At 70.3% G+C, this 115,343-nt stretch carries 77 protein-coding genes (2 of these 77 running past the window's edge); 39 read left to right on the forward strand and 38 right to left on the reverse strand.

Annotated features, from left to right (window positions below; genetic code table 11):
* A protein-coding gene (locus LPN01_RS06360; RefSeq protein WP_262827525.1) for a TIM-barrel domain-containing protein crosses the window boundary here: on the forward strand, positions 1 to 2,470 show its 3' portion. It extends 386 nt beyond the left edge of the window; only the last 2,470 of its 2,856 coding nucleotides appear in the window; the start codon falls outside the window, past its left edge; the stop codon is at positions 2,468 to 2,470.
* 43 nt (positions 2,471 to 2,513) lie between these two features.
* Here the strand turns inward: LPN01_RS06360 and LPN01_RS06365 are convergent, their stop codons facing one another.
* Together LPN01_RS06365 and LPN01_RS06370 are read right to left on the reverse strand one after the other, a co-directional pair.
* Positions 2,514 to 3,500 (reverse strand): alpha/beta hydrolase, encoded by a 987-nt coding sequence (locus LPN01_RS06365; protein WP_262827526.1) that lies wholly within the window; start codon positions 3,498 to 3,500, stop codon positions 2,514 to 2,516.
* Entirely contained in the window at positions 3,485 to 5,950 is a 2,466-nt protein-coding gene (locus LPN01_RS06370) for a glycoside hydrolase family 3 N-terminal domain-containing protein (RefSeq protein WP_410482805.1), read from the reverse strand. The genes LPN01_RS06365 and LPN01_RS06370 overlap by 16 nt, the downstream gene beginning before the upstream one ends.
* Before the next feature lie 166 nt (positions 5,951 to 6,116).
* On the opposite strand from LPN01_RS06370, the gene LPN01_RS06375 reads away from it, so the two are divergent.
* Genes LPN01_RS06375 through LPN01_RS06390 form a run of 4 tightly spaced genes read left to right on the forward strand, consistent with a single transcriptional unit; the run spans position 6,117 to position 13,712 of the window.
* On the forward strand, positions 6,117 to 9,533 hold the full coding sequence (locus LPN01_RS06375; RefSeq protein WP_262827527.1) for a glycosyl hydrolase 2 galactose-binding domain-containing protein: 3,417 nt from the start codon (positions 6,117 to 6,119) through the stop codon (positions 9,531 to 9,533).
* Complete coding sequence (locus LPN01_RS06380) at positions 9,530 to 11,482, forward strand: glycoside hydrolase family 97 protein (protein WP_262827528.1); 1,953 nt, start codon at positions 9,530 to 9,532, stop codon at positions 11,480 to 11,482. The genes LPN01_RS06375 and LPN01_RS06380 overlap by 4 nt, the downstream gene beginning before the upstream one ends.
* Positions 11,483 to 11,505: 23 nt before the next feature.
* The gene (locus tag LPN01_RS06385) at positions 11,506 to 12,252 is read left to right on the forward strand and encodes an SGNH/GDSL hydrolase family protein (RefSeq protein ID WP_262827529.1); all 747 of its coding nucleotides are present in this window, start codon (positions 11,506 to 11,508) and stop codon (positions 12,250 to 12,252) included.
* Positions 12,249 to 13,712: a carboxylesterase/lipase family protein gene (locus LPN01_RS06390; RefSeq protein ID WP_262827530.1), complete on the forward strand. Its 1,464-nt coding sequence runs from the start codon at positions 12,249 to 12,251 to the stop codon at positions 13,710 to 13,712. The genes LPN01_RS06385 and LPN01_RS06390 overlap by 4 nt, the downstream gene beginning before the upstream one ends.
* Positions 13,713 to 13,722: 10 nt before the next feature.
* Here the strand turns inward: LPN01_RS06390 and LPN01_RS06395 are convergent, their stop codons facing one another.
* Positions 13,723 to 14,622 carry an ROK family protein gene (locus LPN01_RS06395; RefSeq protein WP_262827531.1) on the reverse strand — a complete coding sequence of 300 codons (900 nt, stop codon included), beginning with the start codon at positions 14,620 to 14,622 and terminating at the stop codon, positions 13,723 to 13,725.
* A gap of 253 nt (positions 14,623 to 14,875) precedes the next feature.
* On the opposite strand from LPN01_RS06395, the gene LPN01_RS06400 reads away from it, so the two are divergent.
* Complete coding sequence (locus LPN01_RS06400) at positions 14,876 to 16,117, forward strand: ROK family transcriptional regulator (protein WP_262827532.1); 1,242 nt, start codon at positions 14,876 to 14,878, stop codon at positions 16,115 to 16,117.
* On the forward strand, positions 16,114 to 17,961 hold the full coding sequence (locus tag LPN01_RS06405; RefSeq protein WP_262827533.1) for a glycoside hydrolase family 9 protein: 1,848 nt from the start codon (positions 16,114 to 16,116) through the stop codon (positions 17,959 to 17,961). Before LPN01_RS06400 ends, LPN01_RS06405 begins: the two co-directional genes overlap by 4 nt.
* Here LPN01_RS06405 and LPN01_RS06410 read toward each other — a convergent pair.
* Complete coding sequence (locus LPN01_RS06410) at positions 17,936 to 18,958, reverse strand: cupin-like domain-containing protein (RefSeq protein WP_262827534.1); 1,023 nt, start codon at positions 18,956 to 18,958, stop codon at positions 17,936 to 17,938. The two genes, LPN01_RS06405 and LPN01_RS06410, sit on opposite strands and share 26 nt — an antisense overlap.
* A gap of 121 nt (positions 18,959 to 19,079) precedes the next feature.
* Complete coding sequence (locus tag LPN01_RS06415; RefSeq protein ID WP_262827535.1) at positions 19,080 to 22,454, reverse strand: TonB-dependent receptor; 3,375 nt, start codon at positions 22,452 to 22,454, stop codon at positions 19,080 to 19,082.
* 223 nt (positions 22,455 to 22,677) lie between these two features.
* Here LPN01_RS06415 and LPN01_RS06420 point away from each other — a divergent pair, with 223 nt between their 5' ends.
* Genes LPN01_RS06420 through LPN01_RS06430 form a run of 3 tightly spaced genes read left to right on the forward strand, consistent with a single transcriptional unit; the run spans position 22,678 to position 27,097 of the window.
* Positions 22,678 to 24,189, forward strand: coding sequence for a tryptophan halogenase family protein (locus LPN01_RS06420; protein ID WP_262827536.1), 1,512 nt, complete (start codon positions 22,678 to 22,680; stop codon positions 24,187 to 24,189).
* A complete protein-coding gene (locus LPN01_RS06425; RefSeq protein ID WP_262827537.1) occupies positions 24,186 to 25,628 on the forward strand; it encodes a tryptophan 7-halogenase in 1,443 nt (480 codons plus the stop codon). Before LPN01_RS06420 ends, LPN01_RS06425 begins: the two co-directional genes overlap by 4 nt.
* The gene (locus LPN01_RS06430) at positions 25,625 to 27,097 is read left to right on the forward strand and encodes a tryptophan halogenase family protein (RefSeq protein WP_262827538.1); all 1,473 of its coding nucleotides are present in this window, start codon (positions 25,625 to 25,627) and stop codon (positions 27,095 to 27,097) included. The genes LPN01_RS06425 and LPN01_RS06430 overlap by 4 nt, the downstream gene beginning before the upstream one ends.
* 7 nt (positions 27,098 to 27,104) lie before the next feature.
* Here the strand turns inward: LPN01_RS06430 and LPN01_RS06435 are convergent, their stop codons facing one another.
* Positions 27,105 to 29,465: a putative bifunctional diguanylate cyclase/phosphodiesterase gene (locus tag LPN01_RS06435; protein ID WP_262827539.1), complete on the reverse strand. Its 2,361-nt coding sequence runs from the start codon at positions 29,463 to 29,465 to the stop codon at positions 27,105 to 27,107.
* Positions 29,465 to 30,064 (reverse strand): methylamine utilization protein, encoded by a 600-nt coding sequence (locus LPN01_RS06440; protein WP_262827540.1) that lies wholly within the window; start codon positions 30,062 to 30,064, stop codon positions 29,465 to 29,467. The genes LPN01_RS06435 and LPN01_RS06440 overlap by 1 nt, the downstream gene beginning before the upstream one ends.
* Positions 30,065 to 30,148: 84 nt before the next feature.
* Between LPN01_RS06440 and LPN01_RS06445 the strand changes: the two genes are divergently transcribed.
* The 3 genes from LPN01_RS06445 (at position 30,149) to LPN01_RS06455 (ending at position 34,317) form a co-directional block, all read left to right on the forward strand.
* A complete protein-coding gene (locus tag LPN01_RS06445) occupies positions 30,149 to 31,033 on the forward strand; it encodes a DUF3034 family protein (RefSeq protein WP_262827541.1) in 885 nt (294 codons plus the stop codon).
* Positions 31,034 to 31,088: 55 nt separating this feature from the next.
* The gene (locus LPN01_RS06450) at positions 31,089 to 31,592 is read left to right on the forward strand and encodes a group I truncated hemoglobin (protein ID WP_262827542.1); all 504 of its coding nucleotides are present in this window, start codon (positions 31,089 to 31,091) and stop codon (positions 31,590 to 31,592) included.
* 124 nt (positions 31,593 to 31,716) lie between these two features.
* A complete protein-coding gene (locus tag LPN01_RS06455; protein ID WP_262827543.1) occupies positions 31,717 to 34,317 on the forward strand; it encodes an EAL domain-containing protein in 2,601 nt (866 codons plus the stop codon).
* Between the two features lie 42 nt (positions 34,318 to 34,359).
* Here LPN01_RS06455 and LPN01_RS06460 read toward each other — a convergent pair whose 3' ends face one another.
* Positions 34,360 to 34,776 (reverse strand): DUF3597 domain-containing protein, encoded by a 417-nt coding sequence (locus LPN01_RS06460; RefSeq protein WP_262827544.1) that lies wholly within the window; start codon positions 34,774 to 34,776, stop codon positions 34,360 to 34,362.
* 130 nt (positions 34,777 to 34,906) lie between these two features.
* Here LPN01_RS06460 and LPN01_RS06465 point away from each other — a divergent pair, with 130 nt between their 5' ends.
* A complete protein-coding gene (locus LPN01_RS06465; RefSeq protein WP_262827545.1) occupies positions 34,907 to 35,509 on the forward strand; it encodes a DUF4142 domain-containing protein in 603 nt (200 codons plus the stop codon).
* An 81-nt stretch (positions 35,510 to 35,590) separates the two neighbouring features.
* On the opposite strand, the gene LPN01_RS06470 is transcribed toward LPN01_RS06465, so the two are convergent.
* The 3 genes from LPN01_RS06470 to LPN01_RS06480 all read right to left on the reverse strand — a co-directional run bounded on the left by LPN01_RS06470 (position 35,591) and on the right by LPN01_RS06480 (position 37,192).
* Positions 35,591 to 35,881, reverse strand: coding sequence for a CsbD family protein (locus tag LPN01_RS06470; protein ID WP_262827547.1), 291 nt, complete (start codon positions 35,879 to 35,881; stop codon positions 35,591 to 35,593).
* Between the two features lie 70 nt (positions 35,882 to 35,951).
* Complete coding sequence (locus LPN01_RS06475; protein ID WP_262827548.1) at positions 35,952 to 36,338, reverse strand: reverse transcriptase-like protein; 387 nt, start codon at positions 36,336 to 36,338, stop codon at positions 35,952 to 35,954.
* Entirely contained in the window at positions 36,335 to 37,192 is an 858-nt protein-coding gene (locus LPN01_RS06480) for a type 1 glutamine amidotransferase (protein WP_262827549.1), read from the reverse strand. Before LPN01_RS06480 ends, LPN01_RS06475 begins: the two co-directional genes overlap by 4 nt.
* A 189-nt stretch (positions 37,193 to 37,381) precedes the next feature.
* On the opposite strand from LPN01_RS06480, the gene LPN01_RS06485 reads away from it, so the two are divergent.
* Positions 37,382 to 38,416, forward strand: a complete 1,035-nt coding sequence (locus LPN01_RS06485) for an alpha/beta hydrolase (protein ID WP_262827550.1) — start codon at positions 37,382 to 37,384, stop codon at positions 38,414 to 38,416.
* Between the two features lie 70 nt (positions 38,417 to 38,486).
* On the forward strand, positions 38,487 to 38,741 hold the full coding sequence (locus LPN01_RS06490; RefSeq protein WP_262827551.1) for a glutaredoxin domain-containing protein: 255 nt from the start codon (positions 38,487 to 38,489) through the stop codon (positions 38,739 to 38,741).
* A 6-nt stretch (positions 38,742 to 38,747) separates the two neighbouring features.
* Here LPN01_RS06490 and LPN01_RS06495 read toward each other — a convergent pair whose 3' ends face one another.
* Complete coding sequence (locus LPN01_RS06495; RefSeq protein ID WP_410482806.1) at positions 38,748 to 41,474, reverse strand: Tat pathway signal sequence domain protein; 2,727 nt, start codon at positions 41,472 to 41,474, stop codon at positions 38,748 to 38,750.
* Positions 41,474 to 42,115: a DUF6250 domain-containing protein gene (locus tag LPN01_RS06500; protein WP_262827553.1), complete on the reverse strand. Its 642-nt coding sequence runs from the start codon at positions 42,113 to 42,115 to the stop codon at positions 41,474 to 41,476. Before LPN01_RS06500 ends, LPN01_RS06495 begins: the two co-directional genes overlap by 1 nt.
* A gap of 170 nt (positions 42,116 to 42,285) precedes the next feature.
* Here LPN01_RS06500 and LPN01_RS06505 point away from each other — a divergent pair, with 170 nt between their 5' ends.
* The 9 genes from LPN01_RS06505 to treY all read left to right on the forward strand — a co-directional run bounded on the left by LPN01_RS06505 (position 42,286) and on the right by treY (position 54,602).
* Entirely contained in the window at positions 42,286 to 43,071 is a 786-nt protein-coding gene (locus tag LPN01_RS06505) for a rhamnogalacturonan acetylesterase (protein WP_262827554.1), read from the forward strand.
* Positions 43,062 to 44,333: a rhamnogalacturonan acetylesterase gene (locus LPN01_RS06510; protein WP_262827555.1), complete on the forward strand. Its 1,272-nt coding sequence runs from the start codon at positions 43,062 to 43,064 to the stop codon at positions 44,331 to 44,333. Before LPN01_RS06505 ends, LPN01_RS06510 begins: the two co-directional genes overlap by 10 nt.
* A 1-nt stretch (position 44,334) precedes the next feature.
* Entirely contained in the window at positions 44,335 to 45,288 is a 954-nt protein-coding gene (locus tag LPN01_RS06515) for an alpha/beta hydrolase (RefSeq protein ID WP_262827556.1), read from the forward strand.
* Positions 45,289 to 45,331: 43 nt separating this feature from the next.
* Positions 45,332 to 45,901, forward strand: coding sequence for a DNA-3-methyladenine glycosylase (locus LPN01_RS06520; protein ID WP_262827557.1), 570 nt, complete (start codon positions 45,332 to 45,334; stop codon positions 45,899 to 45,901).
* A gap of 148 nt (positions 45,902 to 46,049) precedes the next feature.
* Positions 46,050 to 46,265: a hypothetical protein gene (locus LPN01_RS06525; protein WP_262827558.1), complete on the forward strand. Its 216-nt coding sequence runs from the start codon at positions 46,050 to 46,052 to the stop codon at positions 46,263 to 46,265.
* 139 nt (positions 46,266 to 46,404) lie between these two features.
* Positions 46,405 to 48,516 (forward strand): glycogen debranching protein GlgX, encoded by a 2,112-nt coding sequence (glgX, locus tag LPN01_RS06530; RefSeq protein WP_262827559.1) that lies wholly within the window; start codon positions 46,405 to 46,407, stop codon positions 48,514 to 48,516.
* Positions 48,513 to 50,210 (forward strand): malto-oligosyltrehalose trehalohydrolase, encoded by a 1,698-nt coding sequence (gene treZ, locus LPN01_RS06535; protein WP_262827560.1) that lies wholly within the window; start codon positions 48,513 to 48,515, stop codon positions 50,208 to 50,210. The genes glgX and treZ overlap by 4 nt, the downstream gene beginning before the upstream one ends.
* A gap of 208 nt (positions 50,211 to 50,418) precedes the next feature.
* Positions 50,419 to 52,320, forward strand: a complete 1,902-nt coding sequence (gene malQ, locus LPN01_RS06540) for a 4-alpha-glucanotransferase (protein ID WP_262827561.1) — start codon at positions 50,419 to 50,421, stop codon at positions 52,318 to 52,320.
* Complete coding sequence (treY, locus tag LPN01_RS06545; RefSeq protein ID WP_262827562.1) at positions 52,317 to 54,602, forward strand: malto-oligosyltrehalose synthase; 2,286 nt, start codon at positions 52,317 to 52,319, stop codon at positions 54,600 to 54,602. Before malQ ends, treY begins: the two co-directional genes overlap by 4 nt.
* A 4-nt stretch (positions 54,603 to 54,606) precedes the next feature.
* Here treY and LPN01_RS06550 read toward each other — a convergent pair whose 3' ends face one another.
* The 8 genes from LPN01_RS06550 to LPN01_RS06585 form a co-directional block, all read right to left on the reverse strand.
* Positions 54,607 to 55,770 carry a copper resistance protein B gene (locus LPN01_RS06550; protein WP_262827563.1) on the reverse strand — a complete coding sequence of 388 codons (1,164 nt, stop codon included), beginning with the start codon at positions 55,768 to 55,770 and terminating at the stop codon, positions 54,607 to 54,609.
* Positions 55,767 to 57,593 carry a copper resistance system multicopper oxidase gene (locus LPN01_RS06555; RefSeq protein ID WP_262827564.1) on the reverse strand — a complete coding sequence of 609 codons (1,827 nt, stop codon included), beginning with the start codon at positions 57,591 to 57,593 and terminating at the stop codon, positions 55,767 to 55,769. The genes LPN01_RS06550 and LPN01_RS06555 overlap by 4 nt, the downstream gene beginning before the upstream one ends.
* Before the next feature lie 82 nt (positions 57,594 to 57,675).
* On the reverse strand, positions 57,676 to 60,069 hold the full coding sequence (locus LPN01_RS06560) for a glycoside hydrolase family 3 N-terminal domain-containing protein (protein ID WP_262827565.1): 2,394 nt from the start codon (positions 60,067 to 60,069) through the stop codon (positions 57,676 to 57,678).
* 105 nt (positions 60,070 to 60,174) lie between these two features.
* Positions 60,175 to 63,420: a TonB-dependent receptor gene (locus LPN01_RS06565; RefSeq protein WP_262827566.1), complete on the reverse strand. Its 3,246-nt coding sequence runs from the start codon at positions 63,418 to 63,420 to the stop codon at positions 60,175 to 60,177.
* Positions 63,421 to 63,601: 181 nt separating this feature from the next.
* Positions 63,602 to 64,654 carry a cupin-like domain-containing protein gene (locus tag LPN01_RS06570; protein ID WP_262827567.1) on the reverse strand — a complete coding sequence of 351 codons (1,053 nt, stop codon included), beginning with the start codon at positions 64,652 to 64,654 and terminating at the stop codon, positions 63,602 to 63,604.
* A gap of 16 nt (positions 64,655 to 64,670) precedes the next feature.
* The gene (locus LPN01_RS06575; protein WP_262827568.1) at positions 64,671 to 66,095 is read right to left on the reverse strand and encodes a sugar porter family MFS transporter; all 1,425 of its coding nucleotides are present in this window, start codon (positions 66,093 to 66,095) and stop codon (positions 64,671 to 64,673) included.
* Between the two features lie 38 nt (positions 66,096 to 66,133).
* Positions 66,134 to 67,912, reverse strand: a complete 1,779-nt coding sequence (locus LPN01_RS06580; RefSeq protein ID WP_262827569.1) for an IlvD/Edd family dehydratase — start codon at positions 67,910 to 67,912, stop codon at positions 66,134 to 66,136.
* Between the two features lie 90 nt (positions 67,913 to 68,002).
* Positions 68,003 to 69,088 (reverse strand): LacI family DNA-binding transcriptional regulator, encoded by a 1,086-nt coding sequence (locus tag LPN01_RS06585; protein ID WP_262827570.1) that lies wholly within the window; start codon positions 69,086 to 69,088, stop codon positions 68,003 to 68,005.
* Between the two features lie 406 nt (positions 69,089 to 69,494).
* Here LPN01_RS06585 and LPN01_RS06590 point away from each other — a divergent pair, with 406 nt between their 5' ends.
* The 3 genes from LPN01_RS06590 to xylA are packed head-to-tail and all read left to right on the forward strand — an operon-like array spanning position 69,495 to position 73,333.
* A complete protein-coding gene (locus LPN01_RS06590) occupies positions 69,495 to 70,580 on the forward strand; it encodes a glycoside hydrolase family 43 protein (protein ID WP_262827571.1) in 1,086 nt (361 codons plus the stop codon).
* A 3-nt stretch (positions 70,581 to 70,583) separates the two neighbouring features.
* Complete coding sequence (gene xylB / locus LPN01_RS06595; RefSeq protein WP_262827572.1) at positions 70,584 to 72,026, forward strand: xylulokinase; 1,443 nt, start codon at positions 70,584 to 70,586, stop codon at positions 72,024 to 72,026.
* On the forward strand, positions 72,023 to 73,333 hold the full coding sequence (xylA, locus tag LPN01_RS06600) for a xylose isomerase (protein ID WP_410482807.1): 1,311 nt from the start codon (positions 72,023 to 72,025) through the stop codon (positions 73,331 to 73,333). The genes xylB and xylA overlap by 4 nt, the downstream gene beginning before the upstream one ends.
* A gap of 125 nt (positions 73,334 to 73,458) precedes the next feature.
* On the opposite strand, the gene LPN01_RS06605 is transcribed toward xylA, so the two are convergent.
* Positions 73,459 to 75,957: a TonB-dependent receptor gene (locus LPN01_RS06605; RefSeq protein WP_262827606.1), complete on the reverse strand. Its 2,499-nt coding sequence runs from the start codon at positions 75,955 to 75,957 to the stop codon at positions 73,459 to 73,461.
* On the reverse strand, positions 75,843 to 76,694 hold the full coding sequence (locus LPN01_RS06610; RefSeq protein WP_262827607.1) for a TonB-dependent receptor plug domain-containing protein: 852 nt from the start codon (positions 76,692 to 76,694) through the stop codon (positions 75,843 to 75,845). The genes LPN01_RS06605 and LPN01_RS06610 overlap by 115 nt, the downstream gene beginning before the upstream one ends.
* A 393-nt stretch (positions 76,695 to 77,087) precedes the next feature.
* Here LPN01_RS06610 and LPN01_RS06615 point away from each other — a divergent pair, with 393 nt between their 5' ends.
* Entirely contained in the window at positions 77,088 to 77,225 is a 138-nt protein-coding gene (locus LPN01_RS06615) for a hypothetical protein (protein ID WP_262827574.1), read from the forward strand.
* Positions 77,226 to 77,259: 34 nt separating this feature from the next.
* Here LPN01_RS06615 and LPN01_RS06620 read toward each other — a convergent pair whose 3' ends face one another.
* Genes LPN01_RS06620 through manD form a run of 3 tightly spaced genes read right to left on the reverse strand, consistent with a single transcriptional unit; the run spans position 77,260 to position 81,332 of the window.
* Complete coding sequence (locus LPN01_RS06620) at positions 77,260 to 78,468, reverse strand: SGNH/GDSL hydrolase family protein (protein WP_262827575.1); 1,209 nt, start codon at positions 78,466 to 78,468, stop codon at positions 77,260 to 77,262.
* Between the two features lie 21 nt (positions 78,469 to 78,489).
* Positions 78,490 to 80,133, reverse strand: coding sequence for a DUF5597 domain-containing protein (locus tag LPN01_RS06625; protein ID WP_262827576.1), 1,644 nt, complete (start codon positions 80,131 to 80,133; stop codon positions 78,490 to 78,492).
* Positions 80,121 to 81,332 (reverse strand): D-mannonate dehydratase ManD, encoded by a 1,212-nt coding sequence (gene manD, locus LPN01_RS06630; protein WP_262827577.1) that lies wholly within the window; start codon positions 81,330 to 81,332, stop codon positions 80,121 to 80,123. The genes LPN01_RS06625 and manD overlap by 13 nt, the downstream gene beginning before the upstream one ends.
* 183 nt (positions 81,333 to 81,515) lie before the next feature.
* Between manD and LPN01_RS06635 the strand changes: the two genes are divergently transcribed.
* The gene (locus LPN01_RS06635) at positions 81,516 to 83,585 is read left to right on the forward strand and encodes an alpha-glucuronidase family glycosyl hydrolase (protein WP_262827578.1); all 2,070 of its coding nucleotides are present in this window, start codon (positions 81,516 to 81,518) and stop codon (positions 83,583 to 83,585) included.
* A gap of 25 nt (positions 83,586 to 83,610) precedes the next feature.
* Here LPN01_RS06635 and LPN01_RS06640 read toward each other — a convergent pair whose 3' ends face one another.
* The 4 genes from LPN01_RS06640 to LPN01_RS06655 form a co-directional block, all read right to left on the reverse strand.
* Positions 83,611 to 84,009 (reverse strand): cupin domain-containing protein, encoded by a 399-nt coding sequence (locus LPN01_RS06640; protein WP_262827579.1) that lies wholly within the window; start codon positions 84,007 to 84,009, stop codon positions 83,611 to 83,613.
* Positions 84,010 to 84,071: 62 nt separating this feature from the next.
* Positions 84,072 to 85,448, reverse strand: coding sequence for a methyl-accepting chemotaxis protein (locus LPN01_RS06645; RefSeq protein ID WP_262827580.1), 1,377 nt, complete (start codon positions 85,446 to 85,448; stop codon positions 84,072 to 84,074).
* An 82-nt stretch (positions 85,449 to 85,530) separates the two neighbouring features.
* On the reverse strand, positions 85,531 to 86,253 hold the full coding sequence (locus tag LPN01_RS06650; protein WP_262827581.1) for a FadR/GntR family transcriptional regulator: 723 nt from the start codon (positions 86,251 to 86,253) through the stop codon (positions 85,531 to 85,533).
* A 126-nt stretch (positions 86,254 to 86,379) separates the two neighbouring features.
* A complete protein-coding gene (locus LPN01_RS06655; protein ID WP_262827582.1) occupies positions 86,380 to 89,301 on the reverse strand; it encodes a TonB-dependent receptor in 2,922 nt (973 codons plus the stop codon).
* Between the two features lie 280 nt (positions 89,302 to 89,581).
* Between LPN01_RS06655 and LPN01_RS06660 the strand changes: the two genes are divergently transcribed.
* Together LPN01_RS06660 and LPN01_RS06665 are read left to right on the forward strand one after the other, a co-directional pair.
* Entirely contained in the window at positions 89,582 to 90,895 is a 1,314-nt protein-coding gene (locus LPN01_RS06660; protein WP_262827583.1) for an MFS transporter, read from the forward strand.
* Complete coding sequence (locus tag LPN01_RS06665) at positions 90,892 to 92,718, forward strand: hypothetical protein (protein ID WP_262827584.1); 1,827 nt, start codon at positions 90,892 to 90,894, stop codon at positions 92,716 to 92,718. Before LPN01_RS06660 ends, LPN01_RS06665 begins: the two co-directional genes overlap by 4 nt.
* Before the next feature lie 47 nt (positions 92,719 to 92,765).
* Here LPN01_RS06665 and LPN01_RS06670 read toward each other — a convergent pair whose 3' ends face one another.
* The 4 genes from LPN01_RS06670 to LPN01_RS06685 all read right to left on the reverse strand — a co-directional run bounded on the left by LPN01_RS06670 (position 92,766) and on the right by LPN01_RS06685 (position 97,879).
* Positions 92,766 to 94,304: a carboxylesterase/lipase family protein gene (locus LPN01_RS06670; RefSeq protein WP_262827585.1), complete on the reverse strand. Its 1,539-nt coding sequence runs from the start codon at positions 94,302 to 94,304 to the stop codon at positions 92,766 to 92,768.
* Positions 94,301 to 95,188, reverse strand: coding sequence for a LysR substrate-binding domain-containing protein (locus tag LPN01_RS06675; RefSeq protein WP_262827586.1), 888 nt, complete (start codon positions 95,186 to 95,188; stop codon positions 94,301 to 94,303). Before LPN01_RS06675 ends, LPN01_RS06670 begins: the two co-directional genes overlap by 4 nt.
* 17 nt (positions 95,189 to 95,205) lie before the next feature.
* Positions 95,206 to 96,135, reverse strand: a complete 930-nt coding sequence (kdgD, locus tag LPN01_RS06680) for a 5-dehydro-4-deoxyglucarate dehydratase (protein WP_262827608.1) — start codon at positions 96,133 to 96,135, stop codon at positions 95,206 to 95,208.
* Between the two features lie 184 nt (positions 96,136 to 96,319).
* Positions 96,320 to 97,879, reverse strand: a complete 1,560-nt coding sequence (locus tag LPN01_RS06685; protein WP_316747055.1) for an alpha-N-arabinofuranosidase — start codon at positions 97,877 to 97,879, stop codon at positions 96,320 to 96,322.
* 380 nt (positions 97,880 to 98,259) lie between these two features.
* Between LPN01_RS06685 and LPN01_RS06690 the strand changes: the two genes are divergently transcribed.
* Together LPN01_RS06690 and LPN01_RS06695 are read left to right on the forward strand one after the other, a co-directional pair.
* Positions 98,260 to 99,087, forward strand: a complete 828-nt coding sequence (locus LPN01_RS06690) for a YkgJ family cysteine cluster protein (protein WP_262827587.1) — start codon at positions 98,260 to 98,262, stop codon at positions 99,085 to 99,087.
* 55 nt (positions 99,088 to 99,142) lie between these two features.
* A complete protein-coding gene (locus tag LPN01_RS06695; RefSeq protein WP_262827588.1) occupies positions 99,143 to 100,102 on the forward strand; it encodes a class I SAM-dependent methyltransferase in 960 nt (319 codons plus the stop codon).
* On the opposite strand, the gene LPN01_RS06700 is transcribed toward LPN01_RS06695, so the two are convergent.
* From LPN01_RS06700 to LPN01_RS06715, 4 genes are all read right to left on the reverse strand, one after another.
* Positions 100,099 to 101,595: a CehA/McbA family metallohydrolase gene (locus tag LPN01_RS06700; protein ID WP_262827589.1), complete on the reverse strand. Its 1,497-nt coding sequence runs from the start codon at positions 101,593 to 101,595 to the stop codon at positions 100,099 to 100,101. The genes LPN01_RS06695 and LPN01_RS06700 overlap by 4 nt on opposite strands.
* A 14-nt stretch (positions 101,596 to 101,609) precedes the next feature.
* A complete protein-coding gene (locus LPN01_RS06705; RefSeq protein WP_262827590.1) occupies positions 101,610 to 104,369 on the reverse strand; it encodes a TonB-dependent receptor in 2,760 nt (919 codons plus the stop codon).
* Between the two features lie 135 nt (positions 104,370 to 104,504).
* Entirely contained in the window at positions 104,505 to 105,725 is a 1,221-nt protein-coding gene (locus tag LPN01_RS06710) for an MFS transporter (protein ID WP_262827591.1), read from the reverse strand.
* A 53-nt stretch (positions 105,726 to 105,778) separates the two neighbouring features.
* Positions 105,779 to 108,034: a beta-glucosidase family protein gene (locus LPN01_RS06715; RefSeq protein ID WP_262827592.1), complete on the reverse strand. Its 2,256-nt coding sequence runs from the start codon at positions 108,032 to 108,034 to the stop codon at positions 105,779 to 105,781.
* Between the two features lie 235 nt (positions 108,035 to 108,269).
* On the opposite strand from LPN01_RS06715, the gene LPN01_RS06720 reads away from it, so the two are divergent.
* The 5 genes from LPN01_RS06720 to LPN01_RS06740 form a co-directional block, all read left to right on the forward strand.
* On the forward strand, positions 108,270 to 111,308 hold the full coding sequence (locus LPN01_RS06720; protein ID WP_262827593.1) for a TonB-dependent receptor: 3,039 nt from the start codon (positions 108,270 to 108,272) through the stop codon (positions 111,306 to 111,308).
* Between the two features lie 99 nt (positions 111,309 to 111,407).
* Positions 111,408 to 112,967 (forward strand): tryptophan halogenase family protein, encoded by a 1,560-nt coding sequence (locus tag LPN01_RS06725; protein ID WP_262827594.1) that lies wholly within the window; start codon positions 111,408 to 111,410, stop codon positions 112,965 to 112,967.
* Position 112,968: 1 nt separating this feature from the next.
* Positions 112,969 to 113,685, forward strand: a complete 717-nt coding sequence (locus LPN01_RS06730) for a SapC family protein (protein ID WP_262827595.1) — start codon at positions 112,969 to 112,971, stop codon at positions 113,683 to 113,685.
* Positions 113,678 to 114,697 (forward strand): cupin-like domain-containing protein, encoded by a 1,020-nt coding sequence (locus tag LPN01_RS06735; protein WP_262827596.1) that lies wholly within the window; start codon positions 113,678 to 113,680, stop codon positions 114,695 to 114,697. Before LPN01_RS06730 ends, LPN01_RS06735 begins: the two co-directional genes overlap by 8 nt.
* Before the next feature lie 8 nt (positions 114,698 to 114,705).
* A protein-coding gene (locus LPN01_RS06740; protein ID WP_262827610.1) for a tryptophan halogenase family protein crosses the window boundary here: on the forward strand, positions 114,706 to 115,343 show its 5' portion. The gene runs 880 nt beyond the window's last position; only the first 638 of its 1,518 coding nucleotides appear in the window; it begins with the start codon at positions 114,706 to 114,708; its stop codon lies beyond the right edge, outside the window.

Consider the following 115,343-nt stretch of genomic DNA (forward strand, 5'->3'; position numbering starts at 1 on the left):
CGGCGAGGGCAAGGGCTATCTCGCCACCCGGCAGCAGTTCAACCGCGGCAGCGACGAGGGCTTCTACGGCCTCGGCCAGCATCAGAACCGCCAGATGAACTACAATGGCGAGGACGTCGAACTCGCCCAGCACAATATGGACATCGCGATTCCCTTCGTGGTGTCCACGCGGAACTACGGGCTGTTGTGGGACAACAATTCGATCACCCGCTTCGGCAACCCGCGCCCCTATGCACTGGCCGGCACCGACATGCCGGTGACGAGCGGCGGCAAACCGGGATGGAAGGCCGATTACTACCTCGGCGATCGGCTGGCGATCAGCCGGCAGGAAGCGACGATCGACTATCAGTTCATCCGCGACCAGGCGCGCTGGCCGGCCGAGGCGAAGGCGCAGACGGTCGCATCGGCCGACAGCGGCCAGAACACCGCGGGCAAGGTGGTCGGCAAGCAGCGCGTCGTGTGGACCGGCACGCTGGCCCCCACCGTCACGGGCGTGCACAAGTTCCGCGTCTACGGATCGAGCTATTTCAAGGTCTATGCGGACGGCAAGCTGGTGCTCGATCGCTGGCGCCAGAACTGGAACCCGTGGTTCCACAACGTCGACCTGCCGATGACCGCGGGCAGGCCGGTGGCGATCCGGATCGAATGGGAGCCCAATGCGGGCTATATGGCCCTGTTCCATAACGATCCACTGCCCGCGCCCGACCGCCATTCGCTATGGCTGTCGTCGGAGGCGGGCAAGGCGCTCGACTATTATTTCGTCGCCGGGCGCGACATGGACGACGTCGTCGCCGGCTACCGCGGCCTTACCGGCAAGGCGCCGATGATGCCGCAATGGGCCTATGGCTTCTGGCAGAGCCGCCAGCGCTACGAGACGCAGGATCAGCTGCTGGGCGTCGTGCGCGAATATCGCAAGCGACAGATCCCGCTCGATACCATCGTCGAGGACTGGTTCTACTGGCCGCAGGATCAATGGGGCAGCCACCGGTTCGATCCCGCCCGCTTCCCCGATCCCAAGGCGATGGTCGACGAGGTCCACAGGCTGAACGCGCAGCTGATGATCTCGGTCTGGCCGAAATTCTATCCCGATACCGACAATGCCAGGGAACTGGCGGCCAAGGGGTTCCTGTATCGGGGGAACCTGACGATGGGGAACAAGGACTGGGTCGGCCCCGGCTATCTCAATACCGACTACGACCCCTATCAGCCCAAGGCGCGCCGCATCTATTTCCGGCAGGTGCGCGATGCTCTGGTGAAGCTCGGCATCGACGCCTGGTGGATGGACGCGACCGAGCCCGACATCCATTCGAACCTGTCGATCGACGAACGCAAGTTCGTGATGGGGCCGAACGCGCTCGGGCCGGGCGGCGCCTATTTCAACAGCTTCCCGCTCGTCCATGCGCAGGGCTTCGCGCAAGGGCTGCGCGGCGCGACGCCCGGCAAGCGCCCCTTCATCCTGACGCGCTCGGGCTTCGGCGGCATCCAGCGGACGAGTTCGGCGCTATGGTCGGGCGACGTCGCGGCGCGCTGGGACGACCTGCGCGACCAGATTTCGGCGGGGGTCAACCTGTCGATGTCGGGCGTGCCCAACTGGACGCACGACATCGGCGGTTTCGCGGTCGAGGATCGCTACACCAACGCCGAACCCGCCGCGCAGCCCGAATGGCGCGAGCTGCAATTGCGCTGGTTCCAGTTCGGGGCGCTCAGCCCGCTGTTCCGCAGCCACGGCGAAAAGCCCAAGCGCGAGATCTACGAACTGGGCGCGGACGATCCCGCGATGATGCGCTCGATGCTGTGGTACGACCAGCTGCGCTATCGCCTGATGCCCTATATCTACACCGTCGCCGCGGACACGTTCCACAAGGACGGCAGCATCATGCGCGGGCTGGTGATGGACTATGCCGCCGATCGCCGGACGTGGGGGATCGACGACGAATATCTGTTCGGCCGCGACCTGCTCGTCGCGCCGGTCACCGTCTACAAGGCGCGGTCGCGGCAGGTGTACCTGCCGGCGGGAGCGGACTGGTACGATGTCGCCAGCGGTCGCCACTATCGCGGCGGGCAGGACATCGCCGCCGCCGCCCCCTACGAACGGATGCCGCTGTTCGCGCGCGCCGGCGCGATCCTGCCGACCGGCCCGGCGCTGCACTATGCGCGCGAACGGCCCGACGGCCCGATCGTGCTGCACGTCTTCACCGGCCGCGACGGCGCATTCTCGCTGTACGAGGACGACGGCGTCACACCGGGGTACGGAACGGGGCAGTTCGCCCGAGTGCCGCTGGCGTGGGACGAACGCGCGAAGACGCTGACGATCGGTGCGCGGCAGGGCCGCTATCCCGGCATGCCGGCGCGGCGCGCGATATCCGTGCGTTTCCACACGCCGGGCAATGCGACGCCGCTCGACTTCGCCGAGAACGCCGGCAACCGCGTGACCTACGACGGGCGGCCGGTGACGATCCGCCTGCGATAGGCGCCGCCGCCGTCCCGGATCGCGCCGGGACGGCGGCAGGGCGTCACGCCGGAAACACGCCCTTGCGCGCGGCATAGGCGGCGAACAGCGTCGGCCAGGCGGACGCCGGCGTCGTCTTCGGCAGGCGGGTGCCGAAGCCATGCCCGCCCTCGTCGAACAGGTGCATCTCGGCGGGGCGCTTCGCCGTCAGCAATGCCGCGTACAGCGTCAGGCTGTTGGCGACGGGCACGGTGCCGTCGTCGCTGGCATGGACCAGGAACACGGGCGGCGTGTCCGCCCCGACGCGCCGCTCGACCGACGCCGCCTCGACCTCCGCGGCCGCCGGCGTCGGGCCGAGCAGGTTGTTGCGCGACCCCTGATGGGTGATCGCGGCATCCATGCTGACGACCGGATAGATCAGCCCGGCAAGGTCGGGCCGCGCCGACAGGCGATCGGCGGCGTCGACCGGCGCATAGACCGGCTCGGCGAAGCGCGTCGCCAGCGATCCCGCCAGATGCCCACCCGCGGAAAAGCCGATCGTCGCCACGCGGCGCGGATCGATCCCGAAGCGCGCGGCGCCGGCGCGGATCACCCGCATCGCGCGCTGCGCATCCTGGAGCGGCACCAGCCGCCGCTCGCCCCAGCCCTCGCTCGGCAGCCGATAGAGCAGGATGAAGCAGGTGACGCCGAGCGCGTTGAGCCAGCGCGCCTGTTCCGTCCCCTCGTTGTCGTAGGCGAGGAAGCCGTAGCCGCCGCCCGGGACCAGCAGCACCGCTGCGCCGTTGGGCTGCGCCGGCCGCCGGACCACCAGCGCCGGCACGTCGATCCCGGTCGTCCAGCGATCGGGGGCGCCCGGCGTCTTCGAGCGGTCGTTGACCTTGCGGACCGGCCGCTTGCCGAGGTCGCCGGGGATCCGCCCCGGCCACAGCGGCACCCGTTCGTCGGGCGCGCCGCCTTGGGCGGTGGCGGCGCGGCCGGCGACCGCCAGTGCCGCCGCGCCACCGATCAGGGACCGCCGGGTCAGTTCGTCCATCGTCACTTCGTCCCGCATGTGACCGGGCCGGCCGGCGCGCTGCCGATCCGGATCGCCGATACGTCGATACCCAGCGCGCCGCTGCTCGTCAGCACGAACGGCTGCGTCACCTTGCCCATCGCGATACCCTGATCGGCGAAGCAGCGCAGCGGCACCGCCGCCGTCGCCCAATCGTCGTCGACCAGTGCGCCGGTCAGCGGCACGCTCGCCGCCTTGCTGCCGTCCGCCATGCCCAGTGTCACTTGCCCCGCCGGCTTCGCGGTGACGCGATAGTCGAGGATCAGGCTCAGCTGGCCGTTCGATTCGCGCGTCAGGTCGATCGGCATCGCCTGTTCGATCGCGACCGACCCCGCACCCTTGTAGGCCAGGCGCAGGCTGTCTTCCTGCCCGCGCCGGTCGGTGCGCGTCATCGCCGCGCCGCCGTTGACGTTGATCCGCGCGCCGCCTGCGACGCGGCCGCGCACGAACAGCGCGTTCTGGTCGCCTGCGGAAACCTTCGGCCGGGTTTCGTCGAGCGGGGCCAGCGTGGTCTTCGCGGCATAGGTCAGGCCATAGCCGATCGGGAACAGCGGGTCGTAGCCCGGATCGCGCCTGTTGAGCACGGTCTGGTCGATCCGCTTCGGCCAGCTGAACGACAATTTGCCGTGGAAATCGGCGACCGGCCGCCCGCCCTTGCCGGCGAGCAGCACATCGGCGACGCCGCCGCCCTCGGTGCCCGGCAGGAACGCCGCGACGAAGGCGTCGGCGGCGTTCAGCTCGGGATTGACCCACATCGGCCGCCCCGACAGGAACACCGCGACGGTCGGCACGCCCGCCGCCTTCAACCGCTTCAGCAGATCGAGATCGCTCTTGTCGTCGGGGCTGTATTCCAGCGTCGGGCGGTCGCCGGTGAATTCGGCATAGGGCGTCTCGCCGAACACCACGATCGCGACGTCGGGCTTGCGCGTGAAGCGGCCATCGGCCGCCAGCGTCGCGGTGCCGCCGCTCGCGCGCGCCGCCTGGTCGATCCCCGACCAGATCGACTGGCCGTTGGGGAAGTTCTTGTTCGCGACGTCGGTGCCCTGCCAGGTGATCGACCAACCGCCCGATTGCTGGCCGATGTCGTCCGCGCCGCGACCCGCGACGAGGATATTGGCGCCCGCCTTCACCGGCAGCACGCCGCCGTTGTTCTTGAGCAGCACCAGCGATTCCCGCACCGCCTGGCGCGCGATCGCGCGATGCTCGGGCGCGCCGAGCAGGTCGAACTTGCCCGACATCGGCCGCGACGACGGACGCCCCGCCTCGAACGTGCCGGCGATGGCCTTGACGCGCAGGATGCGCCGGACGGCGTCGTCGAGGCGTGCGGCGGGGATCACCCCCGTCTTCGCCTCGCGCAGCGTATTGGCGTACAGGTCCTTCCACTTCGGGCCGGAGTACATGAACATGTCGAGCCCGGCGTTGATCGCCTGCGGACAATCCTCGTTGGTGCAGCCGGTGACCTGGCCGTGCGCGTTCCAGTCGCCGATGGTGAAGCCCTGGAAGCCCCAGCGCTCCTTCAGCACGCCGGTCAGCAGGCTCTTGTTGCCGGTCATCTTCTCGCCGTTCCAGCTCGAGAAGCTGGGCATCACGGTCAGCGCGCCGGCGGGCAGCGCGGTCATATAGCCCGCGGCATGGACGTCGCGCAGCACGCTTTCGGATACGCGGGTGTCGCCCTGATCGTGGCCGCCGGTGCCGCCGTCGCCGAGGAAATGCTTGACCGACGATATGACGTGGCCGGGCTTCATGAAGTCCTGCCCAATCGTGCCCTGGATCCCGGCGACCATCTGGCCGGCGTAGGAGGCGACGATCGCCGGATCCTCGGAATAGCTTTCGTAGGTGCGGCCCCAACGGTCGTCCTGCACCACCGCGACGGTCGGCGCGAAGCTCCAGTCGATGCCGGTCGCCGCCGTCTCCGCCGCGGTCGCTGCGCCGATCCGCCGGATGAGCGCGGGGTCGCGCATCGCGCCCAGCCCGATGTTGTGCGGAAACAGCGTCGCGCCGACGATGTTGTTGGCGCCGTGCACCGCGTCGGTGCCCCAGATCACCGGCACCACCGGCCGGCCGTCGCTGCGCTTCACCGATGCGTCGTAAAAGGCGTCGAACAGTTTCAGCCATTCGGGTGCGGGCGCGAATTCGTCGTTGTTGGGCGCCGAATTGCCGCCGTTGAGGATCGAGCCGAGCTTGTAGGTTTCGAGGTCCTTCGGCGTGATGCTAGCGATGTCGACCTGGATCAGCTGGCCGACCTTGTCCTCGATCGACATGCGCAACAGGATCGATTCGACCCGCGCCTCGATCCGCGGATCGCGCTTCAGCTGCATCGGCAGTACCGGCCATTGATCGGGGTGCGCGGTCGCCGCCGCGGGCGCCGTGGCCTGTTGCGCCATCAGCGGCGTCGCGCCGATCGCCAGCGCGATTGCCGCACACGCGGTGCCGAACCTCAGACCCATCATTCTCTCCCGACGTCGCTGGGCCTAGCCGCCCCGTTTGCCGGCGCAGCCGTGCCATGGCTTGGACGCCACGCCAATACATATTTCAATTTGGCTTTTTCTGTGTCCTGTGCTTCCTGTGCGGCAACGACGACGCCCGTGCGGGCGCTGACCGATTGGGGGACGGGCGATGAGGGCGACGGGCAAGACGGCGGTGTCGATCTGGACGATGGCGACCGCGCTGATCGCCGCAGGGGCCGCGGCGCAGACGCTCGGGCCGATCAACGCCGATCTGCCGGCGGGTGGCGAGGCGGTGCGTCAGGCGATCGGCGGCGACGGCGCGGCGCCGGTCGCAGCGGCCGACTGGACCCTGTCCGCCTGGGTCGAGGCGCGGTCGAGCGCGCCCGGGCTGGTCCGGATCGCCGGCTTCGGCAGCGACGGCGACGGGCCGCGCCGCATGCTGGCGTTTCAGGACGGCCGCCCCGCGATCGCCACAGAAGCCGGCACGGTCGCGGGCGGCGACCGGATCGCACCCGGCGGCTGGCACCTGATCGCGGCGACGTCGCGCGGCGGCATCGTGCGCCTGTTCGTTGACGGCCGCCCGGTCGCGGGCCGCGCGCTGGCGAGCGCCGCGGTCGCACCGGTCGCGACGCTGGCGCCGCGGATCGCCGACGCGCCGGTCTTCGCCGGCCGCGTCGCCGGCCTGCGCCTCGAATCCGACGCGGCCTCGCCTGCCGCATTGCGCGAGCGGGCGCGCGAGCGGCCCGATCCTGCACTGATCGCGTTCACACAGGGGAGCCCGCGCTGGCCCGTACAGGTGCGCCAGATGTACGGACAGGTGGCGCCGCAGGACGCATGGACCCTACCGCGTTCGCGCGCGCCGATCCCCGCGCCGGTCGCCAGACCGTTGCCGGTGGTGCGCGGCCCGGTCCGCCAGCCGGACGGCAGCTGGGCGATCGACGGCTGGCGCCTTGCCGAGGCGCCGAAGGTCGCCGCCGCGGGGGCGACGATCAGCCGCGCCGGGTTCGACGCCCGCCGCTGGTATGCGGCGACCGTGCCGGGCACGGTGCTGACGACGCTGGTCGATCGCGGCGTCTATCCCGATCCCGCCTATGGCCTCAACAACACCGTGATCCCCGAAGGGCTGGCGCGGCAAGATTACTGGTATCGCACCGAATTCGACGTGCCCGCGGAGGCGGCGGGCAAGCGGCAGACGCTCGTCTTCGACGGTGTCAATTACGCCGCGCAGATATGGGTCAACGGCGTGCCGGTCGGCACGATGCAGGGCGCGTTCGTCCGCGGCCGCTTCGCCGTGACGCTGGCGCCGGGACGCAACGCCATCGCCGTCCGGGTCTCTCCCCCGCCGCATCGGGGCCTGGCGCACGAGGAATCGATGACCGCGGGCGTGGGCGAAAACGGCGGCATGCAGATGCTCGACGGCCCGACCTTCGTCGCGACCGAAGGGTGGGACTGGATCCCGTCGATCCGCGACCGCAACACCGGACTGTGGCAGGGCGTGCGGCTGATCGCGACCGACGCCGTGGACCTCGGCGATACCCATGTCGTCACCAGCCTGCCCCGCGCCGACAATTCGATCGCGAACGTCGAGATCACGACGCCGGTCACCAATCGGTCGGCACAGGCCGTGACGGCGACGGTGCGGGCGGCATTCGACGACGTCGCGGTCGAACGGCAGGTGCGGCTGGCCCCCGGCGCGAGCGCCGACGTGGTGATGTCGCCCGCCGACTTTCCCGCGCTCGCGGTCCGCAACCCGAAACTGTGGTGGCCCAACGGCTATGGCGATCCCGCGCTGCACGCGTTGACGGTCACCGCCAGCGTCGACGGTGCGACCAGCGACGTGAAGACGACCCGCTTCGGCATGCGCCAGGTCACCTACGACCTGTCGCTGATGGACCGCGCCGGCGTGCTGGAGCGCGTCGGCATCGACCTGACCCGCGCCCGAGCGCTCGGCCAGCGGATCGTCGACGGCAGCCACGACGGCATCCGCAAGGTGCCGAACGGCTGGGCGGCGAGCCTCGTCCCCGGTGCGGAAACCAGTCCGGCGGTGACGCGGGTGAGCGACGCACCGGGCCTGTCACCGCATCTCGTCATCCGCGTGAACGGCGTAAAGATCGCCGCGCGCGGCGGCAACATCGGCATGGACGATTTCATGAAGCGGGTCGACCGCGCCCGGCTGGAACCGATGTTCCGCCTGCACCGCGACGCGCATCTCAATATCGTGCGCAACTGGGTGGGGCAGGACACCGGCGACACCTTCTTCGACCTCGCCGACGAATACGGGCTGATGGTGCTCAGCGATTTCTGGGAATCGACGCAGGACTATAACATCGAGGCGCAGGACGTCGCGCTGTTCATGACCAACGCGACCGACGTGGTGAAACGCTATCGCAACCACCCCTCGATCGTCGTCTGGTTCGGCCGCAACGAGGGCGTGCCGCAGCCCTTGCTCAACGAACGGCTGGAGGACCTGATCGCGACGGAGGACGGGACGCGGCTCTACATGGGCTCGTCCAACCGGGTGAACCTCCAGAATTCGGGACCCTACAACTGGCGCCCGCCGGTCGAATATTTCACCGAGCACGCCCGCGGCTTCTCGGTCGAGAGCGGTACGCCGTCGCTGCCGACGCTCGAGGCGTGGCAGCGCACCATGGCCCGGGCGGATCAATGGCCGATCGGCGACGCTTGGGCCTATCACGACTGGCACCAGACCGGGAACGGCGGGGTCAGGACCTATATGGACACGCTCGACGCCCGCTTCGGCGCGGGCACCAGCCTGCCCGATTTCGAGCGCAAGGCGCAGATGATGCAGTACGAAAGCTACCGCGCCATCTTCGAGGGCATGAACGCCGGACTGTGGACGGTCAATTCGGGGCGGATGCTGTGGATGACGCAGCCTGCCTGGCCGTCGTCGGCGTGGCAGATCTTCTCGTCCGACTACGACACCCACGCCAGCTTCTACGGCGTCAAGAAGGCATCCGAGCCGGTCCATGTCCAGATGAACCTGCCCGACGGCAAGGTCGTGCTGGTCAACAACAGCCTGGCCGACATCGCCGGCGCGACGGTGACGGCGAAGGTGGTCGACCTTGCGGGCCGCACGCTCGCGGAGCGTACGGCGACGATCGACGCACGGCACGAGGCGGCGAACCCCGCCTTCGCGCTCGACCTGCCGGCGCTGACCGCGAACGGCATGGTGCTGGTGTCGCTCAAGGCGACCGACGCGCGGGGCGAGGCGCTGTCCGACAATCTCTATTGGCAGGGCGCGAACGACGCCGCCTATCGGGGCCTGACGACATTGCCCGCGGTCGCGCTCACCGCCACCGCCGCCGGCCGCGCGATCGGCGACGAGACCGAGGTGCGCGTGACGCTCGCCAATCGCACCGCGACCCCGGCGATCGAGACCAAGCTGACGGTGATGAACGCCGACGGCAGCCAGGTGCTGCCCGCCTATTTCAGCGACAATTACGTATCGCTGCTGCCCGGCGAGACGCGCACGGTATCGGTCCGGTACCCCTCGGCCAAGGCGAAGGCGTCGCGCATCGCGTTGCGCGGCTGGAACGTCGCGGGCCAGGCGGAGCCGGTCCGTTGAGGGCGCTGCTGCTGCTCGCCGCCGCCGCCATCGCGGCCCCCGCCGCGGCGCAGACCGTCGCGTCCCCCGACGGGCGGCTGGTCGTGACGCTCGGCACCACCGCCGACGACCAGCCGAGCTATACGCTGCGCGTCGCCGGGCGCACCGTCATCGCCCCCTCGCCGCTCGGGCTGGAATTCGAACGCTACGCCAAGCTGTCGAACGGGCTGCGCGTCACCGCGACCGACGCGACCACCGGCGAGGACCGCTATGCGCTGACCGCCGGCAAGGTCGCGTCGGTGGCCGAACGCTACCACCAGATCGTCGTGCACATGGCGGAACGGGACGGCAGACACCGCCGCCTCGACCTGATCGTCCGCGCCTACGACACCGGCATCGCGCTGCGCTATGCGGTGCCGCGGCAGCCCGACCTGACCAGCCTGCGCCTCGTCAACGAGCTGACGCAATTTGCCTTCGCCGGCGATTACGCCTGCGCCGGCCTCAACCTCGGCAGCTTCGGCACCAGTCACGAGGGCGAATACGATCCCGTCCGCGCCAGCGCGATCCGCCCGCACAATCTGTACGAGCTGCCGCTCGTCTGCGACACGGGCGCGGGCGGCCCGACGATCGCCATCGCCGAAGCCGCGGTCGAGGACTGGCCGGCGATGTACCTGACCGGGATCGAAACGGGCGCGACCGGCGTCGCCGCCCGGCTGACCCGCCAGCCCGACGATCCCGCGGTCGCGGTGACGCGCGCGGTCGGGGACGGTGCGCTGTCGCCGTGGCGGGTGGTGATGGTGGCGCCGTCCGCCGGCACGCTGATCGAGAACACGCTGCTCACCAGCCTCAACCCCGCGCCGAGGGGGGATTTCAGCTGGGTGAAGCCGGGCAAGACCGCATGGGACTGGTGGTCGGGCCCGCTGCTCGCGGGCGTGCCGGTCGCCGGATCGAACGCCGCGACCGAGCGGGCCTTCATCGATTTCGCCGCGTCGCTGCGGCTGCCCTACATGATGGTCGACGAGGGCTGGTACGTGAACAGCGGCGGCGGCGGCACGCTGTACCCCGGTGCCGATCCGACGCGCCCGGTCGACGGTATCGACCTGCCCGGCCTCGTCGCCTATGGCCGGCAGCGCGGCGTCGGACTGATCCTGTGGATCCACTGGGCGCTGCTCGACCGCGACATGGAAAAGATCCTGTCCTACGTCGCGCGGCTCGGCGCGAAGGGGATCAAGGTCGACTTCATGAACCGCGACGATCAGGCGATGATCGGCTTCTATCATCGCCTCGCCGCCGCGACCGCGCGGCACCACCTGCTGCTCGACCTGCACGGGGCGACGCATCCCTGGGGGATGACGCGGACCTGGCCCAATTTCATCACGCAGGAAGGGGTGCTGGGCGCCGAATACAACAAGTGGACGCGGCGGATCACGGCGCGGCACAACATCACGCTCGCCTATACGCGGATGCTCGCCGGGCCGATGGACTATACGCCGGGCGCCTATCGCAATGCGGCGCCGGCGGACTTCCGCATCGCCGCGACGGGGCCGCAGGTGCAGACGACGCGGGCGGCGGAACTCGCCAAATACGTCGTCTTCGAAAGCCCGTTGCAGTCGGTCGCCGACAGCCCCGACGCCTATCGCGGCCAGCCCGGCCTCGACTTCCTCGCCGCGGTGCCGGCGAGCTGGGACGAGACGCGCTTCGTGTCGGGCACGATGGGCGAATCGATCGTCGTCGCCCGGCGCCGGGGCGACACCTGGTACCTCGGCGCGATGACCGATGCCGCGCGGACGGTGACGGTGCCGCTGTCCTTCCTTGCCCAGGCGACGCGCTACAGCGCGCGGGTCTGGGGCGACGGCGCCGCCGCCACCGACCTGGTGTCCACCGCCCGCCCGGTCGATGCCGCCGCGACGCTGACGCTGAAACTGCATGCATCGGGCGGCGCCGCCGCTATCCTCGCTCCCGTCCGCTGATCGCTCCCCCGGAGATTGTGCCCATGAAACTGATCCTCGCCGCCGTGATCCTTGCCGCGCTCGCCGGCCCCGTGCTGGCGCAGACCCAGCCGACCGCCGAACAGAAGGCGCAATGGGAGCGCGAGGCGGAGGAGCGGCTGCACCAGGACTTCGCGTGGCTGGGGCGCTATCGCGACGCCAACGCCGGCGTGACCGGGCCCGTCAATGTGGTCTTCATGGGCGATTCGATCACGCAGGGGTGGTTCGACATGGTGCCAGGCTTCTTCACGCCGGGGCGCCTCGGTCGCGGCATCGGCGGCCAGACGACGCCGCAGATGCTGCTGCGCTTCCGCCAGGACGTGATCGACCTCCACCCGCAGGTCGTGCAGATCATGGCCGGCACCAACGACATCGCCGGCAACACCGGCCCGATGACGCCCGAACAGACCAAGGCCAATCTGATGTCGATGGCCGAACTCGCCCGCGCGCACGGCATTCGCGTCATCCTCGCCTCGATCCCGCCGGCGGATCATTTTCCGTGGCGGCCGGGCCTCGACACCGCGACCAGGATCGCCGCGCTCAACGCGTGGATGAAGGATTATGCGGCGCGCACCGGCGCGACCTACGCCGATTACTGGACGGCCCTGCACGACGGCCCGGCGCTGAAGGCGAGCTGGACCTATGACGGCGTCCACCCGAACAAGGCGGGCTATGCGGTGATGGCGCCGGTGGCGGAGGCGGCGATCCGCAGCGCGATGGCGAAGCCCGCGCCGGCCGCGACCGCGCGATGAGCATCGCGCTCGCGCTGGCGCTGGCCGTCGCGGGGCCGGTCGTACGCACCGACGACGGTCCGGTGCGCGGCGAGGCCGCCGGCACGGGCGCGGTGTTCCGCGGCATCCCCTTCGCCGCTCCCCCGGTCGGTGCGCTGCGCTGGCGCGCGCCCGAACGGCCGCGGCGCTGGACGCAGCCGCGAAACGCGATCGCCACACACGCCGCCTGCCCCCAGGTCGTCTACGGCGACTGGAACCGCGCCGCGGCGGAAGCGAGCGACGAGGATTGCCTGTTCGTCGATGTCCGCACCCCCGACCTCGCCGGCAAGTTGCCGGTGCTGGTCTGGATCCACGGCGGCAGCAACCGCGCGGGCGCCGGTGGCGGCACGGTCGAATCGCGGATCACGGACAAGGGCATCGTCCTGGTCAGCGTCCAGTACCGCCTCGGCGCGCTCGGCTTCCTGTCGCACCCCGCGCTCAGCCGCGAACAGGGCGGGCACAGCGGCAATTACGGACTGATGGACCAGCAGGCGGCGCTGCGCTGGGTCCGGCGCAACATCGCGGCCTTCGGCGGCGATCCCGACCGGGTGACGATCGCCGGCGAATCGGCGGGGGCGATGGACGTCGGACTGCACCTGCTCAGCCCCGGCTCGCGCGGGCTGTTCCGACAGGCGATCGCGGAAAGCGGGACCGCCGGCTTCGGCACCGCGCCGCGCAGCCTCGCCGCCAACGAGGCGCTGGGCGCACGGATCGCGACGCGCGCCGGCCTGCCCGCGAACGCCACCGCGGCGCAGCTGCGCGCGCTGCCGATGGCGGCGGTGCTGGCGGCGGACGACAAGGTCGACGCACCCGGGCTCGACGACGACAGCTTCGTCTGGTTGCAGGCCGTCGTCGATGGCCGCGTCCTGCCCGATACGCCGGCACGGCTGCTCGCGCGCGGCGGCGCGGCGCCCGCGCCGCTGATGATCGGGGTCAACGCCCGCGAGCTGGGGCTGCACGGCGGCCTGTCCGCGGCGCGCGCGACGGTCCTGCGCGAATTCGGCGCCAATGCGCCCGCGGCGCTGCGGCTGTACGGCCTGCAACCGGGCGGCACGCCGGTCACCGATGCCCGGCTGGGCGACGTGACCGCGCAGCTGGCGACCGACCTCACCTTCCGCTGCCCGACGATCGCGGTGTCGGACGCGCTGACCGCGCACGGCGGCCGGGTCTGGCAATATCAGTTCGACTACGCCCCGCCCGGCGGCACGGTGAGCCATGCGAGCGAGCTCGGCTATCTGTTCAACCCGCCGCAGCCGGGGCAGCCGCCGCTCCAGGCCTATTGGGTCGATTTCGTGAAGACGGGCGACCCCGATGGCGCGGGCCTTGCCCACTGGCCGGCGTACGACCGCGGCCGCCGGGCCTATATGGCGTTCGACCAGGACGGGCCGGTCGTGAAGACGGGCCTGCGCCGCGCGATCTGCGCGCTGCGCGAGGCGCCCTGACGGCCGGCGATCAGTCGCCCGTCCACAGCCGCGCCGCGCCGCGGACGCCCGAACTGTCGCCCCATTTCGCCGCGACGATCCGCCCCTCCCAATCCCCGCCGAAGCTGTAGCGGTCGATCACCGCGGGCAGGCGATCGTAGATCTCCGCGACGTTGCTCATCCCGCCCCCCATCACGAACACGTCGGGATCGACGATGTTGGCGATCATTGCCATCGCCCGCCCCAGCCGGTCGACATAGGCATCGAGGGCCGCGACCGCCGGCGCGTCGCCCGCGCGGGCGGCGGCGACGATCGCCGGCCCCGCCAGCGTCCGGTCGGCGCGTGCCGCCATGTCCTTCTGCAGGCCGGTGCCCGATACCAGCATGTCGAGGCAGCCGTGCTGCCCGCACCAGCAGGCGGGACCGGGATATTCCGCCGCGGTCATCCACGGCAGCGGCACGTGGCCCCATTCGCCGCCCATGCCGTTCGCGCCCTCGACGATGCGTCCTTCGACCACCAGCCCGCCGCCGACGCCGGTGCCGACGATCACCGCGAACGCCGATCGCGCGCCCGCCGCCGCGCCATCGACCGCTTCGGACAGCGCCAGGCAGTTGGCGTCGTTCGCCATGCGGACGTCGCGGCCGAGGGCCGCGGCCAGGTCCTCGCGAAACGTGCGGCCGTTGAGGAAGGTCGCGTTGGCGTTGCGCATGCGCCCGTCGCGCGGGTTGATCGATCCCGGCGTGCCGATGCCGATCGTGCCCGCGGCGCCGGCCTCCGCCTCCGCGCGCGCGATCAGGTCGCGCACGTCGCGGATCGCGCGATCATAGTCGCCCGGATTGGGTGCCCGCACCCGCGCCAGAAATAGGCCGTCCGAATCGAGCGCCGCTGCCTCGATCTTGGTGCCGCCGAAGTCGATCCCGATCTGGATCATCCGTCATCCCCTTTCCTGCCGCCGGAACCCGCTGCAATGGTGGGAACTTCGCGCGGTGACGCCGACAGGACAGCCGACATGAAGATGCGGATGGCCTGCACGCCTCAATTGATATACATTGGTATGATACCTCGTAAATAATAAACGCAAATTGAAATAATTCCACTAGCTTGAGGCGACAATCGTCGTACCCATTCGGGTGACGAACGCTGCAAGCCTCTCTAGGGGATGCAGGACGCCATAGAGGATGGGGATGGAAATCAGCTTCGGCACCAAGGCCGGCCGGCGCGCCGAGCCGGTTCCGGCGGACGGGCGCGACGCCCGGCTGTCGCGCAGCCTGTCCGGGACCAACCTGGAACGGGCGGGCGACTATAACCTGCGCACGGTGTTGCAGGCGGTGCGGCTGAACGGCGACACGACGCGCGTCGCGATCGCGCAGCAGACGGGGCTGACCGCGCCGACGATCGCCAACATCACCGGGCGGCTGATCGACATGGGGCTGGTCCGCAACGCCGGTCGCATGCAGGGCGGTCGCGGCCAGCCGGCGCTGCGCCTTCAGATCAACCCCGATGGCGCGTTCGGCATCGGCCTCAACATCGACCGCGATCACCTGACGCTGGTGACGCTCGATCTCGCGGGACAGGTGCGCAGCCGCGCCAGCCGCGAAATCGCCTTCGCCATGCCCGACGACGTCGTCGCCTTCGTCACCGAAGAGATCGACCGCGTCATCGCCGAAGGCGGGGTCGACCGCGACCGCGTGCTCGGAATCGGGGTGGCGATCCCCGACGACCTCGGGCGGATCTGCCTGCCGCATCGCCCGGCGGGCTACGACCGCTGGACCGGCGTCGACCTGCCGGCGCTGCTGTCGGTGCTGCCCTGGCCGATCCATTGCGACAACGATGCCGCCGCCGCTGCCCTCGGCGAGGCCGAATATGGCACGGCGTTCGACAACCCCAGCTTCTTCTACCTGCTCATCAGCGCAGGGCTCGGCGGCGGGCCGGTGATCGACCGGTCGTACCATCGCGGCGCCAACGCGCGCAGCGGCGAGATCGGGCTGATGCCCGACACCACCGGCCGGCCGGGCGCAACGGTGCAGGACACCGTGTCGCTGTCCGCGCTGCTCGCCCGGATCGAGGATGCGGGGATCGCACGCCCCGATCTCGATACGCTCGCGGGCGACGATCCGCGGATGGCGGCGGTCGTCGACGGCTGGCTCGCGGACGCGGTGCGCGCACTGACCGCGCCGCTGGTGGCGATCAACTGCCTGCTCGATCCCGATGCGATCCTGATCGGCGGCCGGCTGCCCATGCCGCTGATCGAACGGCTTGCCGAGGGGCTGACCGCGGCGCTCGACGCGGTGCCGCAGCCCTCGCGCGCGGCGATCATGCCGGCGGTGATGGCGCAGGACGCCCCCGCGATCGGCGCGGCGATCCTGCCGTTCCTGGATCATATCCTGCCGTCCGATTCGATCCTGATCCAGAGCGGCCGGCAGTGACCGCGCGCGCATTGCTCGCGGCCGTCGCCGCCGTCGCCCTGGCCGGCACTGCGCCGGTGCCGGAACCCGCCGCCAGCACGATCCGCGTCAGCCAGATCGGCTATGAGACGGGCGGCGCGAAGGTCGCGGTCGTCGCCGGCCTTTCCGGACCGCAGCCGTGGCGCCTGCTCGATGCCGCCGGTCGCGCGGTCGCGCATGGCGAGACGCGGCCATTCGGTACCGACGCCTCGTCGGGCGAGGACGTGCAGCGGATCGATTTCGGCGCGGTCGTCGCCCCGGGCGCCGGCTACCGCCTCGCGATCGGCGACGTCCGCAGCCAGCCGTTCGCGATCGCCGAGCGCCCGTTCCTCGCACCCGCGACCGCGGCGATGGGCTTCTTCTACCAGCAGCGCAGCGGCGTGCCGATCGACGCGCGCTACGTCCCGCGTCCCGATCTCGCCCGGGCGGCGGGGCAGCCGCGCGAGCGGGTGACCTGCTTCGCGGGTACCGACCAGCGCGGCGTGCGCTGGCCCGGGTGCGATTACCGGCTCGACACCACCGGCGGATGGTATGACGCGGGCGATCACGGCAAATATGTCGTCAACGGCGGCATCGCGGCCTGGACGCTGCTCGACCTGCACGAACGGCTCGCCGCCTGGGGGGATTCCGGCGCGTTCGCCGACGGACGCCTCGCGCTGCCCGAGCGCGGCAATGGCGGCGACGACCTGCTCGACGAGGCGAAGGTAGAGGTCGCCTTCCTCCTGTCGATGCAGGTGCCGGCGGGCCAGCGGCTGACGGTGGCCTTCAGCACCGACACGGGCAAGCCGGCGGGCGACTTCCGCACGATCGATGCCGGCGGGCTGGTGCATACCAAGGTCGCGGACGAGCGGTGGACCGGGCTGCCGATGGCGCCGGCGGACGATCCGATGCGGCGCTTCCTCTATCCGCCCTCGACCGCCGCGACCTGCAACATGATCGCGGTGGCGGCACAGGCCGCGCGGATCTGGCGCGAGCGCGATCCCGCCTTCGCCGCCCGCGCGCTCGACGCCGCCCGCAGGGGCTGGGCCGCGGCGCAGCGCGTGCCCAACCTGTACGCCAGCTCCGATTTCACCGGCAGCGGCGGCTACGGCGACCGGCATATCGACGACGAACGGTTCTGGGCCGCGACGCAATTGTTCGTCACGACCGGCGATCCGGCGCTGGCGACGGCCATCGAGCAATCGCCCTTCCTCCGCGACGACAGCGTGGACTTCGGCTGGGGCGGCACCGCCCTGCCCGGACTGATGACGCTCGCCACCGTCCCCAATGCCTTGCCGCCCGCGACCGTCGCCGCGATCCGCGCGCGCATCGTGACGCTCGCCGACCGGCTGCTCGCCGAACGTGCGCGCAGCGGCTATCGGTTGCCGATGGCCGGCGCCAATTTCGGCTGGGGGTCGAATTCGACGCTGCTCAACCGCGCGATGGTGCTGGGCGTGGCGTGGCAGATCACGCGCAACCCCGCCTATCGCGACGCGGTCGCCGACGTCGCCGACTTCGTCTTCGGCCGCAACGCGCTCGACCGGTCGTTCGTCACCGGCTTCGGTGCACGGACGGTACACCAGCCGCATCACCGCTTCTGGGCGCATGCCGCCGACGCCCGCTATCCCGAACCGCCGCCGGGCGTGCTGTCGGGCGGGCCGAACGCGGGCGCGCGCGAGGACGATACCGGCGGGCTGAAGGGCCGGTGCGTCGGCCAGACCTGCTGGCGGGACGACTGGCGCGCGTTCACGATGAACGAGGTCGCGATCAACTGGAACGCGCCGCTGGTCTGGGTCACCGCGTTCATCGACGCGACGCGGGTCAGGCGCGCCCCAGCGCCCGCATGAGATAGCCGCGGATCAGCTCGCTCCGCTCCCGCGAGGGCGTGTCGAGCACGCCGCGCGCCGCGGGTGGAAGGTGATCGGCGGCGGATGCCGCGTCGCCTCCGAAGACATATTGGTCGAACCATCCGCGCACCGCCTCGCGCTCCCCCGGCGGCAGGTCGCGCACCGCGAGCAGCGCGTGGATCAGCGCCGCGAACGGCGACGCCGCCGCCTGCTGCCCCCACCAGTAATTGACCAGCAGGTTGAGCGGCCCGGTCGCGGTCACGTCGTGCCACCACAGTGACGGCACGAAGATCGCGTCGCCCGGCGCCAGATCGGCGACCTGCATCGCCGCCTGCGCCGCGGCGAAGCGGGGATAGCGCGCGAGGTCCGGCGCCTCCAGATCGACCATGCTGGTCGGCTGGCCCGCGATCGTCCGGTCGAGCGGCCCGACATAGAGGTTCGGTCCCTGATCGGGCGGGAACAGCACGAAGCGTCGCCGCCCCGCCACCACCGCGGCGATGTTGCTCGACACGTCATAGTGCGTCGACACGCGGCTGGCGTTGCCGATCCACAGCCGCGGCACGGCGTCGGGCGTGGCGAGCGGCAGCGGGTTCGCCTCGACCCAGCCGGGAAAGGTATCGGGCGCGGTCGCCGCGCCGGCATAGAGCGCGGGCGGCGCAGGATCGTCCGCCTGCGCGACGAGCTGGTCGAGCAGGATCGGCAGCAGGATCTGCGCACGGGTGAAATTGAACCCCGACAGGTCGGGGGTGTAGAAGAACCGCCCGCGCTCGTCGGGCGCGGCGACCATGACATTGGCCGGCCGCCCGCCGTCGAACCGGCGGAGGTAGGCCGCCATCGCCGCAACGCCGCCCAGCCCCGCCGCGACCGCCGGCCAGTGGCGGACGAGGCCGCGCAGGACGACGGGGCGATAGGCGGGCACGACCTCCGCGGCGAATCGCTCCGGCGTGACGTCGTGCAGTTCCGCGACGCGTGCCGCGGCGGCGATGGCGCTGTTCATGACGGACCCCGTGCTGGCGATGGCATGCCCCACCCTAGCCCGGCCCCGCCGCGTTGCCGATACAAGGAAGGGTGGGCGGCCGGGAAAGGCCACCCACCCTTCAGGGGAGGAACCTTGGGGATCAGAACGTCAGGCGTGTCGTGATCGAGAACTGGCGGTCGCTCTTGAAGTAGGAGCGCGGCGCGGTCAGCCCCTTCGAATCAAGCAGGAACACCGTCTTGGTCGTCGTATCGAGCAGGTTCTGCGCCTCCACGCCGATCTTGAAGTTCTTGTTCACCGTCAGGAACACCGATCCGTCGAGCTGGCCGTTGCCCAGGGCGTAGACCGGCAGGAACGGGAAGCAGCAGTCGCGGTTGGTGAGCAGGAACTTCGAGCGCCAGCTGTAGGCGAATCGCGTGTAGATCCCGCCCTTGTCGTAGAAGGCGGCGACGTTGAAATTGTACTTCGACAGGCCGGCGAGCGGCAGGTTGGCGTAGATCCCGGTCACGTCGAGCGGCGGACGGGCACCGTCGGCGGATCCATTGGTCGGCACACCATTGGGAATATTGCTCGGGTCGACATAGGTGAAGGTCGCCTGCGTGCCCAGGCCGGACAGGACGCCCGGCAGGAAGTCGTAGGTCTGCTGGTAGCTCAGCTCGACACCCTTGATCTTGCCGTGCCCGGGTGCATTCGCCGGACCGTTGACGGTGACGTCGTAGGTCTGGCCGTTGTTCGTGAACGTCCGCTGATAGCCGTAATTGTCGAGGATGATGTTCGACAGGTCCTTGTAGAAGACCGCTGCCGTCAGCGACCCGACTTTCGCGAAATACCATTCCGCCGTCAGATCGAACTGCTTCGCCTCGATCGGCCGCAGATACGGATTGCGGGCCTGCGCCTGGAAGTTGAAACTGCCCGCGACGTTGGAACCCGACGGGCTCAGCCCCGAATAGCTGCGCAGGTCACCGAAGTTCGGACGCGAGATCGCCTTCGATGCCGCGAAACGGAACAGCAGCTTGTCGTTGACCTGCAATTTTGCGTTCAGGCTCGGCAGCCAGTGACCGAATTCCTGCGTGACGTTGTCGGGGACAGACGCGCCGTTAGAGAATGCCAGCGCAGCGTTCTGCTGCGCCGCCGATACCGTGCAGATCACCGGCAGACGGCCGGTATTACTCGGATTTGCCGCCAGCTGCGCCGCCGAAAAGGCGCAATAGCCCGTGATCGTCGTGTAACGCGGCGGCAGCGGCGCGCCATTGGCGTCGACGTTGTTGTCGGGCGGCAGCACCGTATTCGTCTGCGGGAAGGTCGTCGCGCCGAACGACTGGTCCTTCGTGCGCACGTAACGGACACCGATGTTGCCCGACAGGCTCATGCCATTGCCGAAATCGTCAACGCCGAAGTCGGCACGCGCATAGGCGCCCCACGTCGTTTCCTTGTTGCGATAATATTCCCCGGCACGGAAATAATCGTCGACCAGACCGCTGCGGTCTTCGAGCGGGGTATAGTTGCCGCCCCCCGCCTTGGTCACCGTACGCAACAGGTTGGTCAGCGCGGCGTGATCGCGCATGATGTTGTCGGGAATATAATAGGTGGCCGGCGGCTGGACCGCCTGGTTGCGGTAGAAATCGTTGTAGGCGAACAACGACGCCTGATCGGCCGGCAGAGAGTTGAACCCCCGGGGGCCACCGCCGGTCCACGTGTCCGAAACGGCGCCCCAATTGTTGTAGTCGTTGGTCCGGACGGTCTGGTCGCGCTTCGCATAGCGTCCGCCGACGCGCAGCTTGCGAAGGAAGCTATCCTCGCTCAAATCGTACTGGAGGTCGCCGCGGAAAGAATATTCCTCGCCGTCATTGTCTGCGCGGTTGTTGAAGGCATCGCGGAAATAGGTCGACGCCTTGTTCCCGAAATAATCCGCGGTATTGCGCCCGTCCGGCCGCAGGGTGATCTGCGGAACCTTGCCACGCAGATCGATATCGACGCCCGAGAAGGTCGCCATGTCAACGATGTCGTCGACGTTTTCCGATCGGGATTTAACATACTGACCATCGAGGTTGATATGTAGGTTCTCGACCGGCTCGATCTTTGCGTTGAGCGAGAAATCCTGTGTGGTCGCCTTCTGGTAGAAGGCGCGATTCGAGAACGTCGTAAAAACGCCGTTCGGTGCGAACTGCGTCAGTTCGCCGAAGCTCCCGTCGGCACGATTGCCAAACACGGAACCGGAACGCTTGACGATCGATCCGCTGGTAAAGACGCCGTTCTCGTCATACGTGTTGGTCGTGCCGGCCCGCGGGAATGTCGTGGTCACGTCCGCATAGTAGACGTTCGGCTCGATCGTCTTTTCCAGCCAGTTCTGTTCGCCGGTTGTACGCAGATATTGCGCGGTCAGCAGGAAGGTCTTGGCCGCATTCTCGAACTGGGCCGCAGCCGACACGCCGATGCGCTTGCGATCGAAGCTCTGCGTGCGCGAGCCGCCGCCGACCGGGGCATAGACCGGGCCGGTGCCCCCGTTAGGAACGGGATAGGTGTCGAACAGCGAGGACGAGAAACCCGTGCCCGCGTTGATCGTGCGGCCCTCGCCCGCGTCCTGCACGCCGTTGCCATTGCGATCGTCGTTGTAGCGCGGCAGCATAGAGGCGAGGAAGACCGAGTCCGAGCGCGCATATTGCTGCGAATAGCTGGCGCTGGCGAGAATGCCGAAGCGGCTGCCGCCGGCCGTGTCCCACTGCTGGCTGTACAGGCCGACGACGGACGGCGCGCCGCGCCGCTCCATGTCGCCCCAGTTCATGCTGCCCGACAGGTACAGCAGGCGCTGGTCCTGGTCGAAGGGCTTGCGCGTGTTGATGTTGACGGTGCCCGAGATGCCGCCCTCGATCAGGTCGGCGGTCAGGTTCTTGAACACCTCGACCGATCCGATCAGCTCGCTCGGCACGTCGTTGAAGCCGATCTCGCGACCGCCGGACACGGCGAACGTATCGCGACCGTTGAATTCGCCGCGGACGTAGCTGAGCCCACGGATGACGACGCCCGAACCCTCGACCGAGAAGTGCTGCGAATCGTTGGGTGCCGCGAAGCGGCTGATCGCGACGCCGGGCACGCGCTGGAGCGCCTCGTTCACCGAACGGTCCGGCAGCGCGCCGATGTCCTGCGCGGTGATCGCGTCGACGACGGTATCGCTGTTCTTCTTGATGTTCTGCGCCGTCGCCAGGCTCTGGCGGACGCCGGTCACGACGATCTCGTCACGGTCGGTATCGGGCGGGGTCACCGACGCGTCCTGCGACGCGCCCGAGGTGCCGGTGGTCGCGCCGGCCTGATCCTGCGAGGTGGCGGCGGTGCCGGCGGCGACGGCGGCGGTGCCCGACGTCGTGCCCTGCGACCCGTCGCCCGCGGGCTTGGTCGGGGTGGCCGTATCCTGCGCCGTCTGCGCCAGCGCAGGCTGGCCCGCCAGCATCGCGAGCACGGATACGCCGAGACCCAGGTCACGCAGCTTGCCGCGACCGCTCGCGTTTGCACGATTCGTCATGTCTTCCCCTTTCAGTCCTCATCCCGAGACCGCCCTTCGGTGCGAAGCCGAAAGATCTGTCGCCGTATGCGTACGGGCGTGATTCCGCCCTGTCGGCGAGCGTGTTATCCCGCGTCCCCAAGTCGGACAAGAGGAATTATCGCAACTTGATATAAGTATTCGGCGGCATAGTTTTCGTGCAACAGGTATGGCCGAACGCGCATGATCCGGGCACAGCCCCGGCATGAGGGGAGAGGGTGTGCAGACCGACAATCGTATCCGGGTCGTCGTCGTCGGCGGCGGCACCGCCGGCTGGATGACCGCCGCCGCGCTCGCCGCGCTGGTGCCGGGCGCGGCGCACGTCCATCTGGTCGAATCGGCGGAGATCGGGATCGTCGGCGTCGGCGAGGCGACGCTGCCGCACCTGCGCGCGTTCGTCACCCGGCTGGGGATCGACGAGGCGGCGTTCATGGCCGCGACGCAGGCGACGTTCAAGCTCGGCATCGAATTCCGCGACTTCGGCGCGATCGGCGACCGCTACATCCATCCGTTCGGCACCTATGGCCGGCCGCTCGGGGGCGTCGGTTTCCACCATTATTGGCTGCGGCGGAACGAGGGGGCGGCGGCGGCGCCGATCGGCGAGTATTCGACCGGGGTGGTCGCGGCGGCGGCGCGGCGGTTCGTGCGACCCGGCGCCGACACCGACGATATCGCGCACGCCTTCGGCTATGCCTATCAGTTCGACGCCACCAGGTTCGCGCCCTTCCTGCGCGCGCATGCCGAGGCGCGCGGCGCCGAACGGAGCGAGGGCCGCGTGGTGGAGGTGATCCGCGACCCCGCCGGCGGCGACGTCACGGGAATCGTGCTCGACGACGGCCGGCGCATCGACGGCGACCTGTTCGTCGACTGTTCGGGCTTTCGCGCGTTGCTGATCGACGGCGCGATGGGCGAACCGTGGGAGGACTGGTCGCACTGGCTGCCGTGCGACCGCGCGGTCGCCGCCCCCTGCGCCTCGCCCGACGGCCCCATCGAACCCTATACGCGTGCGACGGCGATGCCGGCGGGCTGGCGCTGGCGCATCCCCCTCACCCATCGGGTCGGCAACGGCTATGTCTATGCAAGCGCGCACGTATCCGACGGCGCGGCGACCGATGCATTGGTCGCCGCGATGGAGAACCCGCCGCTCGCCGAACCGCGGCACCTGCGCTTCCGCGCGGGCCGGCGGCGGCGCAGCTGGGTCGGCAACGTCCTGTCGGTGGGACTGGCGTCGGGGTTCCTCGAACCGCTCGAATCGACCAGCATCTATCTGGCGCAGATGGCGATCACCCAGCTGATCGAGCATTTCCCCGACCGGGTGGTGGCGGACGCCGACCGCGACGGGTTCAACGCGCTGGTCGATGCCGAATACGACCGCATCCGCGACTTCCTGATCCTGCACTATCACGCCACCACCCGCGACGATTCGCCGTTCTGGGATCATGTCCGCACGATGGCGATCCCCGACAGCCTTGCCGACAAGATGGCGCTGTGGCGGCGGACGGCGCAGGTTTCGAAATACAGCCACGGCCTGTTCCTCGAACCGAGCTGGGTCGCGGTCTATCTGGGCCAGGGCATCGTTCCCGCCGGCTGGGATCCGCGCGCCGACCTGCCCGATGCCGCGGCGCTCGACCGGGCGCTGGCGACGCTGCGCGACGGGATCGCCGGCGCGGTCGCGGCGATGCCCGATCACAAGGCGTATCTGGGCCGAGCGGCATGAACGCACGGCGGAGCCTGCGCAGCGTCGTGGTCGTCGGCGGCGGCCTGACCGCGGTCAGCGCCGCGATCGGCTTCGCACGGGCGCTGCCGCAGGCGACGGTGACCTGGGTGACGCTGCCGCTCGACCCGGCGGCGCTCGCCGACCGTCTGCCCGCGGTCGGGCCGGAGGGGATGGCGCTGCTCGCCACGCTGGGGGTGAGCGAGGGCGCGCTGGTCGCCGCGGGGGCGGCGACGCACCGGGTCGGGACGCGTTTCGCCTGGGGCGCGGCGCCGTTCGCGATCGCCGAGGGCGACGGCGTAGGCATGATCGCGGGGGCGGCGCTGCACCAATTGTGGTGGGCGCACGGGGGCGAGGGCGCGTTCGACGCACTCGTGCCCGGCGCCGCGCTGGCGCTGGCGGACCGGTTCGTCCACCCCGTCGAGAACGCGCGCTCCCCCCTGTCGCGGATCGACTATGCGTTGCGGCTGGACGCCGAGCGCGCGTTGCCGGTCTTCGCCGAAGCGGCGCGTGCGGCACGGGTGCGGGCGATCGCCGCCGCGCGGATCGAGGTGCTGCGCGCCGGCGATACCATCGCCATCGCGGCCGGCGGCGAGCGGATCGAAGCCGACCTGTTCGTCGATGCGAGCGGGCCCGCAGCGGTGCTGGCCGCGGCGGACACCCGCTGGATCGACTGGTCCGCCACCCTGCCCGTCGACCGGTTGTTGCTGGGCACCGCCCCGCCGCGCCCGTCGCCGGCGGACGGCTATGAGGCCATCGCCACCGGCTGGACCGCGCGCTGGCCGCTGGCGACGCGGACGCTGACCGGCATGGGCTATGCCGCGGCGGTGACCGGCGACGCGCGCGCACGCAAGGCCGTCACCGGGGACATGGAACGGATCGTCGTGCGACCCGGGCGGCAGGCCGCGGCCTTCGTCGGCAACGTCGTGGCGCTGGGCGATGCGGCGGCGAGCGTCGGTCCGCTGGGCTGGCCGGGGCTGCCGCTGGCGCTGGCGCAGCTCAAAGTGGTGCTGGAGCTGATGCCGGCGCGCGACGACGAACCGCTGCTGCGCGCGGAATACGAACGGCGGGCCGGGCTGCTGGCGGACCGGGCGCATGCCTATGCGGCGGCCTTCTACCTGATCGGTGCGCGGCGCGGGCCGTTCTGGCATCCGCTGCGCACCGCGACCCCGCCGCGCGAGCTGGCCGACGCGCTGGCGCAGTTCGGCCGGCGCGGCACGCTGCCGCCGCTGGAGGAACAGCACATCGCCCGCGCCGCGTGGCAACAGGCGCTGATCGGGCTCGGCGTGCGCCCCGAGCGGCACGATCCGGTCGCGCTGTCGGTGCCGCGCGCGAGCGCGATCGCCGGACTGGCGCAGCTGCGCGCGGCGATCGCGGCGCTGCCCGCGACGCTGCCCCCCTATCCCGACTATCTGGCGACGATGATGCGAGGCAGACGATGAGCGGCGAACCGATCGGACGCGTGGTGATCGTCGGCGGCGGCACCGCGGGGTGGATGGCCGCGGCGGCGGCGGCGCGCTTCCTCGACGACGGGCGGCGCACGGTCACGCTGATCGAATCGGACGCGATCGGCACCGTCGGCGTCGGCGAGGCGACCATCCCGCCGATCCGCGGCTTCAACGCGCGGCTGGGCATCGACGAGGCGGATTTCCTGCGCGCGACCGGCGGCACGCCCAAGCTGGGGATCGAATTCGTCGGCTGGCGCGACGGCACCGATCGCTACATCCACCCCTTCGGCACGCACGGCCGCGATATCGAGGGGCTGAACTTCCACCAGCTGTGGCTGAAGCTGCGCGATGCCCCGGGGATCGGGGGAATCGAGGCTTATTCGATGTCGGCGGTGGCGGCGCGCGCGCATCGCTTCGCCCCCCCCTCGCCCGACCCACGCTCGCCGCTGTCGGGGCTGGAATATGCCTATCATTTCGATGCGGGACTGTACGCCGGCTTCCTGCGCGCCCGCGCGGAGGCGCAGGGCGCGCGCCGGATGGAGGGGCGTATCGTCGGGGTCGAGCAGGATGCGCGCGGCCATGTCGCCGCGGTCCGGCTGGAGGGCGACCGCCGCGTCGAGGGCGACCTGTTCATCGACTGCTCCGGGTTCCGCAGCCTGTTGCTGGGCGAGACGATGGGGGTGGCGTTCGAGGACTGGTCGCACTGGCTGCCGTGCGATCGCGCGATCGCGGTGCCGACCGCGCGCACCGCGCCGCTGCTGCCCTATACCCGCGCGACCGCGCACGGCGCCGGGTGGCAATGGCGGATCCCGTTGCAGCATCGCACCGGCAACGGCCATGTCTATGCCAGCGCCTTCACCAGCGACGAGGATGCCGAGCGGACGCTGCGCGCCCACCTCGACGCGGCGCCGACCGCCGAACCGCGTCGCCTGTCGTTCCGGGCCGGGCGCCGGATGCGAATGTGGGCGGGCAACGTCGTCGCGCTGGGCCTCGCCGGCGGCTTCCTCGAACCGCTCGAATCGACCAGCATCCACCTGATCCAGACCGGGATCTCGAAGCTGTTCGGCCTGTTCCCGGACATGCGCTTCACCGATGTCGAACGCGACGAATACAACCGGCTGATGGGCGATCAATATGCCTCGATCCGCGACTTCATCATCCTCCATTATGCCGCGACGACCCGCGACGACACGCCGTTCTGGCGCCACGTCCGCACCATGGCGCTGCCCGACACGCTGAACCGCAAGATCGCGCTGTTCCGGGAAAAGGGGCGGATCTTCCGCTACGACGACGAACTGTTCGCGGTGCCGAGCTGGGTCGCGGTCCTGCTCGGCCAGGGGGTCGTGCCCGACGGCTACGACCCGGTGGTCGACGCGCTCGACGCCGACCGGGTCGCCGAGGCGATGCGCCAGATGCGGGCGAGCTATACCGCGATGGCGGCGCAGATGCCGCGGGTCGAATGACCGCGGGCTACGCCGCGCGTGCCAGCCGGGCCGGCAGCAGGTGGGCGATGCCCTCGATCTCGACCGGACGGCTGAGCAGGAACCCCTGGATGCTGTCGCAGCCCTGGCCGCGCAGGCAGCCGAGCTGGTCGGCGTCCTCGACCCCTTCCGCGGTGATCTCCATGTGCAGCGCCGCGGCGAGGTCGACGATCGCGCGCACGATCGCCGCACTGCTGGCATCGGCGGCGACGTTGGTGACGAACGACCGGTCGATCTTGATCTTGTCGAAGGGAAAACTGCGCAGATAGCTGAGCGACGAATAGCCGGTGCCGAAGTCGTCGAGCGCCACGCGGACGCCCAGCGCGCGCAATCGGTGCAGCACGTTGAGCACGTTCTCCTCGCCGTCGAGGAACACCGATTCGGTGATCTCGATCTCCAGCCGGTTCGCAGGCAGGCCGCTGCGCGCGAGCGCCTGGAGCACGATCGCGGCGAAGCCCTGGCTGCGGAACTGCAACGGCGAGACGTTGATCGCGACGCGGACGTGATCGGGCCAGAGGGTCGCCTGGCGGCACGCCTCGTGCAGCACCCATTCGCCGATCCCGACGATCAGGCCGGTGTCCTCGGCGACCGGGATGAATTCGACCGGCGACACCTCGCCCCGGGTCGGGTGATGCCAGCGGAGCAGCGATTCGAATCCGCCGATGCGATCGGCCTTGAGGTCGTAGATCGGCTGGAAGTTCAGGCGGAACTGCCCCGTCATCAGCGCTTCGCGCAGGTCGAGTTCGAGCTGGCGGCGCTTGCGCGCGGCGATGTCGAGCGCCTCTTCGAAGAAGCGGTAGACGCCGCGGCCGTCGCGCTTGGCGCGATAGAGCGCGAGGTCGGCGTTCTTGAGCAGCTGGTCGGGATCGGATCCGTCGGTGGGCGACAGCGCGATGCCGATGCTGAAGCCGGTCGCGATCTGGTGCCCGGCCGCCTCGACCGGGCGCGCCACCGCATCGAGGATCGCCTGCGCCAGCGCGCGCGGCCGGTCGGGCTCGACCCGCCCCGCCAGGATGATCGCGAATTCGTCGCCGCCGAGGCGCGAGACGAGCCCGTCCGGCGCGAGGCCCGACAGCAGCACGCCGAGCGCGCCGAGCAAGGCGTCGCCGACCGGATGGCCCAACGTGTCGTTGACGCCCTTGAAGCCGTCGAGGTCGAGGCAGAGCACGGTCACCTGCTCCCCCGCCTGCCCCGGCCGCGCCGCGCGCGCAATCGCCTGATCGAGCGCCTGGCGGAACGAGGTGCGGTTGGGCAAGCCGGTAAGCGTATCGTGGAAGGCGAGGTGCGAGATGCGGTTCTCGCGGTCGATGATCCCCTGCGACATGCGGTTGAAGCTTTGCGCGAGCCGGCCGATCTCGTCGTCGCCGGTCACGGTCACCTCGGTGCGGGCGCCTTCCTCCAGCGCCCGGGCGGCGTCGTCGAGCGCGTTGAGCGGCCGGGTGATCGTCCGTGCGAGCCGCAGGCTGCCGAGCACCACCAGCGCGATCCCGATCAGCCCGGCGAGCGCCAGGCCGAGTTGCAGCGGCAAATAGGGGGCGAGCGCGGCGCGGAGCGGATAGCGGACGAGGAGCGCGGCGTCGGCAACGCCATCGGGGCCGGTCAGCGGCTTGGCGATGGCGAAGGCGCGGCCGCTCGGCAGCGACAGCGTCGCCAGCAGGCGCGCGGCATGCGACCCCGCGACCAGCGCGTCGACGTCGGCGCCCGCAGGCACCGATCCGTCCGCGGCCTGCCAGTGGCCGGCGGGGTCGCGATAGAGCATCGTCGCGGTCAGCGGGATCGCCGACAGCCGCTCCAGACCGCGCATCTCGGCGGCGTCGAGCGGAAGGGCGAGCACGACCGATCCGATCCGCATCGGCGCCAGCACCGGCGAGACGATGACGCGATAGATCCTGCCCTGTACTACCAGCACCGCGTCGCGCCGTCCGTCGGGCAGGCGACCCGGCAGGGCCGCGATCAGCGGCGCGAGCGCCCCGGTCGCGCCGATGACCTGGCCGCCCTGTTCGACGACCATCGCCTGGCGGACGCCGGCACGGACACGCAACGTGTCGAGCGCGGATTCGATCGTCGGGCGATCGCCGGTCGCGACCGCGGTGCGGAAGCCGAAATCGTGCGCCAGCACGTCGGCGATTCCGCCGAGCGTACGGGCACGCAGCGCCCACAGGCCGTCGTAGACGCTGCCGCTCGATGCCAGTTCGGCGCTGACCGAGGCGCGCGCATGGTTGCGGATCATCACCTGCACGGTGATGCCGAGCACCGCGAGCGCGGCGGCGAACATGCCCGTGTACAGCACCGCCAGCCGTCCGCGCAGGGTGCGGAAGCGCAGCGGCGTGAGCGACCCGGGGCGGATCATCAGCGTCGGATCGTCAGCGTGGTGGCATAGCCCGCCGCCGGGACCGACGCCGCCTGCGCCAGCGTGTTGCCGGGCGCGCGGATCGCGGGCGAAAAGACCCGCAACGTCACGCCGCCGGCGGGCACGCCGGGGATGACGACATGGCCCTGTGCGTCCGCCGTCGCGAAGAACGGCGTCGCGCTCACGACGATGAATCCGTTCATCGTGTCGTGGATGTTGCAACCGAGCGCGACCACCCCCGCGGTGTCGAAGGTGACGCTGCGCTGGTCCTCGCGGCCGTACAGTTTCAGGTCGAACCGTTTGGGCTTGGAAAAGGAATAGACGTGGTGGCGCACGGTGTCGCGGTTGGGGAACAGCACCTGCGCACCCACCGGGACGACCAGCACGTGCGGCTGGAAGGCGATGTTCTTCTGTTCCATCACATAGGGTCCGCGCGGCATGGCGCGCGGCGCCGCGGCGCTTTCGACCATCACCACCGCATCGCGCAGCGGCGTGCCGTCCGCCTGGCGGACGGTCACCTGAACGGTCGCGGCCGATGCCGCCGTCGGCAGGGTCAGCAGGGCCGCGGCGATCGCGGCGCGGGGGAACGGGGTGCGCATCGCCCCGGTGTAGCGGCGGGGTGTTGCGACTTGCTGAAAGCGCCGCTTACGCCTCCTTTACCATGAGCGACTAGGACAGCGTTCATGCCCGTATCCCTGCGTCTCCGTCCGCTCGTCCTGCTCGCCGCCACCGCACTCGCCGTCACGCCCGCCGCCGCGAACCAGCGCCGCGCCGGTGGCAAGCTGTTGCTGACCAACGGCGTTTCGTCGCTCGAGGGGTCGGCGGGCGGCGGCCTCGCCACCTGGGCGGTCATCGCGGGCAACGAGACCGAGGACGGCAACGGCGCCACCGCCCACGCGACCTATGTCGCCCTGCCCGACTTCGACCTGACGAGCGCGGGTGCCGCGATCGGCCTGTCGGACCGGGTCGAACTGTCCTACGCCTATCAGCGGTTCGACACGCGGGCGGCGGGCGCCGCGCTGGGCCTCGGCCGCGGCTTCACCTTCGGCCAGCACGTGGTCGGCGCCAAGCTGCGCATCGCGGGCGATGCCGTCTGGGCGCAGCAGACCATGCTGCCGCAGATCGCGGTCGGCGTGGAGTATCGCATCGCCGAGCGCGCGCCCGTGCTGCGCGCCGTCGGCGCCGCCCAGACCAGAAGCGCCGATCTCTACGTCGCCGCGACCAAATTGTGGCTGGCGCAAGGGATCGTCGCCGATGCGACATTGCGCCTTACCAAGGCGAACCAGTTCGGCCTGCTCGGCTTCGGCGGCCCGCGCCAGGATGCGCGCACCGCGCAGTTCGAGGGCTCGCTGGGCAAGATGCTGACGCGCAGCCTCGTCGTCGGCGCCGAATATCGCACCAAGCCGGACAATCTGGCGTTCGCGGCCGAGGACGACAGCTACGACCTGTTCGCCGCCTGGGCATTCCATCGCAACGCATCGGTCACCGCCGCCTATGTCGACCTCGGCGCGATCGCGACGGTGCGGCGCCAGCGCGGCCTGTTCGTGTCGGTACAGGGCGGGTTCTGACCGCCGCCGCCCCTTCCCCATCCACGCCATCGCCGGCCCGCCGAGGACACCTTCCATGATCGCCACCCTCCTGTTCGTCGCGCTTCAGGTCGCGACGCCCACCGGCGAGGAGCCGGTCGCACCCTATGTCCATGCCGATGCCAATGCGGGCGCGGCGCCGTTCGCCGGCGACGCGATGTGGCGCGCCTTCCATGGCCGCGCCGGGGTCGAGCGGATCGTCGCGGACCTCGTCGCGCGCAATGTCGCCGATCCGCGCATCACCGATATCTTCAAGGGGCAGGACCTGGTGCGGCTGCGGCGGACGCTGACCGAGCAATTCTGCTACATCCTCAACGGCGGCTGCGGCTATAGCGGGCGCACGATGCGCGCCGCGCACGCCGATATGGGCATCCAGCAGGCCGACATGGCGGCGCTGGTCGAGAACCTGCAGGCGGCGATGGGGCGCGAGCATGTCGCATTCGGGGCGCAGAACCGCCTGCTCGCGAAACTGGCGCCGATGCACCGCGAGATCGTCAAGGTCCGCGGCGTCCGCGCCCCCGCCACCGCCACCGCCCCCTGAACCGGGGCACCGGGCGCACCGGCTCTAAAGGCGCCCGATTGCACTCGAAATGGTTTCGTTACATATCTTTAAGTGACAGCCGCCACCGTCCTCCACGCCACGAGGGATGACCGAAGGATGCGGTGTGGATCGCTGGAGTGACGGCCCGTTCGACCGGGACAGGGGATGCGACACGGACTGGTTCGACAGCCCGGTCGCGGTCCCGATTCCGGCCCCGGTCACCCGCCGCCGCTTCGCGATCCCGGTGCCCGCGGCGGTCGCGGCGCAGCCGTTGCCGCTCAACGACGTGCTCAGCCGCGCGCGGATCGGCCTGCTGCATCGCGACCGGCACCAGCGCGTCCTGAGCGTCAACGCCCGCTTCTGCGAGATGGTTGGCCGCGACGCGGCGGCGCTGTCGGGCCTGCCCGCCCCGGAATTCCTCCATCCCGACGATCGCGAGGCGGTGATCGCGGGCTATCGCGCGAAGCTGGCGCTCGCCCAACCCTATGAGATCGAGACGCGGTTCATCCGGCCGGACGGCAGCGTCATCTGGTGCGCGGTCAACATCGCCTTCACCTGCGACGCGGCGGGTGAGGCGGCGTCGACGATCACCGTCGTGCAGGACATCACCGCCCGCCGCACCGCCGAGGCCGAACTGCGCGAGAGCGAGGAACATTACCGCCACACCGTGGAGCTGAACCCGCAGATCAGCTGGACCGCGCGCGCCGACGGGCAGGTCGACGCGGTGAGTTCGCGCTGGACCGCGGTCACCGGCGGCGATCCCGGCGATGCGATGGGCGCGCAATGGCTCGCCGCCCTCCACCCCGAGGATATCGACCCGACCGAGGCGGCCTGGGCCCATGCCATCGCCACCGGCCACCCGGTCGACCTCGAATACCGGCTGCGCACGCCCCAGGGCGACTATCGCTGGTTTCGCGCGCGCGCGACCGCACGGCGGGGCGCGGACGATATGGTGGTGCGCTGGTACGGCACGCTGGAGGATATCCACGACCGCAAGCTCGCCGAATATGAACTGCGCGAGAGCGAGGAGCGGTTCCGGCTCGCCGCACATGCCGCCGGGCTCGGCATCTGGGACTATGACGCGCTGCGCGACCGGCGGGAGTGGTCGGACGAATTCAAGGCGATGCTGGGCCTGCCGACGACGACGCCGGCCTCGGTCCAGACCGCGCTCGACCGGGTGGTGCCTGCCGACCGGCACCGGTTGCAGGCGCTCGTCGCGGCGGTGGAGGCACGCGACGGCAACCACCGGTTCGAGACGACGCTGCGCATCCACCGCGCCGACACGGGCGAGGAACGCTGGATCAAGACGGGCGGCTGGCGGATCGAGGCACCGTCGGGCCGGTTGTCGCGCGTGCTCGTCACCACCCGCGACGTAACCGAGGAACGCACCGCCGAAGACCGGATCCGCTTCGCCGCGCATCACGACGTCCTCACCGGCCTGCCCAACCGCGCGGCGTTCGGGGAGCGGCTGGAGGCCGCGATCGAACAGGCGGGGCGGCTGGGCAACAGGCTGGCGCTGGTGCTGTTCGACGTCGATCACCTGAAGGAAACCAACGACACGATCGGCCACGATGCCGGCGACGTGGTGCTGCGCACGTTCGGCGAGCGGCTGCGCGGTGCGCTGGGATCGCATTGCACGCTGGCGCGGCTGGGCGGCGACGAATTCGCCGCGGTGATCGAGGGCGACGACGAACCGCATCAGGTGATCGCGCGCGTCCGTACCGCGTTGAAGGGCGTACGCGAGCCGCTGGCGCACGACGGCCGCATCCTCGATTGCCAGGCGACCGCCGGCGGATCGTTGTTCCCCGGCGACGGCGCCACCGCCGCGGAGCTGCTCAAATCGGCGGATATCGCGCTCTACGCCGCCAAGGCCAACGCGCGCGGCAGCATGCTGACGTTCCAGCCGCACATGCGCGCCGACCTGCAACGGCGCTCGTCGATGCTCAGCATCGCCCGCGACGTGGTGCGCGACGACCGGATCATGCCCTTCTACCAGCCCAAGGTGGCGCTCGACAGCGGCCGGGTGTGCGGGTTCGAAGCGCTGCTGCGCTGGCGACACCCCAGCGTCGGCACCCAATTGCCCGGCACGATCGCGGCGGCATTCGAGGACCTGGAGCTCGCCGTCAGCCTGAGCGAACGGATGCTCGAAGGGATCGTCGGCGACATGCGCGGCTGGCTCGACGCCGGCATCGACTTCGGCCGGATCGCCTTCAACCTGTCGCCCGCGGAATTCCGCCGCGAGGACCTGTGCGAGCGCATCCTGTCGCGGCTGGCGCGCGCGGGGGTGCCGCCGCAGCGGCTGGAGCTGGAGGTGACCGAGACGGTGTTCGTCGGTCGCGGCGCCGAATGCGTCGGCCACACGCTCGAGACCTTCTCGTGCGCGGGGGTCCATATCGCGCTCGACGATTTCGGCACCGGCTATGCCTCGCTGACGCACCTCAAGGCGTTTCCGGTGCACACGATCAAGATCGACCAGAGCTTCGTCAGCCATCTCGATCGCGACGCTGGGGATGCGGCGATCATCGATGCGGTCGTGGCGCTCGGCCACCGGCTCGGCATGACGGTGGTGGCGGAGGGGGTGGAGACCGCCGCGCAGGCCCGGTATCTGGTCGCGCAGGGGTGCGACGTGGCGCAGGGCTATCTGTTCGGGCGCAGCGTCCCGCGCGACGCGGTGCCCGCCGCGCTCCACCGCATCCACGATATCGCACGCGCGCGCGCGGACTAGCCGGACGGGGCGACCGCCCGGCCACCCCGCCGGCGGACGCGATCAGTTGCGCAAACTGTCCGGCACGATCCCGCCGTTTTCCGCGAGCTTCGCCATCACCGCCTTGTGCAGCGCGATATTCTGTTCGGCGCTGCCGTCGTCGCCGGCGTGCACGCCCAGCTCCTGCCCCAGCTCCTTGCGCGCCGACAGGCTCGAATCGAGGTCGAGCAGCTTGAGCAGGTCGACGATCGACGTCTGGTAGTTGCCGCCGCCATCCTTCATCGCCGCCATCTCGCCGAGCACCGCGCCGACGTCGACCGGCTGCGCGGGGGCTTCGGGCGCGGACGCAGGGGCGGGGGCAGCCGGCGCGGCGGGTGCGGGCGCCGGGGTCGCTTCCGCCTGCGTCGTCTGCGGCGGGGCCGGCGCGGCGGCCGCCTTGTGATGGAAGATCTTGCCCATGATGTTACCGAAAATGCTCATGATGTTCGCTCCTCGAAGGGGTTGGACGAGACGCTAACGTCGGGGGTCCCGGATCGCTCCGCCACCGCACCATCGCTCCCGGCGGAACGCCTGGTGGTTCCGGCACGTTGACGCGCGCGCAGCAAGGGAGATGAAAATGTTGAAGAAAACCATGGTGATCCTGTCGGCATCGACGCTGGCACTCGCCGCCTGCGGTCAGAAGACCGACACCGCCAACACGACCGACGCCAGTCTCGTCACCAACGACGGCGGCGCCTTCGACGCGGGCAATGCCGGGATGGCCGGGATGAACGCCACCGCCCCCGCGAGCGCGGGCCAGGCGTTCGCCAACACCGCGGCGGCCAGCGACGCGTTCGAGATCGCGACGTCGCGTCTCGCACTCGACATGAGCACGTCGGCGGCGGTGAAGAAATATGCGAACCAGATGATCGCGGCGCATACCGCGTCGACCGACAAGCTGAAGGCGACGACCGCCGGTCTGACCCCGGCGATCACGCCCGACGCGACGCTGACCGCGGCACAGCAGGCGACGCTCGACGCGCTGAAGACCAAGACCGGTGCGGATTTCGACGCGGCCTATATCGCCGGCCAGCAGTCCGGGCATCAGCAGACGCTCGACGCTCTGAAGGCCTATGCCGCGACCGGCGACGTGCCGGCGCTCAAGACCTTCGCGAGCGGGCTGGTGCCGACCGTCTCCGCCCATCTCAACATGGCGAAGGGCCTGAAAGCCTGATCGCCACGGCGACGCGGACAGGAAAAAGGGGGCGCCGGTCGCGAGACCGGCGCCCCCTTTTCGTTCGGCGACCGCGGTGGCTTACGCCTTCTTGCCGCGCAGCGTGTTGAGGATCGCCAGTCCGACGACACCGGCGAGCGCCGCGGCGGCGAAGGGACGGTCGTTGGCGAACTTGCGCGCCTTGTCGGCGAAGGGCGCAGCGGCGGCGGCCACGGTTTCCCTGGTATCGCCGATCGTCTTCTGCACCTTGCCGCTGATCTGGTCGGCGACGCCGGCATTCTGCGTCTGCGTGTCGCCGGTGGCGCTGCCGATCGTTTCCTTGACCTTGCCGGTAAGGTCGGTGGCGGTGCCGGCGATCTGGTCCTGGTTCATCTTCGTTGCTCCTGTGGAATGAGTGCGTCGGTCAACGCGCGGGACGGCCGGGGTTTCCGCAGGTGCGAAATCATCCCCGCGGATAGCGCCGCGCGAGCGCGTAACCGGCGAGGTTCTTCGAGCGGCGGACGTGGCGGACGTGCACGCGCGGGATCGCGGCGACCGCCCGGCGATAGGCGTCGAGATGCGGTTGCAGCTGCGCGCTGCGGCAGGCCCAGCGCCCCAGCGCCTGTTCGACGATCGTTCGTGCGTCGCCGACGAACAGGACGTCCTGCGCCCCCGCGGCCAGCGCGATCTCGGCGGCGTAGCGCAGCGCCAGCCATTCGGCGGTGCAATTGTCGCCCGCGCCGACGTCGTCGCGGATGTGGCTGCGGCCGCCGGTCACCACCGCGATCTCCATCCGGCCCGGGTTGGGCCGCGCGCCGCCGTCGAAATACAGCGTCATCCGCCCGCTCACGCCGCGCGCCGCCGCGGTTCGACCAGCGTCGCGACGAAATTGGCGAGTTCGGTCCGCCGGCCGTCGGCCCGGGCGAACTGGCGGTCGAGCCCGAGCGCCCACAGCACCGCGCGGTCGTCGGGCGCGTCGTGCAGCCGGTCGAGCAGCGCCGCCTGCCGTTCCACCCCGGCCTCGTCGTCCGCCAGCCCGGCGGCGACCAGATCCTCCGCCTGGCGGCGCAGCGCCACGGCGATCTCCCCCGGCGCGAGTTCGGGGTGATATTGCACGCCCCAGAAGATGCCGCCGTCGTGGCGGATTTCCGCCGCCTGCACGCGGGTGACGGCGTTGCCGGCGAGCAGCACGCCGCCCGGCGGCAGCGTCTCGACCTCGTCGCCGTGGATCGCGGGTGCGTCCCACGCCGGCGGCCGCCCGGCGAGCAGCGGATGGTCCCGCCCCGCGTCGGTGCGCACGATGCGGCGCGCGACCCCGGCCTCGATCCGCTCCGGCATCCTGCGGACGCGCCCGCCCGCCGCCGCGACCGCGAGTTGCAGGCCCGCGCACGATCCGAACGCGGGCGTTCCGCTGGCGAAGACCGCGCGCATGAAGGCAAGCTGGCGGCGGACCTCCGCCGTATCGTCGTAGACGTGGAGCGGCGAGCCGGTGACGAACACCGCATCGTAGCGCGCGAGCTGATGCGGGGTCGGCGCCTCCGCATCGGCGTCGGCGGGGGCGATGCGGGTGATCCGCGCACCCGCATACATCTGTTGCAGCGTCGCGCCGTAGCTTTCGCCCGAACTCCTGCCGGTATGGGCGCGCCGGGCCGCGCGTTCGTCGGGCGTTTCGCTCTCGGCGACGAGGAAATGGTACAAGGTCATGGGACTTTCGCTGCTGTGCGCATGCCAACGCACCAGCATCGATCGGGTCCATGCCGCCGACCCGAACGGCGCGCGATTGCGACGATCCGATCGCCCGACGCGCCATCCGTGCTCTTCGCTGGCCGTCGCCGCGATCTGCGGGCACAATCGCCGCTCTGGCGCGTGACCGCGCGCATGACGACGGAGGCGATGATGCGGACGACCCGGCGGGACCTGTTGCGCGCGGGCGGTGCGGCGTGGCTGCTGGCGCAGGCGCCGCGTGCCCTGGCCCAGTCGCGCTTCGCCACCGTCGATCCGGAGATGCGCGACGATCTTGCCCTGCTGGTGCCGATGGACGCCACCGCCGCGACGCTCGCCGCCTTCCGCCACCGGCCGGCGGCCCCGCACGCCCATCCGGCCCCGCCGTCCGCGCTCGCCGCGCTGCGCCTGCCCGCGGTCACGATACCGGGCCTCCCCGGCGAACCGCCGGTGCGGACGGTGCAGTTCGACGGCGCGCCGGGACGCACCGGCCGCGGCGCGGTCGTGTGGCTGCACGGCGGCGGCTATGTCGCCGGATCGGCGGGCATCCCGGTGCCGCTGCGCGAGGCGGCCCGGGCGCATGGCTGGCTGGTCGTCGCGGTCGATTACCGGCTGGCGCCGGAGGCGCGGCTGGCGGCGTCGCTCGCGGACAATTACGCCGCCCTGCGCTGGGTGCACGACCAGGCCGCGTCTCTGGGGGTCGACCGCACACGCATCGCGATCGGCGGGGCGAGCGCTGGCGGCGGCCATGCGGCGATGTTGGCGCTCCACGCACGCGACCGTGGCGAGGTGCCGGTGCGCCATCAGGTGCTGATCTATCCGATGCTCGACGACCGCACCGGCAGCAGCCGCGCGGCGCGGCCGGGAACGGGGACGTTCGTCTGGACCGCGGCGTCGAACCGCTTCGGCTGGACGGCGCTGCTCGGTGTGCCCGCGGGCGGCACTGCGGTACCGGCGCGCCTCGTACCCGCGCGGCGCAGCGACCTCGCCGGCCTGCCGTCCGCCTTCGTCGGCGTCGGGACGCTCGACCTCTTCCTCGACGAGGACGTCGCCTATGCCGGCGCGCTGGCGGCGGCGGGCGTGCCGGTCGACCTGGCGGTGGTGCCGGCGGCTTTCCATGCGTTTGACGGCGTGGCGCCGACGGCGCGCGCGTCGCGCGATTTCACCGCGCGCTGGGTCGCCGGACTGGTCGCCGCCCTTGCCTGACGGAACGGGTGCGACGCTGCGGCGCTTTACTCCGCGAACGCGAGCATCCGCTCGCCCACGAGGAACGATCATGGCCGAAACCCGCGAAGCGACCCTGTACCGCATGGTGCTGCCCGACCACATCTGTCCGTTCGGCGTGCGCGCCAAGCAGATTTTGCAGGCGGAGGGGTTCACCGTCGACGACCGCATCCTGCGTTCGCGCGAGGAGGTCGATGCCTTCAAGGCCGAACATGGCGTCGACACCACGCCGCTCGTCTTCATCGACGGCGAACAGGTCGGCGGCAGCGACGCGCTGGAACGCTATCTGGCGTCATCCGCCGCCTGACGCGATTCAGTCCCGGCCGTTGTCCTTTTCACGGTGGCGGCCGGGCGTATCGGGCGCGACGATGGGCGTGGCGTCGAGCGCGGCGGGCACCAGCGCCAGCGTCTGGATCGCCGCCAGCCCCCATTGCGCCGCGGCATTGGTCGAAACGCCCGGCCATTCGACCACGCCCCCCGCCTCGTGGCGTGGATCGCGCGGCCAGGTGCCGAGGCCGGCATCGCCCGACAGGAACTCGCCCGCCGCCCGCGCCGCGAGCGCGGCGTCCCTGTCCTCGAACGCGGCATAGGCGGTGAGGCGAGAATGCCCCTCGCGCAGGTTGCGCGGCCCGAACGGCGGGCCGAAGCGGGCGAGATACGCCGCCTGCGGCGCGTTGTACCAGCGGCAATAGTCGAGCCACGCGGCCCGATAGCGCGGCACGTCGAGCAGGCGGATCAGCTCGCTGCTGACCTCGACCGCGCCGAAGACCGCGTTGAGGTGCGACAGCGTGATCTTGCGGTTCTGGTCGACGAAGCGGCCCGATGCCATGTCGAACGGCGCGCTGCCCGTCATCCAGCCGTGCGGCAGGCGCCCAATGCTGTCGAGCCCGGCGAGGATCCGGTCACGCCAGCGCACGTCGCCGGTCCGCTCCCATTCGGTCAGCCATGCCGCGGCGAGCGGGCACCAGGTGGTGCCGAAGGTCATCTCGATCGTGCCCGCGGGCAGGACGGGACGTTTCGCACCCGGCACCTTGCGGCCGATCTCCACATCGGCAAGCGTCCGGTCGGAATCGACGAGGTCGTGGAGCAGGTCGCCGACCCGCTCGTCGGCGGTCAGGTAATAGAAGATGCGGCGATAGCTCGCGTTGCTGACCCGCGGCTGTTTCGAACTGTCGCTCCAGTGCTGGACGCCATGGCGCGTGCCCATCCCCCGGAACCGGCCGGTATGATAGACGTCGACCTCGCCGGTATGGCGCGTCATCGCCTCGGCGAAGCGGAACGCCTGCGGGTCGCCGGTCCGCAGCACCTGCGTCCACAGCCACAGGTCGGGCGACAATTCGCTGTTCGCCCAGGCGAACCCGCCGATGTCGTAGCGCCATTGATGCCGGTCGGCGTCATAGGTGTGCATGACGTCGCCGTGGTTCCAGAATCCGTACCACGACCGCCGGTCGACCTCGCCCGCGTAGAAATCGATCAGGTTGACGAGCTGGTCCTCGATCGCTTTGCGATTGGGCGTCGAACGGTCGGGCAGGCCCCAGTCGCCGAACACCTGCGCCGCATGCAGATGGTCTGGTGCTGTCATCAGCTGCGGCGGCTGCGCCTGCATCGTCGCCATCGCCGCCAGCGTCGCGGTGGGCGGCGTCGCGGGCAGCGCCCACAGCATCAGTTCGCTGGTGCGCGCGATCCCCGACGCATCGTCCCAGCCCGGCTCGTAATCCTCGTAGGTGACCGACAGGCCCTGGTTCTGCGCGTCATAGCCCTCCATCCCCATCGTTCCGTGATAGGGGCGCAGGTCCATCGCCGGTGCCTCGGGCGACCACAGCCATGCGGTCAGCTGCGCGGTGTCCCCGGTGGCGCCGTCGATGTGGAGCGCGCTCGGGTGACGCTGCCAAAAATAGCGGACGCCGATCGCCGCGCCGCCGGCGGGGCCGCCGACATAGGCGAGGCCGGGCGCACGCCGCCCCTCGCCCCCGTCGATCCAGCCCTGTCCGGGCGCGGTCCGCTTGGTGATCGCGAAGCCGTTGGCGTTGGGCTGTTCCAGCCGGAAATCGCCCCATGCCGGTATCCGCTCCAGAACGTCGCGGACCGCGGGCGCCATTTGCTCCAGCGGCGGCACCGCCTGCCCCGCCACCTGTGCGTCGCGAAACGCCTTGCCGGGATCGCGGCGCAGGCCGGTGAGCGGCCGGACGCCCTCGGCGAACATCTGGCGATCGGTGGCGATACGGACGTGGCGGTCGTGCAGCGCCCCCGTCATCGGCACCGCCGCCCGTATTCCGAGCGACGACAGGAAGTCCTTCGCCGGATCGCCGTCGAACACCACGCTGTGGACGATGCGCAGGCCCGCCGAACCCGCATAGGCGTACAGGCGGACGGTGAACGGCATCCAGGCGCGCGCGCCGGCGGTGTGCCGCCCCTCGATCTTCACCACGGCGCGTACCGGCCCGCGCTGTTCGACGGTCACGCGCTCGATCGTGCCGCCGAACGGCGTCGGCTCGCCGTGCAGCGGATCGGCGCGCACGCCGCCTACCAGCGTGACCGGGCCGAGCAGCGCGCGGCCGTCCCGGCTTGCAGACCGGATCAGCGCCGCGCCCGCAGGGGCGATATCCCAACGCAGATCGCCGACCCGGATCGTGACCGCATCCGCACTTTCGGTCACGCGGACCGGTTGCGCAGGGGCGATCTCGCGACCCTGCACGACCGTCACATCCGTAGGCGCGACGTCGGCGGGGATCGCATGCGCGCTCCATTTGATCGATCCGTCGGGCCAGGTCGCCGTCGTCCAGCTCTGGGCCGGCACGCCGACGCCGCCCGCCCGGACCGACAGGCGCGCGTTGCGCTTCAGCGTGCCGCGCGGCCAGGCGGCGCCGAAGGTCTGGCCGGCATGCATCGCCGGGGCCGCGCCGTCGATCCACCGCACCGGGGCCGCCACGAACGCCGGTGCGGGCGCGGCGCGGACCGTCGCGGGGAACAGTGCGGCGGCGCCACCGAGCAGGCCGGCGCGCAGGGTTTCGCGGCGGTTGGGATGCATGATCGTCTCCATCAGCGGCGCGTCACCGTCACACGGCGGATGCGCAGGTGGCTCCAGGTCGTCCGCAGCGCCCAATGGCCGCGCGTGTAGGGCCGCGGGTCGGCGAGCGCGAACAGGGGCCGCCCGTCGCGCATCACCGCGATCCGGCCGCCGTCGGCGATCAGTGCGATCCGCGTCCAGACGTCGGGACGCAGCATCGCCGCGGGCGTCGCCAGATCGTGTTCGGGCAACAGCGGGCGATTGCCGGGCTCGCCGACATAGCGGCGCAGCCGCGTCGTGGTGTTCCCGTTGCCGCCGATCCCGACGTAATAGGTCTTGAGGTCGTCATAGGCGGCGAAGGCGCCGCTGCGGCGATGCGCCAGCACCGATCCGCCGTCGCGATTCGTCGCCATCCAGAAGGCGTTGAGGTCGCTGACCCGGTCGTTCGCGCCGCCGGCTGCGACCGCCATCGCCTCGAACCGGATCGTCACCGGTCCGACGACCGGGCGCCGCCACCACAGGGTCAGACCCTTGGGCGTGTCGATGTCGATGACGCCGTCCCGCTCGGTGACGTGCGCATCGGGCGATTCGCCCTCGATGCGCCAGTCGGACAGGCGCGCCGCCGCGGGTGCGGAGGTGGTGAGCGCGATCAGCATAGCCATTCGTCCGACCATCGGCCCGCCTCCTTCCGCGCGCTCTGCCGGCGCCCGCCCTGCCTACGCCGCCCGACGGGGCTTGCCAAGGCTTTCCCGGATAATCGCTCGGTATCTCACATAATGGCAGTTGCGTGGACCGTCGGACGGACGCATGATGCGGAACGAAAGAATATCATGTGGAGAGCGTCATGAAAGCTGCCCTGTTCGCGATTGCGGCGATGACGCTGCTTACCCGTGCGGCGGATCCCGCGCCGCCCCGCATCGTCATCGCCAGCGATTCGACCGCGCAGGACTATAAGGCGGAGAAATATCCGCAGTCCGGCTGGGGCACGATGCTGCGCTGCGCCGTGCCCGGCGTGACGGTGGAGAATCGCGCGATCGGCGGTCGCAGCACCAACAGCTTCATCCGCGAGGGCCGGCTCGACGCCATCGCCAGCGACCTGCGCAGGGGCGACACGCTGCTGATCCAGTTCGGCCACAACGACGCGAGCGCCGACAAGCCCGAACGCTACACGACGGTGCCGCAATACGAACAGAACCTCGTCCGCTTCCTCGCCGTCGCGAAGGCCGCTGGCGCGAAGGCGGTGATCCTGACCCCCGTCGCGCGCCGCGACTTCAAGGACGGCGTCGAACAGCCGAGCTTTCCCGCCTATGCCGATGCGGCGCGCAGGGTCGCCAGGCAGACGCATACCCCGCTGATCGACCTGGGGCGGACGTCGCAGGCCTGGGTCCAGGCGGCGGGGCCGGAGGCGGCCAAGGCCTATTACCTGCACTATGACGGCGCGGCGGGGGCGCCGGGCTATCCCAACGGCGTCGCCGACGACACGCATTTCAGCGAGCTGGGGGCGCGGCGGGTGGCGGATCTGGTCGCGACCGGACTGAAGGCGACGCGCCTGCCGATCGCCCGGCGGGTGACGCCGCACGTCCCCGCGCTGACGCGGACGACGCCGGCGGGCGGGCCGTCGTGCGGCTGATCGCCATGGTCGCGCCGCTGGTGCTGTCGCCGGCCGCGCTTCATGCCGCGCCGCCATCGCCGCCGGCGGCGATAATCGCCGCCGATACCGGCCGTCCCGCCGCCGGCGCACGCCGCTTCGTGCTGGCCGGCAAGGCACCCGCGGGCAGCATCGCGGTCGCGGCCGGCCGCCATTACGCCGATGGCTATGGCTTCGAGGACGGCGGCCCGACGCTCTTTTCCGTCGCGGCCACGCCGGGCAATTACCGCGTCACCGTGACGGTGGGCCGGCGGGACGCGCCGACCCGCAGCACGATCAAGGCCGAATCGCGCCGGCTGATGCTGGACGACGCGACCGTCCCCGCCGGGCACAGCATCACCCGCAGCTTCATCGTCAACGTCCGCGATGCCGCGCTGACCCCGCCGCCGCTCAACGCCCCCGGCGGCACGCATGTCCTGCTGAAACCGCGCGAACAGGGGTCGTTCGGCTGGGACGACCGGTTGACGCTCGAACTGCTCGGCGATGCGCCCTCGGCGATTCTCGTCGAACCGGTCGCGGTGCCGACCATGTTCCTGCTCGGCGATTCCACCGTCACGGATCAACAGGCCGAACCGGCGGCGAGCTGGGGCCAGATGCTGCCGGTGTTCTTCAAACCCGATATCGCGGTCGCGAACCATGCCGAATCGGGCGAGACGCTGAAGTCGTTCATGTCGGAGCTGCGCTTCGCCAAGGTGCTCGAATCGGTGAAACCCGGCGACGTCGCGCTTATCCAGTTCGGCCACAACGACCAGAAGGCGCAATGGCCGCAGACCTATGCCGCCGCCGACACCACCTATCGCGACTATCTGCGCGCCTGGATCGCCGAATTCCGGCGTCGCGGCGTCACCCCGATCCTCGTCACCTCGCCCGAGCGGCGGATGTGGACCGGCGCGCGCATCCGCGCGACGCTGGGCGACTATGCCGCGGCGGCAAAGGCGGTGGCGGCGGCGGAAGGGGTGGCGGTGATCGACCTCAACGCCGCCAGCGTCGCCTTCTACGAGGCGCTGGGTCCGGCGCGCGCGCCGCTCGCCTTCAACGACGGCGGCAAGGACGCGACGCACCACGACAATTACGGCGCCTGGGTGCTCGCGCGCGCGGTGGCGCAGGGGCTGGCGGCGCTGCCGGTCGGTGCCCACCTGCGCGACGACATCGGCCGCTTCGATCCGGCGCGCCCGCCCGATCCGGCGACCTTCCGCCTCGCCCCGAGCGGGAAGCGCGACGCCACCAGACCCGACGGGAACTGACATGACCGACCGACGCACCGTGATCGCCGGCGGACTCGCCGCCCTGCTGCCCATGCCCGCCTTCGCGCAGGGTGCGCCGACGATCGACCGCTTTGCGCTATGGCCCAAGGCGCCGCCGGGTGGCGAAGGGCGTGCCATTGCCGATGCCTGGGTCAAACGATCGCCGACGGGTGGGGCCGACGACATCGCCTGGCCACACGTCGCGACGCCGATGCTGACCGTCGTGCGCCCCGCCCGGCCCAGCGGCGCGGCGGTGCTGATCTGTCCCGGCGGCGGCTATGCGCGGGTCGCGGTCGGCCGCGGCGGCGGCGGCATCGCCCGTGATTTCGCCGCGCGCGGCGTCACCGCGTTCGAGCTGCTCTATCGCCTGCCGCACGACGGCTGGACGGCGGGCCCCGACGTCGCGTTGCAGGATGCGCAGCGCGCCATGCGGGTGATCCGCGCCGGTGCGGGGCGCTTCGGCATCGATCCCGCCCGCGTCGCGGCGACCGGCTTTTCCGCCGGCGGCCATGTCGCCGCGCGGCTCGCGACGCGCGCGGCGACCCCGACCTACGCCGCCGTCGATGCCGCCGACCGGCTGTCGGCGCGCCCCGACGTCGCCGGCCTGTTCTTTCCCGTCGTCACGATGATGGACGACGGCGTCCACGCGCAGTCGCGCCGCGAGCTGCTCGGCGTGCATGCCGCCGATCCGGCATGGCAGCGGCGCTATTCGGCGCAGCTCGACCTGCCCGCCGACATGCCGCCGACCTTCGTCGCCGCCAACGCCGACGACCCCGTCGTCCCGCCACGCAACGCGATCCTGATGTTCGAGGCGTTGCAGGCCGCCCATGTGCCGGCCGAGCTGATGGTCTTCGAACGCGGCGGTCATGGCCCACCCGCCGCGCATCGCGACGGCACGCCGGTGCCCTGGATGGACCTGTTCGTCGGCTGGGCGGGGGATCACGGCTGGCGCTGACCGGCGCGACGTACCGCGTTGACCGGCGACCGGCGCGGCGCGCATGAGCGCCGCCATGCCGCTGCCCACCGGATTCTTCGACCGCGACGTGGCGCGCGTCGCCCACGACCTGATCGGCACCATGCTGCTGGTTGACGGCGTCGGCGGGATCGTGGTCGAGACCGAAGCCTATGACGCGGCCGATCCCGCATCGCACAGCGCGCGGGGGCCGACACCGCGCAATGCGGCGATGTTCGGCCCGCACGGCCATGCCTATGTCTATCGCAGCTACGGCATCCACTGGTGCCTCAACTTCGTGTGCCGACCGGGCAGCGCGGTCCTGATCCGCGCGATCGAGCCGACGCACGGGCTCGCCACGATGATCGCACGTCGCGGCCTGTCCGATCCGCGCCTGTTGTGCGCGGGTCCGGGGCGGCTGTGCCAGGCACTGGGGATCGATGCCGGCCACGACGCCGCGCCCCTCGATCGCGCGCCGTTCGCGCTGGCGGTGGGGGCGGATCCGGGCATGGTCGTGGCCACGACCCGGGTCGGCATCACGCGCGCGGTCGAGACGCCGTGGCGCTTCTGTCGCGCGCAATCCCGCTTCCTCAGCAAGCCGGTGCGCACCGCCTGACATCTGGCGGATTGCGCCGATGATCGGCAGATCCGCCCAGCCGTCCCCACGGACCGATCGCCTCTTCCCCTCGTGCAAGTGTTTGGCATGACTAATGCACTAACACGGTCACAGCCCGCCCCGGGCTGCTTCGTCAGGGAGAGATGTCATGCTCATCGCCACCATCGCCGCCGCACTCGTCGCCACCGTCGCACCTGCCACCGCCGACGCGACCGCCGCCCCCGCGCCCCGGATCGAGCGGCCCGCCGCCAACCCGCGCGTCTGCGTCGTCCAGCGCATCACCGGTTCGATGATCCCGTTGCGCCAGTGCAAGTCGCTCGCCGACTGGCGCGCCGAGGGCATCGATCCACTCGCCAGGCGGTGAGCGCGGATCGTCGCCCGGAACCGCCGCGTCGCCGCCAAACCGGCTACGCGGCGCCGCGGCGACGACAATCGGCCGGTGCCGAAACCTTCCATGCTGCACCTGCGTTCTCGGGCGGCATTGCCAATGGGGGTTTCCACACGTGCATTCTCTGCCCGACCGGCTCGATCCCGGCTCGCCCTATCCGCTCGGCGCGACGTTCGATGGGCTGGGGGTCAATTTCGCGGTCTATTCCGCCAATGCGGATGCGATCGAACTGTGCCTGTTCGATCCGTCCGGCAAGCGCGAGTTGCAGCGCATCCGCCTGCCCGAATGCACCGACGAGGTCTGGCACGGCTACCTGCCGGATGCGGCGCCGGGCCTGCTTTACGGCTATCGCGCGCACGGCCGTTACGAGCCCGAGAACGGCCACCGCTTCAACCCGAACAAGCTGCTGCTCGACCCCTATGCGCGCAAGCTCTCCGGCCAGATCCGCTGGACCGACGCGCTGCACGGCTACAAGGTCGGCCACGCGCGCGAGGACCTGAGCTTCGACAAGCGCGACAGCGCGCCTGCCATGCCCAAGGCGGTGGTGGTCGACGATCACTGGGACTGGTCGCGCGACACCCGGCCGAACACGCCGTGGTCGGAAACGGTGATCTACGAGGCGCACGTCAAGGGACTGACCAAGCTGATGGAGCTGGTGCCGCCGCGCGAGCGCGGGACCTATGCCGGCCTCGGCCATCCTGCGGTGATCGCGCATCTGAAGCGGATCGGCGTCACCGCGCTGGAGCTGTTGCCGATCCAGAGCTTCACGCAGGACCGGTTCCTTCAGGAAAAGGGCCTGCGCAACTATTGGGGCTACAACACGCTCGGCTTCTTCGCCCCCGAACAGGCATATATGTCCACCGACACGCAGGACGAGTTGCGCCGCGCGGTTCACCGCCTGCACAAGGCGGGGATCGAGGTGATCCTCGACGTGGTGTACAACCATACCTGCGAGGGGTCCGAAAAGGGGCCGACGCTGTCGTGGCGCGGGCTCGACAATGCGAGCTATTATCGTCTGGTCAAGGACCAGCCGCGCTACACGATCAACGATACCGGCACCGGCAACACGCTGAACCTCAGCAAGGCGCGCGTCATCCAGATGGTGACGGACAGCCTGCGCTACTGGGCGACCAGCTTCGGCATCGACGGCTTCCGCTTCGACTTGGGGCTGACGCTGGGGCGCGAGGAGCACGGCTTCGATCCGGGTGCCGCCTTCTTCGACGTGGTCCGGCAGGATCCGGTGCTCGGCCGGCTGAAGCTGATGGCGGAACCCTGGGACGTCGGTCCCGGTGGCTATCAGCTCGGCAATTTCCCGCCCGGATTTGCGGAATGGAACGACAAGTATCGCGACACGGTGCGCCAGTTCTGGCGCGGCGAACCCGGCCAGCGCGCCGATCTCGCCGCGCGGCTGGCGGGGTCGGGCGACCTGTTCGACCGCCGGTCGCGCCGGCCGTGGGCGAGCATCAACCTGTTGTCCGCGCACGACGGCTTCACCCTCGCCGACACGGTGAGCTACGAAGAGCGCCACAACGAGGCCAATGGCGAGGACAATCGCGACGGCCACGACAACAACCATTCGCGCAACTGGGGTCACGAGGGCCCGACCGACGATCCCGCGATCCTCGACGCGCGCGGCCGCGTGCAGCGATCGATGCTGACGACGCTGCTCGCCTCGCTCGGCACGCCGATGCTGGTCGCCGGCGACGAATTCGGCCGCACGCAACAGGGCAACAACAACGCCTATTGCCAGGACAATGCGATCAGCTGGCTCGACTGGGACGCCGCCGCCACGCCCGAGGGGCAGACGCAGATCGACTTTGTCGCGCGGCTCGCCGAGCTGCGCCGCCGCTATCCGGTGCTGCGCGCCGCGACGTTCCTCTACGGCCAGAATTCCCCCGGCCACGGCATCGACGACATCGAATGGTGGGATGAGCGCGGCCAGCAATTGAGCGCGGACGACTGGCAGAACCCCGAAGGCCGCGCGCTGATGATGCGCCGCGCCTTCAGCAATGCCGCGGGCGAAGTCGAGGCGGTGTCGCTGCTGGTCAATGGGTCACCCGACCCGGTCACCTTTCACCTGCCGCCCCCGCACGAACGGCGGCGCGTGCTGATCGACAGCGCCCGGCCCGAACAGGGCGAGATCGCGATCGAGGACAGCTATGTCGTATCGCCGCAGGGCGCGGTGCTGCTCACCTGGACGGGAGCGTTCGAGGAGCCCGGCGCGTGACGCCGCGCTGGGGGGCGACGCCGCGCGACGATGGCCGCACCCGATTCGCGCTGTGGGCGCCCGATCGCGATGCCGTCACGCTGGAGTTCGACGGCGGCGCGCCGCTGCCGATGACCGCAGCGGACGGCGGCTGGTTCGTGGCCGATGCCGCCGCCGGCGCCGGCACCCGCTATCGCTATCGCCTCGCCGACGATCTGGCGGTGCCCGATCCCGCCAGCCGCGCGCAATCGGGCGGCGTCCATGGCTGGAGCGTCGTGCCGGACCCGGCCTATGCCTGGACCGCGACCGACTGGCGCGGGCGCCCGTGGGAGGAAACGGTGCTGATCGAGCTGCACGCCGGCGTGCTCGGCGGGTTCGCCGGGGTGCGCGAACGGCTGCCGGCGCTCGCCGCACTCGGCGTCACCGCGATCGAGCTGATGCCGGTCAACGCCTTCGGGGGTACGCGCAACTGGGGCTATGACGGGGTGCTGCCCTATGCACCTGCGGAAAGCTACGGCACGCCCGCCGAGCTGAAGGCGCTGGTCGACGCGGCGCATGCGCTCGGCCTGTCGATGTTCCTCGACGTGGTCTTCAACCATTTCGGCCCCGACGGAAACTATCTCGGCGCCTATGCCGGCGACTTCTTCGACCGCGACGTCGATACCCCCTGGGGCGGGGCGGTCGCGGTGCGACAGCCCGCGGTGCACCGCTTCTTCGTCGACAACGCGCTGATGTGGCTCGACGACTATCGCTTCGACGGGCTGCGTTTCGACGCGGTCCATGCGATCGCCGACACCGACTTCCTCGATGCCATGGCGGGAGAGATCCGTGCCGCTTTGCCCGATCGCCACATCCACCTCGTCCTCGAGAACGAGGGCAACGACGCCGACCGCCTGCATGCCGACGCCTATGACGCACAGTGGAACGACGACTTCCACAACGTCCTCCACGTCCTGCTGACCGGGGAGACGAGCGCCTATTACGCCGATTTCGCCGATCGCCCGGCAGAGCGGCTGGCGCGGTGCCTGGCCGAAGGCTTCGTCTATCAGGGCGAGGGCTCGCCCAATCACGACGGCCGGCCGCGCGGCCGGCCCAGCGCGCACCTCGCGCCGACGCGCTTCGTCGCTTTCCTCCAGAACCACGACCAGGTCGGCAATCGCGCGATGGGCGAGCGGCTGACGCTGCTGACCGATCCGGCGCGATTGCGCGCCGCCACCGCGCTGCTGTTGCTCTGTCCGCAGATCCCGATGCTGTTCATGGGGGACGAGGTCGGCAGCCGCTCGCCGTTCCTGTTCTTCACCGACTTCCACGACGAGCTGGCGGATGCGGTGCGCGACGGCCGCCGCCGCGAATTCGCCAGGTTCGATGCCTTCGCCGATCCCGCGGCGCGCGAACGCATCCCCGATCCGAACGCGCGCGCGACGTTCGACCGTTCGCGCCCTGGGCCGGGCCCCGATGCGGATGCGTGGACCGGCCTGTTGCGCGACCTGATCGCGCTGCGTGCGCGCGCGATCGTGCCGCACCTTCGCGGAACCGTGTCGGCGGGGGCGGACGCGACCGGCGATGCCGCGGTGGTCGCGCGCTGGCGTCTCGGCGACGGCAGCCTGCTGACGATCGCGCTCGACCTCGCCGCCGATCCAGCGCCGCTGCCGGTCGGCGAGGGGGAATTGCTGCACGCCGAGGGCGACCGGTTCCGGGCATGGATCGCGCGATGAGGGCGCGCGCAGCGGCTTTTTTCGAATGCCCGGCATCCGGCGCGCGCAGGCCGGGAAGCCACCGCGACGGCGCGCGCTCCGCCGGCCACCCGCAGCGAGCGGGATCGGTCGCTGTCGCACGTCGCTCCGCGGCGGCGGTCCGGCGCGACACTCGCGTTTCCGCGCGAACCCGACCTGCCATGACGCGGCCGGGCGTGGGGGCACCGGCATGAGCATCGCCGCCGAAGCCGCCGCCGTCGGGCTGCAGGTCGAATGGGAGGACGCGGACGGCCTGCCGCATCGGGTCAGCGACGCCGTGCTGCGCGCGATCCTCGACACGCTCGATACCCGCACCGGCGGCGAGGCGTTCGTTACGGCCGACGCAGGCCGGCGCATCGCTGTCGCGGCCCGTCCCGGGTCCGCCGATCTCGTGCTGGAGGACGGCACGCGCCGACCCGCCGCCATCGCCGACGATGGGACGATCGCGGGAATCGACATCCCCGGATACCACCGGCTCGACACCGTCGACGGCGCCGTGACCCTCGCGGTCGCTCCGCTGCGCTGCATGGCCCCGCCGCCCGGGCGCTGCTGGGGACCGGCGGTGCAGATCCCGGCGCTCCGCGGCCCCGCCCCTGCGCCGTTCGGCGATCTCGGCACGCTCGCCGACGCCGCACGCGCCTTTGCGCAGGCGGGCGCCGACGCGCTCGCGATCAGCCCGACGCACGCGCTGTTCCCTGCCGATGCGAGCCGGTTCAGTCCCTATGCGCCCTCGACCCGGCTCTTCCACAACGTGCTGCTCGCCGATCCGGCACGCGCCGGCGCGACGCGGTCCGACGTGGATGGCGGCGACCTGATCGACTGGCAGCAGGCGCTGCCACGGCGCCTCGCCCAGCTCCGCGACGCGTTCGACCGCGCGCCCGCCGGGCTCCTCGCCGGTTTCGACGCGGCATGGGCCGCGCGGCCGGACTGGACCGCGCAGGCGCGCTACGACGCCCTGCACGCGCATTTCTTCGCCACCGGCGCCCATGGGTGGCAGGATTGGCCGGCGGAATATCACGACCCCGCCGGCCCGGCGGTCGCGCGCCATGCCGCCGCACACCCCCGGGAGGTCGCGTTCCACGCCTTCCTGCAATGGCTCGCCGACGACAGCCTCGCCGCCGCGCAGGCCGCCGCGCGTGGGGCGGGGATGCGGATCGGGCTGATCGCGGACCTCGCCGTCGGCATGGACGCGGGCGGCAGCCATGCGTGGAGCCGGCGCGGCGACCTGTTGACCGGGCTGTCGATCGGCGCGCCGCCCGACCCGCTCGGGCCGCTCGGCCAGAATTGGGGGATCACCGCGCTGTCGCCCTTCGCGTTGCGGCGGACCGGGTTCGACGGCTTCATCCGCACCGTCCGTGCCGCCATGCGCCACGCCGGTGGGCTGCGGATCGACCATGCGCTCGGCCTCAGGCGGCTGTGGGTCATCCCCGATGGCGGCCGGGCGAGCGACGGCGCCTATCTCGCAATGCCGTGCGACGACCTGTTGCGGATCCTCGCGCTCGAATCGCACCGCGCGAGCGCGATCGTCATCGGCGAGGATCTCGGCACCGTGCCACCCGGATTTCGCGATACGATGGCGGCGCGCGGGCTGCTCGGCATGCGCGTGCTGCCGTTCGAGCGCGACGGCAACGCGTTCACGTCCAGCCGCGACTGGAGCCCGCACGCGGTCGCGATGACCGGCACGCACGACACCGCGACGCTGGCGGGGTGGTGGACGGGCCGCGACATTACGCTCAACCACAAGCTCAGCCGCAATACCGGCGACGAGGCGGGCGAGCGTATCCGCCGCATCGGCGAACGCAAGGCGCTGTGGACGGCGTGCGAGGCCGCCGGCGTGGCGGCGGGGCCGCTGCCGAACGATCCCGCCCCGGCGGTCGATGCGGCGATCGCCTTCGTCGCACAGGCGCCCTGCCCGCTGGCGCTCGTGCCGCTCGAGGACCTCGTCGGGCTGGAACAGCAACCCAACCTGCCCGGCACCACCGACGAACATCCCAACTGGCGCCGCCGCATGCCCGATACGACCGCCCGCCTGCTCGCCCGCCCCGACGTGGCGCGTCGCACCGCCACCCTCTCCGCACGGAAGCCCGCATGATCCCCCGCGCCACCTATCGCCTGCAACTTCACGCCGGCTTCACCTTTGCCGATGCCGCGGCGCTCGTGCCCTATCTCGACGCGCTCGGCATCAGCCACGTCTACGCCTCGCCGATCACCGTCGCGGCGGCGGGGTCGACGCACGGTTACGACGTGGTCGACCCGACGCGGATCGATCCCGCATTGGGCGGCGAAGAGGGGTTCCGCCACCTCGTCGCGGCGCTCAGGGCGCGCGGCATGGGCGTCGTCATCGACATCGTGCCCAATCACATGGGCGTCGCCGGCGGCGGCAATGCATGGTGGAACGACGTGCTGGCCAAGGGTCCGGCGAGCGACCACGCGCGCGTCTTCGACGTCGACTGGTCGCGGCGGCTCGTCCTGCCGGTACTCGGCGACACGCTCGCCGCGACGATCGCGAACGGCGACCTCGCGGTCGAGGACGGCCATGTCGTCGCCTATGGCGAGCACCGCTTCCCGCTGCGCGCCGACCACCATGCCGACGACCTCGCGACCCTGCTGGACGGCCAGCATTACCGGCTGGCGAGCTGGCGCGTCGCCAACGACCAGCTCAACTGGCGCCGCTTCTTCACCGTCAACGACCTCGCCGGTGTCCGGATCGAGGATCCGGCGGTGTTCGCGGCGACGCACGCGCTGTATTTTCGACTGCACGACGAGGGGCTGATCGACGGCGTCCGCGTGGATCATGTCGACGGGCTCACCGATCCGATCGGCTATTGCCGCGCCCTGCGCGAGCGCCTCGGCCCCGACGCCTATATCGTGGTCGAGAAGATCCTGGGCGCGGGCGAGGCGCAGCCGGTCGGCTGGGGTGTCGACGGCACCAGCGGCTACGACTTCATGGAGCAGGTCGCGACGCTGATCCACGATCCGCTCGGCGCGCTGCCGCTCGAGGAATTGTGGCAGGACGTCAGCGGCCGCTTCAAGGGGTTCGAGACGGAGGAGTTCGAGGCACGGCAGGATCTGCTCGCCTGGCAATTCTCGGCGCAGCTCGACGCCTGCGTCGCCGCCTTCGTCGCGCTGAACCGCGACGAGGCGGTGACGCCCGCAATGCTGCGACGGGCGATCGAACGGTTGCTGTGGGTGTTCCCGGTGTACCGCACCTATGGCACCGGCGACGCCGCGCCGGCCCGCGACGCGCCCATCCGCGGCACCGTCCGCGAGCGCGTCAGCTGGCTGATCCCGCCGGGCGAGGCGCATGTGGTCGACCGCATCCTCGCCTGGCTCGCCGGCACCGGACCGGGCGACGCCGCCGACGCGGTGCGGCGCTTCCAGCAGCTGTCCGCGCCGATCGCGGCGAAATCCGTCGAGGATACCGCCTTCTACCGGTCGGGCCGGCTGCTCTCGCGCAACGACGTCGGGTTCGACGCGACCATGCTCGGCATCGGCGTCGACGCATTCCATCGGCTGATGGTCGCGCGTGCCCGCGACATGCCGCATGCGATGCTGGCCACCGCCACGCACGACCACAAGCGCGGCGAGGACGTGCGCGCGCGGCTGGCGGTGCTGAGTACGATGCCAACCGCCTGGCGCACGCGGGTCGAGGCGTGGGCGGCGCTGTCGTGGGACTGGGATCACGAGGTCGACGGCGGCGATCGCTACATGCTGCTCCAGACCATCGTCGGCGCGTGGCCCGGGCAAGGCACGAGCCCCGACTTCGCCGACCGGATCAAGGCCTGGCAGCTGAAGGCGCTGCGCGAGGCGCGGCTGCGCTCGTCGTGGGAAGCTCCCGACAGCGACTATGAAGCCGCCGCCGCGGCGCTCGCCGACGCCTATCTGGCCGATGCGCGCTTCGTCGCCGAGGTGACCGCGTTCGTCGCCGACCTGACCCCCGCCGCCACCGCCAACACGCTCGTCCAGACGCTGCTGCGCTACACGCTGCCCGGCGTACCCGACCTGTATCAGGGGACGGAGCTTGCCGACCTCAGCCTCGTCGACCCCGACAACCGCCGGCCGGTCGATTATGCCGCGCGCATCGCACTGGTCGGCAGCAATGCCGCCCCCGCCAAGTTCCGGCTGATCGCGGACCTGCTCGCGCTGCGCCGGGCGCATCCGGCGCTCTTCGCGGATGGCGATTACACCCCGGTCGCGGTGGAGGGCAGCGAGCGGGTGGTCGCGTTCACGCGGCAACGGGACGGCCGGACGCTGAAGGTCGCCGCGCTGATCCGCGGCACCGACGTGCCGCCGGCGACGGTCGGATTCGCCGACGGCCCGGTCGAGGCGGCGATGCTCTTCGCCGATCGTCCGGTCTGGTACGCGCTCGACTGAGCGGTCAGAACCAGCCGCGCACCCCGACCACCAGCGCCGGACCGCCGACGTCGCGACGGTCGGCGCGGGCGAGGCGTGCGGTGCCGCCCAGCCGCCGCTCCCACGTCACGCCGATATAGGGGGCGAATTCGCGGCGGACCTCGTAACGCAACCGCAGGCCGAGGTCGGCGTCGGTCAGCCCACTGCCCAACCCGATCGCGCGCGTGCCGCCGGCGGACAGGTTGAGCTCCACGCGCGGTTGCAGGACCAGCCGCTGCGTGATCCGCTGGTCGTAGTAACCCTCGAGCCGGCCGAGCACCTCGCCCCGGGTCGAGACGAACGCCGACGCCTCGACCTCGAACCAATAGGGTGCGAGCCCGGCGACGCCGATCGTCGCATAGGTGCGCGCCGGGGTCGGGCGGATGTCCTGCCGAACGCCGCCCTGCAGATTGAAATAGGGGCCGATCGCATGGCTGTAGAGCGCGCGCAGCTCGGCCGATCCGAGGGCGCCGCGAGCATCGCCCTCGCCCTCGCTTTTCAGCACCAGCCGGTCGATGTCGCCGCCGATCCAAGCCTCGCCGTCCCAGCGATAGCCGTCGCGGCCATTGCGCGCGGCATATTCGGCAAGGTTGACCATGACCTGAGCGAACCGCCGGCCGCCGCCATCGTCGTTCATCATGATAGCCCGGCCGCGCGCCATCGCTGCGGGATCCCAGATCCGGTCGGCATAGTGCGGCGCGGGCGGAACGGGCGCCGGCGTGTCGCCGGGCGGCAGGTCGGTGCCGAGCTTCGGGGCCAGCGGCGTGGCGGCATCGCCCGTCATCGCGCCATGCCCCATCGCGGCGTGATCCATCGGTGCGGCCGCCGGGTCGGACGCCATCGTGCCGTGCCCCATCGCGGCGTGATCCATCGGTGCGGCTGCCGGGTCGGACGCCATCGTGCCGTGCTCCATGGCGGCATGATCCATCGCCATCGGCGCGGGCGCCGCCACGGCCGCGGCGGGGCGTCGCGCCCGCCGCGGAGTGGGGACCTTGCGCGGCACAGCCTTGCGCGCCTCCGCCTTGCGCGGCGGAGCCTTCGCGCCGGGTTTGGCCTTCGCGGGCATGGGCATCGTCATCCCCGCCATGCCGTGCATCGCATGGTCCTGCGCCCCGGCGGCGAGCAGCAGCGCGATCGCCCAGCCGCTCATGCCGCGTCCCCGCGCGGCCGGACGCTGACGACCCGCATCATTCCGGCCATCATGTGGTAGAGCATGTGGCAGTGGAACGCCCAGTCGCCGACCGCATCGGCGGTCAGGTCGACGCTGACGATCCCGCCCGGCTGGACGATCACCGTGTGCTTGCGCGGCGCATAGGCACCATGGCCGGTGACGAGGTCGAAGAAATGGCCGTGCAGGTGGATCGGATGCGCCATCATCGTGTCGTTGACGAGCCGTAGCCGCACGCGCTCGCCCTCGACGAAGGCGAAGGGGACGTGCGTGTCGGACATCTTCACCCCGTCGAACGACCACATGAAGCGTTCCATGTTGCCGGTCAGGTGGATGTCGAGCTGGCGCCCCGGCGCGCGGACGTCGGGATTGCGCGCCAGCGCGACGAGGTCGCGATAGGTCAGCACGCGGTGGCCGACATCCTCCAGCCCCTGTCCGGGGTAGCCGGTCCGGTCGACCGGCATCGGCGATAGCGTCTGCACGCCCGGCCCCTTGGCGACCCGCGGCGCGAGGCTGAAGTCGCGCATATCCATGCCGCCATGGTCCATCCCCGCCATGGCGTCCGGCGGCGCAGCGGCGGCATGGTCCACGCCCGCCATCGCCCCGTGACCCATCGCCGCATGGTCCGTGCCCGCCGTCGCCCCGTGACCCATCGCCGCATGGTCCATGCCCGCCATGTCGCCCGCCGCGCCCATGCCGCCCATCCCCATGTCGGTCATCGTCGCGATCGGCCGGGCGCGCAGCGGCGGCACCGCGGCGGTCATCCCCGGACGCGGCGCCAGCGTGGCGCGCGCCATGCCCGACCGGTCGACGCTTTCGCCGACCAGCGTATAGGCGCGGTCGCCGGTCGGCGTGACGATCACGTCGTACGTCTCCGCGACGCCGATCTGGAGCTCGTCGACCGTGACCGGCCGCACGGCGAGCCCGTCGGCCGCGACCACGTCCAGCGCAAGGCCGGGGATGCGGACGTTGAACGTCGTCATCGCGGACGCATTGACGAGGCGCAGCCGCACCCGCTGTCCCGGCACGAACAGCCCGGTCCAATTGTCGCGCGGCCCGTGACCGTTGACCAGATAGGCATAGGTGGCACCGGTTCCGTCCGCCACGTCGGCGGGGTCCATCCGCATGCCCCCCCAGCGCAGCCGCTCCGCCGCGGGCTGGTCGCGACCCGCGATCAGCCCGGCGAGCGTCTGGCGCTGGTAGTTGTAATAGCCCGGTTGCAGCTTCATCCGGCGAAAGATCGCGGCGGGGCTCGCCTGGCTGTGGTCCGACAGCATCACGACGTGTTCGGCATCGAATCCGACCGGATCGGCGCCCGCGGGATCGACCACGATCGGGCCGTACAGCCCCTCCTGCTCCTGCCCGCCCGAATGGCTGTGGTACCAATAGGTGCCGCTCTGGCCCAGGCGGAAGCGATAGGTGAACGCCTCCCCCGCGCGGATGCCCGGAAAGGAAATCCCCGGCACGCCGTCATACTGGAAGGGCACGAGCAGGCCGTGCCAGTGCAGCGAGGTATCGGTATCGAGCGCGTTGACGACGCGGATCGCCACGTCCTGCCCCTCGCGCAAACGGATCAGCGGCGCGGGCGCATGGCCGTTGATCCCGATCGCGCGCGACCGGCGGCCGTCGATCGTCATCGTCGTGCGCGCGATGCGCAACTCGATCGTGTCGCCCGACAGCGTTTCCCGGCCGGCGGCAAGGTCGCGCGCACCCGCCCGCGCCCAGCCCGGCAACAGCAGGCCGCCGCCCGCCGCCGCCGCGCCGCGCAACAGGCCGCGTCGGCCGATCGTCGTCCCTTCCGTCATCGTCGCTCCGTACGGCCGCCGGGCCGCGCGCCCTGCATATAGGGCGTGATCGCCGGACGGACAGCCCGGCGAGCGGGGCGGGTCAGGCGATCTCGAGCGTTGCGGTCTTGAGGTCGACCGAATTCGGCCCGACCGATATGTCGAACAGCCCCGGCTCGACGACCTCGCGCATGTCGCGATCGAAAAAGCGGAACGCCTCCGGCCCCAGATCGAACCGCACCGTGCGCGTCTCGCCGGGGGCGAGCGTGACGCGTTCGAACCCCTTCAGCTCACGGACCGGGCGCACGATGCTCGCCACCCGGTCGTGGACGTAGAGCTGGACCACCTCGTCGCCGGCGCGCGCGCCGACGTTGGCGACGTCCACCTCGACCCGCACCGTGCCGGCGATGCCGATGCGCGGGCTGGACAGCCGCGGCTCGCCGATCGTGAACCGCGTGTAGGACAGGCCGTGACCGAACGGGAACAGCGGCTTGCTGTCCGCGAACAGATAGCCGCGCCCGGTCGAGGGCTTGGCATTGTAGTAGAGTGGCACCTGCCCCACCTCGCGCACCACGGTCACCGGCAGTTTCGCGCCCGGATTGATCCGGCCGAACAGCGCCTCCGCCATCGCGGTGCCGCCCTCCTGCCCCGGATACCAGCATTCGAGCATCGCGTTGGCGCCGGCGACGACGCGCGGCCAGCTCGGCGGGCGGCCGTTGATCGCCACCACGACGACGGGCTTGCCGAGCGCCTTCAGCGCGAGGAACAGCTCGGTCTGCTCGCCGACGAGGTCCAGGTCGGTGCGATCGCCCAGGTGGTTGCGCGCGAAGCCTTCGCGGCTGGTCTGTTCGGTATCGCCGATCGCCAGCACGATCACGTCCGCGGTGCGCGCGAGCGCCACCGCCTCCGCGATCAGCGCGCGGTTGCGCGCGGGATCGGCAAGGATCACCGCGTCGCTCGACCGGTCCTCGTCCTGCGTGATGACCACGCCCTGCGCGTGGACCACCTCGCCGTCGCGGCCGATCAGCGCGCGGATGCCGTCGAGCAGCGTCACCGCCTGCCGCGGCGGTGCGGAATAGCCGCCCAGCCGGGCGACCGCCGCATTGGGGCCGATCACCGCGATCCGCCCCCGCGGCTGCAACGGCAGCGTGCCGTCGTTGGTCAGCAGGCACAGCGACTTGCGCGCCGCCTCCAGCGCGAGCGCCCGCGCCTCGGCGTTGCCGGTCAGCCGGTCGGCGCGGGCACGATCGGCGAAGGGCGCCTCGAAGAGGCCGGCGCGGAACTTCAGCGCGAGGATACGCGCGCAGGCGGCATCGACCGCCGCCTGCGCCACCGTGCCGGCGCGCACCTGATCGGCGAGCGTGCGATAGGCGATGCCGTCGGGCAGGTTCGAATCGACCCCCGCGGCCAGTGCGGCGCGCGCCGCCGCGTTGCGGTCGGCCGCGACGTGGTGGATCGTCTCCAGCTCCTCGACCGCGCCGTAATCGCTGACGATCACGCCGTCGAAGCCCCATTCGCCGCGCAGCACGTCGCCGAGCAGCCAGCGGTTGGCGTGGCTGGGGACGCCGTCGATCTCGTTGTACGACGGCATCACCGCCGCGATCCGGGTGCGCTCGACCACGGCGCGGAACGGCGGGAAGAAGCTTTCGCGCAGTTCGCGTTCGGCGATCGGCGCGGGCGCGATGTTGTTGCCCGCCTGCGGCTGGCCGTGCCCGGTCATGTGCTTCAGCGTGGCGTAGACCTTGCCGGGCTGGAGCACGTCGCTGTCACCCTGGAGGCCGCGCACCGCGGCGACGCCCATCTCGCCGCACAGATAGGGGTCTTCGCCGAACGTCTCCTCGATCCGGCCCCAGCGCGGATCGCGCGCGATGTCGACGACGGGCGACAGCGCCAGCTGGCTGCCATGCGCGCGCACCTCGCGCCCGATCACCGCCTGCGCGCGGTGCATCAGGTCGCGGTCGAAGCTGCCCGCCATCGCGATCGCCTGCGGAAACATCGTCGCGTCGGGCGCCATGTAGCCGTGCAGCGATTCCTCGTGGAACAGCACGGGGATGCCCAGCCGCGTGGCCTCGCGCGCCCAGCGCTGCACCGCATTGACGAAGGCGATGGTCGACGCCCCGCCGCGCCAGCGCGCGCCGCTGCCGCCCGCCACCGCGGCGACCTGCGGCCCGCCGCGGCGATCGGACGGCCGGGTGACCTGGCCGATGCCGTCGGGAAAGGCGGCACTCGCCCTGGCCGGATCGAAATCGAGGCCGCCGTCGACCATCATCCTGGCCTTGTCGCCCCAGATCGCGGTCAGCTGCGCGACCTTTTCGTCCAGCGTCATGCGGCCGATCAGGTCGGCGACGCGCAGGTCGACGGGGGCCCGCGCATCCCTATACACCGGCGCCGGCACCCGCGCGGCGGCGGGCAGGAACGCGATCAGCGAGACGCCCGCCCCCAGCCGGAGCAGGTCGCGGCGACTGGCGCTCGCCTGGGTCGTCCGGCCTGCGCTCACGATCGTCACTCCCGTTGCGATAAGACAAGATGCCGGGTGCGTCACCGACGCACCCGGCAGGTCCGGGCGACGCTGCGAAAGGACCAGACGCCGCCCGGGGGGAACCTATTTCATGCTGAACCGGACCGAGAAGGTGAAGCGCCGGTCGTTGATGAACCAGTTGCGCGGCCGCGTCAGCAAGGCGTCGTTGAGCACGTAGGACGTCTTCGTCACGGAGTTGGTCAGGTTGACCCCCTGGAACCCCATCCGGATCGACGGCGTCACCGCATAGAAGACCGACGCGTCGAGCTGGCCGTATTTCTCCGCGATCACCGGCGAATTGGGCACGATGACGTCGCGGATGGTCAGCAGGTTCTTCGAGCGCCAGTTGTACGCCGCGCGCAGCTCCAGCCCGTTGCGCTGGTAGAAGGGCGCGAAGTTGAACTGGTACTTGGACAGGCCCTGCAACGGCAGGTTGGACGTGTTGACGTTCGAGATGATGCCCGCCGTGACGTTGGGATCGCTCGGATCGAGCTGCTGCTGCGACACACCCTTCGAATCGACGAAGGTGAAGTTGCCCGACAGCCCCAGCCCCGACAGGAACCCCGGCAGGAAGGTGAAGACCTGCTGGTACCCGACCTCGAACCCCTTCACGCGGCCCGTCTCGGTCGAATTGACCGGGGTCGTGACGATCGCATCGAAGGTCGCGCCGTTGTTGGTGAAGCTCAGCCGCTGGAGGCCGTTCGACTGGACGTTGTAGATGTCCTTCTTGAACAGCGACAGCGTGAGCTGCCCGACGCTCGAGAAATACCATTCGGCGGTGACGTCGTAATTGTCCGCCTCGACCGGCTTCAGATACGGGTTGCCGACCTGGAAATTGGCGATCGGCGCGCCGTTGAACAGGATCGTCTGGTCCGACGTGTTGAGCGCGATGTTGTAGAACGACCGGGTCAGCCCGAATTCGGGCGGCGCGACGCTGCGGTTGTAGGCGGCGCGGAACTGGATGCCGCCGCCGACCTCCAGTTTGGCGTTGAAGCTCGGCAGCCAGTAATCGTAGCTGAACCGGGCGTTGTTCGGCACCAGCGCGCCGTTCTGGAAGCGCACCGCATTGTCGCGGACGGTCTGCGGCAGCGCGCAGAAGCGCGACTGCGTCTGGCCGTTCGCCGGCGGCGTGCAGCTGAAGCTCGTCTGCGGATAGGAGAAGAAGCCCGACGAGATGCGCCGCGTCGTCGTGTAGCGCACGCCGACGTTGCCGCTGAGGTTCCAGCCGTTGCCGAACGCATTGCCGAAGCGGGCGACGACATAGCCGGCGTTGTTGCGCTCGCTGACCGGGTTGATCTCGCCCGGCAGGAACGGCGTGCCGGCGACGACGCCCGCACGCGAGGCGAGCGGCACCCAGCCGTTGGCGCCCGACAGGTTGCTGGTGAAGTTGCGCCATTCCTGCGCGATCTGGCTGATCTGCGTGACCGCCTGGCCGTAATCCTGCAACGCCGCGCCGGGGAAGAACAGCCGCCCCTCGCCCGCCGGATTGTTCGCCTGGCCGCGGAAGAAGTTCTCGTAGAAGAACGCCTGCTGCGGTGCCGTCGCGCCGGTCGTGCGGGTGCCGGGATTGCCGTCGATCGGGCGGTCGAACCACACCGGGCCGCCCGGCCCGAGCGATGCCCCCGCCGCGTCGGTGCCACCGCCCCAGATCTCGCTCAGCACGCCCCAGTTGTAGGCGGTCGATCGCGCCTCGTTCTGGCGGTCGGCGAAGCGATAGCCGGCGCGGATCGAGGTGAGGAAGCTGTCCTCCGGGAAGGAATAGTCGAGGTCGACGCGGAACGCGTCCTCGTCGCCCTTGCTGTCCTCGATATGGTCCATCGCCGAGCGGTAGAAGCTGTTGTAGGGATCGAGATAGCTCGGATGCGCGGCGTTCTGGTAATTGGTCGCACCCTTGTTCGCGGGCGGCACGAAGTCGACGAAGGCGACGTCGCTGCCGTTCAGGCGGATATCGGCATTCTGGTAGGTCGTGCCCCACACGGTCAGGTCGGTGACGTTCACCTTCGACCAGACGTGCTGGTAGTCGAGGTTGACGCCCAGCCGGTCGGTCGCCTTCCACTTCATGTTGAAGCTGATGTCGTTGGTGCGGAACCGCGACTGGTTGCCGCGCGAGATGTTGTTGCTCTGCAGCCCGTTGATCGGGGTGCGCATGTCCGCGGGCGCGTTCTGGTCGGCGCGATAGCCGTTCGGGCCGGTGATGAGGCCGCCGGTGAACACGTTGTCCGTGTCGTAGGTAAAGCTGGTGCCGGGGAAGGGCTGCGAATCGCCGGCGGCAAGGACGTTGTCGGTCGCGACCTCGATCGAATTCTCGGTCCAGTTCTCGCGGCTGTCGGAGCGCAGGAACTGCAGCGTCGCGGTGATCGATTCGTCCGGGCTGCGCCACTGGCCGGCGGCCGAATAGCCGTAGCGGACGCGGTTGAATTCCTGACTGCGCGCCGCCGCGCCGCGCGGCACGTAGACGGTCGTGCCGACATTGGGGACGTTGTTGGCGTCGACCGGCTGCAACAGCTGGCCACCGGCGGTCAGCACGCGCCGTCCGTAGTTCGAGATCTGCACCGAATCGGCGCGGCTGCGCACCTGCGAGCGGACGAAGCTGCCGAGCAGGCCGAATTCGCCGATCCCGGTGCTCCAGCGGTGCGAGGCGAGCGCCGACACGGTGGGTGCCGACTTCTTGACGAAGTCGCCGTAATTGTTCTCGATCGTGCCGCCGAAGGTCGGTGCGCCGGGATCGAACGGCAGGCGGGTGCGCAAATTGACCGTGCCGGCGATGCCGCCCTCGATCATGTCGGCCGACGGGCTCTTGAACACGTCGACGCCGCCCAGCAGTTCGGCGGGCACGTCGGCGAACGACAGGCCGCGGCCGTTGTTGGCGCTGAACGTGTCGCGGCCGTTCAGCTCCGACCGCGTGTAGGTGAGGCCGCGGACGACGACGCCCGATCCCTCGGTCGCGAAATGGTCGGGGTCGGAGCCGGCGGCGAAGCGGCTGATCGAGACGCCCGGCACGCGCTGCAACGCCTCGGTCACCGAACGGTCGGGCAGCGCGCCGATGTCCTCGGACGAGATCGAATCGACGACGACGTCGGAGTTCTTCTTGATCGCCTGCGCGCTCTGAAGGCTGCGGCGGATGCCGGTGACGACGATGTCGCTCGCCGCCGCCTCGTCCTGCGGCGTCGCGGTCGCCTGTGCTGCGGTGGTCGCGGCCGGCGTGGACTGGGCCTGGGCCACGACCGGCGCGGCGTGCGCCATCGACGGCGCGGCGACCAGCGCCAGCAGCGAAACGCCGCCCAGCAGCGCGAATTCGCGACGAGCGGACGTATTGACGGTGTCGATCATGTGCCTTGCACCTCCCCTGACTTTTTTATGTTAGCGCTATCACACGGTGGCGTGCGCTTTCCTGAAAACGGGTGGTAACCGGCCACCCCGAGCTCCGCTAGTCGAAAAATGCACCCCTTCGCAGAATGACTTGAAAGCGTTGTATCGGTACCACAATCCTACGGTGGCCGTAGGGTTACCGCTATCGCCGTTGCAGCACACCGAGCAGGTAGGCGCGGATCTGCTCGGTGCGGCGCTCGCTTGCCGGCCCCATCACGCCGCGCGCCGATTCGGGCAAATGGTCGCCGACCCGATCGGCACCCTCGTCGAAGACGAAATGATCGAACCACGCGCGCCACGCCGCCTTTTCCGCCGCCGGCCGGTCGCGCACCGCCATCATCGCATGCACCATCGCGTGGAAGGCGGAGGTCGCGCCGTCGAACGCCCACCAGTAATTGCACAGGACGTTAAGCGTACCGAACGCCTGCACGTGGTGCCACCACAAGGCCGGGATGAACACGGCGTCCCCCGGCCCAAGCTCCGCCGACTGCGCCTGGGCGAGTGCGGCCGCGAAGCGCGGATAGCGGACCAGATCGGGCGCGGTCGGATCGACCATGCTGGCCGGCGGACCCGCCAGCGTGCGGTCGAGCGGACCGACGTACAGGTTGGCGATCTGGTCGGGCGGAAACAGCGTGAAGCGCCGGCGCCCGGCGACGACGCAGGCGAGGTTGGTGGAGCCGTCGTAATGCGTCGCGGTGTGGCTGCCGTTGCCGATCCACAGCCGCGGCGTCGCGTCGCCGACCGGCAGGCCGAGCGCATTGTCGCGCGACCAGCCGGGCAGGTGTTCGGGCGCGGTGGCGGCATTGGCGTAGAGCGTGTGCCGCTCGCCCTCCGGCATCTGCGCCAGCCGGAGCAGTTCGCCGAGCAGCTGATCGAGCGATGCGCGCTCGCGGTTGAAGTTGAACCCCTCGAGCGCATCGCCGCGGTAGAAGAAGCGCCCACGGATGTCGGGCGCGCCGACCAGCACGTCGAGCGGCCGGCCGCCGCCGCCCAGCCCATGCAGATAGGCGGCGACGGCGCGGTCGCCGCCGCCCGCCGCGGCGACGCTGGCCCAGGACGCCACCTGCCCGCGCAGCACCAGCGGCCGGTAGCGCGGCGCGACCTCTGTCGCGAAGGTCGCCGCGTCGACGGCCCCGCGCTCCTCGATGGGGGGCAGGGCCGCGCGCGGATCGTCGACGGGCGTGTCGGTGCTCATCGGCTGCCGGCGGGCATCAGCCCGCCATGTCCTCCAGCTCGCGCCCGCGCGTTTCGTTGACCATCGCCTTCACGAAGAAGAACGAGACCGCCGCGAAGAACGCATAGCCGAAATAGGTGACGGCGAGGCCGGGCGACACCGCCAGCGCGGGGAAGCTGACCGAGATCGCCGCATTGGCGATCCACTGTGCGAACCCCGACACGGCGAGGCCCGAGCCGCGGATCTGGTTGGGGAACATCTCGCCCAGCATCACCCACATCACCGGCCCCCAGCTCGCGTTGAAGAAGATGACGTAGAGGTTCGCCGCGACCAGCGCGACGATGCCGTTGTTGCCCGGCAGCGACACCGCGCCCGCCGCGTCGGTGACCGCGGTCGAGAACGCCCAGGCGACCACGGCGAGCGTCACCGCCATCCCCGCCGACCCGACGAGCAGCAGCGGCTTGCGCCCGATCCGGTCGACGGTCGCGATCGTGAACAGGCAGGCCGCGATCGACAGCACGCCCGACAGGATGTTGATCTGAAGCGCATTGTCCTCGGTGAAGCCGACCGCTTCCCACAGCACCGCGCCATAATAGAAGACGACGTTGATGCCGACGAGCTGCTGGAACACGGCGAGGCCGATGCCCGCCCACAGGATCGGACGGATGCGGCCGGTCGCCTTGTCGCGCAGGTCGGACAGCTTGGGCTTGTGATGGTCGGCGGCGAGCGAGTTGCGGATCTCCACCACCTTGCGGTCCGCCTCGGCGGCGCCGAACAGGCGGGTGAGCACCGTGTGCGCCTCCTGGTCGCGACCCTTGGCGACCAGGAAGCGCGGGCTTTCCGGGATCACGAGCAATGCGACGAGGTAGATCGCGGCGGGGATCGCCTGGAGCCAGAACATCCAGCGCCATGCCGGGAAACCGAGCCAGAATTGCGCGGTCGAGCCGCCGGCGTAGCGCGCGAGCGCGAAATTGGCGACGAACGCGCCGGTCAGCCCGGTGATAATCATGACCTGCTGCACGCTCGACAGCCGGCCGCGGATCGAGGCCGGCGTGACTTCGGAAATGTAGACCGGAGAGATGACGCTCGCCGCACCGACGCCGAGGCCGCCGACGATGCGCGCGAAGATGAAGATCGCCGATCCGGTGGCGGCGCCCGCGAGCACCGCGCTGACCAGGAACAGCGCCGCCGCGATCATCATGACGTTGCGGCGGCCGATCGCATCGGCCAGCCGCCCGGCGCCGAACGCGCCGATCGCGGAACCGACGAGGATCGCGCCGACGTTGACGCCGATGCCCAGCCGGCCGAGCCCGAAGGCAGCCTCCAGCCCCTTCTGCGTCCCGTTGATGACGCCCGAATCATAGCCGAACATGAAGCCGCCGATCGTCGCCACCGCGACGATCGCGGCGATGAAGCCGAAGTTCGTGGCGGTCCCCTCCGCCCCCCTGATGCTGTCCGTCATCGTCTCTCCCTTGCCCGGTCGCTGCCGGCGTTGATTCGTCAGTGATTGTGTCGCGGCGTCCGTGCGGCGATGCCCCGGTACTTGAGCGCGAAGTCGAGCACGCCGCCCTCGCCCAGCTGACCGGTCTTCTCGCGGTACAATTCCTCCCACGGCGTGTGGCTCTCGGGCACCGGCGGCGACGGCTCGCCGCGACGACGCGCGATCTCGTCCGCCTCGACCAGCGCGTCGCAGCGCCCGGCGGCGAGATCGATGCGGATCACGTCGCCGGTGCGCAGCCACGACAGGCCGCCGCCGACCGCGCTTTCGGGACTGGCGTTGAGGATCGAGGGACTGTCCGACGTCCCCGACTGGCGGCCGTCGCCCAGCGTCGGCAGCGTCATGATCCCGCGCTGGATCAGGTGGTCGGGCGGCTGCATGTTGACCACCTCCGCCGATCCGGGCCAGCCGATCGGGCCGGCACCGCGGATCACCAGGATCGAATCCTCGTCGATCCGCAGCGCGGGATCGTTGATGCGGTGGTGATAATCGTCCGACCCTTCGAACACGACCGCGCGCGCCTCGAACACGTTCTCGCGCCCCGGCATTTCCAGATAGCGCGCGCGGAACGCGGGCGAGATGACGCTGGTCTTCAGGATGGCGAAGTCGAACAGGTTGCCGGTCAGCACCAGGAACCCCGCCTGCTCCTTGAGCGGGCGATCGAACGGGCGGATGACCTCGCGGTCGGTCGCCGCGCGGCCGGCGATGTTGTCCGCGACGCTGCGTCCGGTGACGGTCAGGCAGTCGCCGTCGAGCTTGCCCGCCGCCAGCAGCTCCGCCATCACCGCGGGCACGCCGCCCGCCCGGTGGAAGCGTTCGCCGAGGAAGCGCCCGGCGGGCTGGACGTCGACCAGCAGCGGCAGGTCGTAGCCATGCTCCATCCAGTCGGTCGGCCGCACCTCGACCCCGGCATGCGCCGCCATCGCCTGGATATGCGGCTGCGCGTTCGAGGACCCGCCGATCGCGGTGACGATCCGAAGCGCGTTGAGGAAGCTCGCGCGGGTCAGGATCCGCGACGGGCGCAGGTCCTCATACGCCATGTCGACGATGCGGCGACCGGTTTCGTAGGCGAACTGGCCGCGCTCGCGATACGGCGCGGGGATCGCGGCGCATCCGGGCAGCGACAGGCCGAGCGCCTCCGCCACCGCATTCATTGTCGATGCCGTGCCCATCGTATTGCAATGGCCCGCGGACGGCGCGCTGTCGGTCGCGCGCTGCAGGAACTCCTCCTCGTCGATCTCGCCCGCGGCGAGCTTGCGGCGCGACCGCCAGATGACGGTGCCCGATCCCACCAGCTCGCCCTCGTGCCAGCCGTCGAGCATCGGCCCGCCCGACAGTACGATCGCGGGGATATCGACCGTGCTCGCCGCCATGATCCCCGACGGCGTCGTCTTGTCGCACCCCGTCGTCAGCACGACCGCATCGATCGGATAGCCGTACAGCGTCTCGACCAGCCCCAGATAGGCGAGGTTGCGGTCGAGCGCGGCGGTCGGCCGGCGGCAATTCTCGAAGATCGGATGGACGGGGAATTCGAGCGGGATGCCGCCCGCGTCGCGGATGCCGTCGCGCACCCGCCGCGCGAGGTCGAGGTGGATGCGGTTGCAGGGGCTGAGATCGCTGCCGGTCTGCGCGATGCCGATGATCGGCCGGCCCGAGCGCAGTTCGGCCGGGGTCAGTCCGTAGTTCATGAAGCGTTCGAGGTAGAGCGCGGTCATGTCCGCGCGCGCGGGATCGGCGAACCAGTCACGCGAGCGGAAGGGACGAACCGGTTGGCGTGACACGCTGCACTCTCCATCGCACGGCCGTGACGTGGGGCCCCGCGTTATTCTGGTAACGCTATCACGTTGCCGCCGCCCGTCAAGCGCCGGCGTTCATCCGTGCCGCGCCCGCGGGCGCCGGCGCGGGGGCGCGTCGGACTGACGGCGGATCAGCGTATAGTCGAGGACATGCTGTTCCGCGGCGCCCTCCCCCCCCTTCTGCCGGCGCAGGCTGCCGACGAGCAGGTCGACCGCGGCGCGCGCCATGTCGGCGATCGGCTGGTGGATCGTCGTCAGCTCCGGCCAGATCGCGGTGGCGAGCGTCGTGTCGTCGAAGCCGCACACCGTCAGGTCGCCCGGCACGTCGAGCCCGCGCCGGTGCGCCATCGCCACCGTCGCCGCCGCCATGTCGTCGTTGGACGAAAAGATCGCGGTCGGCGGATCGGCGAGGTCGAGCAGCAGTTCGGCAGCGTCGAGGCCCGAGCGATAGGTGAACAGTCCATCGACGATCAGCGCGGGATCCTCGTCGATCCCCGCGGCCGCCAGCGCCGCGCGATACCCCTCCAGCCGCTGTGCGCTTGCCGACAAATTGGGGTTGCCCGCGATGAAGCCGATGCGGCGATGCCCAAGGTCCATGATGTGCCGCGTCATCGTCGCCGCGGCCTCGCGGTCGTCGATGCGGATCGCCGGCTGGTTCTCCGCCGGAAAGCCGGTGGCGACCGACACCGTCGGGACCCGCGCCGCGGCGAGCAGCGCCAGCAGTGCCGGCGCCTCGCACAGCGGCGGCGGCAGGATGATGCCGTCGATCCCGCCGTCGACCAGATGCTGCGCCACTTCGAGCTCGTGGTCGCCCAGCTCGCATTTCTCGACGACGATCTGCACGTCGCTGCGACTCGCCTGGTCGAGGCTGCCGAGCAGGAATTCGCTGAGGAATCCGGCGCTGGGGTTGCTGTAGAGCAAACCGATCCGCACCTGGCCCGCGCCCGCCAGACTGCGCGCGGCGCGGTTGGGCGCATAATTGAGCGTCGAGATCGCGGTATTGACCGCCTCGCGCGTCGCCGGCCGGACATTGGTCTCACCGTTGATGACGCGCGAGACCGTCATCGGCGATACGCCGGCCAGGCGGGCGACGTCGCTGATGGTGGGCGCCGATCCGGATCGGCGGGACGAGCGCGGCGGCGCGGCGGTGGTCGGATCCATAGGGCGAATGGGAGCGGTCCAGAGATGAGAGCGACAGGCATGGACGCAAGCCGCGACGTTCACAAGTGGGGGCCGTGCGCGCAGGTGGCGGCCGCCCCGCGGCGTGCGGGATTTCGGGCGGCTATCGCCGTGCGGACGGGGGCGGCTCGCGATCCGGCGCGGCAACGACGCCCCGCGAACCACGCCACGCCGGACAGCCGGTCAAGCCAAGCCGGGCGCGCCTGCACACGCGCCACGGCCCGGCCCGACACTTTACCGCATGGTTCCGCGTCCCTGCGGGCAGGACGGCGGCGGAATCGCGCTTGCGGACACCGGAAAGCGGCCATATGGTAGCGCTATCGAGGTCGGATCGACGACCATGCAGGCCTCAGCAGAAGGCCGTCGTACAGGAAGGATGCAAAGGCCCATGCCACGTCGACCGAACACCTGGTTCGCCATCGCCGCGCTCGTCGCGAGCGGCGGTGCCGCGATCGCCCAGACCGGCAAGCCCGAACCGCGCAGCCCCGATGGCCGCCGCTATCTGTCGCAGCCGCTGGTGACGGACATCTATACCGCCGATCCGTCCGCGCATGTCTTCGACGGCAAGCTCTACGTCTATCCCAGCCACGATGTCGATGCCGGCATTCCCGACGACGACCTCGGCAATCAATATGCGATGCACGACTATCGCGTGCTGAGCATGGACCGTGTCGGCGGACCGGTCACCGAACACCCGGTCGCGATCGACGTAAAGGACATTCCCTGGGCGTCGAAGCAGACCTGGGCACCCGATGCCGCGTACAAGGACGGCACCTATTTCCTCTACATGCCCGCGCGCGACAAGGCGGGCGTGTTCCGCATCGGCGTCGCCACGTCGAAATCGCCGACCGGCCCGTTCAAGGCGGAAGCCGAGCCGATCCGCGGCAGCTTCTCGATCGATCCGGCGGTCTTCACCGACGCCGACGGGCGCAGCTACATGTACTGGGGCGGCATCTGGGGCGGCCAGTTGCAGCGCTGGGCGAGCGGACGCTACGATCCCAAGGGCGGCGACACCGACCTGAAGCAGGACGACCGGCCCGCGCTGATGCCCAAGGTCGCGCGCCTGTCCGCGGACATGAAGCAGTTCGCCGAAGCCCCGCGCGACGTCGTCATCACCGACGCGGCCGGCAAGCCGCTGCTCGGCGGCGATCACGACCGCCGGTTCTTCGAAGCGTCATGGACGTTCAAGCGCGGCGGCAAATATTATTTCACCTATTCGACCGGCGACACCCACTTCCTCAACTATGCGATCGGCAGCACGCCGTACGGTCCCTTCCGCTATACCGGACATTTCCTGTCGCCGGTGCAGGGCTGGACGTCGCATCATTCGATCGTCGAGTTCAAGGGCAAGTGGTGGCTGTTCTACCACGACACGCAATTGTCCAACAAGAACCACCTGCGCTCGGTGAAGGTCACCGAACTGTCGTTCGATCCGGATGGCACGATCCGCCCGATCGATCCGTTCAAGGACTGATCGATGTTCCTCGGGATCGACATCGGCACCTCCGGTGTCAAGGCGGTGGTGCTCGACGTCGACGGCGGCGTCGTCGCGCAGGGCGTGGCACCGCTCGCCGTGCAACGCCCCCGGCCGCTCTGGTCGGAGCAGGACCCCGACGCCTGGTGGCGGGCGACCGAGGTGGCGGTGCTCGCGATCGATGCGGACGTCCGGCGCGGCGTCCGCGGCATCGGCCTCGCCGGCCAGATGCACGGCGCCACGCTGCTCGACGCCGACGATGCGCCGTTGCGCGCCGCTATCCTGTGGAACGACGGCCGCTCCTTCGCCGAATGCGCCGAGCTGGAGGCGGCGACCCCCGACTTCCACCGGATCGGCGGCAATCAGGTGATGCCCGGCTTCACCGCGCCCAAGCTGCAATGGCTGCGGCACCACGAACCCGCACTGTTCGACCGCATCGCCACCGTGCTCCTGCCCAAGGATTACGTGCGGCTGCGGATGACCGGCGACAAGGCATCGGACATGTCCGATGCCGCTGGCACGCTGTGGCTCGACGTCGCCGGCCGACGGTGGAGCGACACCCTGCTCGCCGCAACCGGGCTGACCACGGCGCAGATGCCGCGGCTGGTCGAAGGCAGCGCGGTTGCCGGCCGGTTGCGCGCCGACGTCGCCGCCCGCTGGGGCATGGCACCGGTGCCGGTCGCGGGCGGCGGCGGCGACAATGCCGCGGGCGCGGCGGGCGTCGGGGCGGTGCGCGACGGCGATGCGCTGCTGTCGCTCGGCACGTCGGGCGTAATCTTCGTCGCCACCGACGGGTTTCGTCCCAACGTCGCGGGCGCGGTCCACGCCTTCTGCCATTGCGTCCCCGACCTGTGGCACCAGATGGCGGTGCACCTGTCCGCCGCGGCGTGCATCGACTGGGTGGCGCGCCTCACCGGGGCCGGGGGCGCCGCCGACCTGTTCGCGCAGGCGGAGCGGGCCGGCCCGGCCTCCGGTCCCGAGCTGTTCCTCCCCTATCTGTCGGGCGAGCGGACGCCGCACAACGATGCCCAGGTGCGCGGCGGCTTCCTGCGGCTCGACAACGACACCGGGCCGGAACGCCTGGCGCAGGCGGTGCTGGAGGGCGTCGGCTTCGCGCTCGCCGACGGCCTTCGCGTGCTGCGCGACGCGGGAACGCGGATCGAACGCCTGTCGGTCATCGGCGGCGGCGCACGCTCGCGCTATTGGGGCGAGACGCTGGCGGCGGCGATGAACGTCGAGCTCGTCTATCTGCACGGCGGCGAGGTCGGCCCGGCGCTCGGCGCCGCGCGGCTCGCGCAGCTGGCGGTCGACGGCGGCACCCCCGCCGAGGTCTGCCGCCCGCCCGCCGTCGCCCACGTCATCGCGCCCGATGCCGCGCTCGCCGCGCGCCTCGCCCCCAAATACGCCGCGTTCCGCGACGCCTATCCCCGCATAAGGAGCCTCTGATGGCCGATTTCTTCGCCGACATCCCGACGATCCGCTACGAAGGCCCCGACAGCGACAACGCGCTGGCCTATCGGTTCTACGACAAGGACCGCGTCGTGCTCGGCAAGACGATGGCCGAACACCTGCGCTTCGCGGCGTGCTTCTGGCACACCTTCTGCTGGCCGGGCAGCGACGTGTTCGGCGGCGGCACCTTCGACCGCCCCTGGCATCGCGGTGCCAACGATGCCGCCGCCGCCGCGCAGAAGCGCAGCGCCGCATTCGACTTCTTCCAGAAGCTCGACGTGCCCTATTATTGTTTTCACGACGTCGACGTGATGGCCGACGCCGGCACCGTCGCCGAACACCGCCGTGCCTTCGCCGAGGCGGTCGACCATCTCGAACAGCTTCAGGCGGCAAGCGGCCGCAAGCTGCTGTGGGGTACCGCCAACCTGTTCAGCCACCCGCGCTTCGCCGCCGGCGGCGCGACCAATCCCGATCCCGAAGTCTTCGCGTTCGGCGCGATGCAGGTGCGCGACGCGCTGGAGGCGACGCATCGCCTGGGCGGCGAGAATTACGTGCTGTGGGGCGGGCGCGAAGGCTATGAAACGCTGCTCAACACCGACATGGCGCGCGAACTCGACAATCTCGGCCGCTTCCTCAATCTCGTCGTCGCGCACAAGCACAAGATCGGCTTCACCGGCACGATCCTGATCGAACCCAAGCCGCACGAGCCGACCAAGCACCAGTACGACTTCGACACGGCGACGGTGTACGGCTTCCTGAAGCGCTACGGCCTCGAGAACGAGGTGCGCGTGAACATCGAGGCGAACCACGCCACGCTGTCCGGCCACACCTTCGAGCACGAGATCGCGACCGCAGGCGCGCTCGGCATCTTCGGGTCGATCGACGCCAATCGCGGCGATCCGCAGAACGGCTGGGACACCGACCAATTCCCCAATTCGGTCGAGGAGATGACGCTGGCGATGCTGGAGATCCTGCGCGCGGGCGGGTTCACCACCGGGGGTTTCAATTTCGACGCCAAGGTCCGCCGCCAGTCGATCGACGCGGTCGACCTGTTCCACGGCCATATCGGCGGCATCGACGTCGTCGCGAAGGGCCTGCTCAACGCCGCCGCGCTGATCGAGGACGGCCGGCTGGATGCCGCGCGGACCGAGCGCTACGCCGGCTGGACGGGCGACTTCGGCACCACGATCGCCGACCTGGACCTCGCCGGCATCGCCGACCTCGCGGTCGAGCGCGCGATCGATCCCAGGCCGCGTTCGGGCCGGCAGGAACGGCTGGAAAACCTCGTCAACCGCTTCCTCTGAGGGCGGCAGGACGCGAACCGCTCGTAACCACACGACATGAAACGGCCGCGGATCCATCGATCCGCGGCCGTTCTCGTCTGGGCTGCCGGTCGCCGCCGCTCCCCCGTCACCGGGGGAGCGACCGGTCAGAAGCGGCCCCGGATGCCGACCAGCACCGTGCGACCCGGCTGGTACTGGTTGAAGGTCGCGTTCGGATACTGGAAGTAGCTGCTCTGCGCTTCCTTGTTGATGTTGATGACGTTGAGCACGACCGTCGGCAGGTAGGGCTTGCCGAACACCTTGCCCAAGTCGACGTTGCCTGAAAAATCGAGCTGGCCGTAGTCGCGTCCGAAGATCGCGGCGCCGGGGATGCCGTTCTGGTTCAGGCCGGATGCCTGCGACCCCTCGTTGAACGTATAGGTCAGCCGCGCCGACAGGCCGTTGCCCTCGTAATAGCCGGTCAGCGTATAGGTCGTCGGCGCGACGCCGAGCGCCACCGCGGGCGCGCCGCTGCCCTCCCCCTTCTGGTCGATGATGGTCAGGCTGCCCTGAAAGCCGAAGCCGCGCACGCCGATATAGTGCGTCAGGAAGTCGAGCGGCTGGGTCAGCTGGAATTCGAGGCCGTTGACCTTGAGCTTGCCGTCCGAATTGACCTGTTGCTGGATGACGACGTTGACGTCGCGCAGCGCCTGCCCGGGATTGGCGCGCGAGGCGAGCGCGTCGCGCTGCGCCTGGGTCAGCGAATCGATCGTGATCCCGTACGGCTCCAGGAACGAGAAGGGCACCGTGTTGAGCCCGTTGACGGTGAAGCCGGTGATCGACTTGCGGAACGCCGCCACCGCGATCACCCCTTCGCCGCCGGTGTAATATTCGAACCCGAGATCGATGTTGTTCGAGATATACGGATTGAGCGCGTTGTTGCCGACCGTGCCGACGTCGGCGGACGGCTGGACGAAGCTGGCGCCCGGCAGCAGCGCGTTGGGATCGGGCCGCGTCATCGTCCGCGACAGCGACGCGCGCGCCACCGCCTTGCCCGCGAAGTCGATCGATGCGGTCGCCGACGGCAGGAAGTTGGAATAGAGCCGCGTCGTTTCAGGGAAGGTGATGAAATTGGGATAGCGACCGCCGTCCGCGATCGGCGTCGCGGTCAGCGGCCCGGCGCCGTCGGGATCGCGCCCCGCGTTGCGCGGATCGGGCACGCTGACCCGCCCGCCGACGATCTGTTGCGTCCGCACGTAGCGCAGCCCGCCGTTCAGTCGCAGCGTAGTGTCGCCGAATTCCACGATGCCGTTCATCTCGGCGAAGGTGCCGGTCACCTTTTCGCGGATCAGGCCGCCGTTGGCGCCGCTGCTGCCCGCCCCCGTCTCGGTCGCGCCGGCGAGCAGCGCGTCATAGTTGGTCGCGCTCCTGAACTTGTTCCAGTCGACGGTGATGAAGCCGGTCTTGGCATCGGGCAACAGATAGCCCGGCACCGCGGCGGTCGGCACCAGCGACCCCGCATAGACGATCGGCGTCCCACCGACCGTGGCATTGGTGCCGTAGCCGGGAAAGGTCGGGAAGCCCGCGGGCGTCGCGCTTCCCGGCTGGTTCAGCCCGGTGCAGGGCGTCGTCGCGGTGTTCGGCGCCGCGAGCGTGACGCTGGGACCGTTGCCGCAGATCAGGTTCTGCCAGACGTTGGTGTTGTCGAACGGCGTGATCCGCCGCTGCGTATCGTCATAGGCCGCGCCGACGCGTACGCTGAAGCGCTTCTCGTCGCCGAACAGCAGGCTGCCGCGCACGCCCCGGTTCTCGGTGCGCCGCTCCTCCCCGTTCAGATTGACGCGGCCACCGCCCGCCCAGCCGAAATTGGCCGGGTTGTTGAGGTCGACGTTGGTCGTGATCGACGGGATGCCGCCGTCATTGGCATAGGTGACGGTCGTGCCGCTGCTCGGCGGGGTGATGACCAGCACCGTCGGGCTTTCGCGACGGAAGGGGCTTTCGTTCCAGTTCGCCTGGATGTCGCCCTTGATCCAGTCGTTGACGACGAATTCCGCACCGGGATTGACGCCGTAGAAGTCGACCGTGTCGCGATAGGGCCGGAATTCGAGAAAGAACTGCGCGTTGGCATAGGTGCCGCCGGTGACGACGCAGCCGGTCGTGCAGTCGCTGCGGTCATAGGTCGTCTTGAGCGGGATCGACGCGCCGTTGCGCACCGCCCAGTTCATCGCCGACCGGTCGAAATCCGTCGTCCGCTTGCCGTAGATGCCGTCGACATACAGGTGGAAGGCGTCGCTGGGACGCCATTCCGCCGATGCGATGAAATTGTAGCGATCGCGCTTGCCGTCCTCGTAGCGCGGCCGGCCGAGCCGCGGCAGCAGGCCATTGTCGATCTGGTCGATCGTCGCGCCGGGGTTGTTGGCGAGCAGGAACGCCTGGTTGATCGTCGTGCCGGTGACCAGGCCGTTGCCGGCATTGGCGGGCACCGTGCCGGGAATGGTGAAGTTGCCGCCACCGGTCGGGTTCAGCGTGCCGCCGGTGCGCTGCGTCGCGGTTAGGTTGGGGTTGGTCCAGCCGATCGTCTCGAACCCGTCGACACGGAAGCGGTTGCGCACCCCGGCGGCGCCGACCAGCAGACCGAAATCGCCCTTGCTCGCGCTGGCGAGCAGGTAACCGCGATAGCCCCAGTCGCCGTCGTGCTGACCTTCGACGCCTGTCCGCCATAGCTGACATAGGCCTTGGGATTGTCGAACGGCCGGGCCGAGCGCAGGTTGACGGTACCCGCCGCGCCGCCTTCGACCTGGCTTGCCACCGGCGACTTGCTGACGGTCAGCTGGGTGAACAATTCGGTGGGCAACAGGTCGAGGTCGACCTCGCGGTTGGTGCTCTGCGCGTCGAAGCGGACCGATGCGGTGGCGACCGGCGCGCCGTTGAGCAGCACGCGCGTGAAGTTGGTGCCGAGGCCGCGGATCGCGACGCTGGTGCCCTCGCCCGTCACCTCGCGCGCGATGGTGACGCCCGGGATGCGGTTCACCGATTCGGCGATGTTGGTGTCGGGAAACTTGCCGATATCCTCGGCGAAGATCGAATCGGTGAAGCCGACGGCGTTGCGCTTGGCGTTCGTCTGGCTTTGCAGCGAGGCGCGATAGCCGGTGACGACGATATCGTCGTTGCCGGTCGCGGACGGATCTGCGGGCGGCTGTGCCGGCCCGTCGATCGCGGTCGGTGCGGTCTGGCCCGCGCCGTCCTGCGCCGGCGGCGTGGCGGGTTCGGCACTGCTGCTCGACAACGATGGCGTGGGCGCGCCCGGCGTGGCGGTCTGCGCGAGCGCGGGCCAGGCGGCGCCGGCGAGCAGCATCGCGGCCATCGCGTTCACGCGGCGAAACGGAGTCATGGTGCGCTTCATCACAGTCCTCTCCCTGTCGGGCGGGGACCGTCATTCATCCCCTACCCGCAAGCCGAAGATTATTGATAGCGCTAACGCGGTCAATGGCCTATTTCTGGCAAAACTACTGTCCCATTGTCTTGCGGTCATCCCAGAGTAACTGCGATGTTAGCGTAAACCCATCATTCGATACGACAAACTGCCCGGCTGATCGATCGCACCCTGCGCAGGAATTTTTCGCTGGCATCGTGGTATCGCACCACTTGCGACGGGCGCCGGCCTGTGGGTAGCGCGATGGACGCGCGCCACGCACGTCATCCACACCGATGGGTCGGAATCGGTCAGCCGAGCAACCCCGCGCCGATTTTTGCGTTCGGCACGGGATTGGGGGACCCGCCAGGTATGAGTACGCATGTGGAAGACCGGATCGCGGCGCTGGAGCAGGCGGTGAGGGCGCTGTTGCGCTATCTCGACGGCCGCGAGGTCCTGAGCGTCGGCGAGGTGGATGCCGTATCCGCGATCCTCGGCGAGCGCGACCCGAGCGCGCGCTAGCGCCCCCGCCCGTCGATCCGGCCGGCCCTGCGCGTCAGCGCAGCAGCGCCAGCGGCACCGCCGCCGCCATCGCGCGATAGCCGGCCTCGCTCGGATGCAGGCCGTCGCCGCTGTCATAGGCCGGGGCGAGATAGGCGGGGCGTGCGGGATCGCGCATCGCCCGGTCGAAATCCACCACCGCGTCGAACCGGCCGGGCGTGCGGATCCACGCGTTGATCGCGCCGCGCATCCGCTCCGACCCCGCATCGGGGTGGTAATAGCCGTTGGCCATGAACGGCATCACCGTCCCGCCATAGATGCGGATGCCGCGTTCGTGCGCGCGTGCGATCATCTGTGCATAGGCGCCGGTGACCTGGGCCACGAGCGCGTCCTGCTCCGCCACGCTTGCGGGCGCGTCGCGTTGCAGGACGCCGATGTCGTTGATCCCCTCCAGCACGATGACGTGGCCGATGCCGGGTTGCGACAGGACGTCGCGGTCGAACCGCGCGAGCGCGTTCGGCCCCAGCCCGTCGCGCAGGATGCGGTTGCCGCCGATCCCCTGGTTGACGACCGCCACGCGCCCGCCGAGCCGGCGCGCCAGCGCGTCGGTCCAGCGTGCGTTGGTGTCGGGCCTGACGCCATAGCCGTCGGTGATCGAGTCGCCGAACGCGACGACGCCGCGCGCCGCGCCGCAGTGCCGCACCTCGATCCCGGCGAGGAAGAACCAGTGTGCGGTCGGCTCGGCCGCCGACAGCGCGGCATCGCCCGCGCGCGCACCCCTGGCGAGCCAGGAGGTGGCGCGCGAGCCGGGATGCCCGGTCTGCCCCTGCGGATCGTCGGGCAGGTCGAGGCTGACGGCCAGATCCGCGAAGGCGGCGACCGGCATCGCCACCGGATCGCTCCACCAGTCGGCGCCGGCGGGGATCAGGACGTCCGGCCGCCCCGCGAAAGTCAGCGCACGCGCATCCGCAGCGACCGGCGGCGTCCGGCCGCCGGTCACGGTGCGTCCGATCGCGGCGGCGGCGATGCGCAGCGGCTGGTGGCCGAAGGCGTTCGAGAGGCGGACGCGCACCGCGTCGCCGCCGATGCTGACCCGCGCGACCTGGCGCAGCGTCGCGCCGGCGAGCCGGCCCGCGGCCAGCGCATTGTCGGTGCCGGGCTCCATCTGCGACGAGCCCCACGTCGCCGCCCACGGACAGGCGGCGGGCGCCGGGGCGGCGGGATGGGCGGCGAGCAACAGCGCGGTCAGCAGGTAGGACGGCATCGTCGAATTCCTTCGGGCGGTTCAGCGGTAACGGTAGAGGCGCACCTTCTGGATGCCCCATTGCCCCGGCGGCAGGCGGATATGGCGGCCCTGATGCGTCTGGTCGCCGTTGAGCACGCGGCCGCGGACCCAGCGGCCACCGGCATCGAACACGCCCTCCTCGGCGCGCTCGATGCCGACGAGCGGCGGCCCGTCGCCGCTGCCCGCGAACGTGACGGTGATCCCCTGCCCGGCGATCAGGAATTCGTCCGGACCGGTGCCGATCACCATGCCGCCATAGCCGGCGGTGTCGGCGGTCATCGCCGGGCGTTCGATGTCGGCGAAGGCGACGGTGAAGCGATAGCCGCCGATGCCGCGCACCTGCGGTTCGTAATCGAGCGATTCGTCGTAGCGCTGGCGCGGTTTGAAGCCGGCGATGCGGTCGCCGCCCTGCGCGGCGAGGATATGCGGTTCGAGCTGGCGCAACACCGCATAGGCGTCGGCGAGCCGCCCAGGCGCATCGTCGACCGAATCGATCGCGAAGGGGCCGAAGCCGATCGCGCCGCGCTCGCCGAACGCGTAGAAGGCGTTGGCCGGCACGACCGGATTGTCGGCATTGTGGGCTTCGGGCACGAACAGGGGATTGTCGGGCCGCGCGTAGCGATCGACGATCCGGGTGAAATCGGGGAAATAGATGTCGGGCGCGATCAGGTCGATCGCCGGCGCCCCCGCCTTCCACACGTCGATCAGATGCGGCAGCGGTCCGCCGCTGGGATATTGCCCCGGCGCCCGGCCGGGGCGGTTGAGCGCGACGTTGACGTACATCGGCAGCGGATAGGCGGCCTTGCCCGCGCGGGCGAGCGCGTCGGCGAAGCGCGCGTAATGCCACGCGGCGAAAACCTCCGCCGCGGCGTCGCCGTCGCCGAACAGCTCGGTCCAGCTGCCCTGCGTGCGGGCGCCGCGGTCCGCCCATATCGCCTTCATCTCCGGCACCAGCGTGTCGCGATGCTGCGTCAGATAGGCGGTCAGCGCCGCCGGCACGGGTTGCGCGAAGGCCGCGTCGGCGGGTGCGGAATGGTCGCGCGCGACCGGCAGCATGCCGATCTCGTTCTCCACCTGCACCATCAGTACGGTGTTGCGGGTCCCGTCGACCGCCTTCAGATGCGCGAGCATCGCCGCATAGGCGCGCGCTTCGGCACGGATCGTCTCGGCCCCGAAGGTCGACAGGATCTCGACCGACGGCCCGTCGGGCAGCGCCGCGCGGGGAAAGCGCGTCTGGTCGCGCTTCACCCAGCCCGGCACGTAGGTGGACATGGAGTTCTTGTAGGCGCCGAACCACAGCAGGACGAGCTTCAGGTCCGCGGCGCGCGCGGCGCGCAGCATCGCGTCGAGGCTCGACCAGTCGTAATGTCCCTCGACCGGCTCGATCAGCTCCCACGACACCGGCGCCAGCACGGTATTGAGGTGCATCGCGCGCAGCTTCGCCCAGTGCGGCGCCATATAGGCGGCGCTGGAGGCGGAGGAATTGCCCAGCTCGCCCGCAATCAGCAGCATGGGCCTGCCGCCGACGACGAGCTGCGACGTCGTCCCCTGCCGCCGCAGGTACGGCACGTCGGCGCAGGCCGGCGTGGCGACCGCGAGCGCCGCCGCCAGCATCAGCGCGGCGCGCGGCGTCACCAGCTCCATAATGTCCCGTCCTCCAGCCGGTTCACCGGCAGATAGGCGCGGCGATAGGCGTGGGTCGCCGCGCGCGCCTCGTCGATGTCGACCCCTAGCCCCGGTGCGTCGCCGGGATGCATGCCACCGTCCGCGAACGTATAGGCGTGCGGAAAGACCGCGTCGGTGTCCGCGGTGTGCGGCATATGCTCCTGGATGCCGAAATTGGGCACCGAGAGGCCGAAGTGCAGCGCCGCCGCCATCGCCACCGGCGACAGGTCGGTCGCGCCGTGGCACCCGGTGCGCACCTGATACAGGTCGGCGAGCGCGGCGATGCGGCGCAGGTGGGTGATGCCGCCGGCATGAACCACGGTGGCGCGGATATAGTCGATCAGCTGGTTCTCGATCAGCTGCTTGGCGTCCCAGATCGAATTGAACACCTCGCCCACCGCGAGCGGCGTCGTCGTGTGCTGGCGGATCAGGCGGAATGCGTCCTGATTCTCCGCCGGAGTCGCATCCTCGATCCAGAACGGGCGATAGGGTTCGAGGTCGCGGCCCAGCCGCCCCGCCTCGATCGGGGTGAGCCGGTGGTGGACGTCGTGGAGCAGGTGGACGTCCCAGCCGAGCGCCTCGCGCGCCGCGGCGAACAGCGCGGGAACGATGCGCAGATAGGCCGCGGTCGACCAGACGCTTTCCGTCGGCAACGCCGCATCCGCGGGTTCGTAGGTCTGGCCCGGCTTGGCGACGCCATAGGTGGCGGCGAGCCCGGGCACGCCGCATTGCAGCCGGATCGCCCTGTAGCCGTCATCGCGACAGCGCAGCGCGGTCGCGATCGTATCCTCTATCGTCGTGCCGTTGGCATGGGCGTAGACGAGGCAGGACGTGCGGCTCGCCCCGCCGAGTAACTGGTAGACGGGCAGGCCGGCGACCTTTCCCTTGATGTCCCACAGCGCCATGTCGACCGCGGCGATCGCGGTCATCGTCACCGGGCCGCGCCGCCAATAGGCGCCCTTGTAGAGATATTGCCAGATGTCCTCGATGCGGTGTGCGTCGCGGCCGATCAGGCAGGGGACGACGTGATCGGACAGGTAGCTCGCCACCGACAGTTCGCGACCGTTCAGCGTCGCATCGCCGACGCCGGTGGTGCCGTCGTCGCAGACGAGCTTGAGCGTCACGAAATTGCGGTTCGGACAGGTCACGATGACGCGGGCGTCGACGATATGCGGCACCGTCAGGACACCTTTGCCGGCACTGCCTGCCCACGGCCGTCACGCCAAAATCGGTCGTCCATGTCCCGCTCCCGTCACGGCGGCCGTCTCGCGCGGCTTGCCACTGGATCTGATAGCGGTAACATGATCGCGACGGGACCGACTTGTCAATCGGCGAGCGGCGATGACGACGGGAGAGGGTGGATGCGGGTGTTGGCGATGGCGGCGGCGCTGGCCGCACTGGGCTTCGGCCTGGGCGGGGCGGGGGCGGCGCGCGCGGACGACGGCTACGACCTGTGGCTGCGCCCGCGCGCGCCGGCCGGGACGCCGGCGCAGGTCGCTCGCCGCGGCGACACCGCGACGCTGCGCCTTGCCGAAGCCGAACTGCGCCGGGCGCTCCCCGCCGGTGCGACGTTGCCGGTCGTGGTCGCGACCGCGGCCGATCCGGCGGTCGTGGCGGCGCGGCTGCCGCTGACGGGGCTGGGCGACGAAGGGTATCTGGTGCGCGCGGCGACGATCGGCGGCCGGCGGGTGATGCTGGTCGCGGGCCATACCGATCGCGGCGCGCTGTACGGCGCATTCGCCCTGATCCGCCACGTCGCGACCGGTGGCGTCGCCGATGCGGCCCTGCTGCGGTCGGCGCCGCGGCTGGCGCTGCGGATGCTGGATCACTGGGACAATCTGGATGGCACGGTGGAGCGCGGCTATGCCGGGCAGTCGCTGTGGGACTGGTGGACGCTGCCCGACTTCCGCGATCCCCGCTACACCGATTATGCACGCGCCAACGCCTCGATCGGGATCAACGGCACCGTCCTCAACAACGTCAATGCAAAGGCGGACAGCCTGACCGCCCCGTATCTGGCGAAGGCGGCGGCGCTCGCCGACGTGTTCCGGCCGTGGGGAATCCGCGTCTACCTGTCGGCGCGCTTCTCCGCACCGATCGAGCTCGGCGGGCTGAAGACCGCCGATCCGCGCGACCCCGCGGTCGCGGGCTGGTGGCGCGCGAAGGCGGACGAGATCTATCGCAGCATCCCCGATTTCGGCGGCTTCCTGGTCAAGGCCAACAGCGAGGGCCAGCCCGGACCGCGCGACTATGGCGCCAACCATGCCGATGGCGCCAACATGCTCGCCGCGGCGCTGCGCCCGCACGGCGGTCGGGTGATCTGGCGCGCCTTCGTCTATGCCGAAACCGATCCCGAGGATCGCGCCAAACAGGCCTATAGCGAATTCCGCCCGCTCGACGGCCGCTTTGCCGCCAACGTGCTGGTGCAGGTGAAGAACGGCGCGATCGACTTCCAGCCGCGCGAACCGTTCCATCCGCTGTTCGGCGCGATGCCGCGCACGCCGATGGTCGCGGAATTCCAGATCACCAAGGAATATCTCGGCTTCGCGACGCACCTTGCCTATCTCGGCCCGTTGTTTGCCGAAACGCTGCGCGCGCAGACCGGCCGGGGGCGGCAGGACGTCGCCGACACGCTGACCGGCATGGCGGGCGTCGCCAACATCGGCCGCGACCGCGACTGGAGCGGATCGACGTTCAACCAGGCCAATTGGTACGCCTTCGGCCGGCTGGCGTGGGACCCGGACCTGCCCGCGGACCGCATCGCGCGCGAATGGGCGGCGCAGACCTTCGGCACCGATGCACAGGTGATCGCCACCACCAGCGCGATGATGGCCGGATCGCGCGAGGCGGTGGTGGATTACACCGGCGCGCTGGGTCTCGCGCACCTGATGGCGACCGGTCACCATTATGGGCCCGGGCCCTGGGTGAGGGATCTGGCGCGGCCCGAATGGAACCCGGTCTATTACCACCGCGCCGACGCCGCCGGCATCGGTTTCGACCGCACCGCCGCGGGCAGCGACGCGGTGGCGCAATATGCCGCGCCGGTCGCGCGCGCGCTCGCCCGGCCCGACACCACGCCGGAACGCGAGCTGCTGTGGTTCCATCACGTCGCCTGGGACCGCCGCATGGCCGACGGGCGGACGCTGTGGGAGGACCTGGTCGCGCATTACGACCGCGGGGTCGGCTATGTCGCGACGATGCGGACGCAATGGGACACGCTGCGCACGAAGATCGATGCGGACCGCTGGACGAAGACCGCGACCTATCTCGCGGTGCAGCAGCGCGAGGCGCAATGGTGGCGCGACGCCAGCCTCGCCTATTGGATGTCGGTCAACCACCGCCCGCTGCCCGCCGGCGTCGTGCCGCCGGCACACGATCTGCACTGGTATCGCGCGCAATCCTTCCCGCACGCGCCCGGCAACCCCAAATAGGCGCGCGGCGTGCGGGGGCGGGTCGTCAGCGCCGATACTCGGCGTCGGACACCGGCTCCAGCCATGTGACGTTGGTCCCGTCGACGCTTTCGGTGATCGCGATGTGTGTCATGCCGGTGTCGATCGTGGCGCCGTGCCAGTGCTTCTCGCCCGCCGCGAAGAACACGGTGTCGCCGGGCACGATGTCCTCGACCGGGCCGCCGACGCATTGCGCCCAGCCGCGGCCGGCGATCACGATGATGGTCTGTCCGGCGGGATGCGTGTGCCAGACCGTGCGCGCGCCGGGCGCGAAGGTGACGGTCGCGGTGCCGACCCGGCTGGGCGGCTCGGTCGTGCCCGGATTGTCGATCCGCACGGTGCCGGTGAAATAGTCCGGGGTCTTGCCCGGCATCGACGGGGCGGCGGCGTTCCTGGTGATCTTCATGGCGGAGCGATCCTGATCGGGGTCGGCTGCCAACGCGCGACCGCGCCGATCCTCTCCATCGCCTATCCCGCGACGCGTGCGGCGAAGGCGTCGGCGCTCGCCTGCAACGCGCGCAGCCGGTCGTCGAGCCGGTCGAAGCCGTGGCCGACGTCGTCGACCACCGTGGTGACGGTGGCGATGTCGCCGTGGATCGCGGCGATCGTCGCCGACATCGCATCGGCGGCCTGAGCCGTGTCGTCTAGCGACGTGGTGATCGTCGCCACGGTCGTCGCCTGTGCCCCCATCGCCAGGCGGATGCGGCCGGCCGAACCCTGCACGTCGTCCACCGTGAGCTTGATCGACGCATTGTGATCGACGGTCGCGCGCGTCGCGCGTTCGATCGCGGCGATCTTCAACGCAACGTCCTCCGTCGCGGCGGCGGTCTGGTGCGCGAGGGCCTTCACCTCCTGCGCCACCACCGCGAAGCCGCGGCCCGCGGAGCCCGCATGCACCGCCTCGATCGTGGCGTTGAGCGCCAGCAGGTTCGTCTGCTTGGCGATCTGGCGGATCAGCGCCAGGATCGAATTGATCGATCCCACCTGTTCGAACAGCGTCTGCGAGATGACGACCGCCTCGTTCGCCTGCGTGCCGGCCCGTTCCGCGACCGCCGCCGCGCGTTCGACCTCGTCGCGCGTCTGGCCGATCGCACGGATCAGGTCCGCGGCGAGCGAGGCGGCGTCGCGCATCGTCCCCGCCGACCGTTCGGCCGCGGTCGCGACGTCGGATGCCTTGTGCCGGACGCCGCGTACCGCCCGGGCGCTGGCCCCGGTCTGATCGCGCAGTGCATGCCCCTCCCCGCCCGCGGTCGTCACCAGTTCGGCGATGCCGCCGCGAAAGACGGTCGCAAGGGCGTTGCGTTCCCGGCGTGCCGCGTCGCCCAGATAGGCGGCATGGATCGTCGCATAGACGTCGCATTCCAGCGTCCGCAGCCGGAACAGGAAATCGGTCACCTCGCCGCGCTCTTCCAGGGACAAGTCCAGCCTGCCGCACACCAAGTTCAGCATCAGCAACGCGTTGCTGTTGCCCATGGCGAGCATGCGGGTCAGCGATATGCCGGCGGCATAGGCGACGCCGATCCGCACCACCCCGCGCCGGACCCAGCCGACATCGGTCAGGTCGCAGAAGCGCCGGCGCAGCTGGTCGACCCCGCGCGCGACCAGCGCTTCGCGATCCTCGTCGCCGCCAGCCGGGAAGACGCGGAACCAGCCGTCGACCTGCGCCGCCGCGACGCGTCGCGCGTCCCCGTGCCCATCCGCGTCGAGCAGCGACCAGACGCGGCGTGCGATCGCATGGTCGTGCGCGGTGAATGCGAACAGGCGCAGCCGCTCGCCCAGATCGATGGCGGCGACGACATCGTCGATTGGAAAGTCGCTGTCCTGCGGCATCAGCTTGCGGCGCACCTCTTGCCCCGCGGACTAGCCGATGCGGGTTAAGGGCGCGTTGACGGTGCGCCTGACGCCGCTGGCGATGACGCGATGCGCCCTACGCCGGGCGGGCGCTCGCCCCGTCCCTGCGCAGCCATTGCACGCCCTCGTCGATGACCGTCAGCATCGCGCGCGCCGCGCCGGCGGCATCGCCGGCCGCGACCGCGTCGGCGACATCCCGATGCCGACGGACGATCGTCGCGATCGTGTCGGCCCCGGGCGGCGCGGTCAGCGACAGCGATGCGTCCAGCGCCGTCTCGACCACGCTCGCGAACGACCGGAACAGCGGGTTGCCCGATGCGGCCCCCAGCGCGACGTGGAACCGCAGGTCGGCCTGCGCAAAGGCGTGCCGGTTGACGCCCGCCGCGGCCATCGCGTCGAGCGCGGCCCGCATCTCGTCGATCTGTGCGGGCGACGCCCGTTCCGCCGCCAGCGCGGCCGCGGCGGGTTCGACCGCGCGGCGCATCTGCGTCAATTGGTCCATGAAGGCGGCATCCAGCCCGACGCGCACGCGCCACGACAACAGGTCGACGTCGAACCAGGCCCAGCGTTCGGGCGGCAGCACGAGCGTGCCGACCCGGCTCTTGGCCGCCACCAGTCCCTTGGCGGTCAGCGTCTTGGTGACCTCGCGCATCATCACGCGCGACACGCCGAACCGGTCGAACATCTCCTCGACCGACGGCATGCGGCTGCCCTGCGGCCGTTGGCCGGAGATGATCTCGCATGCGAGGATACCGGCGACCTCATCATGTCCGACGTGGATCGTACCGCTGTCCCGCATATCGTGGGTCTAGGCCCATACCTCCCCATCGTTCAAGCGATACACGCGCAATCCCAATCGCTTGGCGCGAGCCCGAACGCGCCGTGGCGGGGGGCGGACCCAGCAACACCCGCCCCCGCCGACCGGTCAGAAGGCGAAGCGCGCGCCCGCGATGAATTGCCGGCCGCTGTGCGTCAGGACGTTGAGCCGGTTGGTCGCGTCGACATATTGATCGTTGAACTGGTCGGTCAGGTTTATCATTTCGAGGCTGAGCTTCAGCGCGTCGGTGATGTTGTAGCTGATCTGCGCATCGACGTTGGTCGTCGAATTGGTGCCGTTGTAGCTGTTGCCTTCCGTCCCCGGCACCGCGGTCAGATACTTGGAGCGATAGGCGACCGACCCACGGATCGAGAAGCGCTTCGTTTCATAATAGAGCGTCGCGTTCGCCGCGTTTCGCGACAGGCCGACGAGCGGCTGGGTCACCGTCGCCGAACTGGTCGCCGACAACAGGTATTTGATGTCCGATTTCACGTAGGTGTAGTTCGCCAGCACGCCGAAGTCGCGCAGGAAGCCCGGCAGGAAGGTGAAGGGCTGCTGCACGTTCACCTCGAACCCGCGCAGCTTGCCGCCGCTCGAATTGACCGGCTGCGTCACCGTGAAAATATCGGTCGGCGACGCGGCGCTGCCCGCGAGCAGCGACGCCGGCAGGCCGAGGTCGGAGAAGGGCACGTTGACGCTCAGCGTCTGGACGAAGGTGCCGATGTCCTTCTGGAACGCGGACACCGCATAGACCGCGCCCTTGGTCGGATACCATTCGAGGCTGGCGTCGAGGTTGGTCGATTCGGTCGGCTTCAGGTCGGGATTGCCCGAGCTGAAGCCGCGGTTGCCGCCCGAGATGTTGAGGTTGCCGCCCGGCGTCAGCGCGGCGATGCCCGCCCGCGACAGCGTCTTGGCCGCCCCGAACCGGACGAGCAGAGTGTCGGTGAGGTCGTAGACGAGGTTGGCGGACGGCAGCCAGCGGTCGTAGCTGCGGTCGGCGGTGATGAGGCTCACCGACGTGCCGACGCCGGTATAGCCGGTCGAGCGCTGCTGGGTGTGGACGTAACGCACGCCGGCATCGCCGCGCAGCCGGATGCCGGCGTCGGCGAGGTTGAATTCGGTCATGCCCCAGGCGCCGGTGTCGCGTTCGCGCACCGTGATGTACGATCCGCGCGCGGTGGCGTTGTCGAGCCGGCCGACCGCGTAGAGCGGGTTGGTGTAGATGCCGTAGAGCTCGGCGAACTTGTTGATGTCCGGCACCAGCCACGACGTCGGCGTGCCGGTCGGCAGGTCGATGCCGCGCCCGAACCCCGAATAGAGCGTCGTCGCCGCGGCGATCTGCGCCGGGGTCAGCGTCTGCACCACCGTCTCGCCGGCGTTGCGGCGCCCTTCCGTCGAGGAATAGGTGAACTGGCGCCAGTCGAGCCCGGCCTTCAGCTTGACCAGCCCGCTCGCGGTCCATTCCAGATAGCCCTTGGCGGTCCTGAAGCTGTTGTCGACCGTCTGCGGCCGGACGCGCACTTCCGAATTGCCGTTGGTAAAAGTATAGCTCGCCGAATTGGTGACGTCGAAGCCGGGGCGGATCGTCGGGAAACGCGTCGAGAAATCGTAGTAGAAATTGTTCGAATTGACCGCGTCGATCGTAACCGTGGTCTGCGTCGGATTGGTGAATTCCGACTTGGCATAGCCGACGGTGCCGACGAACTTCAGCGCGTCGCCGAACTTCTGTTCGAGGTTAGCGGTACCCTGGTAGAAATCGGTGCGCAGGATGTCGTAGCGGCTCTGCGAGCGGACATCGACGTTGTCGAACGTGCCGCTGATGATGTTGCGATTGGCATCGACCGTGCCCGACCGGATGATCGTCTGCGGCTTGCCGGTACCCGAGCGGCTGAAGCTGATCGCCTGGATCTGCGATTCGGCGCGCGTGCCGTCGAGCCGCGAATAGAGGCCGTCGATCGACAGCAGGGTCGCGTCGGTCGGCTGGAACTGCACCGATGCCGCGGCGCCGAGCCGCTTCTGGTCGATCGCATAGCTGACGAGGCCCGGGATGCGCGGGTGGAACAGCGCCTGGCCGGCATAATCGGTCTGCGTCGCCGACGCGCCGTAGTTGATCTGCGCCAGCGTATAGCCCGCCAGCGTCGAGGCGGCGTTGAACCCGCCGTTGAACCCGCCATAGGTCCAGCGCGTGATGTTCGCGCCCTCTTCGCGCAGCTTGCGCTCTTCATAGGCGACCGACAGCAGCACGCCGAAGCGGCCGTCGGGCGTCGAGGCGGTGACGAGGCCCGACACCCGCGGCGTCGCCTTGCGCGCCAGGTCGTTGTAGCTCGCCTGCGCGGAGATCACCGCGGTCGGCTTCTTGTAGTCGAACGGCCGCGACGTCTGGAGGTCGACCGTGGCGCCGAGCGAGCCTTCCTCGACATCCGCCGTCGCGGTCTTGCGCACCGCGAGGCTGTTGAACAGGTCCGAGCTGAAGATGTTGAAATCGAAGCCGCGGCCGCGATTGACGCCGCCCGAATTGTCGGTTCCGCCGGTGGTGCCGATCGCCTCCATCCCGTTGATGCGAACGCGGGTATATTCCGGCCCCAGGCCGCGCACCGATATGTTGCGCCCTTCACCGTTGACCCGGCTGATCGCGACGCCCGGAATGCGCTGGAGCGATTCGGCGAGGTTCAGGTCCGGGAATTCGGCGATATCCTCCGCCTTGATGACGTCGATCGTCGCGGTCTGGTTGCGCTTGATGTTGATCGCGCTGCTCAGGCTTTCGCGGAAGCCGGTGACGACGATGTCCTGCGCCCCGGCATCCGGACCGTCGGTGAGCGGCGGTGCGTCGGCGACCGACGGTTCCGGTGCGGCGGCCGGCGAGGCGGGCGGCGAAACCGTGTCCTGCTGGTTGCCGGGGGCGCGCGCCGCCTTCTCCGCATTGGTTTCGGGCGAGGTCTGCGCGATCGCGGGCGAAGCGCCCAGTCCGATCGCCGCGGTGGTGAGCCCCAGCGCGATCTTCAGTCCACGGATGCCGGACATGGCCATCATCGATCCCCTCGTCGTGTGCGTCCGACCTTCCGTGACCGGGGTCGGTTCTGTCATGCTGGGGTAGCTTGGGCGGGGGCGGCGACGCCAATCCCAATCGGGCATGGATCGTTGCGCGTGGCGCATGGGTCGCGATCCGCCGTCGGCGGCGCGGGATCGCATCGAGCCACGAAAGGACTGGATCGTCCCGCTTTTCGACTTGGACCGCCCGGCCGCCGCCCGCTAGCGTTCCGGCCTTCCAAGCCCGCGCCAGACGGGCATGTCCCCCGAGGAGAGCGTCCCGATGATCGCCGCCGACCAGCGCCCGACGCGCGTCCGTTACCGGATCATCGCGCTCATCTTCCTCATCACCTCGATCAATTATGCCGACCGCGCGACCTTTTCGATCGCGGGGACGCAGGCGTCGGGCGAACTCGGCCTGACGCCGGTGCAGACCGGGTTCGTCCTCTCCGCCTTCGCCTGGGCCTATGTGCTCGCGCAGATCCCCGGCGGCGTGCTGCTCGACCGGTTCGGGACCAAGCGCATCTATGCCGGGGCGATCCTGCTGTGGTCGGCGATGACCGCGATGCAGGGGTTCGTCGGCTGGCTGCCGTTGCTGTCGGCGGTGGCGACGCTGTTCGTGCTGCGGTTCCTGGTCGGGCTGGCGGAGGCGCCGTCCTTTCCCGGCAACGCGCGGCTGGTCGCGGCGTGGTTTCCCGGACCGGAGCGCGGCACCGCCTCCGCCATCTTCAACAGCGCGCAATATTTCTCGCTGGTCGCCTTCGCGCCGCTGATGGGCTGGCTGGCGCACAGTTTCGGCTGGCGATCGGTGTTCTGGGCGATGGGCCTGCTGGGCATCCTCGCCGCGCTCGCGTTCGTCCGCTTCATCCACAGCCCGGTGCGGCACCCCGCGATCAACCGGGCCGAGCTCGACCATATCGAGGCGGGCGGCGGGCTGATCCGGATGGAGGAGGCGAAGGCGGGCGCCAGCACCTTCACTTGGGACAACGTGCGCATGCTGCTGGCCAACCGGATGATGCTGGGCATCTACCTCGGCCAGTATTGCATCAACGTGCTGACCTATTTCTTCGTGACGTGGTTCCCGATCTACCTCGTCAAGGAACGCGGGCTCAACATCATGGAGGCGGGATTCGCCGCCGCGGCGCCGGCGATGTGCGGCTTCGTCGGCGGCCTCGTCGGCGGGTTCGCGTCGGACGCGATCCTGAAGCGGACCGGCAACCTGGACCTCGCGCGCAAGGGTCCGCTCGTCGCCGGCATGCTGCTGGCGACGCTCATCATCGCCTGTGTCTGGGCCGAATCCGAATGGCTGGTGATCGTGCTGATGGCGGTCGCGTTCTTCGGCAAGGGCGTCGCCTCGCTCGGCTGGGCGGTGATGGCGGACGTCGCCCCCAAACAGCTCGCCGGCCTGTCGGGGGGCGTGTTCAACATGTTCGGCAACATCGCCGGGATCGTCACCCCGATCGTCGTCGGCTTCATCGTCGCGGGCACCGGCTCGTTCGACCTCGCGCTGGTGTTCGTCGGCGCGCATTGCCTGCTGACCATCTTCGCCTTCCTGGTGATCGTCGGGCCGATCCGGCGTCTGGAGTTGCCGGCATGACGATCGACCGCCGCTCGCTGCTCGGCGCCGGCGCCGTGCTGACCATGCTGCCCGCCGCGGCGCGGGCGCGGCCAGGCGTGCTGGTCGTCGATACGCCGATGGCGGCGCCGCGCTGGGCGCTGCTGCAACGCCGGCTGCTCGCCGCCAACGCCGCCGCGTGCGAGGCGTTCTTCGCCAAATACGTCGGTCCGGGCGACGCGTTGCAGGTGTTCGAGCGCTGGGGCGCCAACGACGGTCCCGACGATGCCGCGGAGGCGGCCAACGACTGGGTGACGCTGCACGCCCTGGGGGCGCCCGACCGGCTGCTGACGCTCGCGCAGCGGTTCTGGGAAGGGCATCTGAAGCAATATTCCGCGGCGCGGACGGTGGACGTGCCGATCGCACGCGCAGGCATGTATTACCGCGAATTCCCCGTCCAGATGGACTGGCAGCACAACAGCGAAGGCCTCACCAGCTTCAACGTGATGGGCCTGAGCGCGCCGCACGATGCGATGCTGATCGAGCGGACGCGGCGCTATGCCGATTTCTACACGGGGCGCGACCGCAGCGTCGCCAATTACGATCCGCGCGCCCGCGTGATCCGCAGCGTGCTGAACGGCAGCCGCGGGCCGATGCTGCGCCGCGCGACGCCGCTCGACTGGACCGGCGACCCGTTCGACACGCGCGCCTTCCACATGGAGCATGGCGAGCAGGATTATGCGCAGACGCTGCGCCATTACGACGACTATGGCGACGTCGCGGGCGACAATCCGCTCAATCTGCAGGCGACGACATTGGGCGTCAACGCCTATGCACTGGGCGCGGGCGAGCGGTTCCGCGGCTGGGCGCTCGACTATCTCGACGCGTGGATGGAGCGCGCGCGCGCCAACGGCGACATCGTGCCGAGCCGGATCGGCACCGACGGCCGGGTCGGCGCCGACTGGTGGCAGGGCGTCTATGGCTGGGGTTTCTCGCCGCTGGTCCCGCAGACCGGCGTGCGCGAGAACCGCAATCGCGTGCCGCGATCGATCACGGCCTTCTACAACGGCCTGCTGCTGACCGGCGACCGCGAATACATCCACCTGTGGCGGCGGCAGACCGCGCGGATCAATGCGGCGTCGAGGCGCATCGACGGGGTGATGTCCGCCCCGACGATGTACGGCGCACAGGGCTGGTACGGGTGGAAGCCGGGGCCTTACCGCACCAACGGGTTCGAAATCTGGTATGCGACGCAGGACGCCGGCGACCTGGCGGCGGCGGGCACGCATCCGTGGATCGATTTCCTGCACGGGCGCAACCCCGGCTTCCCCGAAGCGGCGCTGACGGCCGACCTGGCGCGCGTCGCGGAGCGGGTGGCGAAGCGGGCGGCGGATAGCACGACGCGGATGCAGCGGCTGGCCGACTGGACGATCGACATCAACCCGGCGAGCGCCACCGCGCTGATCGAGACGATGACCGGCGGGCTGCACATCGCGCGCCCGCCCTGGTCGCCGACCAGCCCGCCGCAGGGCGGCGTGGTGCTGCACTGCCGGCTGCGCTATTTCGACGCGGACCGACGGCGCGCGGGGGTGCCGGAGGACGTCGGCGCGCTGGTGCACGCACTCGGCGACGGCTCGACCGAGGTGACGCTGGTCAACACCGGCCGGAGCGCGCGGACGGTCGTGGTGCAGGGCGGCAGCTATGGCGAACATCGCATCGACGCGGTGACGCTCGCCGGCGCGACCCGCCCGGTCGGCGGCCGCGACGTGACGCTGCGGCTGGAGCCGGGATGCGGCGCGCGGCTGACGCTGGCGATGACGCGCTACGCCAACCGGCCGACGCTGGCCTTTCCCTGGGACCGGTAGGCACTGCCCCCGTCATGGCGAGCGGAGCGGGGGCATGACGAACGGGGTCAGCCGCCCGGCTTGATATAGGGCGCGACCGCGAACAGCAGGCGCTCTTCGCGCCGGGGATCGTCCTCGACGCGGATGTCGCGATCGAAGATCATCGTCCCACGGCGCGCCAGGTCGTACCGTGGCCATGAGGGCAAGGCACCGCCGTTCGGATCACCCGTCCGCGCGAGCCGGATGAAGGCATCCGCCATCTGCCCGGCCAGCCGCCGGGCCGCTGCATCGTTGCCCGTCCGCGCGCCGGGCTGCGCGGTGTTGTCGAACACCAGTCCGATGTCGAGCGTGTGGAACGCGCCGAGCACGCCGCCGGCCTCGGGCGAGGGAAAGTCGAGCTGGTACATCCAGGTCGGCGCGCCGATCCGGGCGCGCTCCTCGGCCTGGATGAGGTGCCCGGGCCAGGAGCGGCCCGCGGTCGAGGCGGCGAGCAGGATCTGCCCCGGCGTGCGCTGCGGGTAGAGCTGGCGGTAGCGCGCGATGACATGGTCGACGCCGACGTCCTTCGTCATCTGCGCGAGCAGCCGCCCGGGCAGGTTCGACCAGGTCGTGTCACCGCGCTTCAGCGTCGCCTCGATCCACAGGCCGGTCTCGTCATGCGTGTTGCCGATCACCAGCGGGATGGGCGCCGCCTCACGCGGGGCGTCGGGAAAGAAGGGGTGACGCACCAGCACGTCGTGGTCGAGCGTCGAGGTGAAGCTGATCTCGCCCTTCCCCTCCAGCGGGTCGGTCATCGCCATCGCCGCGACGAGGCGCGCGACCGGCAGCGTCGCGAGCTCCGCGGCGTCGCGCGCGCCCGCCCTTGCCATCCACGCCCGCGCCCGCGCCGTCGCGTGGTTGGGCCCGGCGGCGGTGACGTGCTGGCCGCTCATCGTCGCGGCCGCGTGGAACAGCGGGCGCGCCTGCGCCATCGCCATCAGCGTCACGACCTTCGCGCCGCCCCCCGACTGGCCGAAGATCATCACCCGGCCCGGATCGCCGCCGAACCGCGCGATCGAATCGCGCACCCATTGCAGCGCGAGAACGATGTCGAGATTGCCGACGTTGCCGCTCTCCGCCGGGCCGCCGGCCTGCGCCAGATAGGCGTAGCCGAGGCCGGCGAGGCGGTGGTTGAGCGTCACCACGACCACGTCGCCGCGGCGGACGAGGCGGGTGCCGTCGTACAGCGGGTCGGATCCCGACCCGTGGCTGTGCGCGCCGCCATGCAGATACACCATGACCGGGCGTCGGCCCGCGTCGAGCGCGGGCGTCCAGACGTTGAGGAACAGGCAGTCCTCGCTGGTCGGCCCGTCCGCCCCGGTCTGCGGCGCGGCGGCGCCATAGCGGGTGGCGTCGACGATGCCGCGCCATGGCTGCGGCGCGACCGCACGGCGGAACCGCCGGGGGGCGGTGTCGCCGCCATAGCGGATGCCGCGAAAGACGAGCACACCGTCCTCTCGCAGGCCGCGGACGCGGCCGTACGGGGTCGTGGCGACCGGGTCCGCGGCCGTCACGCCGGCGGCCGGGAGCGCCGCCATGCCGGCGAGCACGCCGCGCCGGTCGATCATTGCCCCATCTCGGCGCACAGCCGCCGCATCGGCGCGAGCGCGGGGTTATGGTTGTCGCGACGCCACGCCATGAACAGCTCGACCGGGCGTTCGGGTTCGGTCGAGAGGCGGCGGTACTGGACGTCCATCAGGTGCAGGCCGGAAGCGGATTCGGGGACGATCGCGGCGGCGAGGCCGGCGTGGACGAGGCCGAGCATCGAATGGATCTGGGTGACGTGCTGGACGTAGTGCGGGCTGACCCCCGCCTCGTCGAACAGGCGAATGAGCATGTCGTGGAAGTAGCCCGCCCCCTGCCGCGCGTACATGATGAGCGGCTGGCCGTCGAAATCGGCGGGTTCGAGCACCGACTTGGCGGCGCGCGGATCGCCCGCGGGCAGCGCCACGACCAGCGGCTCGTGCAGCACCAGCGCGGTGTCGAATTCCTGGCGGGCGAGCGGCGGACGGACGAAGCCGATGTCGATCAGCCCGGTCAGCAGCGCATCGACCTGTTCGGTCGTCACCATCTCGCGCAGCTCGAGATCGATGTTGGGCAAAGCGGCGCGCGCCTGGGCGACGATCTGCGGCACCAGATTGTAGCCGGAAACGGCGGTGAAGCCGATCGCGACCTTGCCCGCATCGCCCTTCGCCACGCGGCGGGCGGACAGCTGCGCGCTCTCCGCGAGGCGGACGATGCGCCGCGCCTCGATCAGGAAGACGCGGCCCGCCGGGGTCAGCGCGACGTTGCGGCTGGTGCGTTCGAGCAGCGTTACGTCCAGGATGCGCTCGAGCAGCTGGATCTGGCGGCTGAGCGGCGACTGCGTCATGTTGAGCCGCTGCGCCGCGCGGCCGAAGTGGAGTTCCTCGGCGGCGGCGACGAAGCAGCGGAGCTGGCTGAGTTCGAACATGGCCCAGCCTATCGCGGTCAGGCGGCGGCGGCGAGCGCCTGCGGGCTGACCCGTTCGATCAGGACGCGCAGGCGGTCGTGCTCGGTCGCGCTGAGGTCGGTCAGCGGCGAGCGCACCGGCCCCGCGTCGCGGCCGACGATGCGCATGCCCGCCTTGACGATCGACACCGCATAGCCGCGCCCCTCGTTGCGCAGGCTGATATAGGGCAGGACGAAGTCGCGCAGCTGGCGCAGCACCTCGGCGCGGTCGTCGGCGCGGACCGCCTTGTAGAAGGCGAGCGCCCATTCCGGCATGAAGTTGAAGATCGCCGACGAATAGGTCGTCACCCCCATCGTCAGATACGGCACCGCGAAGGTTTCCGCGGTGGGAAGCCCGCCGATATAGGTCAGCCGGTCGCCCATCCGCGCATAGATGCGCGTCATCAGTTCGATGTCGCCGACACCGTCCTTGTAGCCGACGAGATTGGGGTTGCGGTCGCACAATCGTGCCAGCGTCTCGTCGTCGACCACCGCATTGTCGCGATTGTAGACGATGACGCCGAGGCCGGTGGCGCGGCACACCGCCTCGATATGGCGTTCGAGCCCTTCCTGCTTGGCGCCGACCAGATAGGGCGGCAGCAGCAGCAGACCGTCCGCGCCCGCCCGTTCGGCATCGCGCGCGATGCCGGTGGCGATCGCGGTGCCGTAGCCGCAGCCCGAGATGACGGGAAGCCGCCCGCCCGCCTCCGCCACCGCGGCGGCGACGACGGTCGCGACCTCGGCGGGGGTGAGCGAGAAAAATTCGCCGGTGCCGCCGGCGGCGAACAGGCCGGTCAGCTCGTGGCCCAGCATCCAGGCGCAATGTTCGCGATAGGGGCCTTCGAGGAAATCCCCCTCCGCGTCGAAGTGGGTGACCGGGAAGGACAGCAGGCCGCCGCCCAGGTGGCGCGCCATGTCGGTGGGGCTCATCGTCGTCACTGGGCTCTCCTGTCGTCCCCGCGGTTCGTGGATCGCGGATCTTGGCAGGGTGGTACGGGTCGACGGGAGCAGCGTCCAAACCAAAGGCGCGATGGATCGATGCGCGCCTTGGCTGGATGCCCCCCGCCGGGCACGCGCGACGGGGCGCATCCGGCGGGGGCGGGATCCGGCCCGGTCAGCGGATGTCGAGCATCACCACCGACTTGGGCGGCAGCGTCACCTGCACCGTGCCGCCCGACAGCGCGGCACCGGTGAAGGCCACCGGCACGACCGCGTTCGGCGCATCGAAGGTGTTGTGCGCGTCCATCGTCGCGGCGGTGACGATCCGGCCGGTCACCGCCGCGCCGGCGACGCCGTCCAGGCGGACGGTGACGCTGGCGGGCTGGTTCGGATCGACGTTGGTGAGGCCCATGTGCACCGCGCCGTCGACGCCGCGCACCGCGCTGGCGCTCACCGCCTTCAGCACCCACTGGTTCTTCGAATACCAGCGCGACCGGACGTCGACCGGCAGCACGATGCCGTCCTGATAGTCCTTGTACAGGTCGAACACCCAATAGGTCGGCGTCTTCACCATGCGGTTGCCGTCGGTCAGCATCATCGCCTGGAGCACGTTGACCATCTGCGCGATGTTGGCGCCGCGCAGCCGGTCGGTGTGGCGGGCGAAGATATCGAAGTTCAGGCTGGTGACCAGCGCGTCGCGCAGGCTGTTCTGCTGGTACAGGAAGCCGGGATGGCTGCCCGGTTCCTGGTCGTACCAGGTGCCCCATTCGTCGACGAGCAGCGCGACGCGCTTCTTCGGATCGTATTTGTCCATGATCGCCGCGTGCCGGGTGATGAGTTCGTCCATCTTCACCGTCTTGGCGAGCGTGCGCGCCCACTGGTCCTCGTCGAAGCCGGTCGCCGATCCCTTGTGTGCCCAGTCGTTGGGCACGGTATAGTAATGGACGCCGATGCCGTCGAACTGGCGGCTCGCCTCGCGCATCATCACCTCGGTCCAGGTGTAATCCTCGGAATTGGCGCCGCTCGCGATCTTCATCACGGTCTGCCCCTCGGGCATCTTGATGAAGGTGCTGTAGCGACGGGTGACGTCGGCGCCGTATTCGGGCCGCATGTTGCCGCCGCAGCCCCACAATTCGTTGCCGATGCCGAACATCGGCAGCTTCCACGGCGCCTTGCGGCCATTGGCCGCGCGTTCCTTCGCGAGGCTCGATCCGCTCGGCGAGGTCATGTATTCGACCCATTCCGCCATCTCGCTCGGCGTGCCGTTGCCGACGTTCCCCGAGACATAGGGCTCGGCGCCGACCAGCTCGGAATAGTTCATGAATTCGTGCGTTCCGACCGCATTGTCCTCGGTCACGCCGCCCCAGTTGGTGTTGATCTTGACCTTGCGCTTGGCGGGCGCGCCGATGCCTTCGCGCCAGTGATATTCGTCGGCGAAGCAGCCGCCGGGCCAGCGGATCACCGGCACCCGGATCGCCTTCAGCGCGTCGAGCACGTCGCGGCGATAGCCGTCGACGTTAGGAATGCGGCTGCCCTTGCCGACCCAGATCCCGCCATAGATGCCGGTGCCGAGGTGTTCGGCGAACTGGCCGAACATCCGCCGGTCGAACTTCGGCGCGGGCCGGTCGCCATGGACGGTGACGGCGTCGCCGCCGCCGTCGGGCGCCGGCGCGGCCTGCTGCGCGGACACGGGCGCGGCGAGCACCAGCGCGAGGGCGGTGAGGATCGTTTTCATCGTTCGGTCTCCGTCGCGCGGGGCCGCCGCGCCTGGTCGGGGGTGATGCCGTCGCCGGCCGGGAAAAGCAGCGGGGGCGCGACGTCGGCCGGCACGGGCATCGCCGATGCGATCGTCGCAAGCGCGGCGACGCGGCTAGACCAGCCCAGGTGCACGATGATGCCTCTCCCCTATATTCAATATCTTGTCAGACATGAAGCCGGAGAGGTCAACCCCGATCGCACGGCGGGGGATACCATGCGCGATCTTCCCCCGGCGGCCCGATTGCGCCAAATGGCCATGGCCGCCCGACCGCGTCGGGCGCGCCTTCGCATCGCTGCGCCGACCGGGTGCGATCGGGGAACGAATCGCACGGGTCGGCGGAAGAGCGTGCCGGACCCGTGACGTCGATCGAACTGGCGCCTGCCCGCCTGCCTGCCTTTGCCTGTACCGCCTGCGGCCGCTGCTGCCACGGGCTGCGCCTGCCACTGTCGGTCGCCGAGGCGCGCGACTGGGCCGCGAACGGTGGCACGGTGGAATTGCGGTGCGAGGCCGCGCCAGACCTGGGGCCGCCGGGCGACGCCGCCGCGCTGCACCGCTGGGCGATCGGATTTCCGGCGCACAGCGGCGGCCTGGCGATCCGGGTGGCACTGACTCCGGTCGCGGCGTTCGACGGCGCCTGCCCGCGGCTGCTGCCCGACCGGCGCTGCGGCGCGTACGAGCGGCGGCCGAATGCCTGCCGCATCTATCCCGCAGAGGTCCGGCCGGACCGCGCCGTCGACCCCGCCGACAAGCTCTGCCCGCCCGAGGCGTGGAGCGCGGCGCCCGGACCGGCGAACGATGCGGCGACGGCCGCCGGCACGGCGATCCGCGCCCTGACCATTGCGCAGCGCGACGACCGCGCCACGAAGGCGCGTCTGGCGCACCGGCTGGGTCTGACCGATGTCGCGCTCGCCAACGAGGGCAGCGTGGTGGTCGTGCTCGCCGCCGACCGTCTGCTCGCCGCGATCGCTGCGGTGGCGGGGGAGGACGACGAGGTGCCGGCGACCGACTGGCGGTTCGTCACCGCATCCGCGACCACCGCGGCGCTGGTCGCCGATGCCGGCGGCACGGTCGCGCGCGCCGGGGCCCGCGCCGGAGCCCGCTACGAGCCGTTCGTCGCAGCACACGACATTGACACGGCCGCACCACCTGCGGTCAGGTCGCGGGGATGGCAGGGAGTGACGTGATGGTGCCGATACCGCCGCCCGAGCGGCCCGCTCCATGCTGAGGACAGAGGGGATCATGCCGTCCGTACCGACCGCCGACGATCACCTGCTCCACCTGCTGACGGCGTTGCAGGCGCGCGGCTATGCGTTCGTGACGCCGACGCCGGCGACGCACGCCCGCGTCGTCGCGCGCGCCGAGCGGCGCGAGGCGCGGACGGTCGAGGACATGCTCGGCTGGAGCCTGCCCTATCGGCCCGGCCAGTGCGATCCGGCGATCGAGGCGATCCTGGAACAGGCGGGCGTCGTCGTATCGACGGGAGCGTCGCATCGCGCGACGATCCGCGTGTCGTGCCTTCACGACCGCCTGTTCGTCCATTCCGCCTATCCCACCGATGCGCCGGACGCGGTGTTCTTCGGACCCGACAGCTACCGCTTCGCCGCGTTGCTGGACGACGCATTGCGCGCAGCGCCGCTGCGACCCGACGCGCGAATGGTCGATATCGGCACCGGATCGGGAGTCGGCGGGATCGTCGCGGCGCTCGCCTGGCCGGACCTGCGCGTGCATGTGACGGACGTGAACCCGGCGGCGCTGCGCTTCGCCCGGATCAACGCGCGCGCGGCGGGCGTCTCGATCGTGACGCACGAGGCGGCGACGCTCGACCCCGTGCCGGACGCCATCGACCTCGCCACCGCCAACCCGCCGTTCATCATCGACCGCGAGCGCCGGTTGTATCGCGACGGCGGCGCGATGCACGGCGGGCAGGTGTCGTTCGACATGGCGGCGATGGCGGTGCCGCGCCTGGCGCCGGGGGGACGGCTGATCCTCTACACCGGCAGCGCGATCGTCCGCGGCGGCGATGCGCTGCGCGCGGCGCTGACCGGTCTGGCGCACGGGCACGGCTGCGCGATCCGCTATCGGGAGATCGATCCGGACGTGTTCGGCGAGGAACTCGACGCGCCCGCCTATCGCGACGTCGATCGCATCGCGCTGGTCGCGGCGATCGTCACCCGCCCGACCCGGACGGGCGACGGCTAGCGCACGTAGACGGGGTTGCCGATCAGCCACAGCCGCCCGTCGGGCCGGCGGACGTCGACGCGGAACCAGCGCTGCGCGCCATGGTCGAGCCGCAGCGGCACGTCCGCGCGCGCACCGGCGACCGGGACGCCCGGGCCGGGCCGGACGACGCCGTCGACGACCAGCGACACGCGGCCCCCCGCCACCCCCTCGACATGCGCGACGGCGGCGATCGGGCCGCGCCGGCGCGGCAGCGTGCCGCCCATTGCCGCATGGTCCCGCCCGCGTGTCGCGATCAGGTCGAGCACGCGCCCGCGGCCCTCGTCGAGATCGACGAACACCCGCCCCGATCGCAATCCGCGCAGGATCGCGCCCTGCGAAAGGTCGTCCGCGCGGATCACCGTCGCCAGGCTGCCGATCGCCGCCTGCGGCCCGACCGGCGACGCCCCCCGATACTGGAGTGCATCGTGGTTGTCCGATCCGGCGATGCCGGTGAGCCGGTAGCCGCGATCCAGCAGCGCCTCCCAATAGCGTAGCTGACGGTCGATGGCGGCCTCGCGGTCGCCCGGCGTCTCGATCGTGGAGCCGCCGTTGACCACCTCGATCGCGTCGACCCCGGCATAATCGGTGTCCCGCGGCGCCCAGCCGCAGCCCAGGCAATCCTCGCCGGTGGGGCGTGCGGGATGGTTGATCGTCAGGAACCCGCCGGTGGCATGCGCCGTCGCCAGCAGCGCCGCGACGCTTTCGGCGCCCGTGCGGCCGATGTCGGTTTCCAGCGGCCCCATATAGCCGAGCAGGTTCGCATGGCCGTCGCGCGTCGTCAGCTCGCGCCCCGGCATCAGCAGCAGCGTGTCGAAATGCGGCTGGAGATAGCCCATCTCAATGAAGTGCGAGGTGACGTTGTGATCGGTCAGCGCGACCACGTCGAGCCCGTGGTCCGCCGCTTCCTGAAAGGTATAGAGCGGCGGACACCCGGCCGCGCGCCCGGCGAGGCTGCGGCAGCGCGCGTCGCTCTGGCCGCTGTGGGTGTGCAGGTCGGCGCGATACCAGCCGGGCCCGTCGCGGATCGGATCGGCGGAAAAGGCCACCGCGTCGAGGTCGGTTGCGCGCGCGAACCAGATTCGCGCGCTCCAGCCGGCGCTGTCGCCGGCGCGGATGCCCGGCACGGTCATCAGCAGGCGCCAGCGGCCGGGGGCAACCGGCCCGGGCAGGAACGAGGGCGTGGCGAACGCCTCGCCGATCGTAAAGTCGTATTTGGTGCCGCCGCCCCAGCCGCGGACGCGCTGCGGGTCCGCGACGCCGAGCGTGATGGTGACGCCGCGGTCGCGCCCGTCATAGGCGAAGGCGACGCGGACCTGCGCGGTGCCGGCGGGCACGTCGAACGCCAGGTCGCGCGTCGTGGCGCGATCGGCGCCGCCGATCCGCCCGGCGAGCACGACGTCGGGCGCAGGCCGGGGTGCGGCGGCAAGCAGCGTGGCGAAGAGCGCCAGCCAGAGGAGGATCGTCCACCGCATCCCGTCCGCTCCCGTTACATCTTCATCGTCAGGCTGAACTGGAACACGCGGCCGGTCTTCATATAGCCGCCGTTGCGGTCGTTGGAGATATAGGTCCGGTCCTTGCCGACCGTCGCCCAATAGGTGTGCTGGTCGAGCAGGTTGCGCGCCGACACGCCCACTTCCAGGTTGGCGGTCACCTCATAGGCGAGTCCGAAGTTCAGCTCGCCCACCGGCTGGACGTAGATGTCCGGCTGCGTATCCTGCACCGCGGCGAGCAGCCGGCCGGTGTAATTGTACCACAGGTTGGTGCGGAACCCGTCGCCGGCGTAGAAGATCTCGGCATTGTAGATGAGGTCCGGCGCCTGCGGCAGCGAGGTCGTGCGCACCGGGCGGGTGGCGCCGACCGGGATGACGAACGTCGCCTTCGTGTTCTGGTAGGTGATGTTGCCGCCGACCCCCAGGTTGCCGAGCATGCCGCCGCCGACCATGTCGCCGAGCGTGAAGCGGCCCGACGCCTCGATCCCCTTCACCGTGCCGCTGCCGCCGTTGACCGGGCGGGTATAGACGATGCCGTCGATCGTCTCGCCCGCACTGCGCGTAGCGGTGCTGACGACGAAGTTGCTGAGATCCTTGTAATAAGCGGCGAGCTGCACGTAGCGGCCGACGCCGCCGTAATAGTCCACCCCGGCGTCGTAGCTCCACGCCGACACCGGGCGCAGATCGGGGTTGGGCTGGGTGATCGCGATGATCGCGTTCGTGCCCGGATCGCGGGTGATCCGCGTCGGGCCGGCGATCAGGTCGAACGACGGCCGGGTATAGCTGGAACGCACCGCGGCGCGCACGACGAACCGATCGTCGGGCTTCCAGGCGGCGAGCAGGCTGGGGTCGACATGATCGTAGCTGCGCCCCGCCGACACGAAGCGCGCGCCATCGGCATCCGACAGAAAATAGCGCGCCGAGAAGCGGTTGTCCTCGTAACGGATGCCCGGCATCACCTCGAGCGTGCCGATCCTGAGCGTCGCGGTGGCATAGGCCGCCCTGCGCGTCTCGTTCCCGTCGAGCAGCCCCTGGTTGATCGTCGCGACCGGCACCGCGGCCTGATTGACGAACTGGCTGACCTGCGAATCGAGCTGGCTGCGCGAGAGCACCTTGATCGGGCGGGCGGGATAATAATCGAGGAACCCGGTCAGCACGTCGCCGAAATATTGCGCGACGCTGGGCCCCTGCACGCTGCCCGACTGGAGCGGCGTCAGGAAGCGGTAGCGCGTGGCGTCCGGAGCGAGCGTGCGGCCCTTGCGATCCGCATCCTCGTACAGGCCGCCGACCGACACCTCCGCGAGGACGCCCGTGCCGGTCCAGCCCAGGCTGCCCTTCACCGTCTTCTTGGTTTCGGACAGATAGTCGTAGCCCTGCTGGACGTAGAGCTGCGTCGGCCGGTCGAGCGTCGCGACATAGGCGATCGCGCCCGACGACAGCACCGGCCGCGGCGAACGGACATCGGACAGGTCGACGACGACGCCCTCGCGCGCCGCGCCGGTGTTCCCCGCCGCGCCGTTATAGGCGATGCCGCGGAACGCCGCCTCGATCCGCTGCGGCTGGTCGAAGCGGCCGTCGGCATAGGCGCCCTCGAGCGATGCGGTGAAGCCGTTCCAATGCGCCTTCGCGCCCGTCTGGATCGACAGCAGCTCCTGCTCGACATCCTCGGTGCGGAAATAGCTGGCGGGGTTGATGCCGAGCGGCGTGTAGACCCCCGCCGCAGTATAGGCGCCGCCGTTGGGATTGGTCTGGCCGCGCGTCAGCTCGTTGCGCAACGCGGTCTGGTTCATCGTGTTGGTGTTGCGATAGGTCGCGTAGTTGACGCGGGCGAAGACGTCGACCGGATCGCTGCGGACATCGAGCGAGCCGGTCGCGCCGTAGCGCTTGATCTCGTTGCTGTAAAAATTCCACTGGACGCCGTCCGCCGCGAGCCTGCCGCCGGCGTCGAGCACGCTGCGCACCGTGCCGGTGGTCGCGTTCAGCACCTTGTAGTCGTTCTGCACCGCGGTCGATTCGGCGGCGTTCGCGCGCTCCTCGTAATAGCCCGCGACATAGACGCCGAAATGTTGGTTCGCGCCGAAACGTCGCGCCGCATCGATGCCGATCGCGCCGCCCAGCCCCTTCTGCTTGCGGTCGAGCGCCAGCTGGGCGCCCTGCGCCAGCACGCGCGCGCGGGTGAACGCGCGGCTGAAGTCGAATGCGGTCGGCGTGCGCAGGTCGATGATGCCCGCGATCGAATCGGCATCCTTCGCCGCGCCGGGCGTCTTGTCGACGGCGATCGCGCCGATCGCGAACGGCGAGAACAGGTTGAGCGAGATCGCGCGCGACGTGCCCGCAACCTGCGGCAGGCGGAGGCCGTCGAGCGTATAGGCGTTGTAGCTGGTGTCGAAGCCGCGGATCGAGACATATTGCGCCTCGCCGGTCGCGCTCTGGTTGCGCCCCTGGTCGCGACTGACCGACACGCCGGGCAGCGCCTTGGCGAGATCGGCGACGCTGGTCTGCGAATTGATCGCGACGTCGCCGGTGGTGACGATGTCCACCGTCGCGATCGCGTCATGTTCCTCGCTGAGCGCGGTCCGCTGGCGCTTGCCGTTGACGACGATGTCGTCGGTCAGCGCCTGGCTGGCCGTCTGCGCGCCGTCCGCGTCGGTCGCGGGATCGGCCGCGGGGACGGTCTGCGCCCGCGCCGGCACGGCAGCCGCCGCGATGCCGATCGCGCCGGACAGCAGAAGGAACTTGTAGGAAAGACGTCGCATGAACTGGCCCCCGCATGGTCGTGCGGCGCCGTCGTTGCGGCACCGGTCGAGGGCGCGCCTAGGGGTGGCGTCTTACACTATTAAGGCAATTTGAATTATTTATACGAAATGGACGGGGTCGGCCGCGGCCGGCCCCTAACGCCACGCCCGCACGCCGAGCATCCCCAGCCCGCCGCACAGCGTCAGTGCCCCGAGCGTCAGCATCACCGCGCTGAAGTCGCGCGGCGTCGCCAGCATCCACGTCAGCGGCGGCCCGAGCAGCGACGGCAGCGTGTTGGCGAGGTTGAGCAGGCCGAGGTCGCGTCCGCGGTGGCGGGGGCTCGGCAGCAACTGCATCGCGAACGCCGCGTGCAGCGCGACGAACACCGACGACCCGGCGGCATAGACGGCGAAGGCGATCGCGCCGCCCGTCCAGTCGCGCGCCGCCGCCATGCCGACCAGCCCCGCGGTCGCGACCGACGCCGACAGCAGCAACACCGGCTTGCGCCGCCGGATCACGTCCGACAGCCGGCCGAGCAGCAGCGCGACCGGCAGCGGCAGGACGAAGGCGAGCGTCAGCAGGTGGCCGATCCGCACCGGCAGGTCCGGCCGGGCGCCGGCGGCGACGATGCTCTCGAAATAATAGAGCAGGTACGCCTGCGTCACGACGCCCGCGACCTGGACGAGCAACCGCGAACATCCCGCCACGGCAAGGTCGCGGCGCGCGAACGCGGTGCCGGCGGGCGCCGCGGGATCGGTCGGTCCTGTCGCGACGGCGCGCCCGCCGAGCAGCAGCGGCAGCACGCACAGGCCGACCGCGCACGGCACCAGCGCAAGGCGCGCCGCCTCCGGCAGCGTGGCGAGGCCGATCAGCAGCGTCGACATCGCCGAGGCGACCGGGCTGCCGAGCGCGAGCAGGCCGCCCGCGACGCCCTTTTGCGCATCGGGTATCTCTTCCGACATGATCGCCATCATCGGCGCGAGCAGCGCGTTGACCGCGAACTGGAAGACGACGATCGCCGCGACGATCTGGACCGGCGTCGCGGCGAGCGCGACCAGCGCATAGCTGGCCGCGGTGGCGGCGAATCCACCCGCCATCCAGCGCCGCCGCCCCGCACCGCGGTGCAGCGAGCGGTCGCTCAGCCAGCCGAACAGGATATTGGACCCGCTGGCGGTGATCGCCCCCGCCGTCACGCAGGCGGTGAACACGCCGATCCGCGCGCTGCCGCTCAGCACCTCGATCTTCAGCGGCAGCAGCAGCGTCAGCAGCGGCAGATAGGCGATGACCCCGCCCACGTTCGCCAGCGCGAAGGCGATCAGGAAGATCGGCGAACGACGCGGCGACGCGGCGCGTGACGGGTCGGGGGGCGGGCGCATCTGAAAAAGGCCCTGCGCCCGATCCGCGCCCGCGGCAACCGCCGCGCGCGTCGTCAGGGCTTCATCGTCGCCGCCTCCAGCGTCGCCGACGACACCATCGTCCGGTCGCCCGCGTCCCGCGCCAGCGCGACGCGGTAGCGGCCGGCGTCGATCCGCCAGCCCGGCAGCTTCACGTCATAGTCCGCGACGATGCGGGGTTCGGCGGTCAGCGTGACGCGGCGGCTCTCGCCCGGCTTCAGCGTCACGCGGGTGAAGGCGGCGAGGCGCATCGGTCCATCGCCCCGCTCGCGCGCGACATACATCTGCGGCACGTCGGCGCCCGCCCGCGCGCCGGTGTTGACGACGTCGAAGGTCACGCTCAGCGTCTGCCCGCCGGTGACGACGGGGTTGCGATAGGCGAAGCGGGTGTAGCTCAAACCGTGGCCGAACGGGAACAGCGGCGTCATCCCCTTCTTCTCGTACCAGCGATAGCCGACGTCGGCGCCCTCGACATAGTCGACCGGGAAGCTTTCGGGCACGCGCCCCGCCGCGGCACCGGGGTCGGCGGCGGCGGCCGCCTCCTGCGCGCTCAGCCGATCGAGCCCGACGGGCCGCGGCCGCACCGGCTGGCCGGCACCGGCGGGAAAGGTGATGGGCAGCCGTCCGGATGGATTGACCTTGCCCGTCAGGATGTTGGCGATCGCCTCGCCGCCGCGCTGGCCGGGATACCAGGCCTGGACCACGACCGGCACCTGGTCGATCCACGGCATCAGCACCGGCCCGCCCGTCTCCATCACCGCGACCGTCCGCGGCTGCACGGCGGCGATCGCGGCGATCAGCGCGTCCTGCTGGTTGGGCAGGCGCAGGTCGGGGACATCGTCCGCCTCGGTCGTCCATTGCGTCGCGAACACGATGGCGAGGTCGGCGGTCCGCGCCGCCTCGACCGTCGCGTTGAGGTTGCGGCCATCGACCCATGTCACCTGTACCCCCGGCAGCGCCTTGCGCAGCGCCAGCAGCGGCGAGGAGGCGTGATAGGTGATGCGCGCGAACGACGCCGAGCCGCCATAGGCGAGCGGGATCTCGACCGGCGCGCCGCCGACCGAGCGCACCTGCGACGATCCGCCACCCGACAGCACGCCGACGTCGGCGTTGCCGCCGATCACGACGATCCGCCTGGCGCTGCGCGCGATCGGCAACAGGTCGCCGCGATTCTTGAGCAGCACGATCCCCGCCTCCGCGGCGCGTTGCGCGACGTCGGCATTGCGCGCGTAGGGCGGCGTCGTCGCGGCGGCGGGGACCGGCGTGTCATAGGCGCCCGTCTCGATCAGCCCGGTCAGGTAGCGCGCGACCATGTCGTCGAGCCGGGCTTGCGACACGGCACCGTCGGCGACCGCCGCCGTCAACGGCGCGGAGAAATACAGCCCCTTGTCGAGTTCCTGCCCCGATTGCTGGTCGAGCCCGGCGTTCGCCGCCTTCGCGGTCGAATGGACCGCGCCCCAGTCGCTCATCACCCAGCCGCCATAGCCCCAGTCGCGCTTGAGCACGTCGTTGAGCAGATGGTCGTTCTCGCACGCCCAGTCGCCGTTGACCTTGTTGTACGCGCACATCACCGATCCCGGCCGGCCACGCTCGATCGCGATCTCGAACGCCAGCAGGTCGCTCATCCGGAACGCCGCCTCGCCGATCCGGGCGTCGACGATCATCCGTCCCGTCTCCTGGGCGTTGAGCGCGAAATGCTTGACGGTGGACACGATGCGGTTGCTCTGCACGCCGGCGATGTGCGCGCCCGCGAGCGTACCGGCGAGCAAGGGGTCCTCGCCGAGATATTCGAAGTTGCGGCCGTTCCACGGATCGCGGGTCAGGTTGACGCCGCCGGCCAGCAGGACGTTGAACCGCTTCGCGCGCGCTTCCGACCCGATCATCGCGCCGCCGGCGCGTGCGATCTCCGGATCGAAGCTCGCCGCGGTCGCGAGGCTGGACGGCAGCGCGGTCGCGACGTCGCCCTTGCGCTGTTCGACCTGGTTGGCGACGCCGAGCGACGCGTCGCTCTCGCGTACCAGCGGCACGCCGAGCCGGGGCACGCCGTCGATATGGCCGGCCGACGGGACCAGCGGGTTGGTGCTCTTGCCCGCCGCCATCGGGGGGAACAGGCCGTGGACCAGCGCGAGCTTTTCCGCCCTGGTCATCCGCGCGACGATCGCGTCGGCGCGGGCGCGGGCCGCCGCGGTCGTCGCGGCGCCGTTCGCCGCGGGCGCCGCCATCTGCGCTTCCGCCGGCGCAAGCGCGAGGGCGGATGCGCCGATCAGCGCGAGGTGCAGCAGTTTCGGCATCGTCTCTCTCCCACATGATCGCCGCTGCGCGTCGCAGTCGGTCGTCCCGCGCGCGCCAACCGGCGCGGCGACGGACGGGCGATGCGGATTTGTCACACCACCCGCCCCATCAACAGCATAACCGGTGAACGTTCACAATAGCCGTTCCATCCGCTTGACAACATTCTGCAAACGATCAAGTGAACGTTCCCATGGAAGGCACGAGCCATGCGTGCCGCGACAGGGAGGATTCACGATGGGCTTCACGGCTCGTTCGCTTTCGCGTTTGATTATCGGCACCTCGGCGATCGCCCTGGCGGGCGTTCCGGCCGCGGCCTGGGCGCAGGACGCCGCCGCGACGATGGGCAATACCGGCCCGTCGCAGATCGTGCCGCCCTCCCCCGCCGATGCCGCACAGGCCGCGCAGGCGCCCGACGCGACCGAGGTCAGCGACGACATCGTCGTCACCGGCATCCGCGCCTCGCTGCGCGCCTCCGCCGACATCAAGCGCGACGCGCAGGGCATCGTCGATGCGATCTCGGCCGAGGATATCGGCAAGTTCCCCGACACCAACCTCGCCGAATCGCTCCAGCGCATCACCGGCGTGTCGATCGACCGGTCGAACGGCGAAGGCTCGTTCGTCACCGTCCGCGGCCTCGGCCCCGAATACAATCTGGTCGTCCTCAACGGCCGCCAGCTGCCGACCTCGGTCATCGGCGACGGCAACAGCGCGCCGGGTTCGCGCGCGTTCGACTTCGCCAACCTCGCCTCCGAAGGCATCGCCTCGCTCGAGGTGTACAAGTCGGGCCGCGCCAGCATCCCGTCGGGCGGCATCGGCGCGACGATCAACATCCGCACGCCGCGCCCGCTCGACAAGGCCGGCACCCGCGGCTCGATCGCCGCGCGCGGGGTGATCGACACCTCGCAGAACGGCAAGAACGACATCACGCCCGAAGTGTCGGGCATCTTCTCGACCACCTTCGCCGACGATCGCATCGGCATCCTGCTGAACGGCGTCTACCAGAAGCGGCGCGCGTCGGTGAACCAGGCCAACGTCGGCTGGCGCGACGGCTATCTGGGTTCGGAGAACAACTGGGGCTCGCTGGCGCAGCCGGGCGATCCGCGCGCGGCCAACATCACCAACCGGCCCGATCCCACCGACGTCTACGAAGTGCCGCAGAACGCGTCCTACGACGTCAACAACATCAGCCGCGAGCGTATCAACGGCCAGCTGGTGTTGCAGGCGAAGCCGACCGACAGCCTGACCGCGACGGTCGACTACACCTATTCGCGCAACGAGGTGAAGACGCGCAACGCCAACGTCGGCATCTGGTTCAACCACAACGACACCTCGTCGGCGTGGACCGACGGCCCCGTCGCCGGACCGAAGTTCTACACCGAGCGCTTCACCGCCGCGGAAGCCAAGGACCTGTCCTATTCCAGCGCGCTGACCGCCTATCGCACCGAGAACAAGTCGCTCGGCGGCAACCTGACCTGGGAAGCGCCGGGCGGCGTCACCATGTCGCTCGACGCGCACCATTCGACCGCGGAATCGAAGCCGACCAACAAATACGGCAACAGCAATTCGCTGGGCACCGCGATCTTCGGCGTCGCCAACCAGACGATCAATTTCGAAAACGACCTGCCGGTCATCTCGTACCAGATGCAGCCGGGCATCAACCCGCTCAACGCGGCGCTGATCGTGCCCACCGGCAACGCCTTCCGCAATTCCTACTTCAAGGACCTGATCAACCAGGTCCAGCTGAAGGGCCATTACGATCACGAGGGCAGCTTCCTCGATTCGATCGACTGGGGCTTCACCTATACCGACAACAAGGTCCGCTCCGCCTATGGCGTGCTCCAGAACGACACCTGGGGCGGCACCGGCGGCGACAGCGCGGCCCAGCGCGCGGCGGCGGCGGCGCTGCTGCCCGACGACATCTTCAAGCTGATCGACATCCCCAGCAAGTTCAAGGGCGTGAGCGGCGTCGGCAGTGCGGACATCGCCAAGCAATTCTACGGCTACAGCTTCGAACAGGTCGTCGGCCTGCTCGACCAGACGTACAAGATTTGCGGCGGCGACGGCGACTGCCTGACACCCTACACGACCGACCGGCGTATCCGCGAAAAGACGGTCGCCCCGTTCATCCAGATCAACAACACGTTCGACCTGTTCTCGAACCCCGCGCACCTGATCGGCGGGCTGCGGTACGAGAACACGACGGTGAAATCGTCGGCGCTGGTGCCGATCCCGACCGGCACGCGCCAGAATTCGCAGAACGAATTCAACATCGTCTATTCGGGACGCAGCGACTTCACGACCTTTTCGGGCAGCTATGACGAATGGTTGCCGTCGGTCGACTTCGACGTCCAGCCGATCCGCAACGTCAAGCTGCGCGCGTCCTACAGCCATACGATCACCCGCGCCGATTACGGCTCGCTGCAGGGCGGCCTGACGCTCGACCAGCTGTTCCGCGTCGGCGGCGGCACCGGCGCGCAGGGCAATCCGAACCTCGTGCCCTACAAGTCGAAGAACATCGATCTGTCGGCCGAATGGTATTACACGCCCGAAAGCTACATGTCGGTCGGCTATTTCCGCAAGACGGTGTCGAACTACATCGGCAGCACGCAGGTCAACGGCCCGGCCTTCGGCCTGACCAACCCGGCGAACGGGCCACGCTATCGCGCCGCCGTCAACGCGCTCGGCGCGAACGCCACCTTCGCGCAGATCCGCGACTATATCGGCGCCAACTATCCCGGCAGCGTCGTGAACGGCACGATCCTGGGTTCGCCCGACGACGCGCCGGTCAACTTCGTGATCTCGACGCCGTTCAACAGCGACCAGACCGCGACGATCAACGGGTTCGAATTCGCGATCCAGCACAGCTTCTGGAACACCGGCTTCGGCACCCAGCTGAACTACACGATCGTCAACGGCAACAAGGACTTCAACAACGCGCTGCCCGCCAGCGTGTCGCAGTTCGCGGTCAACGGCCTGTCCGACAGCGCCAATGCCAGCGCCTATTACGACAAGAACGGCTTCCAGGCGCGCGTGTCGTACAACTGGCGTGCCGAATTCCTGGCGGGTGGCGGGATCAACCCCTTCTACACGCAAGGATATGGTCAGGTGGATGCGAGCGCGAGCTTCGAGTTCGTCCCCGGCGTCACCCTGTTCGCCGAGGCGATCAACCTGACCGGCGCGGACCGGCGCGGCCATCGCCGGTCGGACCGCAACGTCACTTTCGTGGTCAAGCAGGACGCGCGCTACTCCGGCGGCGTACGGTTCAGCTTCTGACCGGCACCCGCCCGTCCAAGGCATGCGGAACGAGCCATCTCCGCGAGGAGGTGGCTCTTTTCGTCTTGCCGGGACGGCGGCGACCGATAGGACGGCAGCATGGCGTCTGAAGCAACGATCGACCGGGTCGTCGTCGTCGGTGGCGGCACCGCGGGCTGGCTCGCCGCGTGCCTGATCGCGGCGCGCGGGCCGGCGGCGGCGGGGCGACCCATCGCGGTGACGCTGGTCGAATCCCCCGACGTGCCGACCATCGGCGTCGGCGAGGGCACGTGGCCGACGATGCGGCGGACGCTGGAGCGGATCGGCATCGACGAGGCGGACTTCCTGCTCGCCTGCGACGCGGCGTTCAAACAGGGATCGCGGTTCGAGGGCTGGCGGACCGGCGCGGGCGACGACGGTTACGATCACCCCTTCGTCCCCCCCGCGGCGGGCGATCCGCACGCGCTGGTCGCCGCATGGCGGGCCGTCGCCGCCGATCACAGCTTCGCCGATGCGGTGGCGGCGCAGCCGGCGGTGTGCGCCCACGGCCTCGCCCCCCGCCAGCGGGCGATGCCGGGCTATGCCGGCGCGCTCAACTACGCCTATCACCTCGACGCCGGAAAGTTCGCGGCGCTGCTCGCGGCGCATGGCGTCGGGCGGCTCGGCATCCGTCACGTCCGCGACCATGTCGTCGCGGTGGCGAAGACGGCGGACGGCGACGTCGCCGCCGTGCGTACCCGCGACCACGGCGATATCGCCGGCGACCTGTTCCTCGATTGCACCGGCCAGGCGGCGCTGCTGATCGGCGACACGCTGGGCAGCGGCTTCGTCGACCGGTCGGACGTGCTGCCCAACGATCGCGCGCTGGCGGTGCAGTTGCCGGTCGCGGCCGACAGCCCGATCGCGACGCAGACGATCGCGACCGCGCATGCCGCCGGCTGGCTGTGGGACATCGGCCTGCCGACCCGGCGCGGCATCGGCTGCGTCTATGCCTCGGCCTATATGGACGACGAAGCCGCGCTCGCGACGCTGACCGGCTACGTCGCGCGCGTCGCGCCCGGGGTGCCGCTGCCGCCGGTCCGGCGCCTCGCCTTCCGATCGGGGCATCGCGAGCGATTCTGGGTGCGCAACTGCCTGGCGGTCGGGCTGTCCGCGGGTTTCCTCGAACCGCTCGAGGCCTCCGCGATCGTGCTGGTCGAACTGTCGGTCGAGGCGTTGCTCGCCGGCTTCCCCGCCGACCGGACGGCGATGCCGGTCCACGCGCGCCGCTTCGACGCGCTGTTCCGCTATCGCTGGGACCGGATCGTCGAATTCCTGAAGCTGCATTACGTGCTGAGCGCGCGGCCCGAACGCTATTGGCGCGACCATCGCAACCCCGCCCGGCTGCCGGAGCGGCTGGCGGACCTGCTCGCGGTGTGGCGTCACCATCCGCCCTCCGCCGCCGACCTGCCCCATGCCGACGAGGTGTTCCCGCCGGCGAGCTATCAATATGTGCTGTACGGCATGGGCTGGCCCGCGCCGGCAGCACCCGCCGCGGCCGAACCGACGATGGTCGAGGCGCTGACGCAGGTCCGCCGCCGCGGCCGCGCGCTCGCCGCGGGCCTGCCCGCCCATCGCGACTATTTCGATGCGCTCCGCCGGGAACGTCCCGCCGCGGCGCACGCCACGGGACGATCCTGACATGCCGCATCACGCCATCCTCACCGCCGCCGCCCATGCGAACGTCCGCGTCCGCCACGAGCGCGGGCCCGACATGGGCGATGCCGTGATGAGCTGCCTCGTCGTCCCCGACGAATTCCGCCGCGTGCAGAACGAATATCCGATCCTGTTCCGCCGCAACCTGGAGGACGGCACGACCGTCGCGGTGGCGCTGTTCGGCTTCGACAACGGCGAGAACCTGTACCTTGCGGGGGACCGCTGGGACGCGCGCTACGTGCCCCTGGCGATGGAGATCCAGCCGCTGCTGATCGGCGCCGATCCGAACGGCGGCGAGGGCGGGCAAGTGCATATCGACATGGCCAGCCCGCGGCTGAGCGAGAGCGAGGGCACGCGGCTGTTCGACGCCGACGGCCGCCCCTCGACCTTCCTCGAGGACCGGATCGAAAAGCTCGGTGCGCTCGATACCGGCTATCGCCAGAGCGCCGGCTTCTTCGCCGCGCTCCAGCGCCACGACTTGCTCGAACCGCTCAGCGTCGAGGTGACGCTGGACGACGGGTCGACCAACCGGCTGGTCGGCTTTCACGTCATCGACGAGGACCGGTTGCAGGACCTCGGCGCCGCGGCGCTCGACGACCTGCACCGCGAAGGGCATCTGATGCCGATCTTCATGGCGCTCGCCTCGCACGCCAACCTCACCGCGCTGATTGCGCGCAAGAACCGGGCGGCGGGTCTTGGCTGATCCGTTCGCCGCCCTGCCCCGCGTCGCGGAGGTGACGGTGGCCGACGCCGCCGACCTCGACGTGCGGCTGCGCGATGCGGATGCGCCGTTCGTCGTGCGCGGGCTGGTGGCCGACTGGCCGCTGGCGCAGGCGGGGCGGCGGTCGGCGCAAGGAGCGCGCGACTATATCCTCGCTCACCGCCGCGACGTGCCCTTCACCGTCTCGGTCGGAGCCGGCGGCAGCGACGGGCGGCTGTTCTACGATGCCGCGATGGGCATGAACTTCGCCACCGTCCAGTCGCGGCTGGACGAGGTGTTCGCGCATATCGCCGCCAACGAGGCCGCGGCGGATGCGCGGCCGATCTACCTCGCCTCGATCGACATGCGCGGCTTCTTCGACGGGCTGCACGAGGCGAACCACGTCGACCTCGGCGACCGCGATCCGCTCGCCAGCATCTGGATGGGCACGCGCACCCGCATCGCCGCGCACAACGACGTCCCCGACAACCTCGCCTGCGTCGCGGTCGGGCAGCGGCGGTTCACGCTGTTCCCGCGCGACCAGTTCCGCAACCTGTACCTCGGGCCGATCGACAACACGCCGGCAGGCCGCGCGGTCAGCATGGTCGATTTCCACGCGCCCGATTTCACCGCCTTTCCCCGTTTCCGCGACGCGCTCGACCATGCGCAGGTCGCCGAACTGGACGCGGGCGACGCGCTCTACATCCCGGCGATGTGGTGGCACCATGTCGAGGGGCTGGCCGCGTTCAACGTGCTCGTGAACTATTGGTGGCGCACCACCCCGCGATGGCTGGGCCAGCCGCAGGACGCATTGCATCACGCGATCCTCGCGGTGCGCGACCTTCCCGACGACCAGAAGAGGCATTGGCGCGACATGTTCGACTATTACGTCTTCGGCGACGGCGGCGCGCCCACCGCGCACATCCCGGCGGCGGCGCGCAGCGTGCTCGCACCGCTGACGCCGGAAAGCGCCGGTCGCCTGCGCGCCTTCCTGCTGCGGGCGCTCAGCCGGTGAACGGCGCGATGAACGGCACGACCAACGGCGAGGCACCGGTGCGGCGCATCGTCATCGCCGGCGGCGGCACGGCGGGATGGATGGCGGCCGCCGCGATCGCGCGGACGATGGGGCGGACGGTCGACCTGACGCTGATCGAATCCGACGCGATCGGCACCGTCGGCGTCGGCGAATCGACGATCCCGCCGCTCGTCACCTACAACCGGCTGCTCGGCATCAACGAGGCCGAGTTCATGCGCGCGACGCAGGCGACCTTCAAGCTCGGCATCATGTTCGATCACTGGAAGGACCGCGGCCACAGCTATTTCCATTCGTTCGGCCTGACCGGCCGCGACCATTGGTCGGCCGGCTTCCAGCATTTCTGGCTGCACGGCCGCACCAGGGGCCATGACGCCCCCTACGACGATTATTGCCTGGAGCTGCTCGCCGCGGCGGAAGGGAAGTTCGCACATTTGCCCGACGAGCGGATGAACTATGCCTATCAGCTCGATTCGACGCTGTACGGTCAGTTCCTGCGCCGGATGGCGGAAGCGGACGGCACCCGCCGGGTCGAGGGGCGGATCGCGCGGGTCGAACTCGATGGAGAGAGCGGCGACATCGCTGCGCTGACGCTGGAATCTGGCACGCGGATCGCGGGCGACCTGTT

The organism is Sphingomonas sp. A2-49, assembly GCF_025548555.1.
GTDB lineage: Bacteria > Pseudomonadota > Alphaproteobacteria > Sphingomonadales > Sphingomonadaceae > Sphingomonas.

Bases quoted from the DNA above. Each gene is read 5' to 3' on its own strand.
- LPN01_RS06365 (WP_262827526.1), bottom strand. From the start codon at position 3,500: ATGCGGGACGAAGTGACGATGGACGAACTGACCCGGCGGTCCCTGATC.
- LPN01_RS06370 (WP_410482805.1), bottom strand. From the start codon at position 5,950: ATGATGGGTCTGAGGTTCGGCACCGCGTGTGCGGCAATCGCGCTGGCG.
- LPN01_RS06375 (WP_262827527.1), top strand. From the start codon at position 6,117: ATGAGGGCGACGGGCAAGACGGCGGTGTCGATCTGGACGATGGCGACC.
- LPN01_RS06385 (WP_262827529.1), top strand. From the start codon at position 11,506: ATGAAACTGATCCTCGCCGCCGTGATCCTTGCCGCGCTCGCCGGCCCC.
- LPN01_RS06390 (WP_262827530.1), top strand. From the start codon at position 12,249: ATGAGCATCGCGCTCGCGCTGGCGCTGGCCGTCGCGGGGCCGGTCGTA.
- LPN01_RS06395 (WP_262827531.1), bottom strand. From the start codon at position 14,622: ATGATCCAGATCGGGATCGACTTCGGCGGCACCAAGATCGAGGCAGCG.
- LPN01_RS06400 (WP_262827532.1), top strand. From the start codon at position 14,876: ATGGAAATCAGCTTCGGCACCAAGGCCGGCCGGCGCGCCGAGCCGGTT.
- LPN01_RS06410 (WP_262827534.1), bottom strand. From the start codon at position 18,958: ATGAACAGCGCCATCGCCGCCGCGGCACGCGTCGCGGAACTGCACGAC.
- LPN01_RS06415 (WP_262827535.1), bottom strand. From the start codon at position 22,454: ATGACGAATCGTGCAAACGCGAGCGGTCGCGGCAAGCTGCGTGACCTG.
- LPN01_RS06420 (WP_262827536.1), top strand. From the start codon at position 22,678: ATGAGGGGAGAGGGTGTGCAGACCGACAATCGTATCCGGGTCGTCGTC.
- LPN01_RS06425 (WP_262827537.1), top strand. From the start codon at position 24,186: ATGAACGCACGGCGGAGCCTGCGCAGCGTCGTGGTCGTCGGCGGCGGC.
- LPN01_RS06430 (WP_262827538.1), top strand. From the start codon at position 25,625: ATGAGCGGCGAACCGATCGGACGCGTGGTGATCGTCGGCGGCGGCACC.
- LPN01_RS06435 (WP_262827539.1), bottom strand. From the start codon at position 29,465: ATGATCCGCCCCGGGTCGCTCACGCCGCTGCGCTTCCGCACCCTGCGC.
- LPN01_RS06440 (WP_262827540.1), bottom strand. From the start codon at position 30,064: ATGCGCACCCCGTTCCCCCGCGCCGCGATCGCCGCGGCCCTGCTGACC.
- LPN01_RS06445 (WP_262827541.1), top strand. From the start codon at position 30,149: ATGCCCGTATCCCTGCGTCTCCGTCCGCTCGTCCTGCTCGCCGCCACC.
- LPN01_RS06450 (WP_262827542.1), top strand. From the start codon at position 31,089: ATGATCGCCACCCTCCTGTTCGTCGCGCTTCAGGTCGCGACGCCCACC.
- LPN01_RS06460 (WP_262827544.1), bottom strand. From the start codon at position 34,776: ATGAGCATTTTCGGTAACATCATGGGCAAGATCTTCCATCACAAGGCG.
- LPN01_RS06465 (WP_262827545.1), top strand. From the start codon at position 34,907: ATGAAAATGTTGAAGAAAACCATGGTGATCCTGTCGGCATCGACGCTG.
- LPN01_RS06470 (WP_262827547.1), bottom strand. From the start codon at position 35,881: ATGAACCAGGACCAGATCGCCGGCACCGCCACCGACCTTACCGGCAAG.
- LPN01_RS06480 (WP_262827549.1), bottom strand. From the start codon at position 37,192: ATGACCTTGTACCATTTCCTCGTCGCCGAGAGCGAAACGCCCGACGAA.
- LPN01_RS06485 (WP_262827550.1), top strand. From the start codon at position 37,382: ATGATGCGGACGACCCGGCGGGACCTGTTGCGCGCGGGCGGTGCGGCG.
- LPN01_RS06490 (WP_262827551.1), top strand. From the start codon at position 38,487: ATGGCCGAAACCCGCGAAGCGACCCTGTACCGCATGGTGCTGCCCGAC.
- LPN01_RS06495 (WP_410482806.1), bottom strand. From the start codon at position 41,474: ATGGAGACGATCATGCATCCCAACCGCCGCGAAACCCTGCGCGCCGGC.
- LPN01_RS06500 (WP_262827553.1), bottom strand. From the start codon at position 42,115: ATGGTCGGACGAATGGCTATGCTGATCGCGCTCACCACCTCCGCACCC.
- LPN01_RS06505 (WP_262827554.1), top strand. From the start codon at position 42,286: ATGAAAGCTGCCCTGTTCGCGATTGCGGCGATGACGCTGCTTACCCGT.
- LPN01_RS06515 (WP_262827556.1), top strand. From the start codon at position 44,335: ATGACCGACCGACGCACCGTGATCGCCGGCGGACTCGCCGCCCTGCTG.
- LPN01_RS06520 (WP_262827557.1), top strand. From the start codon at position 45,332: ATGAGCGCCGCCATGCCGCTGCCCACCGGATTCTTCGACCGCGACGTG.
- LPN01_RS06525 (WP_262827558.1), top strand. From the start codon at position 46,050: ATGCTCATCGCCACCATCGCCGCCGCACTCGTCGCCACCGTCGCACCT.
- malQ (WP_262827561.1), top strand. From the start codon at position 50,419: ATGAGCATCGCCGCCGAAGCCGCCGCCGTCGGGCTGCAGGTCGAATGG.
- treY (WP_262827562.1), top strand. From the start codon at position 52,317: ATGATCCCCCGCGCCACCTATCGCCTGCAACTTCACGCCGGCTTCACC.
- LPN01_RS06550 (WP_262827563.1), bottom strand. From the start codon at position 55,770: ATGAGCGGCTGGGCGATCGCGCTGCTGCTCGCCGCCGGGGCGCAGGAC.
- LPN01_RS06555 (WP_262827564.1), bottom strand. From the start codon at position 57,593: ATGACGGAAGGGACGACGATCGGCCGACGCGGCCTGTTGCGCGGCGCG.
- LPN01_RS06565 (WP_262827566.1), bottom strand. From the start codon at position 63,420: ATGATCGACACCGTCAATACGTCCGCTCGTCGCGAATTCGCGCTGCTG.
- LPN01_RS06570 (WP_262827567.1), bottom strand. From the start codon at position 64,654: ATGAGCACCGACACGCCCGTCGACGATCCGCGCGCGGCCCTGCCCCCC.
- LPN01_RS06575 (WP_262827568.1), bottom strand. From the start codon at position 66,095: ATGACGGACAGCATCAGGGGGGCGGAGGGGACCGCCACGAACTTCGGC.
- LPN01_RS06585 (WP_262827570.1), bottom strand. From the start codon at position 69,088: ATGGATCCGACCACCGCCGCGCCGCCGCGCTCGTCCCGCCGATCCGGA.
- LPN01_RS06590 (WP_262827571.1), top strand. From the start codon at position 69,495: ATGCCACGTCGACCGAACACCTGGTTCGCCATCGCCGCGCTCGTCGCG.
- xylB (WP_262827572.1), top strand. From the start codon at position 70,584: ATGTTCCTCGGGATCGACATCGGCACCTCCGGTGTCAAGGCGGTGGTG.
- LPN01_RS06610 (WP_262827607.1), bottom strand. From the start codon at position 76,694: ATGAAGCGCACCATGACTCCGTTTCGCCGCGTGAACGCGATGGCCGCG.
- LPN01_RS06620 (WP_262827575.1), bottom strand. From the start codon at position 78,468: ATGCCGTCCTACCTGCTGACCGCGCTGTTGCTCGCCGCCCATCCCGCC.
- LPN01_RS06625 (WP_262827576.1), bottom strand. From the start codon at position 80,133: ATGGAGCTGGTGACGCCGCGCGCCGCGCTGATGCTGGCGGCGGCGCTC.
- LPN01_RS06635 (WP_262827578.1), top strand. From the start codon at position 81,516: ATGCGGGTGTTGGCGATGGCGGCGGCGCTGGCCGCACTGGGCTTCGGC.
- LPN01_RS06640 (WP_262827579.1), bottom strand. From the start codon at position 84,009: ATGAAGATCACCAGGAACGCCGCCGCCCCGTCGATGCCGGGCAAGACC.
- LPN01_RS06650 (WP_262827581.1), bottom strand. From the start codon at position 86,253: ATGCGGGACAGCGGTACGATCCACGTCGGACATGATGAGGTCGCCGGT.
- LPN01_RS06655 (WP_262827582.1), bottom strand. From the start codon at position 89,301: ATGATGGCCATGTCCGGCATCCGTGGACTGAAGATCGCGCTGGGGCTC.
- LPN01_RS06660 (WP_262827583.1), top strand. From the start codon at position 89,582: ATGATCGCCGCCGACCAGCGCCCGACGCGCGTCCGTTACCGGATCATC.
- LPN01_RS06665 (WP_262827584.1), top strand. From the start codon at position 90,892: ATGACGATCGACCGCCGCTCGCTGCTCGGCGCCGGCGCCGTGCTGACC.
- LPN01_RS06670 (WP_262827585.1), bottom strand. From the start codon at position 94,304: ATGATCGACCGGCGCGGCGTGCTCGCCGGCATGGCGGCGCTCCCGGCC.
- LPN01_RS06675 (WP_262827586.1), bottom strand. From the start codon at position 95,188: ATGTTCGAACTCAGCCAGCTCCGCTGCTTCGTCGCCGCCGCCGAGGAA.
- kdgD (WP_262827608.1), bottom strand. From the start codon at position 96,135: ATGAGCCCCACCGACATGGCGCGCCACCTGGGCGGCGGCCTGCTGTCC.
- LPN01_RS06685 (WP_316747055.1), bottom strand. From the start codon at position 97,879: ATGAAAACGATCCTCACCGCCCTCGCGCTGGTGCTCGCCGCGCCCGTG.
- LPN01_RS06695 (WP_262827588.1), top strand. From the start codon at position 99,143: ATGCCGTCCGTACCGACCGCCGACGATCACCTGCTCCACCTGCTGACG.
- LPN01_RS06700 (WP_262827589.1), bottom strand. From the start codon at position 101,595: ATGCGGTGGACGATCCTCCTCTGGCTGGCGCTCTTCGCCACGCTGCTT.
- LPN01_RS06705 (WP_262827590.1), bottom strand. From the start codon at position 104,369: ATGCGACGTCTTTCCTACAAGTTCCTTCTGCTGTCCGGCGCGATCGGC.
- LPN01_RS06710 (WP_262827591.1), bottom strand. From the start codon at position 105,725: ATGCGCCCGCCCCCCGACCCGTCACGCGCCGCGTCGCCGCGTCGTTCG.
- LPN01_RS06715 (WP_262827592.1), bottom strand. From the start codon at position 108,034: ATGCCGAAACTGCTGCACCTCGCGCTGATCGGCGCATCCGCCCTCGCG.
- LPN01_RS06720 (WP_262827593.1), top strand. From the start codon at position 108,270: ATGGGCTTCACGGCTCGTTCGCTTTCGCGTTTGATTATCGGCACCTCG.
- LPN01_RS06725 (WP_262827594.1), top strand. From the start codon at position 111,408: ATGGCGTCTGAAGCAACGATCGACCGGGTCGTCGTCGTCGGTGGCGGC.
- LPN01_RS06730 (WP_262827595.1), top strand. From the start codon at position 112,969: ATGCCGCATCACGCCATCCTCACCGCCGCCGCCCATGCGAACGTCCGC.